The sequence below is a fragment of the Luteimonas sp. 22616 genome (assembly GCF_052044325.1).
Taxonomy (GTDB): domain Bacteria; phylum Pseudomonadota; class Gammaproteobacteria; order Xanthomonadales; family Xanthomonadaceae; genus Luteimonas.
Window position 1 is genome coordinate 2,460,822 of record NZ_JBQEMW010000001.1, and the last position, 113,787, is coordinate 2,574,608.

At 66.0% G+C, this 113,787-nt stretch carries 99 protein-coding genes, 2 tRNA genes and 2 pseudogenes (1 of these 103 cut by a window edge); 54 read left to right on the plus strand and 49 right to left on the minus strand.

The window, feature by feature from the left end; genetic code table 11:
• Positions 1–111: 111 nt before the first annotated feature.
• Together ACTJIL_RS11315 and ACTJIL_RS11320 are read right to left on the minus strand one after the other, a co-directional pair.
• The gene (locus ACTJIL_RS11315; protein WP_440755605.1) at positions 112–810 is read right to left on the minus strand and encodes a pseudouridine synthase; all 699 of its coding nucleotides are present in this window, start codon (positions 808–810) and stop codon (positions 112–114) included.
• Positions 807–1,877, minus strand: coding sequence for a class I SAM-dependent methyltransferase (locus ACTJIL_RS11320; RefSeq protein ID WP_440755606.1), 1,071 nt, complete (start codon positions 1,875–1,877; stop codon positions 807–809). Before ACTJIL_RS11320 ends, ACTJIL_RS11315 begins: the two co-directional genes overlap by 4 nt.
• 149 nt (positions 1,878–2,026) lie before the next feature.
• Between ACTJIL_RS11320 and ACTJIL_RS11325 the strand changes: the two genes are divergently transcribed.
• Positions 2,027–2,287, plus strand: a complete 261-nt coding sequence (locus ACTJIL_RS11325) for a hypothetical protein (protein ID WP_440755607.1) — start codon at positions 2,027–2,029, stop codon at positions 2,285–2,287.
• A 222-nt stretch (positions 2,288–2,509) separates the two neighbouring features.
• On the opposite strand, the gene ACTJIL_RS11330 is transcribed toward ACTJIL_RS11325, so the two are convergent.
• Together ACTJIL_RS11330 and ACTJIL_RS11335 are read right to left on the minus strand one after the other, a co-directional pair.
• Positions 2,510–5,038 (minus strand): ABC transporter permease, encoded by a 2,529-nt coding sequence (locus ACTJIL_RS11330; RefSeq protein ID WP_440755608.1) that lies wholly within the window; start codon positions 5,036–5,038, stop codon positions 2,510–2,512.
• Positions 5,035–5,736: an ABC transporter ATP-binding protein gene (locus ACTJIL_RS11335; protein ID WP_440755609.1), complete on the minus strand. Its 702-nt coding sequence runs from the start codon at positions 5,734–5,736 to the stop codon at positions 5,035–5,037. Before ACTJIL_RS11335 ends, ACTJIL_RS11330 begins: the two co-directional genes overlap by 4 nt.
• 291 nt (positions 5,737–6,027) lie before the next feature.
• Here ACTJIL_RS11335 and ACTJIL_RS11340 point away from each other — a divergent pair, with 291 nt between their 5' ends.
• Positions 6,028–6,693: an arylesterase gene (locus ACTJIL_RS11340; protein WP_440755610.1), complete on the plus strand. Its 666-nt coding sequence runs from the start codon at positions 6,028–6,030 to the stop codon at positions 6,691–6,693.
• A gap of 102 nt (positions 6,694–6,795) precedes the next feature.
• Here the strand turns inward: ACTJIL_RS11340 and ACTJIL_RS11345 are convergent, their stop codons facing one another.
• Positions 6,796–7,461: a DsbA family oxidoreductase gene (locus ACTJIL_RS11345; RefSeq protein ID WP_440755611.1), complete on the minus strand. Its 666-nt coding sequence runs from the start codon at positions 7,459–7,461 to the stop codon at positions 6,796–6,798.
• Positions 7,462–7,625: 164 nt separating this feature from the next.
• On the opposite strand from ACTJIL_RS11345, the gene ACTJIL_RS11350 reads away from it, so the two are divergent.
• The 5 genes from ACTJIL_RS11350 (at position 7,626) to ACTJIL_RS11370 (ending at position 14,325) form a co-directional block, all read left to right on the plus strand.
• Complete coding sequence (locus tag ACTJIL_RS11350) at positions 7,626–10,205, plus strand: hypothetical protein (protein WP_440755612.1); 2,580 nt, start codon at positions 7,626–7,628, stop codon at positions 10,203–10,205.
• 234 nt (positions 10,206–10,439) lie between these two features.
• Complete coding sequence (locus tag ACTJIL_RS11355; protein ID WP_440755613.1) at positions 10,440–12,311, plus strand: sulfotransferase; 1,872 nt, start codon at positions 10,440–10,442, stop codon at positions 12,309–12,311.
• Positions 12,312–12,429: 118 nt separating this feature from the next.
• Positions 12,430–12,987, plus strand: coding sequence for a DUF3016 domain-containing protein (locus ACTJIL_RS11360; RefSeq protein ID WP_440755614.1), 558 nt, complete (start codon positions 12,430–12,432; stop codon positions 12,985–12,987).
• 95 nt (positions 12,988–13,082) lie between these two features.
• The gene (locus tag ACTJIL_RS11365; protein ID WP_440755615.1) at positions 13,083–13,997 is read left to right on the plus strand and encodes a cation diffusion facilitator family transporter; all 915 of its coding nucleotides are present in this window, start codon (positions 13,083–13,085) and stop codon (positions 13,995–13,997) included.
• A 43-nt stretch (positions 13,998–14,040) separates the two neighbouring features.
• Positions 14,041–14,325, plus strand: coding sequence for a DUF4031 domain-containing protein (locus ACTJIL_RS11370; protein WP_440755616.1), 285 nt, complete (start codon positions 14,041–14,043; stop codon positions 14,323–14,325).
• A 66-nt stretch (positions 14,326–14,391) separates the two neighbouring features.
• Here the strand turns inward: ACTJIL_RS11370 and ACTJIL_RS11375 are convergent, their stop codons facing one another.
• The gene (locus tag ACTJIL_RS11375) at positions 14,392–14,610 is read right to left on the minus strand and encodes a hypothetical protein (protein ID WP_440755617.1); all 219 of its coding nucleotides are present in this window, start codon (positions 14,608–14,610) and stop codon (positions 14,392–14,394) included.
• 338 nt (positions 14,611–14,948) lie between these two features.
• Between ACTJIL_RS11375 and ACTJIL_RS11380 the strand changes: the two genes are divergently transcribed.
• The 6 genes from ACTJIL_RS11380 to ACTJIL_RS11405 all read left to right on the plus strand — a co-directional run bounded on the left by ACTJIL_RS11380 (position 14,949) and on the right by ACTJIL_RS11405 (position 18,982).
• Positions 14,949–15,320 carry a hypothetical protein gene (locus ACTJIL_RS11380; protein WP_440755618.1) on the plus strand — a complete coding sequence of 124 codons (372 nt, stop codon included), beginning with the start codon at positions 14,949–14,951 and terminating at the stop codon, positions 15,318–15,320.
• A gap of 393 nt (positions 15,321–15,713) precedes the next feature.
• A tRNA-OTHER gene (locus tag ACTJIL_RS11385) sits at positions 15,714–15,785 on the plus strand.
• 1 nt (position 15,786) lies between these two features.
• Positions 15,787–15,854: transfer RNA gene (locus tag ACTJIL_RS11390), tRNA-Ile, on the plus strand.
• Positions 15,855–16,224: 370 nt separating this feature from the next.
• Positions 16,225–17,346 (plus strand): slipin family protein, encoded by a 1,122-nt coding sequence (locus ACTJIL_RS11395; RefSeq protein ID WP_440755619.1) that lies wholly within the window; start codon positions 16,225–16,227, stop codon positions 17,344–17,346.
• Positions 17,347–17,405: 59 nt separating this feature from the next.
• Positions 17,406–18,626, plus strand: coding sequence for an RtcB family protein (locus ACTJIL_RS11400; protein WP_440755910.1), 1,221 nt, complete (start codon positions 17,406–17,408; stop codon positions 18,624–18,626).
• 101 nt (positions 18,627–18,727) lie between these two features.
• Positions 18,728–18,982, plus strand: coding sequence for a DUF3297 family protein (locus ACTJIL_RS11405; protein WP_440755620.1), 255 nt, complete (start codon positions 18,728–18,730; stop codon positions 18,980–18,982).
• Here ACTJIL_RS11405 and ACTJIL_RS11410 read toward each other — a convergent pair.
• Positions 18,972–19,733, minus strand: a complete 762-nt coding sequence (locus tag ACTJIL_RS11410; RefSeq protein ID WP_440755621.1) for an ABC transporter permease — start codon at positions 19,731–19,733, stop codon at positions 18,972–18,974. The genes ACTJIL_RS11405 and ACTJIL_RS11410 overlap by 11 nt on opposite strands.
• A gap of 143 nt (positions 19,734–19,876) precedes the next feature.
• A pseudogene (locus tag ACTJIL_RS11415) lies at positions 19,877–20,800 on the minus strand (ABC transporter ATP-binding protein); the annotation flags it as partial.
• Between the two features lie 141 nt (positions 20,801–20,941).
• Between ACTJIL_RS11415 and ACTJIL_RS11420 the strand changes: the two are divergent.
• Together ACTJIL_RS11420 and ACTJIL_RS11425 are read left to right on the plus strand one after the other, a co-directional pair.
• On the plus strand, positions 20,942–21,316 hold the full coding sequence (locus tag ACTJIL_RS11420; protein WP_440755622.1) for a YciI family protein: 375 nt from the start codon (positions 20,942–20,944) through the stop codon (positions 21,314–21,316).
• Between the two features lie 460 nt (positions 21,317–21,776).
• A complete protein-coding gene (locus ACTJIL_RS11425; RefSeq protein ID WP_440755623.1) occupies positions 21,777–22,277 on the plus strand; it encodes a hypothetical protein in 501 nt (166 codons plus the stop codon).
• Positions 22,278–22,418: 141 nt separating this feature from the next.
• Here ACTJIL_RS11425 and ACTJIL_RS11430 read toward each other — a convergent pair whose 3' ends face one another.
• Positions 22,419–22,838, minus strand: a complete 420-nt coding sequence (locus ACTJIL_RS11430; protein ID WP_440755624.1) for a PepSY domain-containing protein — start codon at positions 22,836–22,838, stop codon at positions 22,419–22,421.
• Positions 22,839–23,106: 268 nt separating this feature from the next.
• Between ACTJIL_RS11430 and ACTJIL_RS11435 the strand changes: the two genes are divergently transcribed.
• The gene (locus ACTJIL_RS11435) at positions 23,107–23,970 is read left to right on the plus strand and encodes a DNA ligase (protein WP_440755625.1); all 864 of its coding nucleotides are present in this window, start codon (positions 23,107–23,109) and stop codon (positions 23,968–23,970) included.
• A 33-nt stretch (positions 23,971–24,003) separates the two neighbouring features.
• Here ACTJIL_RS11435 and ACTJIL_RS11440 read toward each other — a convergent pair whose 3' ends face one another.
• On the minus strand, positions 24,004–24,771 hold the full coding sequence (locus ACTJIL_RS11440) for a hypothetical protein (RefSeq protein WP_440755626.1): 768 nt from the start codon (positions 24,769–24,771) through the stop codon (positions 24,004–24,006).
• A gap of 228 nt (positions 24,772–24,999) precedes the next feature.
• Between ACTJIL_RS11440 and ACTJIL_RS11445 the strand changes: the two genes are divergently transcribed.
• The 7 genes from ACTJIL_RS11445 to ACTJIL_RS11475 all read left to right on the plus strand — a co-directional run bounded on the left by ACTJIL_RS11445 (position 25,000) and on the right by ACTJIL_RS11475 (position 36,823).
• Positions 25,000–27,438: a winged helix-turn-helix domain-containing protein gene (locus ACTJIL_RS11445; protein ID WP_440755627.1), complete on the plus strand. Its 2,439-nt coding sequence runs from the start codon at positions 25,000–25,002 to the stop codon at positions 27,436–27,438.
• A 278-nt stretch (positions 27,439–27,716) separates the two neighbouring features.
• Complete coding sequence (locus tag ACTJIL_RS11450; RefSeq protein WP_440755628.1) at positions 27,717–29,969, plus strand: pre-peptidase C-terminal domain-containing protein; 2,253 nt, start codon at positions 27,717–27,719, stop codon at positions 29,967–29,969.
• 113 nt (positions 29,970–30,082) lie between these two features.
• Positions 30,083–31,756 (plus strand): M28 family metallopeptidase, encoded by a 1,674-nt coding sequence (locus tag ACTJIL_RS11455; protein ID WP_440755629.1) that lies wholly within the window; start codon positions 30,083–30,085, stop codon positions 31,754–31,756.
• Positions 31,757–32,143: 387 nt separating this feature from the next.
• Positions 32,144–33,811 carry an MFS transporter gene (locus ACTJIL_RS11460; protein ID WP_440755630.1) on the plus strand — a complete coding sequence of 556 codons (1,668 nt, stop codon included), beginning with the start codon at positions 32,144–32,146 and terminating at the stop codon, positions 33,809–33,811.
• Between the two features lie 105 nt (positions 33,812–33,916).
• The gene (locus ACTJIL_RS11465; protein ID WP_440755631.1) at positions 33,917–35,140 is read left to right on the plus strand and encodes a DUF418 domain-containing protein; all 1,224 of its coding nucleotides are present in this window, start codon (positions 33,917–33,919) and stop codon (positions 35,138–35,140) included.
• A 109-nt stretch (positions 35,141–35,249) separates the two neighbouring features.
• Complete coding sequence (locus ACTJIL_RS11470) at positions 35,250–36,473, plus strand: mechanosensitive ion channel family protein (protein ID WP_440755632.1); 1,224 nt, start codon at positions 35,250–35,252, stop codon at positions 36,471–36,473.
• 8 nt (positions 36,474–36,481) lie between these two features.
• Complete coding sequence (locus tag ACTJIL_RS11475; RefSeq protein ID WP_440755633.1) at positions 36,482–36,823, plus strand: hypothetical protein; 342 nt, start codon at positions 36,482–36,484, stop codon at positions 36,821–36,823.
• Positions 36,824–36,843: 20 nt separating this feature from the next.
• Here the strand turns inward: ACTJIL_RS11475 and ACTJIL_RS11480 are convergent, their stop codons facing one another.
• The 4 genes from ACTJIL_RS11480 to ACTJIL_RS11495 all read right to left on the minus strand — a co-directional run bounded on the left by ACTJIL_RS11480 (position 36,844) and on the right by ACTJIL_RS11495 (position 41,524).
• Positions 36,844–37,980, minus strand: coding sequence for an MFS transporter (locus ACTJIL_RS11480; RefSeq protein WP_440755911.1), 1,137 nt, complete (start codon positions 37,978–37,980; stop codon positions 36,844–36,846).
• A 356-nt stretch (positions 37,981–38,336) separates the two neighbouring features.
• Positions 38,337–39,458, minus strand: a complete 1,122-nt coding sequence (locus ACTJIL_RS11485; protein WP_440755634.1) for an alpha/beta fold hydrolase — start codon at positions 39,456–39,458, stop codon at positions 38,337–38,339.
• 144 nt (positions 39,459–39,602) lie between these two features.
• Positions 39,603–40,439 carry an arylamine N-acetyltransferase family protein gene (locus ACTJIL_RS11490; RefSeq protein WP_440755635.1) on the minus strand — a complete coding sequence of 279 codons (837 nt, stop codon included), beginning with the start codon at positions 40,437–40,439 and terminating at the stop codon, positions 39,603–39,605.
• Between the two features lie 194 nt (positions 40,440–40,633).
• A complete protein-coding gene (locus tag ACTJIL_RS11495) occupies positions 40,634–41,524 on the minus strand; it encodes a DMT family transporter (protein WP_440755636.1) in 891 nt (296 codons plus the stop codon).
• Between the two features lie 242 nt (positions 41,525–41,766).
• Here ACTJIL_RS11495 and ACTJIL_RS11500 point away from each other — a divergent pair, with 242 nt between their 5' ends.
• The 4 genes from ACTJIL_RS11500 to ACTJIL_RS11515 all read left to right on the plus strand — a co-directional run bounded on the left by ACTJIL_RS11500 (position 41,767) and on the right by ACTJIL_RS11515 (position 45,496).
• On the plus strand, positions 41,767–42,018 hold the full coding sequence (locus ACTJIL_RS11500) for a hypothetical protein (RefSeq protein ID WP_440755637.1): 252 nt from the start codon (positions 41,767–41,769) through the stop codon (positions 42,016–42,018).
• 197 nt (positions 42,019–42,215) lie between these two features.
• Positions 42,216–42,845, plus strand: a complete 630-nt coding sequence (yczE, locus tag ACTJIL_RS11505; protein ID WP_440755638.1) for a membrane protein YczE — start codon at positions 42,216–42,218, stop codon at positions 42,843–42,845.
• A 178-nt stretch (positions 42,846–43,023) separates the two neighbouring features.
• A complete protein-coding gene (locus ACTJIL_RS11510; protein WP_440755639.1) occupies positions 43,024–43,911 on the plus strand; it encodes an ATP-grasp domain-containing protein in 888 nt (295 codons plus the stop codon).
• A gap of 97 nt (positions 43,912–44,008) precedes the next feature.
• The gene (locus ACTJIL_RS11515) at positions 44,009–45,496 is read left to right on the plus strand and encodes an AAA family ATPase (RefSeq protein ID WP_440755640.1); all 1,488 of its coding nucleotides are present in this window, start codon (positions 44,009–44,011) and stop codon (positions 45,494–45,496) included.
• A gap of 27 nt (positions 45,497–45,523) precedes the next feature.
• Here ACTJIL_RS11515 and ACTJIL_RS11520 read toward each other — a convergent pair whose 3' ends face one another.
• The 4 genes from ACTJIL_RS11520 to msrB all read right to left on the minus strand — a co-directional run bounded on the left by ACTJIL_RS11520 (position 45,524) and on the right by msrB (position 49,293).
• Complete coding sequence (locus ACTJIL_RS11520) at positions 45,524–46,621, minus strand: DNA glycosylase AlkZ-like family protein (protein WP_440755641.1); 1,098 nt, start codon at positions 46,619–46,621, stop codon at positions 45,524–45,526.
• Positions 46,622–46,692: 71 nt separating this feature from the next.
• A complete protein-coding gene (locus ACTJIL_RS11525) occupies positions 46,693–48,165 on the minus strand; it encodes a diguanylate cyclase (RefSeq protein WP_440755642.1) in 1,473 nt (490 codons plus the stop codon).
• Positions 48,166–48,292: 127 nt separating this feature from the next.
• On the minus strand, positions 48,293–48,802 hold the full coding sequence (gene msrA / locus ACTJIL_RS11530; protein ID WP_440755643.1) for a peptide-methionine (S)-S-oxide reductase MsrA: 510 nt from the start codon (positions 48,800–48,802) through the stop codon (positions 48,293–48,295).
• Positions 48,802–49,293, minus strand: a complete 492-nt coding sequence (gene msrB / locus ACTJIL_RS11535; RefSeq protein ID WP_440755644.1) for a peptide-methionine (R)-S-oxide reductase MsrB — start codon at positions 49,291–49,293, stop codon at positions 48,802–48,804. Before msrB ends, msrA begins: the two co-directional genes overlap by 1 nt.
• Positions 49,294–49,796: 503 nt before the next feature.
• On the opposite strand from msrB, the gene ACTJIL_RS11540 reads away from it, so the two are divergent.
• The 5 genes from ACTJIL_RS11540 to ACTJIL_RS11560 all read left to right on the plus strand — a co-directional run bounded on the left by ACTJIL_RS11540 (position 49,797) and on the right by ACTJIL_RS11560 (position 52,590).
• Positions 49,797–50,093, plus strand: a complete 297-nt coding sequence (locus ACTJIL_RS11540) for a zf-TFIIB domain-containing protein (RefSeq protein WP_440755645.1) — start codon at positions 49,797–49,799, stop codon at positions 50,091–50,093.
• Positions 50,094–50,166: 73 nt separating this feature from the next.
• Positions 50,167–50,943: a TerC family protein gene (locus ACTJIL_RS11545; protein WP_440755646.1), complete on the plus strand. Its 777-nt coding sequence runs from the start codon at positions 50,167–50,169 to the stop codon at positions 50,941–50,943.
• Positions 50,944–51,137: 194 nt separating this feature from the next.
• Positions 51,138–51,536, plus strand: a complete 399-nt coding sequence (locus ACTJIL_RS11550; protein ID WP_440755647.1) for an ArsR/SmtB family transcription factor — start codon at positions 51,138–51,140, stop codon at positions 51,534–51,536.
• Positions 51,533–52,075, plus strand: a complete 543-nt coding sequence (locus tag ACTJIL_RS11555; protein ID WP_440755648.1) for an SRPBCC family protein — start codon at positions 51,533–51,535, stop codon at positions 52,073–52,075. The genes ACTJIL_RS11550 and ACTJIL_RS11555 overlap by 4 nt, the downstream gene beginning before the upstream one ends.
• A gap of 11 nt (positions 52,076–52,086) precedes the next feature.
• Positions 52,087–52,590: an SRPBCC family protein gene (locus ACTJIL_RS11560; RefSeq protein ID WP_440755649.1), complete on the plus strand. Its 504-nt coding sequence runs from the start codon at positions 52,087–52,089 to the stop codon at positions 52,588–52,590.
• Between the two features lie 97 nt (positions 52,591–52,687).
• Here the strand turns inward: ACTJIL_RS11560 and ACTJIL_RS11565 are convergent, their stop codons facing one another.
• The 6 genes from ACTJIL_RS11565 to ACTJIL_RS11590 form a co-directional block, all read right to left on the minus strand.
• Positions 52,688–53,110, minus strand: coding sequence for a VOC family protein (locus ACTJIL_RS11565; protein WP_440755650.1), 423 nt, complete (start codon positions 53,108–53,110; stop codon positions 52,688–52,690).
• 289 nt (positions 53,111–53,399) lie between these two features.
• A complete protein-coding gene (locus ACTJIL_RS11570; RefSeq protein ID WP_440755651.1) occupies positions 53,400–53,804 on the minus strand; it encodes a nuclear transport factor 2 family protein in 405 nt (134 codons plus the stop codon).
• 245 nt (positions 53,805–54,049) lie between these two features.
• A complete protein-coding gene (locus ACTJIL_RS11575; RefSeq protein ID WP_440755652.1) occupies positions 54,050–54,469 on the minus strand; it encodes a VOC family protein in 420 nt (139 codons plus the stop codon).
• Complete coding sequence (locus ACTJIL_RS11580) at positions 54,457–55,914, minus strand: nitrilase-related carbon-nitrogen hydrolase (RefSeq protein ID WP_440755653.1); 1,458 nt, start codon at positions 55,912–55,914, stop codon at positions 54,457–54,459. The genes ACTJIL_RS11575 and ACTJIL_RS11580 overlap by 13 nt, the downstream gene beginning before the upstream one ends.
• On the minus strand, positions 55,898–56,479 hold the full coding sequence (locus tag ACTJIL_RS11585) for a TetR/AcrR family transcriptional regulator (protein WP_440755654.1): 582 nt from the start codon (positions 56,477–56,479) through the stop codon (positions 55,898–55,900). The genes ACTJIL_RS11580 and ACTJIL_RS11585 overlap by 17 nt, the downstream gene beginning before the upstream one ends.
• A gap of 152 nt (positions 56,480–56,631) precedes the next feature.
• Positions 56,632–57,537 carry a LysR family transcriptional regulator gene (locus tag ACTJIL_RS11590; protein ID WP_440755655.1) on the minus strand — a complete coding sequence of 302 codons (906 nt, stop codon included), beginning with the start codon at positions 57,535–57,537 and terminating at the stop codon, positions 56,632–56,634.
• A 114-nt stretch (positions 57,538–57,651) separates the two neighbouring features.
• On the opposite strand from ACTJIL_RS11590, the gene ACTJIL_RS11595 reads away from it, so the two are divergent.
• Positions 57,652–58,518, plus strand: coding sequence for a pirin family protein (locus ACTJIL_RS11595; protein ID WP_440755656.1), 867 nt, complete (start codon positions 57,652–57,654; stop codon positions 58,516–58,518).
• Between the two features lie 104 nt (positions 58,519–58,622).
• A complete protein-coding gene (locus ACTJIL_RS11600; protein WP_440755657.1) occupies positions 58,623–59,273 on the plus strand; it encodes a hydrolase in 651 nt (216 codons plus the stop codon).
• Between the two features lie 195 nt (positions 59,274–59,468).
• Here ACTJIL_RS11600 and ACTJIL_RS11605 read toward each other — a convergent pair whose 3' ends face one another.
• Entirely contained in the window at positions 59,469–60,365 is an 897-nt protein-coding gene (locus ACTJIL_RS11605; RefSeq protein ID WP_440755658.1) for a LysR family transcriptional regulator, read from the minus strand.
• Positions 60,366–60,569: 204 nt separating this feature from the next.
• Here ACTJIL_RS11605 and ACTJIL_RS11610 point away from each other — a divergent pair, with 204 nt between their 5' ends.
• From ACTJIL_RS11610 to ACTJIL_RS11620, 3 genes are read left to right on the plus strand one after another with little or no spacing between them, the layout of a single operon-like run.
• A complete protein-coding gene (locus ACTJIL_RS11610; protein WP_440755659.1) occupies positions 60,570–61,223 on the plus strand; it encodes a hydrolase in 654 nt (217 codons plus the stop codon).
• A gap of 44 nt (positions 61,224–61,267) precedes the next feature.
• The gene (locus ACTJIL_RS11615; protein ID WP_440755660.1) at positions 61,268–62,161 is read left to right on the plus strand and encodes a pirin family protein; all 894 of its coding nucleotides are present in this window, start codon (positions 61,268–61,270) and stop codon (positions 62,159–62,161) included.
• Positions 62,162–62,169: 8 nt separating this feature from the next.
• The gene (locus tag ACTJIL_RS11620; RefSeq protein WP_440755661.1) at positions 62,170–62,607 is read left to right on the plus strand and encodes an OsmC family protein; all 438 of its coding nucleotides are present in this window, start codon (positions 62,170–62,172) and stop codon (positions 62,605–62,607) included.
• Positions 62,608–62,784: 177 nt separating this feature from the next.
• Here ACTJIL_RS11620 and ACTJIL_RS11625 read toward each other — a convergent pair whose 3' ends face one another.
• From ACTJIL_RS11625 to ACTJIL_RS11640, 4 genes are all read right to left on the minus strand, one after another.
• A complete protein-coding gene (locus ACTJIL_RS11625) occupies positions 62,785–63,090 on the minus strand; it encodes a GNAT family N-acetyltransferase (protein WP_440755662.1) in 306 nt (101 codons plus the stop codon).
• An 80-nt stretch (positions 63,091–63,170) separates the two neighbouring features.
• Entirely contained in the window at positions 63,171–64,646 is a 1,476-nt protein-coding gene (locus ACTJIL_RS11630; protein WP_440755663.1) for an aldehyde dehydrogenase family protein, read from the minus strand.
• A 26-nt stretch (positions 64,647–64,672) separates the two neighbouring features.
• Positions 64,673–65,752: an MBL fold metallo-hydrolase gene (locus ACTJIL_RS11635; RefSeq protein ID WP_440755664.1), complete on the minus strand. Its 1,080-nt coding sequence runs from the start codon at positions 65,750–65,752 to the stop codon at positions 64,673–64,675.
• Between the two features lie 56 nt (positions 65,753–65,808).
• Positions 65,809–66,978 carry an NAD(P)-dependent alcohol dehydrogenase gene (locus ACTJIL_RS11640; RefSeq protein ID WP_440755665.1) on the minus strand — a complete coding sequence of 390 codons (1,170 nt, stop codon included), beginning with the start codon at positions 66,976–66,978 and terminating at the stop codon, positions 65,809–65,811.
• Between the two features lie 105 nt (positions 66,979–67,083).
• Here ACTJIL_RS11640 and ACTJIL_RS11645 point away from each other — a divergent pair, with 105 nt between their 5' ends.
• On the plus strand, positions 67,084–67,983 hold the full coding sequence (locus ACTJIL_RS11645) for a LysR substrate-binding domain-containing protein (protein ID WP_440755666.1): 900 nt from the start codon (positions 67,084–67,086) through the stop codon (positions 67,981–67,983).
• Here ACTJIL_RS11645 and ACTJIL_RS11650 read toward each other — a convergent pair.
• Entirely contained in the window at positions 67,967–69,751 is a 1,785-nt protein-coding gene (locus tag ACTJIL_RS11650; protein ID WP_440755667.1) for an MFS transporter, read from the minus strand. The genes ACTJIL_RS11645 and ACTJIL_RS11650 overlap by 17 nt on opposite strands.
• A 121-nt stretch (positions 69,752–69,872) precedes the next feature.
• Here ACTJIL_RS11650 and ACTJIL_RS11655 point away from each other — a divergent pair, with 121 nt between their 5' ends.
• Together ACTJIL_RS11655 and ACTJIL_RS11660 are read left to right on the plus strand one after the other, a co-directional pair.
• On the plus strand, positions 69,873–70,757 hold the full coding sequence (locus ACTJIL_RS11655) for a pirin family protein (RefSeq protein ID WP_440755668.1): 885 nt from the start codon (positions 69,873–69,875) through the stop codon (positions 70,755–70,757).
• A 157-nt stretch (positions 70,758–70,914) separates the two neighbouring features.
• A complete protein-coding gene (locus ACTJIL_RS11660) occupies positions 70,915–71,655 on the plus strand; it encodes an SDR family NAD(P)-dependent oxidoreductase (RefSeq protein WP_440755669.1) in 741 nt (246 codons plus the stop codon).
• Between the two features lie 25 nt (positions 71,656–71,680).
• On the opposite strand, the gene ACTJIL_RS11665 is transcribed toward ACTJIL_RS11660, so the two are convergent.
• The 3 genes from ACTJIL_RS11665 to ACTJIL_RS11675 are packed head-to-tail and all read right to left on the minus strand — an operon-like array spanning position 71,681 to position 75,157.
• Positions 71,681–73,114 carry an aldehyde dehydrogenase family protein gene (locus tag ACTJIL_RS11665; protein WP_440755670.1) on the minus strand — a complete coding sequence of 478 codons (1,434 nt, stop codon included), beginning with the start codon at positions 73,112–73,114 and terminating at the stop codon, positions 71,681–71,683.
• Positions 73,115–73,172: 58 nt separating this feature from the next.
• Entirely contained in the window at positions 73,173–74,819 is a 1,647-nt protein-coding gene (locus tag ACTJIL_RS11670; protein WP_440755671.1) for an acetolactate synthase large subunit, read from the minus strand.
• 50 nt (positions 74,820–74,869) lie between these two features.
• The gene (locus tag ACTJIL_RS11675; protein ID WP_440755672.1) at positions 74,870–75,157 is read right to left on the minus strand and encodes a LysR family transcriptional regulator; all 288 of its coding nucleotides are present in this window, start codon (positions 75,155–75,157) and stop codon (positions 74,870–74,872) included.
• Between the two features lie 193 nt (positions 75,158–75,350).
• Here ACTJIL_RS11675 and ACTJIL_RS11680 point away from each other — a divergent pair, with 193 nt between their 5' ends.
• The 5 genes from ACTJIL_RS11680 (at position 75,351) to ACTJIL_RS11700 (ending at position 79,856) form a co-directional block, all read left to right on the plus strand.
• The gene (locus ACTJIL_RS11680) at positions 75,351–76,001 is read left to right on the plus strand and encodes a hydrolase (RefSeq protein WP_440755673.1); all 651 of its coding nucleotides are present in this window, start codon (positions 75,351–75,353) and stop codon (positions 75,999–76,001) included.
• Positions 76,002–76,273: 272 nt separating this feature from the next.
• Entirely contained in the window at positions 76,274–76,897 is a 624-nt protein-coding gene (locus ACTJIL_RS11685) for a GntR family transcriptional regulator (protein WP_440755674.1), read from the plus strand.
• A gap of 279 nt (positions 76,898–77,176) precedes the next feature.
• A complete protein-coding gene (locus ACTJIL_RS11690) occupies positions 77,177–77,389 on the plus strand; it encodes a hypothetical protein (RefSeq protein WP_440755675.1) in 213 nt (70 codons plus the stop codon).
• A gap of 47 nt (positions 77,390–77,436) precedes the next feature.
• Positions 77,437–78,117 (plus strand): lasso peptide biosynthesis B2 protein, encoded by a 681-nt coding sequence (locus ACTJIL_RS11695; protein ID WP_440755676.1) that lies wholly within the window; start codon positions 77,437–77,439, stop codon positions 78,115–78,117.
• Positions 78,117–79,856, plus strand: coding sequence for an asparagine synthase-related protein (locus tag ACTJIL_RS11700; RefSeq protein WP_440755677.1), 1,740 nt, complete (start codon positions 78,117–78,119; stop codon positions 79,854–79,856). Before ACTJIL_RS11695 ends, ACTJIL_RS11700 begins: the two co-directional genes overlap by 1 nt.
• Here the strand turns inward: ACTJIL_RS11700 and ACTJIL_RS11705 are convergent.
• The 3 genes from ACTJIL_RS11705 to ACTJIL_RS11715 all read right to left on the minus strand — a co-directional run bounded on the left by ACTJIL_RS11705 (position 79,847) and on the right by ACTJIL_RS11715 (position 84,932).
• On the minus strand, positions 79,847–81,961 hold the full coding sequence (locus tag ACTJIL_RS11705; RefSeq protein WP_440755678.1) for an Atxe2 family lasso peptide isopeptidase: 2,115 nt from the start codon (positions 81,959–81,961) through the stop codon (positions 79,847–79,849). The genes ACTJIL_RS11700 and ACTJIL_RS11705 overlap by 10 nt on opposite strands.
• Before the next feature lie 14 nt (positions 81,962–81,975).
• Complete coding sequence (locus tag ACTJIL_RS11710; RefSeq protein WP_440755679.1) at positions 81,976–84,489, minus strand: TonB-dependent receptor plug domain-containing protein; 2,514 nt, start codon at positions 84,487–84,489, stop codon at positions 81,976–81,978.
• A gap of 200 nt (positions 84,490–84,689) precedes the next feature.
• Positions 84,690–84,932: a helix-turn-helix domain-containing protein gene (locus tag ACTJIL_RS11715; RefSeq protein WP_440755680.1), complete on the minus strand. Its 243-nt coding sequence runs from the start codon at positions 84,930–84,932 to the stop codon at positions 84,690–84,692.
• A gap of 259 nt (positions 84,933–85,191) precedes the next feature.
• Here ACTJIL_RS11715 and ACTJIL_RS11720 point away from each other — a divergent pair, with 259 nt between their 5' ends.
• Entirely contained in the window at positions 85,192–85,530 is a 339-nt protein-coding gene (locus ACTJIL_RS11720; RefSeq protein WP_440755681.1) for a helix-turn-helix domain-containing protein, read from the plus strand.
• 606 nt (positions 85,531–86,136) lie between these two features.
• Positions 86,137–86,763: a hypothetical protein gene (locus tag ACTJIL_RS11725; RefSeq protein ID WP_440755682.1), complete on the plus strand. Its 627-nt coding sequence runs from the start codon at positions 86,137–86,139 to the stop codon at positions 86,761–86,763.
• Between the two features lie 167 nt (positions 86,764–86,930).
• On the opposite strand, the gene ACTJIL_RS11730 is transcribed toward ACTJIL_RS11725, so the two are convergent.
• The 6 genes from ACTJIL_RS11730 to ACTJIL_RS11755 form a co-directional block, all read right to left on the minus strand.
• Positions 86,931–87,569 (minus strand): hypothetical protein, encoded by a 639-nt coding sequence (locus ACTJIL_RS11730; protein WP_440755683.1) that lies wholly within the window; start codon positions 87,567–87,569, stop codon positions 86,931–86,933.
• Positions 87,566–88,708, minus strand: coding sequence for a toll/interleukin-1 receptor domain-containing protein (locus ACTJIL_RS11735; RefSeq protein WP_440755684.1), 1,143 nt, complete (start codon positions 88,706–88,708; stop codon positions 87,566–87,568). Before ACTJIL_RS11735 ends, ACTJIL_RS11730 begins: the two co-directional genes overlap by 4 nt.
• A gap of 218 nt (positions 88,709–88,926) precedes the next feature.
• Positions 88,927–89,631: a uracil-DNA glycosylase gene (locus tag ACTJIL_RS11740; RefSeq protein WP_440755685.1), complete on the minus strand. Its 705-nt coding sequence runs from the start codon at positions 89,629–89,631 to the stop codon at positions 88,927–88,929.
• The gene (locus tag ACTJIL_RS11745) at positions 89,628–90,767 is read right to left on the minus strand and encodes a nucleoside triphosphate pyrophosphohydrolase family protein (protein ID WP_440755686.1); all 1,140 of its coding nucleotides are present in this window, start codon (positions 90,765–90,767) and stop codon (positions 89,628–89,630) included. Before ACTJIL_RS11745 ends, ACTJIL_RS11740 begins: the two co-directional genes overlap by 4 nt.
• Positions 90,760–91,383 carry a hypothetical protein gene (locus tag ACTJIL_RS11750; RefSeq protein WP_440755687.1) on the minus strand — a complete coding sequence of 208 codons (624 nt, stop codon included), beginning with the start codon at positions 91,381–91,383 and terminating at the stop codon, positions 90,760–90,762. Before ACTJIL_RS11750 ends, ACTJIL_RS11745 begins: the two co-directional genes overlap by 8 nt.
• A complete protein-coding gene (locus ACTJIL_RS11755) occupies positions 91,380–91,853 on the minus strand; it encodes a TIR domain-containing protein (RefSeq protein WP_440755688.1) in 474 nt (157 codons plus the stop codon). The genes ACTJIL_RS11750 and ACTJIL_RS11755 overlap by 4 nt, the downstream gene beginning before the upstream one ends.
• A gap of 317 nt (positions 91,854–92,170) precedes the next feature.
• On the opposite strand from ACTJIL_RS11755, the gene ACTJIL_RS11760 reads away from it, so the two are divergent.
• From ACTJIL_RS11760 to ACTJIL_RS11790, 7 genes are all read left to right on the plus strand, one after another.
• On the plus strand, positions 92,171–92,518 hold the full coding sequence (locus tag ACTJIL_RS11760) for a hypothetical protein (protein ID WP_440755689.1): 348 nt from the start codon (positions 92,171–92,173) through the stop codon (positions 92,516–92,518).
• Between the two features lies 1 nt (position 92,519).
• Positions 92,520–94,010 (plus strand): His-Xaa-Ser system radical SAM maturase HxsB, encoded by a 1,491-nt coding sequence (hxsB, locus tag ACTJIL_RS11765; protein ID WP_440755690.1) that lies wholly within the window; start codon positions 92,520–92,522, stop codon positions 94,008–94,010.
• Positions 94,010–95,197, plus strand: a complete 1,188-nt coding sequence (gene hxsC, locus ACTJIL_RS11770; protein WP_440755691.1) for a His-Xaa-Ser system radical SAM maturase HxsC — start codon at positions 94,010–94,012, stop codon at positions 95,195–95,197. The genes hxsB and hxsC overlap by 1 nt, the downstream gene beginning before the upstream one ends.
• Positions 95,190–95,798: a His-Xaa-Ser repeat protein HxsA gene (gene hxsA, locus ACTJIL_RS11775; RefSeq protein WP_440755692.1), complete on the plus strand. Its 609-nt coding sequence runs from the start codon at positions 95,190–95,192 to the stop codon at positions 95,796–95,798. Before hxsC ends, hxsA begins: the two co-directional genes overlap by 8 nt.
• A complete protein-coding gene (locus tag ACTJIL_RS11780) occupies positions 95,795–96,607 on the plus strand; it encodes a hypothetical protein (RefSeq protein ID WP_440755693.1) in 813 nt (270 codons plus the stop codon). Before hxsA ends, ACTJIL_RS11780 begins: the two co-directional genes overlap by 4 nt.
• 583 nt (positions 96,608–97,190) lie before the next feature.
• Positions 97,191–98,042 carry a DUF3883 domain-containing protein gene (locus tag ACTJIL_RS11785; protein ID WP_440755694.1) on the plus strand — a complete coding sequence of 284 codons (852 nt, stop codon included), beginning with the start codon at positions 97,191–97,193 and terminating at the stop codon, positions 98,040–98,042.
• A gap of 50 nt (positions 98,043–98,092) precedes the next feature.
• Entirely contained in the window at positions 98,093–98,602 is a 510-nt protein-coding gene (locus tag ACTJIL_RS11790; RefSeq protein ID WP_440755912.1) for a type II restriction endonuclease, read from the plus strand.
• Positions 98,603–98,699: 97 nt separating this feature from the next.
• Here ACTJIL_RS11790 and ACTJIL_RS11795 read toward each other — a convergent pair whose 3' ends face one another.
• The 7 genes and pseudogenes from ACTJIL_RS11795 to ACTJIL_RS11825 all read right to left on the minus strand — a co-directional run.
• Positions 98,700–99,212, minus strand: coding sequence for a hypothetical protein (locus ACTJIL_RS11795; RefSeq protein WP_440755695.1), 513 nt, complete (start codon positions 99,210–99,212; stop codon positions 98,700–98,702).
• 10 nt (positions 99,213–99,222) lie between these two features.
• Positions 99,223–100,152, minus strand: a complete 930-nt coding sequence (locus tag ACTJIL_RS11800; protein WP_440755696.1) for an RHS repeat domain-containing protein — start codon at positions 100,150–100,152, stop codon at positions 99,223–99,225.
• 9 nt (positions 100,153–100,161) lie between these two features.
• Positions 100,162–106,329, minus strand: a complete 6,168-nt coding sequence (locus ACTJIL_RS11805; protein ID WP_440755697.1) for an RHS repeat protein — start codon at positions 106,327–106,329, stop codon at positions 100,162–100,164.
• 735 nt (positions 106,330–107,064) lie between these two features.
• Positions 107,065–107,494, minus strand: a pseudogene (locus tag ACTJIL_RS11810) (transketolase-like TK C-terminal-containing protein); the annotation flags it as partial.
• Between the two features lie 150 nt (positions 107,495–107,644).
• On the minus strand, positions 107,645–110,410 hold the full coding sequence (locus tag ACTJIL_RS11815; protein WP_440755698.1) for a M16 family metallopeptidase: 2,766 nt from the start codon (positions 110,408–110,410) through the stop codon (positions 107,645–107,647).
• 154 nt (positions 110,411–110,564) lie between these two features.
• Positions 110,565–112,589, minus strand: a complete 2,025-nt coding sequence (locus ACTJIL_RS11820) for a zinc-dependent metalloprotease (protein WP_440755699.1) — start codon at positions 112,587–112,589, stop codon at positions 110,565–110,567.
• 138 nt (positions 112,590–112,727) lie between these two features.
• On the minus strand, positions 112,728–113,787 hold the final stretch of the coding sequence (locus ACTJIL_RS11825) for a TonB-dependent receptor domain-containing protein (protein WP_440755700.1). The gene runs 2,024 nt beyond the window's last position; only the last 1,060 of its 3,084 coding nucleotides appear in the window; its start codon lies off the right edge, out of view; it ends in the stop codon at positions 112,728–112,730.

The following is a 113,787-nucleotide window of genomic DNA, read 5'->3' on the forward strand; positions in this document are numbered from 1 at the left end:
CACCCCCCCCCCCCCCCCCCCCCCCCCCCCCCCCCCCCCCCCCCCCCCCCGCTCCTACAAGTACTGGCAACGGCAAGAGCTCGCGGCTGAAGCCGCTCCTACAGGGCGCTCCTACGAGAACAACCGGGCACGATCCTCATCGCCGAGCGCGCGCCATTCACCTTCAGGTAAACCATCCAGTGCCAGCCCGCCAACCCGGCTGCGATGCAGCGCCTCGACGTGGTTGCCGAGCGCGGCGAACATGCGTCGCACCTGGTGGTAGCGGCCTTCATGCAGGGTCAGCCGCGCGCGCGTCGGCGACAGCAGCTCGAGTTCCGCCGGCAGCAGCGGGGTCTTTTCCGATTCGAGCATCAGTGTGCCACTGGCGAAGACGGTGGCGGCGTCGCCGCGCAGCGGCTGCGCGAGCGTGGCCTCGTAGACCTTCGGCAACTTCGATTTCGGCGAAATGATCCGGTGCAGCAGCGCGCCGTCGTCGGTCATCAGCAGCAGGCCGCTGGTGTCGCGGTCCAGGCGCCCGACCGTGGACAGCTGCGGCGAGCGGTGCGCGAAGCGCGGCGGCAGCAGGTCGTAAACCAGGCGGCCGCGGTCCTTGGTCGAACACGTGTATCCGACCGGCTTGTGCAGCATCAGCAGCAGGCCGGCGGGCGGGTCGAGCGGGTCGCCGTCGACGCGCACGTCGGCATGCGGCGGTTCGTCGTCGGCGTACAGCACCTCGCCCCGCGCGTCGGTGACGCGGCCCTCGCGGATCATGGCGGTGACGTCGCGGCGGCTGCCGTAGCCGAGGTTGGCGATGGTCCGCAGCAGCTTCATCGCGGCACGCGCACGCGCACGGGCCCGCGGCCGGCCTTCACCGCCTCGACCACCTTGAAGCCGTCGCGTTGCGCGACCAGCCGCGTACTGCCGAAGCTGGCATCGAGCACCGACTCGTACGGCAGGTGGCGATTGGCGACCAGCCACAGACGCCCGCCCGGCTTGAGCGCTTCGGCGGCCACGGCGATGAAACGGCGGCCGATGTCGGGACGCGCGGCGTTGCCCTGGGCGTGGAACGGCGGGTTGCTGACGATCACATCAAAGCGGTGCGACAGCCCGGCGGTCACGTCGTGCCAGTGGAATGCCAGCGCCGCGCGTTGCGCGAACGGCGCAAGGTTCACCCGCGCCAGTTCCAGCGCGCGCGCCTCGGCCTCGTACAGGTCAAGCGCGGTGATCCCGGGGCAGCGCTGCAGCAGCTCCACCGCCAGGTAGCCCCAGCCGGCGCCGAGGTCGGCGGCGTGGCCGGCCAGGTCGTCCGGCAGATGCTCGGCCAGCAGTGCGGACGCGGCATCGATGCGGTCCCAGGCGAACACGCCGGGACGACTGCTGAAACGGCCGCCGGCGATTGGCCGCGGCGCATCCAGCATGCGCCATTGCGCGGCCAGCGCCGCGTCTCCGCCGGCCGCGCCCGGCTGGGTCCAGAACACCCGGCACTTGTGCTTGGAGCGCGACACCAGCGGCCCGGCGATGCGCGCAAGGTCGGCCTCGTGCGATTTCGCGCCGGCATCGTTGGCGACACTCGCGACGACGACGCCACCGGGCTGCAGGCGCGCCAGCGCAGTGGCGAACAGCGCGCGGGCCTCGTCGCGCTGGCGCGGCGGCAGCACCAGCACCAGCGGGTACGTGGCATCGTCCGGGTCACGCACTTCGAAGCCGGAGCGCTGCAGCGCATCGGCATCGGGCCGGAAACCCTGTTCGCAGACCAGGCCCGGCAGCGCGCGTTCATGCAGCGGCCAGCCGTCGCGGGCGCGCAGGAACAGCGCCCCGCCCCCAGGCCAGGCCAGCGTGCCGTCGGCAAAGGGCAGCATCAGCGCCTGCAGGGCGGGATCGGCTTGCGTTGCAGTCATGGGGCGCGCAATCAGGCGGAAACAATGCGCGATTCTAGTGCCTGCCGCCTGCACCCACGACGCTGGCGGAATCCGAATGCCGGCTTCATCGACAACGAACGCGGTGGCCGGCACGATGGCTGCATCATCCCAAGACACCGGAGACAGCGATGCGCGCACTTTTCGTCGGCGGCACCGTGGACAACAGCGAGCTGGACATCGACGGCAACGAGCCGCCCCTGAACTATCCGCCCAGCACCGGCAGCGGGCAGTCGCGCTACCGGCTGCACCACGTCGGCAAGAAGGGCGATACCGCGGTCTACGCGGTGTATGGCGCGCCGGACCTGGCCGACGCCGAAGTCCGCCGCATCAGCGAAGAGCGCGACTATGCGCGCCGTTTCGGCGCCGCGAGCGTGGATACGGTGTCGTAGGACGACAAGCCGCAGGCCGTCAGGCCGGCCGCATGGCATCACCATGCCCGGCCCGCCGACGCAGCCACTCGAACGATCACGACAGGCCAAGGCATCCGGCCAGCGGCGCCGTCCATCGCACGCCCTGTACGCTAGCCGCCAGCTGAAGTAGCGATCGCGTGGTGTGTCCTCGAGACCCCTCGCGGCGCCCGGAATGACAATGCCGATTTGCCCGGGCCTTCCTCAGCCATCGATCCCGCGCAGGGTCACCGACGGCGGCGCGTCGACCACGCGGCGGGTGGCGAACAAGCCCGCCGCGAGCGCCGCCGCCATGCCCAGCGCGCCGCCGGCCGCAGCCATCGCCCAGTTGGGCTGCCACGGCAGGTCGAACACCTGCCGTGCCACCACGCCCGACAGCACCGAGGCCGCGATCGCCGCGACCAGTCCCGCCAGCAGCCCGATCGCCGCGAACTCCGAGGCCTGCGCCAATCTCAACTGGCGGCGGCTGCCGCCGAGCACGCGCATCACCCCGCCCTCCTGCAGGCGCTCGTCCTGGCTGGCGCCGACCGCCGCCAGCAGCACCAGCACCCCGGCGGCGAACGCGAACCAGAACACCACCTGCACCACGGTCGAGACCTGGTCGCCGATGCTGCGCACCTGCTTGAGCACCGCGTCGATGTCGATCACCGACAGGTTCGGGAAGCGCTGCACCAGCCCTGCGGTGAAGCGCGGCTTCGATGCCGGCACGCTGACCGCGGTGATGTAGCTGGCCGGATAGCCGTCGAGCGCGCCGGGCGAAGCGAGCACGAAGAAGTTCGGCCGGAAGCTTTCCCAGTCGATGCTGCGCAGGCTGGTGATGCGCCCGGCGAAGCGCTGGCCAGCGATGTCGAACGTGATGCGGTCGCCGAGCTCCCAGCCCAGCGACGCGGCGAATTTCTCCTCGACCGACAGTTCCGGCTGTGCGGGCGCGGTCTTGCCCCAGAACTTTCCGGCAGTGACCTTGTTGTCGTCGCGCAGCGTGTCGGCGAACGACAGGCTGAACTCGCGCTCGGCCCGACGCCGTGCCTGCCGCGCATCGCCACCGTCTGCCTCGACGCGTTCGGCGACGGTCTCGCCGCGCACCGGCGCACCATTGCGCTCAACCAGCCGCGCGCGAATCATCGGCACCAGCGTCGGCGCGGCGAGCCCTTGCGCGGCGATGAAGTCGCGCACCGGCTGCACCTGGTCGGACTGCACGTTGATGATGAATCGGTTGGGCGCGTCCTGCGCCAGCGACAGCTGCCAGCGGTCGAGCAGGTCGGTGCGCACGAAGGTCAGCAGCAGCAGCGCCATCAGCCCCAATCCCAGCGCGGTCACCTGCGCGATGGACGAACCGGCGCGGCGGCTCACGTTCGCCAGCCCGTAGCGCAGCGCCCCGCGCAGGCGCGAGCGCATCCGCCGCACCAGCACGATCATTGCCCACGCCAGCAGCGCCAGCACGCCGAACGTGGCGGCGATGCCCAGCAGCATCGCGCCGCCGAGCGTGGCCGACCCCGCCTTCCACCACACCAGCGCGGCCAGCCCGGCGAAGCCCGACAGCAGCACCGCCCACGCCGCGGGCTCGGCACGATCGAGGTCGCGCCGCAGCACGCGCAATGCCGACACCCGGCGCAGCGCGAGCACCGGCGGCGCGGCGAAGGCCAGCAGCACGATCATGCCCACCGCCAGGCCCTGCAACGCCGGCAACCAGCCGGCCGGCGGGATCGACAACCCCAGCGCCTGCGCCAGCCACGCACCCACCGCCCACTGCAGCGCGAACGCGATCGCCACGCCCAGCGCGGATGCGAACAGCCCCAGCAGCGCCATCTCGCCGACATGGATGCCCACCAGCGTGCGCTGGCTTGCCCCGAGGCAGCGCATCACCGCCGCGCCCGACAGGTGGCGCTCACCGTGGCGGCGCGCGGCCATCGCCACCGCCACCGCGGCCAGCACCACCGACACCAGTGCGGCCAGGCCGAGGAAGCGGCCGGCGCGGTCGAGCGCGGAGCGGATTTCCGGGCGCGCGTCGGCAATGGTTTCCAGCTGCTGGCCACGGCCGAGCGACGCCTTGGCGATGTTGGTGAAGCGCTCGACCGCCGCCGCGTCGCCGGCCACCACCAGTCGGTAGCGCACGCGGCTGCCTTCCTGCACCAGGCCGGTGGCCGGCAGGTCGGACAGGTTGAGGAAGACCTTGGGCGCGACGTTGAAGTAATCCATCGCCGCGTCGGGTTCCTGCACCACCAGCGCGGCAAGCGTCAGCCGCGACTGTCCGATCGACACCGCATCACCGAGGCGCGCGCCGAGCTGGTCGGCGCCGGCGCGGCTCATCCACAGCGTGCCGGGCACGGGAATGCCGCCGGCGTCGTATTCGCCGCGCGCATCGTCGACCACGAAGCGGCCGCGCAGCGGGAAGCCCTCGCCCAGCGCGCGCAGGTCGCCAAGGCGCAGGTTGGCGTCGGCGCCCTCGCCGACGCGGATCATGCTCTGGAACTCGACCGTTTCGGTGCGCGCCAGCCCCGGCACGGCCGCCGCTTCGCGCAGCACGCCGGAAATCGGCTGGTCGCCGCGCACCACCGCGTCGCCGCCGAGCAGGCGGTTCGCCTCGATCGCCAGCGCACGCTCGGCGCGGTCGGTGACGAAACCGATCGCGGTCACCGCGACCACCGCCAGCGTCAGCGCGGCGATCAGGATGCGGATGTCGCCCGAAGCGAGGTCGCGGCGCAGCTGCCGCCACGCCAGCCGCAGCAGCCTCACGCGTCCACCAGCCGGCCGCCGTCGAGACGCAGCATCCGGCTGCAGCGCGCGGCCAGGTGTTCGTCATGGGTCACCAGCACCAGCGTGGTGCCGGCATCGGCATTCATCGCGAACAGCAGCTCGATCACCGCGTCGCCGGTGTGGGTGTCGAGGTTGCCGGTGGGCTCGTCGGCGAACAGCAGCGACGGCCCGGTGACGAATGCGCGTGCCAGCGCAACGCGCTGCTGCTCGCCGCCGGACAGCTGCCGCGGGTAATGCGCCAGGCGTTCGGCCAGCCCGACCTTGGCCAGGGTCGCGCGCGCCGGGCCTTCGGCATCGGCATCGCCGCGCAGTTCCAGCGGCAGCATCACGTTCTCCAGCGCGGTCAATGAAGGCAGCAACTGGAAGCTCTGGAACACGAAGCCGACCTTGTCCGCACGCACCCTGGCGCGGCCGTCCTCGTCGAGCGTCGACATTGCCGCGCCGTCGAGCCGCACCTCGCCGCTGCTGGGCGTGTCGAGCCCCGCCATCAGCGACAGCAGCGTGCTCTTGCCCGAACCCGAAGCGCCGACGATCGCGACGCTGTCGCCGGCGGCGATGGTGAAGCCGATCCCGTCGAGGATGGTCAGCTCGCCCGATGGCAGCGGCACGCGCTTGCCGAGATCGGTGACATCGAGGGCGGTTCGGCTCTGCGTTGCGGGGGAGGCGGCGTCGGGCATGGAGGATCCGGATCGGGTTGGCGGGAAAGGGGAAACAGCCGCATCCATGCGCCTTCGGGCATTGTGCCCGGGGCGGCCTTGAACCGGCGGAGGCCGGCCGCCATCACTAACGGGGTGTGGGCGTTCCTGGTTCGCACCGGCTGTTGCCGAAGCGCGCCCAGCTTCTTGTCATCCCGAGCGCAGCGAGGGATCTTTCCCGAAGCGACAGGATCCCCTCGCTACGCTCGGGATGACGGCAGGAAGATGCCGTCACTCGTTACGCATTCATCGCCTGCCCTCCGGAGACGACAGATGAAGTTTTCTTATGCGGCGCCAAGGCGACCGTTTCAATGGGCCGTTGGCCTGTTCGCCCTGCTGTTGGCGCTGCCGGCGCTTGCACAGGAGCCGCCCAAGCCCGTTCCCGGCACACCGCCGACGATATTGGTCATGGGCGATTCGCTCGCCGCAGGCTACGGGCTGGCCGCCGACCAGGGCTGGGTGGCGCTCACCGCACGACGCATCGCCGAGCGCAAGCCCGGATGGCGGATCGTCAACGCCAGCATCAGCGGCGAGACCACGGCCGGCGGCTCGGCGCGCATCGTCGCCGAGGTGCTGCGGGTGAGGCCGGCGGTGGTGGTGATCGAACTGGGCGCCAACGACGGCCTGCGCGGCCTGCCGCTGCGCGCGATGCGCCACAATCTGGCACGCATGATCGGCGCGTCGCAGTACGTGGGCGCGGAGGTGCTGCTGGTCGGCATGCAGATCCCGCCCAACTACGGCGCCGACTACGCCAACGGCTTCGAACGCGCGTACCGCGACCTCGCCGCGCACTTCGATGTCACGCTGCTGCCATTCCTGCTCGAACCGGTCGCCGCCGACCGCGACAACTTCCAGGACGACAACCTGCATCCGGTCGCCGAAGCGCAGCCGGCGCTGCGCGACCATGTGTGGACGGCGCTGGCGCCGCTGCTCGATTAGATTCGCGCGCAGGCAGGAGCGGCTTGATCCGCGAGTTCTTGATCGCGATCTTCGAGGACCTGAAAGCTCGCGGCTTTCGCCGCTCCTACGAGAGCCGAGGGCTCAGGGGGCGGCTGTCGCGAGCTGCCGCAGCGCGCGTTCGAACACATCCACCGGCTGCCCGCCCTGCACCAGGTGGCGGTTGTTGAAGATGACCGAGGGCACCGCGGTGATGCCGCCGCCGGTGTAATGGCGTTCGCGCTCGCGCACCGCGTCGGCGTACTCATCCGAAGCAACGATCGCCCGCGCACGCGCGCCGTCGAGGCCGGCCGATTCGGCCAGCCGCGCCAGCGTGTCGTGGTCGGAGACGTTCTCGCCGTCGCTGAAGTAGGCGCGCAGCAGCGCGTGCTTGAGCGCTCGCTGCTTCTCCAGCCCTTCGAGTTCGGCCCAGTGCAGCAGGCGATGGGCGTCGAAGGTGTTCCAGACGTGGCGACGGCGGTCCATGTCGAACCTGAAGCCCAGTTCGGCGCCGCGGGCACGGATCGCCTCGCCGTTCTGCCGGGCCTGCGCCTCGCTCATGCCGTACTTGGCCGTGAGGTGGCCGATCGCGTCCTCGCCCTCGGCGGGCATCTTCGGGTTGAGTTCGAAGGGCTGGAAGTGCAGCTCGACCGGAATCTCGCCGACGCGCGCGATCGCCTGTTCCAGCGCCTGCAGGCCGATCGCGCACCACGGGCAGGACACGTCGGAGACGAAATCGATGCGGATCGGGGGAGTTGCGGCGTCGGTCATGGCGGAATCCTCGGGCGTAGGCTTCGGGAAATGCGTCTGAAGCGGGAGGAATCAAGCCATATCCGGATCCTAGGGTCGGCCCGTGCTGGGGCGAGCCCCGGGTTGTCGCGACTCCATACGGTCCGGTATCTGTTCGCCTGTCATCTTCATGCCAGGGGAATGCCATGAACTTCCGCGTCGACGTCCAGACCAGCGACCTGTCCGCCCGCTACGGCGAAATCGGCAAGCAGGAGCCTGCGCAGTCGGCAGCAGACGACCGTGGCACCGCCGTCGAGACCCAGGCGGCTGCGTCGCCGGCCCTTGATGACGCGGCACAGCGCCCGTTGCCATCGGCCGACAGCACGATCGCCCGCCAGCAGTTCACCCATCGCCTGCAGGCGGACATTCCCGCCGGCACGCAAAACCACGCGCAGACCGCCTCTGCCGGCCAGCCGCGGGTCGAAATCGCCAGTTCCGGCAGCACGACGCCGATGTTGTGGAATGACTACTCGGTCTTCGTCACCCATCACGCGGCGCTGCGCCACGGCTCGCTGGACGTCGCGCAGTCGCAACTGCACGGCGAAATTTCCACCCTGCTGATGCGCGCCGCGCCGGCACCGGCATCCGGGCTGCTGACGTTCTCGCCGGCTGGCCTGGGCACGCTGGCCACGCTCGCCGGCAACGCGGCCACGCTTCCGGCACCGCTGCTGGCCGGCGCCACCCGCTTCGTCAACACCGCGGCCGACGCGATCCAGCAGCAACATCGCCTCGCGCAGTCGCTGGACACGCTGCAGGCGATGTCCAGGCCGGAGCCGCCGCCGCTGACCGTGCAGGAGATGAAGGACCAGCTGTGGATGGAGCTGAAGATCCCGGACAAGGCCTTCAAGAAGATGAGCGAGGCCGAGGTCCGCGCCAAATACGACGAGCTGATGGGCGCGATGGCGGGCCCGGCCGGCACCCACAAGACCAAGGTCGGCAAGTACAAGGTCGAGTTCAGTGTCGACGGCAACGGCAACGTCACCGATTGCAAGGTCAAGAAGAAGGGCTTCTTCGGCAGCCTGTTCTCCGGCATCGGCAGCTTCTTCGGCAAGTTCGGCAAGACGCTGCTGGCGGTCTGCAGCTTCATCCCGATCCCGTGGATCGCGATCCCGGCGCGCATCATCAGCGGCGTGATCGCGGTGGTCGAAGGGGTCAAGAACAAGAACTTCCTGCAGGCCGTGATCGGCGTGGCAGGCGCGGTCGCCGGCGGCGCCGGTGCGATCGCCGGCAAGGCGGTGTCGGGTGTCGCCGCGGGCGTGGCCAAGGTCGCCGGCATGGTCGGCAAGGCCGCGCAGGGCGTGCAGGCCGGGGTGCAGGCGATCAAGTCCGGCAACGTGATGGGCGTGGTCTCCGCGGCCGCTTCACTGGTGGGTTCGACCGCCAGCGTCATCGGCGACGCCGCCGACGCGGTGGCCGATGTCGCCACCAAGGTCGGCCAGTGGTCGAATCGCGTGCTGGTCGGCGAGCAGGTCTACGTCAGCATCAAGAACGGCGAGTTCGTCAGCGCCGTGGACAAGGCCGCCGGCCTGGTCGCGGACGTGTCCGGCGACATCAAGGGTGGCGGCAAGGTCGCCGACATCGCGCGCCAGGTGCAGGCCAATGCCGGCCAGCTGGACCAGGTGGTGGACGTGGTCGACGACATCCGCCACGGCGACATCGCCGGCGCGCTGGCCGGCGGCGCGCGGGTCTACACCGCGCTCGACACCGCCTTCGGTACCGGTTCGGCCGAAGGGAAAACGCCGGACGTGGCCCGCTTCCTGCAGTACGCGGGCACGGCGGTGGAAGTCGGCACGCACGTTGCCCACGGCCAGTACCAGGCAGCGTTCGAACAGGCGTCCGCCCTGGCCGGTACCGTCGCCACGCAGGAATTCGACGGCAGCGGCTTCGACCCCAACACCGGCTGGCCGGCCACCGTGCAGCAGTGGCTCGACAACGGCGCGAAGGTGGTGGGCATCGTCGACGACATCCGCGCCGGCCGCATCGAGCAGGTGTTCGACGTCGCGCCGGGCGTGATCAACGACATCGCCTGGGACTTCGCCAACTCCGGCCTGGTGCGCGCGCCCGAAGCGGGTTCCACCCACGACGACTGGGAAATCGGGCGCCAGATCGAGACCTGGAGCCGCCGTGGCGAGAACGCCTGGGAGATCGTCGGCCAGGTCCGCGAGGGCGCGTATGCCGATGCCGCACGCCAGGCCGTGGTGCTGGGCGCGGACATCGCCGGCAATGCGGACGCCGGCTGGGCCAAGACGGCGCAACACGTCATCGATTACGCGGGCCAAGCGGTACAGGTCGGCCGCGACGTGGCCGGTGGCCGCATCGACACCGCGTTCGACGGCACCGCCGTGCTGGCCGCGCAGATCGCGTCCGAACTGGCCCCGCCGGATTCGAAGGCCGCGCGCGTGCTGCAGGACATCAGTGTGTGGAGCGGCCGCGGCGCCGACGCCTGGCGCATCAGCCGCGAAGTCGCCGCCGGCGACTACGAAAGCGCGGCGCTGGGTGGGCTGGAGCTCGGGATCGACCTCGGCGGCGGTATCGGTGCCGGCTGGGGCGACGACGCGCGGCTGCACGGCGGCCGCCTGATCGAATCCGGCTTCGACTTCGGCCGCGCGCTCGACGGCCGCGACGTGCTCCGGATCCTGTCCACCGCCGGCGAGTTCGGCGGCGCGCTGCGCGACGCGGTGCAGCGCCTGCAACAGGACGACGACGCGCTGCCGCGCGCGGCCTGATCCACGTTGCCCAGGGGCGGTGACCGCCCCTGGTAGCGCGCATGCGCCGACGCATCGCGTGACGGCCGCATGCATCCGTGACCCGGAACGCGCGGCGCGACTACGCCGCCGATGCAGGGAGCGGGCCAGCGGCTTCCGCGCCAGGCGGGCGTGGCGGCAGGCAAGGGAATTTCAGGCGTTCGGTTAAGATCGCGGCATTCCGCAACTCCATTGCGGGCTCGAATCCAGACCGCGATGAAACTGCAATTTCCGTTCATGCAACTGCCGATCCAGTTCGATGCCGACGCGCTCGCGAGCGAGGTGCTGGCGCTCGATGCATCGTGCTGGCGCGCCCGCATGGGGGGCGTTGCCGGGAACAGCGCCCTGCCGCTGATCACCACCGGCGGCGCGGTCGAGAGCGACGAGCTCGGCGGCGACATGCAGCCGACGCCGTGGCTGCAGCAATGCCCGTACATCATGCAGGTCATGGAAGCGCTCGGCGCGACCTGGGGACGCTCGCGGCTGATGCGCCTGTCGGGCCGCTCGCACCTGGCCGCGCACGTCGACACCAACTACTACTGGCAGGAGCGCATGCGCGTCCACGTGCCGATCGTCACCACGCCCGCGGTGCGGTTCCACTGCGGCGACGCCGACGTGAACATGGGCGCCGGCGAGTGCTGGATCTTCGACACCTGGCGGCGCCATGGCGTGGTCAACACCGGCGACGTCGACCGCATCCACCTGGTGATGGACACCGTGGGCGGCGAAGGCTTCTGGAAGCAGGTCGCCGAAGGCGCGCGGCCGGTGGGCGTTGCCGGATTGCCCGAGCAGCCGTGGCACCCGCGCTTCGTCGCCTACGATCGCAACGCCGCCAGGCCCGTGCTGGATTTCGAATCGACCAACGTCCCGGTGGTGATGACGCCGTGGGAAATCCGCGAGCACGTCTCCTTCCTGCTGCGCGAGGCCGTGCCGGACCCGCGGCTGGCATCGATCCAGCGCGCGCTGTCGACCTTCACCCGCCACTGGCAGGCCGCATGGGCCTGCCACGGCGAGGACCGCGCGGGATGGCCACGCTACCGCGCGCTGCTGCAGTCGCTGCAGGCCGAACTGATAGCACTGGGCGTCGGGCAGATCGGGCTGCGCAACGAAGCCGGCCTGCAGCACGCCCTGACCGCCTGCCTGTTCGAGGTTGCGCTGGCGGACGGCGCCAGCGGCCAGGACGAGGCACGTCGCGACCACCACGGCGCCCTGGCGCACGAAGACGCCACGCCGCGCAGCGCCGCCGTGGACGCCACCGGGGCCTCGTTCGACCGCCCGGTGTTCATCGTCAGCCCGCCGCGTTCGGGTTCGACCCTGCTGTTCGAAACCCTGGCGTCGGCGCCGGATGTGTTCACCATCGGCGACGAGAGCCACGGCCTGATCGAAGGCATCGCTGCGCTGGATCCCGCGCAGCGCGGCTTCGATTCCAACCGCCTGCTGGCCAGCGATGCCGACGCGGGCGTGGCCGCGCAGCTGCGGCAGCGCTTCCTGGCGGCACTGCGTGATCGCGACCGCCGCCCACCCACTGCTGCCGCGATCCGGATGCTGGAGAAAACGCCGAAGAACGCGCTGCGCATCCCGCTGCTGCGCGCGGTGTTCCCGGACGCGCACTTCATCTACCTGCACCGCGACCCGCGCCAGGTGCTGGGCAGCATGCTCGACGGCTGGCAGTCCGGCGGCTTCCGCATGTACTCCACGCTGCCCGGATGGCAGGGGCCGGTGTGGTCGTTCCTGCTGGTGCCCGGGTGGCGCGAGCTGTCGGGGAAACCGCTTGAGGACATCGTCGCCGCGCAGTGGGCGCGAACCAGCCAGGTGCTGCTCGATGACCTGGACGCGCTTCCGGCCGAGTGTTGGACCGGCGTGGATTACGACCGCTTCGTACGCGACCCGCAGGGCGAAACCACCCGCCTGTGCCAGTGGGCCGGATTCGGCTGGGACCGCACCCTCGGCGAAACGCTGCCTCTGTCGCGCTATACCCTGACGCCGCCGGACGCCAATAAATGGCGCCGCCACGCCGCGCTTATCGAACCCCGGCTTGCCGCACTGCAATCGCTGGCCGAACGCGCGCGCGCCGCGTCGCAGCACTAACGCCAGAGCCCACGCTGGCACGCCGCGCCATGTGCCCGCAAGGCGCGGGCAACTCCGTTATGTACAAGTACAGCGCGACAGGAAGAAGATCGATTCCCGCCATCGCAGGAGGCGCTCCATGAAAGCCACCACATCGATCGCCTGGCTGTTGGCCGGCCTGCTGGCCGCCGGCGCTGCCGCGGCGAAACCGTCCAACGTCACCGATCCCGACGCACCGCGCAGCCTGCCTGCCGATGGCCCGGTCGACGTGCAATGGACGGACCCGGCACAGTTTTCCGAGATCCTCCACAGCGGCAATCGCTGGGAGGCGCGCCGCGGCAACTGGGTGCAGGACCTGGCGCAATACCTGCGCAAGCGCGCAAGCACCCGCCTGCCTGCGGGCGCACGGCTCGAGGTCACCATCACCGACGTCGAGCGTGCCGGCGATTTCGAGCCGTGGCACGGCGCCCGGACCGATTCGATCCGCTACATGCGCGACATCTATCCGCCCCGCATCGCGCTGGACTTCAAGCTCGTCGGCGCCGACGGCAGCGTGCTTGCGCAAGGCTCGCGCAAGCTCTCCGACCTGGGTTACCTGCAGCGCGCCACGCGTCCAACCGACACCGACCCGCTGCGCTACGAGAAGCAGCTGATCGACGACTGGCTGCGCGAGGAATTCGGCAAGCCTGCGGCGTGACCGGGCCGCGGTCGCGCAGCGCGCGCAATGCTATGCGGCGAGCGCGCGCAACGCGGTTTCGATAGAGTGTCGCGACCCCTTTCTCCGCCAGGGCGATGACCAGCGGTCCCGACCCCGTCTCTTCCCACGTGCCCGCGCACGCGCATTCGACGATCTACCGGCTGGCGCTGGGCAGCATCGGCATCGGCGTGCTGGTGCTGGGGCTCAAGTTCCTGGCCTGGAAACTGACCGGCAGCGTGGCGCTGTATTCGGACGCGCTGGAAAGCATCATCAACGTCGCCACCGCGATCGCCGCGTTCATCGCGGTCCGGGTCAGCGCGATGCCGGCCGACGACAACCATCCCTACGGCCATACCAAGGCCGAATATTTCTCCGCGGTGCTCGAGGGCGTGCTGATCATCCTCGCTGCGCTGGCGATCCTGCGCGAGGCATGGCGGGGCTTCATCGTGCCCGAACCGATCGATGCGCCGATGCTGGGCCTGGCGATCAGCGGCGCGGCGACCCTGCTCAACCTGGCCTGGGGCACGCTGCTGATCCGCCGCGGCAAGCGGCTGCGCTCGCCGGCGCTGGTGGCTGACGGCAAGCACCTGATGACCGACGTGTGGACATCGGCGGGCGTGATCGTGGGCGTCGCCCTGGTCGCGCTGACCGGCTGGACCCGGCTCGACCCGGCGATCGCCGCGCTGGTCGCGCTCAACATCCTGTGGGCCGGCTGGAAGATCATGCACGACAGCGTCGCCGGGCTGATGGACGCCGCGCTGCCGCCGGAGGACGTCGCCCGCATCGAGGCGATCATCGCCGCCACCCGCGGCCCCACCAACGACGTCCACGAGCTGCGCACGCGCCACGCCGGGCGCCTGACCTTCATCGACTTCAGCCTGCGCGTGCCCGGCACGATGAGCGTCGACGCTTCGCACGCGGTGTGCGACGACCTCGAGGACGCGCTGCGGCGCGAGTTCCCGGAATCGTCGATCACCATCCACGTCGAGCCGCGCGGGCACGTGCATTGAACACCGTGCCTCGCATCGCCAGCGGCCTCGAATCGCGCCCGCGATGACGGTCTACGTCGACGACGCGGTCACCCTCTGGCGCGGCCACCGCTGGGCGCACCTGATGGCCGACACGCTGGACGAGCTGCACGACTTCGCCGCGCAGCTGGGCATCCCGCGGCGCGCGTTCCAGGACAAGACCAGCGGCGCGCATTACGACGTCACCGCGCAGCTGCGAGAACAAGCAATCGCACTGGGCGCGATGGCGATCTCGCGCCACGACGACCGCGCGCTGATGCGGCGGGTGATCGCCAACGCGCGTGCGCAGGGCCGCCGCGAGACCCCCTGATCGCGGGAGATCCGGACGCATCCGGAACAGGCCGCTCCCACAGGGCACCCGCTCCCAAAAGACCGGTCAGACGCAGCGGAAGATCGGATCGACGTGGCCGTCGACGTAATGCAGTTCGCTTCCATAGCCGCTGCTGTTGCCATAGCCGATGCCGAAATCGCGCTGGCGATGCAGGTGACGCGGCGGCTCGGCAGCCAGTTCCGCGACCGGCATGGGCGGCGATCCGGGGTCGGCCCGGCCGTCCTTGGGGACGGACTCATTCGAGGGGAAACGGCGCGCGTTCATGGCTAAAACTCCATGGGGGAAGGAGCGTCGCCAGCATGCGCCAACAGCCTCCAGCCGGCGCGTGCCAAGCGTCATATCACCATCGTCATGGGTGCGTTCGGTACGACTTCAACGCCATCCTGAATGCACACCAGGCCGCCCCGATACCGGCGCCAACAGTGCCACTGTTCATCCTCATTGCGGCGCGGCGACAGCCAGCGACACGGCCTGTTCGATCCGGCAGGACCGGGCGCCACGCGCATACGGAACCGGAACCGGCGACATCCGCGACGGCGGCATGGATCCGATGTCGCTGGACGTGATGCCCAAGGACAGCCCGCGGCGCAATCCACGAAAGCATGGCGATGGACAATGGAAACAGGCATCAACGACGCCACGCGCTTCCCGCGCGATTCGATGTGCTTCGTTTCGCCACGCAAGGATGCAACGACCGCGATTGCCGATACGCCGGAACCGGCGTTCCCCAAAACACCACCGTTCGTCCGCCGATCGAAAAAGATGTCGAGAAACGCTTGCATTGCATTCACTGCGCGCGTAACGTGCGCGCCCACTCGCCGATACCGGCGCACGAACACCACGACGTACCTTCGATGAACCTCTTCCCGCACATCGCCATAACGCCACGCACACCGCGCGATTACCGCGTTGCGGACCTGTGCGCGCTGCCTGTCGCGAACGCACGGCTGGAAGGCTTCCCGATACTCGACTGATCTTCATCCCGGAGATCGGTCACCCCGATCTCCGAGGAACGCGAACGCCCTCGGATCCACGTCCGGGGGCGTTTTGTTTTGTGCGTTCGCAAATGGAGAACCACGAGTATCGCGTGACCGATTCGCATCCCAGGCATCCGGGCATGGACCGCCCGTGGAAGGGATTCCCGCTGTGAGGCGCGCAAGCGCTGTGCCCGGATGCCGGGCACGGGCGGCGGGCGGCGGGCGGCGAGACATATCGGATCCGGTCACGCAAACGGATTGGCGCTTCGAAACAGGCGCCAATGCGGAACATCGATCGAACGGCTTCCAGCGGTACGGGCTCGCATGCCCGTCCGGTGCGCGCGGCGTTGCCGTGGCGTATGCCCGAGGCCGGGAGAAGGTGTTCCACGATGACGGTAGCTCAGAGGCAGAGCAACGACCTCGATGTCGTGTGTCGCCGGTTCGAATCCGGCACGTCAGCCACTGGATAGCTCAGTCGGGTAGAGCATCGGTCCAATAAACCGAGAGTCGCGGGTTCGAGTCCCGCTCCAAGAAACATGACCTGTAACGTCATGACACGGGGCGAAAGTCCCACACCAGGAAACGCCCCGCGCGGCGTTCCGCCAGGTGATGTGCTCAGGTGCATCGCGCAACGGGATCCGCAGCGGTGGCGTCGCCGGGCCCTCGTCCTCGAAGCGTGCCGGCCGGGCCCATGCCATGCGATCGCAGTGCACCGCGATCGCAACGGAAAGGGCCGGCCTCCATGCGGACAGCGCGATCGCTCCGCGGCGTCGACGCCAGGGGCGTTTCCACTTTTTCCTTTCCCTTCGTCAACGGAGGGGATGCAGGCGCGCGAACCGACCCGGCGCGCCTGCCCATCCATCGAGGGTCGGATCACCAGAGCCAACCAAGGAGAACTCCCATGTTCTGGACCAAGAGGGTCGTGATCGGTGACGGCGAGCGCGGCCTGGTGTATCGCAACCGTCAGTTCGAGCGCGTGCTCGACGCAGGCGTCTATCGCATCTTCGACCCGCTGAAGCGTGTCGAGGTGCGCAGCTTCAACATCGCATCGCCGGAATACGCCGGCCACGATGTCGACGCGCTGGTCGCGTGCCTGGGCGATGCCCTGGGTGACACTTTCGTGCATGTCGACCTCGGCGCCGACGAAGTCGGCCTGGTGCTGAAGAACGGCAAGCTCGAGGACGTGCTCGCGCCGGGTTCGCGCAAGCTGTACTGGCGCGGCCTGGTCCGCGTCGAGGTGCAGCGCGTGTCGCTGGCCGAGGGTCTCGAAGTGCCCGAGGCCGCGGCCAACCGCCTGCGCCAGCTCGGCCTGTTGTCCAGGGTCGCGGTGGCGGTGGAGGTGCCGGTGGAGTCGGCCGGCCTGGTGTTCATCGACGGCAAGCTGGCGCGCACGCTGGCGCCGGGCGCCTACGCCTTCTGGAACTTCCGGAAGAACGTGGCCGCCGAGGTGATCGAGCTGCGCGTGCAGTCGGTCGAGGTGTCGGGCCAGGAGCTGTTGACCCGCGACAAGGTCAGCCTGCGCGTCAACCTGGCCGCCAGCATGCGCGTGACCGACCCGGTCGCCGCACGCACCAGGGTGGCCAAGTTCGGCGACCACCTCTACCGCGAACTGCAGTACGGCTTGCGCAAGGCGGTTTCCGCCAAGACGCTGGACGAGCTGCTCGGCGACAAGGCTTCGCTCGACGCCGACATCTTCGGCTACGTGCGCGGCAAGGTCGGCGGGTTCGGCGTCGAGGTCCTCGGCGTCGGTGTCAAGGACGTGATCCTGCCGGGCGAGATGAAGGAGATCCTCAACAGCGTCGTGCAGGCGGAGAAGGCGGCCCAGGCCAACGTCATCCGTCGTCGCGAGGAGGCGAACGCCACGCGTTCGCTGCTCAACACCGCGAAGCTGGTCGAGGAGAGCCCGACGCTCATGCGCCTGAAGGAGCTGGAGGCGCTGGAGAAGGTCACCGAGAAGATCGACAAGCTCACCGTGTTCGGCGGCCTGGATGGCGTGCTGAAGCAGCTGGTGACGATCAAGTAGCACCCCGCGCCGCGGACGGAACCGCGGCACGGGCCTTTCGATGGAATGAAGAGATGAACATGCAAACCATGCAATATGAATTTCTGCACGCCGAAGACGGCACCACGCCGATCAAGGGCTGGGTGCGCGGCGTGCCGCTGGAGGAACAGGCCCACGCGCAGCTGCGCAACATCGCCGCGATCCCGTTCGTCGGGCCATGGGTGGCTGTGATGCCGGACGTGCACCTGGGCAAGGGCGCGACCGTGGGCTCGGTGATCCCGACCCGTGGCGCGATCATTCCGGCCGCGGTCGGCGTCGACATCGGCTGCGGCATGGCCGCGGTGCGGACCACGCTGCGCGCCAATGACCTGCCGGACAACCTGGCGCAGCTGCGTGCGTCGATCGAACGCGGCGTGCCGGTCGGCAATGGCCGTGGCGGCGAACACCACAGGCTGCCGGACAGCATCGAGACGCGCATCGCGCAATCGGGGCTGGTCGCGCGGCTTGAGGCGATCAAGGCCAGGCATCGCCGGATCCGCACCGACAAGCTCGACCGCCAGGTCGGGACGCTCGGCGGTGGCAACCACTTCATCGAGGTCTGCCTCGACGAGGCCGATGCGGTGTGGGTGATGCTGCACAGCGGATCGCGCGGCACCGGCAACCTGATCGGCACCTACTTCATCGAGCGGGCGCGCGAGGAGCTGGCCCATCGCGTACTGGGCTTCCACCTGCCCGACAAGGACCTCGCGTTCTTCATGGAAGGCGAGCCGCTGTTCGATGACTACGTGGAAGCGGTGTCCTGGGCGCAGGACTATGCCCGCGAGAACCGCGAGGCGATGATGGCGCGGGTGCTGGCGGAGATGCGCCACCGGTTGCCGAAGTTCCAGCTCGAGAAGATGGCGGTCAACTGCCACCACAACTACGTGCAGCGCGAGACGCATGGCGGCGAATCGCTGCTGGTCACCCGCAAGGGCGCGGTCAGCGCCCGCGCGGGCGAGCTTGGCATCATCCCGGGCAGCATGGGCACGCGCAGCTACATCGTGCGTGGCAAGGGCAACACGGACAGTTTCCACAGCTGCAGCCACGGCGCCGGCCGGGTCATGAGCCGCAGTGCGGCGCGCCAGCAGATCACGCTGGCGCAGCACCGGGAAGCGACCGCGCACGTCGAATGCCGCAGGGACGCGGCGGTGATCGACGAGTCCCCGGCCGCCTACAAGTCGATCGACGCGGTGATGGCGGCGCAGGCGGACCTGGTGGAGATCGTCCACACGCTGCGCCAGGTGGTGTGTATCAAGGGTTGATGCACTTCCACGATCGGCCGCCCCTCCGGGGGCGGCCATTTTGTTGCCGCAAGGTTTATCCTCCCGGCTTTGCGGCGCGGCCGCCGCACGGAGAATCCGACATGAGCGACACCCCTCCAGACCGCCTGTCCACCGACCTGCGCAGCCCGTTCCACGATGCCGCCGCGCTCGAACGCGGCATCGGCGTGCGCTTCAATGGCGAAGAGAAGACCAACGTCGAGGAATACTGCGTGAGCGAAGGCTGGGTGCGATTGCCGTTCGGCAAGGCCCTGGACCGCCGCGGCAACCCGATGACGGTCAAGGTCAAGGGCACGGTGGAGCCCTGGTTCAAGGACACCGCGCCGCCTACGACTTGAGCTTCCAGCCGGTGCGGAAGATCCACCACACCGCGAGCAGGCACAGCGCGAGGAAGCCGAGGATCGCCACCACGCTGATCGCCACGTTGACGTCGGACACGCCGTAGAAACTCCAGCGGAAGCCGCTGATCAGGTACACGACCGGGTTGAACAGGGTGATCTTCTGCCACACCGGCGGCAGCATGCTGATCGAATAGAACGCGCCGCCGAGGAACGTCAGCGGCGTGACCACCATCAGCGGGATCACCTGCAGTTTCTGGAAGTCGTCGGCCCACAGTCCGATGATGAAACCGAACAGGCTGAAGCTCACCGCGGTGAGTACCAGGAAGGCGACCATCCACAGCGGATGCGCGATCTCGTACGGCACGAACACGCGCGCGGTGACCAGGATCAGCAGGCCCAGGATCACGGACTTCGTGGTCGCCGCGCCGACGTAGCCGATGATCACCTCGATGAACGACACCGGCGCCGACAGCAGTTCGTAGATCGTGCCCGACCACTTGGGCATGTAGATGCCGAACGAGGCGTTGGAAATGCTCTCGTTGAGCAGCGACAGCATGATCAGGCCGGGGATGATGAAGGCGCCGTAGCCCACGCCGTCGATGTCGCCCATGCGCGAGCCGATCGCGGCACCGAACACCACGAAATACAGCGACGTCGACAGCACCGGCGACGCGATCGACTGGGTGATGGTGCGGAAGGTGCGCGCCATCTCGAAGCGGTAGATGGCGCGGATGGCGGGCCAGTTCATGCTCATTGCTGGCTCCCCTGCTTGTCTCCTTCCCCTTCAAGGGAAAGGCGGGGATGGGGATGGGTTTCGATGGGGCTCGGGGGAAACCCATCCCCACCCAACCCTCCCCTTGAAGGGGAGGGCTTCAGTGCCGAGGCGTCGGCGCGGTTGCCGTGCACCAGGCTGACGAAGATCTCCTCCAGCGAACTCTCGCTCGAATGCAGGTCCTTGAAGTCGATGCCATGTGCGGCCAGCTTGCGCAGCAAGTCGGCGATGCCGGTTTCCTCGGTCTGGGTATCGAAGGTGTAGACCAGCGACTGGCGGTCCTCGGACAGCTCGAGCGGCAGCCCCGACAGTTCGGCGGGAATGCCTTCCAGCGGCGCCTGCAGATTGAGCGTCAGCTGCTTCTTGCCGAGCTTGCGCATCAGCACGTCCTTGTCCTCGACCACCACCAGCTCGCCCTTGTTGATCACGCCGATGCGGTCGGCCATGTCTTCGGCCTCCTCGATGTAGTGCGTGGTCAGTATCACGGTGACGCCGCGCTCGCGCAGGCCGCGCACCATCTGCCACATGTCGTGGCGCAGCTCGACGTCGACGCCGGCGGTGGGTTCGTCGAGGAACAGGATCGAAGGCTCGTGCGACAGCGCCTTGGCGATCAGCACGCGCCGCTTCATGCCGCCGGACAGCGCGAGGATCTTGCTGTCGCGCTTGTCCCATAGCGACAGGTCGCGCAGGAGCTTCTCCAGGTAGGCGTCGTCGCGCGGCTTGCCGAACAGGCCGCGCGAAAAGCGCACCGTCGCCCAGACGCTCTCGAACGCGTCGGTCGACAGCTCCTGCGGCACCAGTCCGATCTTCGCCCGCGCGGCGCGATAGTCGCGGACGATGTCGTGGCCGTCCGCCAGCACCCGCCCGCTGCTCGGGTTGACGATCCCGCAGACGATGCTGATCAGCGTGGTCTTGCCGGCGCCGTTGGGCCCGAGCAGGGCGAAGATCTCGCCGCGGCGGATCTCGAGGTCGATCGACTTGAGCGCCTGGAAACCCGAGGCGTAGGTCTTGCCGAGGCGCTCGATCGAGATGATGGGCTGCATGCGGGAACCGGCAGGCGGGAGGAGACGAATCGTACCGGAGTGCACGCGTAGCCACTGTCCCGCATGCGGGAAGATCCGGTCCATCCCGCGCGGCCGGCGCCGGGCCGCCATAATGCGTCCTCCCTACCCCCGGAGCACGGCATGCAGTTCCTGGCCCTGGTCTATATCGACAACGAACTCGTCGAAGCCCTGCCCGAAGGCGAGCCTGACGCGATGATGCGCACCTGCCTCGGCCATGCCGACGAGTTGAAAGCCGACGGCAAGCTGCTCGGTTTCCAGCAACTTGAAGACGCATCCACGGCGAAGTCGGTGCGCATCCGCAACGGCCGCACCAGCGTCGTCGATGGCCCCTTCGCCGAGACCAAGGAAATCCTCGGCGGCTTCAACCTGATCGAGGCCGAGAGCATGGACGAAGCCGTGCGCATCGCCTCGCAGTTCCCGTGGGCACGCGTGGGCTGCCTGGAAGTGCGCGCCGTGCGCGACGTGGATGCAGTGCGGCGCCGCGTCGGCGCCTGAAGGCCGGCGCAAACCCGGCGGCGCGAACGCGCCGAGCCATCCACGAACCGCTGGGCCGCGGAGACCGTGGATCGGGGCTACACCCCCGACAGCTCTCCATCCCCGGCGCATCGTATGAACCCTGCCTGGGTCACGCATGCCTCGGCACGCCGTGATGACGCACGCCGCGTCCGGCGCCGCGCCTGGTTCCAGCATGTGCGGCAGCGCGCCAGCCTCAGCGTCGACGTCGTCCGCCGCCCTCGACACCTTCCCGAACAGCCGCACGTCGATCGCCGCGTCGTAGCGCGTCGAGTCCGGGAATGGCGGCCGTGCCGATTTCAATCCTGAACGCGAGATACGCAGCCTGACCGCTGCCCGGCGCCGGCTCGCCCGCATCACGTGCCCTTTCCACGCCGGCCCCTAGTCTCGTCGCAGCCGCTTTCGTCATGCCTCTCCCACCAGCCAAGGCCAGGAGGAATCCATGAAGACACGACACGTTTTCGTGACCGGTTCAGTCGCGCAGGCCACCGCCGCGATCGCCGCCGCCCGGCGCGCCGGCATCGGCGAGCACGACATCTCGCTGATCGCCGACTCGGCGATCGAGATGGAGGAAGTGCCCGCCGACCTGCGCAACGCCGAGAACGACTTCATGCCGGCCGCGGCGCGCGGGGCAATGGCGGGCGGTTCGCTCGGCCTGATCGGTGGCCTGGTGGGCGTGGTGGTGCCGCCGATCGGCCTGACCATCGCCGGTGTCGCCATCACCACGCTGATCGGCGCGGCGGTCGGCAGCTGGGTCACGGCGCTGATCGGTTCGATGGTCCCCGACGAGGTGCACCGGCGCTTCGAATCGGAGATCCGCGCCGGGCGCATCCTGCTTGTCGTCGACGAAACGCCCGAGGCGATGGCCGCGGCCGAAGCTGCGCTGCGCGAGGCCGGCGCCGAACAGTTGCCCTACGAGGCGACCAGCGCGCTGCATCGCTGACGCAAGCGTGCGTTTCCGCGAACGGCGCGATGCGCCGCGAGGCGCTTTCCGCCCGCCGTCCAAAAGACCGCGCGGCAGGCACATGACCTGCCGCGCGTCGAATCGCGAAGGCGCGCGCCCCGCGATGCGTCCGTCCTTGCCTCAGTCCTTTTCCTTGCCCATCACCGCACCGGTGGCGGGATCGATCTTCAGTTCCACGTCCTTGCCGGCCGGATCGTCGGCCTCGGCATTCCAGATGCCATCCTCGTAATCGACGTCGTGGACGTTGGTATAGCCGGCGGTCGCGAGCTTGGCGCGCACATCGGCCTCGGTCAGGTTGGCGACCAGTTCGTCGGGGCGGATCGTCCCGGTCTTGGCGTCGATGCGCACGTCGACCCGGTTGCCATCGGCGCTGCGGGCGTCGGCCTTCCACACGCCGTCTTCGAACTTGACGTCATTGACTTTGGTATAGCCCTGCGTTTCGAGCTTCGCGCGGACCTGGGCTTCGGTCATGCCGTCCTGCGCCAGCGCAAAACCGGTGGCGCACACCAGCGCGATGCCAAGTAGGGATGCATGCTTCATGTCGTTGGCTCCTGTGGGGGATTGCAGTCTTGGCGGTGCCACAGAAACCGCAGGTGAAGCGACGCGGCCCCGGTCAGGTGGCGTTTCGTGTCGTGGACGCGGCATGAACGCGAATGCGAGCCGTGGGAGTTTCCCGACCCGCGATTGGCGCTGATCCCGACCCCGCGCCGCGCCGCGGACCGACTGCGCGCGGGCCATCCCTTGCCTAGTCTTGTGTCCGCGCCATCGACAGCGCGCCCCATGCCCCGCATCTCCAAGGACGGACACCATGCGCCTGACCTGCCTCCTGCTGTTCGTGCTGCCGTGGCTGGCACCATCGCCGGTGCCGGCGGCGCAGCTCACGCCTCCCGCACTGATGCTGGCGACCCGTTACGAAGCGGGAATCGAGGTCGGCGACTACTTCGTCAGCGAGAAGCTCGACGGCGTACGAGGGCGCTGGGATGGCCATGCGCTGTGGACCCGCGGCGGCCAGCGGGTGCACGCCCCGGCGTGGTTCACGAAAGACTGGCCGGCGGAAGCCATGGACGGCGAGCTGTGGATCGGCCGCGGGCGCTTCGAGGAAACCAGCGGCATCGTGCGCGCCGCGCGCGCGGATGACCGTGACTGGCGGCGGATGCACTTCATGGTCTTCGACCTGCCGAATGATCCGGGCCGGTTCGAATCCCGCGTCGCGCACATGCGCCGCCTGCTCGATGCGACGAACATCGCCTGGCTGCGGCCGGTGCGGCAATCGCGCGGCCACGACGTCGCCATGCTCGACGCGCGCCTGGCGGCGGTGGTCGCCAACGGCGGCGAAGGCCTGATGCTGCACCATCGCAACGCGCTCTATCGCGCCGGCCGCAGCGACGACCTGCTCAAGTACAAGCCCTACGACGATGCCGAGGCGCGCGTGGTCGCGCACACGCCCGGCAAGGGCAAGTACCGCGGCATGCTCGGTGCGCTCGTGGTCGAGCGCCCGGATGGCCTGCGTTTCCGCATCGGCTCAGGGTTCAGCGACGCCCAGCGCGCCGCGCCGCCGCCGGTCGGCAGCTTCGTCACCTACCGCTACAACGGCGTATCGGCCCGCGGCGTGCCGCGCTTCGCGCGTTTCCTGCACGTGCGCCACGAGATGCCGCCGCCGGATCCGCGGTGAGGCGCGCGTCAATCCTGATGCTTCGTCTGGTGCCTAGTCCTGCGTGATCGGATAGACGGCACGGATCGGGCATCCGGTGCGTCCCATCACCTGCCTGCCCCGGATCCCGGCCATGAAGCCGGCTGCCGCGCCTGGCGCGCCGTCGGGCGCCAGCTCGATCCGATCCCCGGGATTGCCGCAGATCGCGCCGATCCCGAAACCCGAACGCAGCACGATGCCGGGCGACGAGGTCAATGCCGGGCATGAATGCACCAGCTCGACCCGGTAATAGCGGTTGCCGCCGGAATGGCGCGGCGATACCTCGACGATCAGGCCGTCGCCATCCTCCGCCCAGCCGCGCAGGTGGCGGGCGCTGAAACAGGCGTTCGGCGAACCGACGAAGCCATGGCGCCGCTCGCCGCGGACGGTCACGGTGTCCAGCGTGCGCACGCCCTCGGGGTCGTATCGGCTTTGCCGCACCAGCGCGGCGTAGCGCCTGGCGTCGATGGACTCGACCGTGGCAACCGGGCATGCCTGCGTACCGCGACGGATGTGCGCGCTGCCGTCGCTGCAGACCCAGCCGGCCGGAGCCAGCACCTGCGCGCCGCCGTCGTGGCCGGGCGCCTGCGGGCAGTCCGCGGCAAGAGCGAGTTCGAAGCGCCCTCCATCGTCGAGGGCAATGGCGAGCGTGCGCAGCCCTGCCTGGAACGCCTCCTGCACGCGGCGCGCATCCATGCAGTGCGGATGCGGCGCCCCCCGCGCGCCCACCGCGCCTGCCAGCAGCAGCAATGCCGGCACCCACATCAGCGACATCCTGCGCATGCTTGTCCCCCGTTGCGGGTCCATGGCGGGCCCTGCGGATGGCCATTGTCGCAGCCCGCTCGAGATTGGGATGCACGAGGCTGGAAACTCGACGCCGCCGCCTGCGGCGACAGCGCATTCATGCGGCGTTGCAGCGCGCTGCCGGGAATTCCACGAAGGTACGCTGGCGTACTTCGCGCCTGCGCGCCGGATACGCGATCATGGCGCCATCCCCCGCTTTCGATGTCCATGACGATCGCACGCTATCGCTTCGGACACCACGTCCTCGACCTGCCCAAGCACGAGCTGCTGCGCGACGGTGTTGCCGTTGCCCTGCCCGCACGCGTGTTCGAATGCCTGTGTTGCCTGATCGAGCACCGCGACCGCGCGGTCAGCCGCGACGAACTGGTGCAGGCGGTGTTCGGCCGACTCAACGTGTCCGATGCGCAACTGGCGCAGGTGGTGCTGCGCAGCCGGCGCGCGATCGGCGACGACGGCCAGGAACAGCATTCGATCCGGACGGTGCCGCGCTTCGGCTTCCGCTGGCTGCCGCCGGTCACGATCGAAACCGATGGGGCGCAGACCGACGAACCCGAAAGCGAAACTGAAACCGACGGACATCCGGCGTCCTTGTCGCCCGCCACGCACGCCGAGGCCGCCACGCAACCGCCGGCGCAAGCGTTGCCGGCGGCGATCGACCGACACACCGCATCCGCAGCGCCAACCGTCTTGCCGGCGGCATCGGCCGTCGCCATCGCGCCGCGCCGCCTCTCTCGCCGGACGTGGTGGATCGCCGCGGCCTGCGCCTGCCTGGCACTCGTGGCGGCCTGGTGGCTGCCGCGAGAGGCCGGCGATGCGCACGCGCCCGTCGCAGCGGCCGGCGACGCGACCGCGCCGCGGGCGATCATGGTGCTGCCCACCGAACTGCGCGAACCCGGCGACGCCAGCTGGGCGCGCCTGGGCCTGATGGATTTCATCGGCGACCGCCTGCTGCGCAGCGGCCTGCCGGTGCTGCCCAGCGAAACCACGCTCGGCCTGCTGCACCAGCAGTCCGACGACGATCCGCGGCAGCTTCTCCGCGCAACGCGCGCGCGGTGGATCGTCGACAGCCGCGCTTCCCGCGCCGGCGACGGCTGGGACGTGCGGCTGCAGGCCAGCGACGAAGCCGGGGTCCACCACAACGCCGAGGCGCACGATGCCGACCTGCTGCAGGCTGCGCGCCAGGCCGCCGGGCGGCTCGCCGCGACACTGGGCGGCCACGCGATTGCCGGCGAAAGCGAGGATCCCCCGGCGCTGGCCGAGCGCCTGCAACGCGCGCGCGCAGCGATGCTGGCCAACCAGATCGAGACCGCGCGCGAGATCCTGCTCGCCGCGCCGGAGCTGCAGCGCGCGCAGCCGCGCCTGCGCTACCAGCTGGCGCGCGTGGATTTCCGCGCCGGACAGTACGAACGCGGGCTGGCCACGCTCGACGCGCTGCTGGCGGGCGACGACGCGCGCGACGACCCACGCTTCCGCGTGCAGCTGCTCAACGCGCGCGGCGCGATGCTGATCCGGCTCGACCGCCCGGACGAGGCCCGGCGCAGCTACGACGAGGCCATCGCGGCGGTCGGCGACCGCGCGCAGCCGACCGAACTGGGCGTGGCCCTGAGCGGGCGCGCGGTGGCGCACGCGCTGCGGCAGCGATTCGACCGCGCGCTGGCCGACTTCGGCCAGGCGCGCATGCAACTGGCCAGCGCCGGCGACACCCTGGCCGTGGCGCGGGTGGACGCCAACCTCGGCGTGCTCGAAGTCGAGCGCGGACACCCGGCGCAGGCGCTGCCGTACCTCGACCGCGCCGCGCGCGATTTCGAGGCGATGGGTGCAATCAATGAACTCTCCACCTTCCGCAACATGCGCGTGATCGCGCTGTTGCAGCTGCTGCGGCGCGACGAGGCGATGGCCGAAAGCGAGCGGGCCTGGGCCCTGCTGCCGAAGCTGCGCGCCCCCTCCCAGCGCGCGGACCTGGTCCTCACCCGCGTGCGCGCGCTGATCGAGGTCGGGCGCCTGCGCGAGGCCGATCGGCTGCTGGCGATGCCCGAGGCCGGGCAGTCGCAGCCCGGCGAGCAGGGCCGCCGTGAACTGCTCCAGGTCGAACTGGCCCTGGGCAGCAATACCCCGGCGCGGGCGGCGGCGCTGGCCGACGTGGCCTTGCGCACCTGGCCGGTGCAGGGCGATCCCCGTCGCCGCGCCTGGCTGCGGCTGCGCCGCGAGCAGGCCGCGCTGGCCGCGGACCTGCCGGTGTCGGCGGCCGCCGACGTCGCGCTCGGCGACACCCTGCCCGACCTGCTGGTCCGCGCCGTCGCCCGCCGGGCCCGCGGCGACGTGGCCGCGGCCGACGCCGGCTACCGCGCGGCGCTGGCGCTGGCCGAACAGCGCGGGATCCCGGCCGAGATCGCCACGGTGGTGGTCGCCCACGCCGGCTGGCTGCTCGAACGCGGCCGCAGCGACGAGGCCAGCGCGCTGGTCGGTCGCGCGGCGCCCTGGGCCGGGCAGGACTTCGACCTCGCCGCGCTGCAGGCGCGGCTGCTGCACAGCCTCGGCCAGGGCCCGCAGGCACAGGCTGCGCAGGCGCGTGCAACAGAGCTGGCCGGCGAGCGCGAACCGCCCGCCGAGCCCGAAACCGCGACCCAGTTCGCACCCGCATCGTAGCCACCGCGCCGATCCTTGCCGTGCGGACCGGAGCACGATGCCGGCGGATGCGACCGCGGTCATGCGTTCGTCAAGCGATCGTCACTGCATTGGAATGACCGCAGGCACGCCCCCGCCCAAGTTCCGGAAGCTGCGTGACCGCCTTCGCTGCGGCCGCGCCGCCGGGAGCCCGCTCCCGAACCCGCGCCGCCCTGCCCCCGCAGGGAGGCGCGTCGTCCCTTCCGACCCCGCGACGCCCGTCGTCCCGGCATGACCCCTGCTTCCAAGGAGCACGCACCATGGCTATCAAGCTGCTCGCCAGCGCCCTCGCCGCCGCCCTCGTCCTGACCGCCACCCCACAGGCGCAGGCCGCCGACACGCCGCTGTCGCTGTCGCTGCTGCGCGGCGGCGCCGTGGCCGCCGACCCGGTCGTCGCCGGCGACCGCGTCTACATCCCCACCGGGCGCGTGATCGCGACCTGGGACTACAGCGACCCCGCTGCGCCGCTGCGCGTGGCCACCAGCGGGCCCGCCGATGCCGCGATCAACGGCCTGGCCCTTCATGGCAACCAGCTCTACGCCAGCTGGCGCGGCTACGACGGCAGCAGCGGCGTGGCCGTCTATTCGCTGGCCGACCCCGCCCAGCCGGAGCTGGTGGGGCAGACCGAGGACTACGTCGCCGCCGACAACAAGTTCCTGCTCGGCCTGGCCATCGCCAACGACCACCTGTACCTGTTCGACAACAACCACGGCGTGTTCGTGTCCGACCTGGCCGACCCGGCCGCGCCGCAGTTCGCCGCCACCGGCATCACCGGCGTGCCGACGCAGTACTCCCGCATCATCGCCAGCGGCAGCACAATCTACGGCACCGGCCGCAACTGGCTCGGCGGCACGGTGCTCGACATCTACGACGCCAGCAATCCGGAGCTGCCCACCCAGGTCGCCGGCAACGGCGTCGACGGCCTCGACAACTTCAGCCTCGCGCCGGAACCCGGCTTCGTGCTGGGCACCGGCAACCAGCTCACCCTGTATGACCTCAATGCCAGCGGCCAGTTGAGCAAGCGGGGCTGGCTCGACATCCCGCCGGCGATCACCGGCGTGCGCGTGGGCGACTACGCCTACAGCTTCGGCTGGGGCCAGGGCCTGGACGCGTGGAACATCGCCGACATCGACGCGCCTGTCGAAGCCGGGCACTTCGACATCGACGCCTTCGCCGGGCGCCGCGTGGTGCGCAGCGGCAACCTGCTGCTGATCCCGACCGATACCGACCTGCTGCAGGCGGTCGACGTGTCGACGCCGCAGACGCCGACACGCGTGTCCACCTCGTGGCTGCCGGTCGGCATCGCCGCACGCGACATCGCCATGCACGGCGGCAGCGCGGTGCTGGTGCAGCCCAACTACGGGCTGACCGTCAACGATCCACAGACGCTGGCGCCGACGGCGCGCTTCGAAGTCGACCTGCCGAAGAAGCTCGAGAGCCGCAGCTTCGAGGCGATCGCGATGTCCGGCGACATCGCCTGGCTGGCGTCGTGGGGCTACGGCCTGGTCGGCGTGGACCTGTCGGATCCGGCCGCGCCGGTGGAAGCCGGGCGCATGGCATTCCCGTTCGCCGCCGTGCTCGACGTCGCCGGCCAGTACGCCTACGTCGCCAAGTGGACCAACGGCGGTCTGTTCGGCGTCGCCGACATCTCCAACCCGGCCGCGCCGACGCTGGTCTGGCAGGGCGGGCTGTCGAACCAGCCCTACGCCCTCAAGGTCGACGGCAGCCACGCGTACATGGCCGAGAGCAACGAGTCCAACACCACCGCCGACGGCGGCCTGCGGGTGTTCGACCTCGCCGATCCCGCAGCCCCGGTGGAGGTCTCGCACCTCAACGCCGATTGCGGCAACGGCTACGACCTGGCGATCGACAGCGCCGTCTCGCTGCTCTACCTGGCCTGCGGCACCGGCGTGCAGGTGATCGACATCGCCGATCCCGCCGCGCCCGCGGTGGTCGGCCGCTTCAATGCCGAAGACAACGGCCAGTACACCCGCGTGGCCCTGCATGGCGACCGCGCCTGGTTCGCCGACAACGCAGGCGTGCACGAGCTCGACATCACCGACCCCACTCAACCCACGCAGGTGAAGCTGACGCCACTCGGGCACCAGGGCGCGCAGCGCCTGTACGCGACCGATGACGACCGCCTGTTCGCGCTCGGCGGCAACACCGGCGTGCACGTGTTCACCGCCGGCGAAGCGCCCGAGGCCACGCCGCTGGAAAACAAGGTCCCGGTGACCGCGCTGTCCGGCGCTGCGGGCGAGGAACTGCTGTTCGCGATCGAAGTGCCGGCAGGCGCGAGGATGCTCAACATCCTGTCCTACGGCGGCAGCGGCGACATCACCCTGCTGGCCAAGCGCAACGGCGTGCCGACCGAAGGCGACGCCGACGGCCGCTCCAGCCGTCCCGGCAACAGCGAGACCATCCGCATCACCAACCCGGCCCCGGGCACGTACTACATCAAGGTGGTCGGGGTGAAGGCGTTCAGCAGGTTGACGCTGCAGGCGCGGTACTGAGTTGGCGATGTCCTCCCCCGCGCCACGGGGGAGGACGCACCACCGGCGCATCCGGCACAACCGTCGCTGCTACCATCGGCCGCAGCCGAACGGGCTGTCTCCACGGGTACGCCATGACACGCTTTGCCGCCTCGCTGCTGTCCCTCTCGATCACGCTGGCGCTGTCGCCGGCCCTCGCCGCGCCTCCGGCGGACGCACCGACGTTCGATCCGCAGCGCATGTCGGACATGGTCAAGACGCTGTCCTCCGACGCGTTCGAGGGCCGCGGCCCGGCCACCGCCGGCGAGAAGAAGACCATCGACTATGTGACTGCGCAGATGCAGGCCGCCGGGCTGCAGCCGGGTGGCGACCTGGTGGACGGCAACCGCGGCTGGACCCAGGCCGTGCCGCTGCTGCGCGCGCAGATCAGCGGCGAGCCGGAACTCTCCGTCGACATCGACGGCAAGCCGCAGGCGCTGTCGCAGGGCGAGCAGGTCGCGATCCGCGCGGCGATGGACGGCTCGACGTCGGTGGAGATCAAGGACGCGCCGATCGTCTTCGTCGGCTACGGCGTCACCGCGCCGGAACGCGACTGGGACGACTTCAAGGGCGTCGACCTGAAGGGCAAGATCGCGCTGGTACTGGTCAACGACCCGGACTTTGAAACCGGCGACGGCGATTTCGGCGGCAAGGCGATGACCTACTACGGCCGCTGGACCTACAAGTACGAGGAAGCCGCGCGCCAGGGCGCGACCGGCATGCTGGTGATCCACGAAACCGAGCCGGCGTCCTACGGCTGGGCGACGGTGAAGAACTCCAACACCAACACCATGTTCGACGTCGTGCGCGAAAAGCCGTCGGACACGCACCCGCAGATGGAAGGCTGGATCCAGCGCGACTTCGCGGTCCAGCTGTTCAAGGACGCCGGCCTCGACTTCGAGGCGCTGAAGAAGCAGGCGCAGTCGCGCGACTTCAAGCCGGTGGAACTCAAGGGCGAGACGTTCTCGGCGAAGTACGCGGTGGATTCGCAGGTCATCACTTCGTACAACATCGTCGGCCGCATCGAGGGCAGCGAACGCCCCGACGAGACCGTGGTCTACAGCGCGCACTGGGACCACCTGGGCATGGGCGAGCCCGACGCGAAGGGCGACCGCATCTACAACGGCGCGGTCGACAACGCCACCGGTACCGTGGCGCTGATCGAGATGGGCCGCGCGTTCGCGAATGCCGCGGAGAAGCCGAAGCGCTCGCTGGTGTTCCTCAACGTCACCGCGGAGGAAAAGGGCCTGCTCGGCTCCGAGTACTACGCATCGAAGCCGCTGTACCCGCTCGGCAAGACGGTCGCGGTGCTCAACATGGACGCGCTCGATCCGCACGGCCCGGCGCGCGACTTCTCCACCTCCGGCAGCGCGAAGCAGGACCTGCTCGACCAGCTGGTCGAGACCGCGAAGCAGTGGGACCTGCGCTACGCCACCGACTCCAAGCCCGAGGCCGGCTACTTCTTCCGCTCCGACCACTTCCCGTTCGCCAAGCGCGGCGTGCCGGCGGTGTCGTTCGGTTCCGGCGAGGATATGGTCGATGGGGGCGTCGCCGCGGGCCGCGCCATCTCCGCGGAATACACCGCCAACCGCTACCACCAGCCCGCGGACGAGTGGGAAGCGAGCTGGGCGTTCACCGGCATGGCCCGCGACCTGCAGCTGCTCCATGCCGTGGGCAGCGACCTGGCCAACTCCGACCGCTGGCCGAACTGGAGCCAGGACTCCGAGTTCCGTGCCGCCCGCGACGCCACCGCGGCCGAGCGCAAGTAACACGGCCGTCGCGCGACACCGGCTTCAGTCCGCGGGTGGGGTTCGTGGGTAGGCTGCTCCGCATGTGGAAGCGAATTTTGTGGGAGCGGCTTCAACCGCGAGCTCTTTGCTTCGGCCCCTCCCCCTGCGAAGGCAGGGGGAGGTTGGGAGGGGGTGTCCACGGTTTGTGGTGCTGCTGAAGGCACCCCTCCCCAACCCTCCCCTGCCTTCGCAGGGGAGGGAGCCGAAGCTCGCGCCTGAAGCCGCGCCTGCAGTGCATATGGCGCTCGAAAAGCCCGCGACTGAAGCCGCTCCCACAGGAGGCCGGTGTGGCGACTGGTTTACGGCACCCCATCGCGGCCGCCATGCTATGCAGCTCCGGCGCGCGCGCCGCCCGCCAGTGATTCGATGACCGAAGCCCCCAAGCTGCGCACGCAACGCGACGACGACCGCCAGGGACTGGCCTTCCACCACCCGCTCGCGTTCTGGGCCGGTTGCGCGCTGATCATCGCCGGTGTCGCGTCGCACATGCCCATGTTCATGATGGGCCAGCACACGCACTGGCAGATGGTGGGCATGCCGATGGATGCGTGGATGCTGTGGGGCATGGCGATGGTCCCGGCCGGCGTCCTGCTGGCCGGCTTCGGCCTGATGCCGCGGCTGGACCACCTGCGCGAATCGCTGCACGGCAGCGGCCACCTGCCCGGCCGCCACCTGTATTTCCACGTCGCCGACGGCGTGGCGCTCAACCGCGAGCACTGGAAGCTGGTGGTCGTGCTGGTGGTTGCGCTGGCGGTCGACGTGATGAAGCCGGCCACGCTCGGCTTCGTCATGCCCGGGATGAGCGCGGAGTATTCGATCACCAAGCCCACTGCCAGCGTGCTGGCGCTGGTGGCGCTGATCGGCACCACGGTCGGTTCGATCGTCTGGGGGCGGCTGGCGGACGTGTTCGGGCGTCGCGCCGGGATCCTGCTGTCGGCGCTGATGTTCATCGGCACCGCGATCTGCGGCGCGATGCCGACGTTCGAATGGAACCTGGTGATGTGCTTCCTGATGGGCGCGTCGGCCGGCGGCATGCTGCCGATCGCATTCACGCTGATGGCCGAAACCGTGCCCGCCGCGCATCGCGGCTGGCTGCTGGTGGCGCTGGGCGGCGTCGGCACCTCGGCCGGCTACCTGCTCGCGGCGGGCGCGGCAGCAACGCTGGAACCCTTGTTCAGCTGGCGCGTGTTGTGGCTGCTCAACCTGCCCACCGGGCTGCTGATCCTGATCCTCAACCGCTACATCCCCGAGTCGCCGCGCTTCCTGTCCAACGCCGGGCTCGAACGCCAAGCGCGCGCGGTGCTGCGCAAGTTCTCCGGAACCGCCGCGGCCGTCGAGGCCGACGACAGCCGCCACCCCGGTGCACCGGCGCTCGACGATCCGCACGTGGTCAAGGGCATGCGCGCGCTGCTGCGCGGCCGCCACGCCAGCATCACCTGGGGGCTGGTGGTCTGCGGCGTGGCCTGGGGGCTGGTGAACTTCGGCTTCGTGCTGTGGCTGCCGGTGAACCTGGTGCAATTCGGCGTCGACCCGGCCGGCGTCAACGCGGTGCTGGCCGAATCGGCATTGCTGGCACTGCCGGGCATCGCGCTGGTGGTGTGGCTGTATCACCGCTGGAGCAGCGTGCGCACGCTGGTGCTGTTCATCACCCTGACCACGCTTGCCCTGCTCGCGTTCTTCGCGATCGCGCTGACCGGCCTGCAATCGGCGCGGGCGACCACGCTGGCGACGGTCGCGCTGCTGGTCAGCGTCAGCGGCGTGATCGCCACGCTGATCCCGTACGCGGCCGAAATCTACCCGGTGCAGCTGCGCGGTACCGGCTCGGGCGTGATCGCGGCCAGCTCCAAGTTCGGCGGCATCCTCGGCGCGGCGTTCGGCGTGATGGGCCTGCTCGAACACTTCATGCTCTCGGCGCTGCTGATCGCATTGCCGATGGCGGTCTCGGCGGTGATGCTGCTGCGCAGCGGCATCGAGACCCGCGGCCACGGGCTGGAAGACATCCAGGACGCGCTGGCCGCGCGCGAGGACGCGTAGGAATCCATAAGCGGTTTCTGCAGAAACTGCTGATGGCCCGTTGCGGGCGCGCAGGCCGTTCGTCCTCACTGCCGGCGCCCCGCGACGCCGCAATACATCGCCACCATGAACCTCCCTCCACCCGGACCGATCCCGGGATCGCAACGACTGCACCTGCTCGACGCGCTGCGCGGCTTCGCCCTGGCCGGCGTGCTGCTGGCCAACCTCGAGGCGTTCAGCCTTTACTTCTTCCTGCCGCCGGAAGCGGCCGTCGCGCTGCCGACATTCGCCATCGACCGCTGGCTCGACCCGGCCAGCGCGCTGCTGTCCAGCGGCAAGTTCATCAGCCTGTTTTCGATCATGTTCGGGATCGGCTTCGCGCTGCAGATGCAGCGCATCGGCGAACGCGGCGGCCGGGGCTGGTACCTGCGCCGGCTGGCGATCCTGTTCCTGATCGGGCTGCTGCATTCGGTGCTGTGGTGGGGCGACATCCTGCGCTGGTATGCGGTGGCCGGTTTGCTGTTGCTGCCGCTGGCGCGGATGCGGCCGCGCAACCTGGCGATCCTTGGCGTGGCGCTGGTGAGCGTGCCCAACCTGCCGCTGGCGCAGTGGTGGCCCGGCGGCTGGCCGCTGGCACCGCACGACCAGGCCTTCGCCGGCGCGCTGGCGGCATTCTCCAGCAGTCATCCCGGCACGATGCTGCACGGCAATGCCGCGTTCGAGCACTGGTGGCGGCAATCGCAGTGGGGACTGATGCTGTCGATCCCAGGCCGCATGCTGATCGGCGTGGCGCTTGGTAACAGCGGCGCGTTGCGCGACCCGCACGCCCATTCACGGCTCTGGAAGTGTCTGCTGTGGTGCCTGCCGGCCGGACTGGCGCTGGCGCTGCTGGTGATGCTGTCCGACTACCATCGCCTGCCCTGGCCGACGAGCGATACCGGCGCGTTGCTGCTGCGCACGTTCGGCCACGACATCGTGCTGATGGTCGCGCTCGGTTACGCCGCGCTGTTCGTGCACCTGTTCTTCCGTCCTGCCTGGCATCGGTGGCTGGTGCATCTCGCACCGGTCGGGCGCATGGCGCTGAGCAACTACCTCGCCCACAGCATCATCGGCGTCGCCGTGTTCTACGGGATCGGGATCGGGCTTGGCCCGCGCTACGGAATGGTCGCCGTGATGGGTGCCTGGCTGGCGCTGTTCGGCGTGCAGGTCGCCTTCAGCCGCTGGTGGCTGGACAGGTTCCGCTTCGGTCCCGCCGAATGGGCCTGGCGCAGCCTGACCTATGGCCGGCGGCAGCCGATGCGTCGCCAGCCCGACGACGGTGCGGCGCCGACGCTGGCCGCAGGATCCTAGTCCGGCACTCGCGACTGGGCTGCGCTTGCCTTGCCGCTTGCGCCCGTCAACGGCAGGCGCGGAGCGCAATCGACGGCGACCTCACGCACGCGCGCGCAGCATCGCATCGATGCGCGTTTCGAACCCGACACTCGACTGGCCACTCATCTTTGCCATCGCCTGGCCGCTGCTCGTGGCGCTGCTGCTCGGCTGGATGCTCCGGCGAGGACTGCTCGCAGCCGCCCGGCGTGCGCGGCTGCGCGAGCAGGAATCGCTGCGCGCGCGCATCGTGCAGGTGATCTCGATCCCCGCATCGATCGCGTTGCCGTTGCTGTTCCTGGACGCGGCGGTGGCCACCATGCCGCTGCCGCGGCGCTGGATCGACGGTTTCCAGCACGGCATCGTCGTCGCCTTGCTGCTGTGCCTGGCGTGGCTGGGGGTGCGCGCGGTGCGCGCGATCGAGCGGCGCATGATCCGCAACCATCCGGTGGACGTGGCCGACAACCTGGCAGCACGGCGCATCCAGACCCAGACCCGCGTGATCGGCGGCGTCGTGCAGGGCGCGATCGTGCTGGTCGGGGTGGCGCTGGCACTGATGACCTTTCCGTCGATCCGCCAGTTGGGCGCAACCCTGCTCGCTTCGGCCGGCGTGCTCGGGCTGATCGCCGGCATCGCCGCCAGGCCGGTGTTAGGCAACCTCATCGCCGGCCTGCAGATCGCGCTGGCGCAGCCGATCCGGCTCGACGACGTCGTGATCGTGCAAGGCGAGTGGGGCCGCATCGAAGAAATCACCGCGACCTATGTCGTGGTGCGTATCTGGGACGAGCGGCGCATGGTGGTGCCACTGCAGTGGTTCATCGAGAACCCGTTCGAGAACTGGACCCGCACCAGTGCGCAGCTGCTCGGCACCGCCTTCCTGTGGCTGGACTACCGCACGCCGATGGCGCAGGTGCGCGAAGCGTTGCAGGGCATCTGCAGCACCGATGAGCGCTGGGACGGCCGCGTCTGCGTGGCGCAGGTCACCGAAACCAGCGAATCGACCGTGCAGGTGCGCCTGCTGGTGAGCGCGCGCAACTCCGGCGACCTGTTCGACCTGCGCTGCGCGGTGCGCGAACGGATGATCGATTACCTCAACCAGGCGCATCCCGAGGCACTGCCGCGTATGCGCATGAGCCTGGATCGCACGGCGACGCACGACGGCGAAGCGCTCTCGCAGGGAAATGCGCTGGACGCCCTGCACGCCGCTTCGGCCGAGGTCACCGAGCAGACCGTGTCGCCGGGCGCGGAGGACGTGAACGACGCCGATGCGGCCGCCGGGCAGGCACCACCTTCCACGCCGCCGCCGACACGCTAGCCAGCGCGATGCCCCCACCCGCACGCGCAGACGCTCCCTTTCCTGTCACGCCCGATGGGCGCTACTTCGTGGTGCGCGGGCGCCTGTGGCGCTGCAGCGATCCCACCCTGCCCGAAGCCGAGCGCACGCGGCTCGTGGCCGAACTGATGCGGGCGCGATCGGCGATCCGGCGCGCGCGAGACCGCGCAGACCGCGACGAAGAACGCGCCGCCCGAAGCCGGGTGCACGCGGCCAAGCTCGCGCTCGGCGAGCGTGGGCCGCCGTGGTGGGACGACGGCGCGCCCGACTACAACCGCCGCCTGGCACGCAATACCCCGTACCGCGACTGGCATGCCGCACTGCCGCCCTGAGCGGCGGTCGCACTTTCCCCTCAGCCTGCCGCCACGCAGGCCTCGGCACGGCGCGCATCGCGACGCGCACACGCGTACACCAGCAGGCCGGCGACCGCGGTGGCCGCGCCGACGTAGCCGGTCGAGGTCCAGCCCAGGCCCGCGCTGATCGCCATGCCGCCCAGCCACGGGCCCAGCGCGTTGGCGGCGTTGAATGCCGAATGGTTGGACGCCGCCGCCAGCGTCTGGGCGCCGGCCGCGACCGCCATCAGGTGCGCCTGCAGGATCGTCGCCAGCGCGCCCATCGTGCCGATCGCCACCACCACCAGCAGCAGCGACCACGCCGCATGCGCCGCCAGCGGGAACACCAGCAGCACCACCGCCGACCACGCCAGCAGCAGCGCCACCGCGCGGAACTGCAGGCGGTCGTACAGCCAGCCGCCGCCGAGGGTGCCGATGATGCTACCCACGCCGAAGGCGACCAGGCCCAACGGGATCCACGATTCCGGCAGGCCGGTCACCTGGGTCATGGTCGGGGCGAGATAGCTGAAGACGCAGAACATGCCGGAGAAGCCGATCGCGCCGATGGCCAGCGCCAGCCACACCGGCTTGCGGTTGAAGTCGCGCAGCTCGCGGATGGGATCCTGGTGCGGTTCGTCGGGATCGGGCGGCAGCGACCGCGCCACCATCGCCACCGTCAGCAACGCGATCAGCGCGACCAGGCCGAATGCGTGGCGCCATTCGAGCACCTGTCCCAGCCACGTCGCCAGCGGGTTGCCGACCAGCAGCGCGATCGACAGGCCGAGCATCACCCGGCCGACCGCCTGGCCGCGCTGCTCCGGTCGGCTGATCGACGCCGCCACCAGCGCCGCCACGCCGAAGTACGCACCGTGCGGCAGCCCGGCGATGAAACGGAACAGCAGCATCGAGTGATAGCCCGGCGACAGCGCGCTGGCGATGTTGCCCAGCGCATAGAACGCCATCAGCGCCAGCAGCAGCGTGCGTCGCGACAGGCGCGCGCCGAGGATCGCCAGCAACGGCGCGCCCACCACCACGCCCAGCGCGTAGGCGCTGATCACGTGGCCGACCTGCGGTTCGTTGATGCCCAGCCCGCGCGCGATCTCGGGCATCAGGCCCATCACCGCGAATTCGCTGGTGCCGATCGCAAACCCGCCCATGCCCAGCGCGAACAGGATCAGCTTGACCGCGCGCGGCGACAACGGCCGCGCGGCGGACGAAGCAGGTGCGACCGCGCCAGGGGATTCGAAGGGACCCATAGGCGTATTGTGCATTGCAACATGCGTCGTGACCATGAAGCCCCGCCAACCAGGGGTGGAACGCTGTGGCCTGCGATGCGCGGGTATCCGTTGGCGGTCCGTGCGCCTCGCGTGTCGTCGGACATGGAAGCCATGCTCGAGGCGCAGGCCGATATTCCCTTGTGGCCGCAGCCTCGGCGCAGGCCCGGTGAACAAGCCGGCAAGACCCGGACGGCATAGCGTCGCGCGGGCACGGCGGCACCCGGCCGCCTGCCCTTTCAGCGAGTGGCGTCGTCCTCGGCCGCGACCGCGCGTGGTCGCACGTCCTCGAGAAGGCTCACCAGCAACTTGCCCGGCTCCTCCCACGGGATCATGTGCGCCGAGCGCTCGAACCAGACGCCGCGCTTGTATGGCGCCTTCACCCGTTCCAGCCACTGCGCGGTCGGCGCCGACGGCGTGGTGTAGTCGTGGCGGCCCATGAACATCACCACCGGGATCGGGAACTCTCGCACGCCCTTGTAATCGACCTCGAGGAACTGGGGCAGGACCCTGCCGAGCGTGAACACGTTGCCGGCATCGATCGCCTTCGCGTCATCGGCGTCGTACTCGGGCGACAGCAGCGCCGCGCCGAAGAAGTACTTCGCCGACCCATCGCGGTACGCGCTCATGCCGCCGTAGAACTGCGGCCACTTCCTGGCGATGATGATCCGCTCGCGGGTGATCGGTTGGTTGCCGGGATACGGCGCGATCGACTCGAGTTCGGCGATCGCCTCGGCGTTGCCGTACTGCCTCGCCTGCGCCAGCCCGTAGTCGAAACTGATGCGCTCGTTGTCGCGCACGTTGATCACCTGGCCGATGCCGACGTAGGCGTGGAACAGGTCAGGGCGCCTGAGCGCCGCGCCCATGCCCACCACCGTGCCCCAGCTGTGCGCCATCAGGATCACCTTGTCCTTGTGGTAGCGCTTGCGGACGTACTCGGCGATCTCGATCGCATCGTCGACATAGCGTTCGATGTGCAGCGTATCGGCGACCGCGTCCGGATCGTTGGCGAGGAACGTCTTGCCGGCGCCACGCTGGTCGTAGTTGACGACGGTGAAGTATTCCTCGATCGGGCGCTGGAACTCCCAGATCGTCGGCATCAGCGGCGATGCGGGGCCGCCGTGGATGAAGAGGATGACGGGATTTTCCCGATCCTGGCCACGGACGTTGATCCACTGGTCGATGCCGCCGATCCGCGCCTTGTAGGTCTCCTGGATCCCGGTCGGGGCGACGATGCGCTCGAGGTCGCGGACGACATCCCGGGCCTTGGCATACGACGCATCTTCGCGCGGCGTCTCCTGCGCATGGACGGCCGGGCACAGCGCGGCGAGGAACAGCAGGAGGATGGTGGTCTTCTTCACGCGAATGGCTCCGTCGATGGCATGCAGGCTGCGCGCGGGCAATGCGCGCCGGTCTCTCGCCAACAACCTAGCAGCCAACGCCAAAGCAGCGAGTGCCATTCGTCCCGGCCGTCGCGATACGCCGCGGCGCGGCGCGGGTGATGGCTACGGATCGCGCTCCTGGCGCAACAAACGCTCGATGACGCCATGCAGCTGGGGATGGTGCGGCACGCGGATGCCGAATTCCGAACCGAGCGCGGCGACCACGGCGTCGGCATCGGCAAGCCGCTGGCGCTGCGTGTCGACGCCGGTTCGATGCACGGCGAAGTCCCCGTTGCGCAGGGTCTTGCGCCAGCCTTCCCCGGTGCGCGCGACAACCAGCTGCCCGAGGAACACCGAATCCGGATGCGTCGACACGTACCAGTTGCCCACTTCGTAATCGACCTGCGCCTGCGGCTGCAGGTCGAACACGTACAGCGCGCGCCACTCGCCCGCCACCAGCGCACGCAGCAGGTAGCTGCCGTCGCCGCGCCGCTCGAGCCGGTACGGCTCGTGCGGCGTCGGCTGCACGTCCGGCGAATCGAGCAGCAGCGGCGCGGTCGGCACCATGCCGCCGAAGCCCACGTCGGCCGTGTAGCGCATCCCGTCCAGCGTCACCAGCACCAGCATGTGCGTGCGCGCGGTGATCGCGTCTTCCGGCCCGCCCATCACCACCCGCCCGGTCAGGCCGCGGGCCTCGAAACCCAGTTCCCGCAGCAGCGCCAGGAACAGCAGGTTGAGCTCGTAGCAGTAGCCGCCGCGGCCCTCGTGCAGCACCTTGCGCTGCAGCGAGGCCAGGTCGATCGGCACCGGCGCATGCAGCATCGGCGACAGCGTCTCGAAGGCGATCGCACTGGTGTGCCGCAGCTGCAGGTCGCGCAGCGCCGCCAGCGTGGGTGCCGGCCGCTGCGCGATGCCGAGCCGGTGCAGGTAGGTGGACGTGTCGAGGCTGTCGTCGGACATCGAAGCGCTCCATGGTCCTTGCGGAGGACACAAGCATGCGCCCGCACACAGCCACGGCAACCCGGCGCGCCGCAACGGAGCGTTTCCCCGAGCCGCCCGTGGGATTGGCTCAAGCCACTTCCACAAGGTCGGGAATCAACGAACGACGCATGGCGGGATCGAAATCCATGGTGTCCATGCGGTGTACCGGCATGTCAGATGGCGGCGCTCGCGCCGCGCCTGCCCCGCATTCCCACCGCCACCAGCGCCACGCCGATCAGCGCGATGCCCGACGCCTCGGCCAGCGACGGCACCTCGCCAAGCAGTGCCCATGCGAACAGCACCCCGAGCAGCGGCACCACCAGGCTGGACAGCCCGGCGAGCGACGTCGGCAGGCGCTCGACGATGTACGACCACAGCAACCAGGCCAGCCCGGACGCCAGCACCGCGTTGTAGGCCAGCGCGGCGACGAACGCGCCGTTCCACTCGATCGGGCGCTCGTCCACGCAGGCGGCGATGACCATCAGCCCGATCGTGCCGGCGAGCATCTGCCACGCGGTCAGCGACAACAGGCCGACATCGCCCCGCGCGAACAGCCGCTTGCTCAACACCATGCCCAGCGCCCAGCACGCGCCGCCGCCGATCGCGAGCATGGCGCTGCCCGGCGCACCGACGCCGCGCCACGGTTCCAGCACCAGGCACAGGCCCGCCAGCGCGACGGCGATGCTCGCCAGCTGGCGACGCGATGGTTTCTCACGCAGCAGCCACCACGCCGCCGGCACCGCCCAGAACGGCATCGTGTAAGCCAGCAGCGCGGTCTTGCCCGCGCCACCCTCGACCAGCGCCAGCTGCACCAGCGCCTGGAACGCCATCGTCTGCGCCAACCCCACCAGCACCACCGGCAGCAACGGTGGCGGCCGCAGCGACACGCCGCGCAGCCGCAGCGCCACGAACAGCACCACGGTACCCAGCGCATAGCGCCACGCCGCGAAATCGAACGGCCCCGACCAGCGCAGCACCTGTTTCATCACGATCCAGTTGTAGCTCCAGATCAGGCTGAGCAGGACCAGGGCGAGCAGGGCATTGCGCCGGGCAGCGTTTCGCATCGGGATTCCGTTGGGAGCAAGCGCCGCCGCGAGGCCGGCAGCGCACGCGCACCCTACAGGAACTGCGCGCGCCCGCCGTGGCGCGCCTCGACCCGCAGCAGGAAAGCTGTCTGCGACGCAGCGCCACTTAACCGTTCAGCCGGACGATCCACGCCCGCGGATTCCTTCGCAAGGAAAAAACAGGCACTGCGGCACACTTCGCGTGGACGGCCACCCCACCGCCGTAGAGATCCGGAGCCCCCATGGCGTCTTCACCCCCATCGTTCGACCACCTGCCCTTTGCCACCACCGCCGAACGCGAGCGCTACGCCGCCCACCCGATCCAGGCGCAGATCTACCGCAACGGCCAGATGAAGTACGCGCGTACACGCTCGGGCGCGGTGAACGCAGAGATCGTCATGCCCGATGGCGAGATCATTGCGCGCGAAGCCGGTGACGATTGGGGTCCGGATGCCCCGCTGGAATCGCGCCAGACAAGGCCTGAGCAACTGTAGATTCCGGCGTAGCGACAAGCGCCCCGCAGCGGCAAGGATGGTGGTCGATGCTGCCATTGCAGCGACAGAATTCCTGATTGCATCCGGAGTGACGCACCGAGCTGTTCAAGGCGTCCCTGGCTTGCCGCCTGCCGTGGCCGCGGCCACTGTCCCGCACGAAAGTCTAGAATGCGCGACCGCTTCCGTTCCGGTGTGCAATGTCGCGTCGCCTGCTCAAGCTGTTCCTCGGATTGATCGCCTACGGCGTTTCGATGGTGATGATGCTGCAGTCCGACCTCGGGCTGATGCCGTGGGACGTGCTGCACCAGGGGCTGTCGTTGCAAGGCGGCTGGCCGATGGGCCGCGTCACCATCGCGGTCAGCTTCGTGGTGCTGCTGATGTGGATCCCGATCCGGCAGAAGCCCGGTTTCGGCACCTTGTGCAACGCAGTGGTGATCGGGCTGGTGTTCGACCTCGTCAACGGCTGGCTCGGCGACCGCCTGCTCGATGCATCGCTCGCATCGCGCGCGGCGCTGCTGATCGGCGGGATCGTGCTCAACGGCGCCGCCACCGCCGCCTATCTCGGCGCGCATTTCGGCCCCGGCCCGCGCGACGGGTTGATGACCGGTCTGGTGCGGCGCACCGGCCGCTCCGTGCGCCTGGTGCGCACGCTCATCGAAGGCAGCGTGCTGGTGTCGGGCTTCCTGCTCGGCGGCACGCTGGGCCTGGGCACCGTGGCCTACATGCTGCTGATCGGGCCGCTGATCCAGGCCATGTTGCCGTGGTTCGACCCACGCGCCCGCTTGGCCGCGACGGATGCCCCCGCCTGCGTGGATCAATCCTCATAACGGGACGCGTACGACGGCATTCCATCTGCTTGCATCGCACCGACGACCGGACTGCAACGCGAACACTCACCCGCACCCCACCGATCCCGCATGCCGCGCACGACACGTGGAGGCGCCATCGCTGGCGGGACGCAACGTTGCGGCTGGGCCGGCGTCCGCGTTCGCTACACTCGTCGCCATGCACACAAACCACGTCGCCATCCTGACTCCCGACCCCGCCGACGGCACCTATACGGACGCCTGGCCATGCGTGCTCGAGCGCATCGTCGCTGCGCTCGCCGTCGTCGGCGTGACCACAACGCCCACGCCGTGGACCGCGCATGTCGACGACTGCGCACAGTTGATGGACTTCCCGCTGGTGCTGCCGCTGCTCGTGTGGGGCTACCACCTCGACCACGCGCGCTGGCTGCGCGCCTGCCAGGCGTGGCAGGACGCCGGCGTGCCGATGGCGAACCCGGCCGCGGTGCTGGCCTCGAACTCCGACAAGCACTACCTGCGCGCGCTGCACGAACGCGGCATCGCGATCCCGCCCACCACGTGGACCGGTCGCGTCACCGCACAGCAACTGGAAGCGGCGTTCGACGCCACCGGCGCGGAGCAGCTGATCGTCAAACCCACCGTGTCCGGTGGCGCATGGAAGACGCAGCGCGTGCGGCGCGGCGAGGTGCCCGACAGCGCGCCCGACGGCGACGCGATGATCCAGCCCTACCTGCCCACGATCGAAACCGAAGGCGAAACCTCGCTGCTGTTCTTCGGCGGGCGCCTGAGCCACGTGGTCAACAAGCGCCCCGCCGCCGGCGACTTCCGCATCCAGGTGCAGCACGGTGGTCTCTACACCCTCTTGCCCACACCGCCCGCCGGCGCGCTCGCCCTGGCCGAACAAACTCTGGCCGCGATCGACGCGTCGCTGCTGTACGCACGCATTGACGTGGTGCCAGACGCCGACGGCCGCTGGTTGTTGATGGAAGCCGAACTGATCGAGCCGGACTTCTACCTCGACCACGACCCCAACGCCGGTACCGGGTTCGCACAGGCGGTGCGGGAGACGCTTGCCGCGCGGGATTGAAAGCGCATTCCACCGGGCGAAAGGCCGTCCTCGGCGCCGCGTGGCGCAGCGAGGCTTCTGCTATCTTCGCCGGGCCCACGGGGGAACGATCGCACGCATGACCGAATTGCAGGATCTCGCCGCGCTGATCCGCGCCGGCACGCCGCTGATCGTGATCGAAACCCCGGACGAACTGCGCGTGGTCGACCTATTCCGCCGCTCGCTGCTGCAGGTCTGGCGCGCCCTGTATCGCTGGTCGATCACCGAAGGCCTGCGCCGCATCGACCTCGACAGCGAGAGTCCGTCTGAAGTGGCGCCCGACGCCAGCACCACGCTGGCCGCGATCCGCGGCGCCAGCCAGCGCGGCGTGTACGTGCTGCTCGATTTCCATCCCTACCTGGGCTATGCCAGCACCCAGCGGCAGCTGCGCGACATCATGCTGCGCCGGGGCTGCCAGCCGCACACGCTGGTGCTGGTCGGCAACAAGGTCGAGCTTCCGGGCGAACTCGAACCGCTGGCGGTGCGCTTCACGCTGTGCCTGCCCGACACCAATGCACTGCTGAAGCTGGTCAAGACCGAGGCCAGTGCCTATGCCACCGAACATGGCGGCAAGCGCGTCGAGGTGGATGCCGACGCCACCCGGCAGATCGTGCGCAACCTGCGCGGCCTGAGCATGACCGACGCCCGCCGCATCGTCCGGCACCTGATCTTCCGCGACGGCCTGCTCGACGCCGACGACCTGCCGGAACTGGCGAAGCTCAAGTTCGAACTGCTCAACCGCAGCGGCCACCTGCACTACGAATACGACACCGCGCGCTTCAGCGACGTCGCCGGCGCGGCGCGTCTGAAGCGCTGGATCGAACAGCGCCGCGGCGTGTTCACCGGCGGCGAAGCACCGCCCGGGCTGGACCCGCCCAAGGGGGTGCTGCTGCTGGGCGTCCAGGGTTGCGGAAAATCGATGCTGGCCAAATCCATTGCCGGCGGCTTCGGCGTGCCGCTGGTGCGGCTGGACTTCGGCACGCTGTACGACAAGTACCACGGCGAAACCGAACGCAACCTGCGCCAGGCGCTGGCCTCCAGCGAGCAGCTAGCGCCTTGCGTGCTGTGGATCGACGAGATCGAGAAGGGACTGGCCGGCAACGGCGGCGATGGCGACGGCGGCGTTTCGCGGCGCGTGCTGGGCTACCTGCTGACGTGGATGGCCGAGCGCACCTCGCGCGTGTTCCTGGTCGCCACCGCCAACCAGGTGAACGAATTGCCGGCCGAACTGCTGCGTAAGGGCCGCTTCGACGAGATCTTCTTCGTCGACCTGCCCGACACCGCGACGCGCGCGGAGATCTTCGCCCTGCACCTGCGCAGCCGCGCACTGGACCCGGCGGCGTTCGACCTCGACGCGCTGGCCGTGGCCGCGGACGGTTTTTCCGGCGCCGAGATCGAACAGGCCATCGTCTCGGCGCTGTACGCCGCCCATGCCGACAAGCGCCCGCTCGACGATGCGCTGCTGGGGACCGAACTGCGCAACACGCGCCCGCTGTCGGTGCTGATGGCCGAGAAGGTGGACGCACTGCGTGCGTGGGCGCGCGAGCGCACGGTCCCGGCAGGCTGACCCGCCCCGCCTTTCGCGCCACCCGGTCTACCGGTCCCGCAGTCCGAGGAAGACCCGCAACCTGTCCAACTCCGCGTCGAGGGCATCGCGGAACGCGGCGTCGCGTGGTGCGCGTCCGGCAACGTATCCCGGCTTGCACGCCAGCACGCCGTCGACGACGGCGACATTTGCCCAGCCGATCACGCGCTCGTGCCACAGCAGCGGCAGTGCGTAGTAGCCGAGGGTGCGCTTGTGCGCCGGCGTGTAAGCCTCGAAGCGGTAGGCCCAGCCCCCGAACAGTTCGAAGCGGCGGCGATCCCAGACCACCGGATCGAACGGCGTCAGCAGGCGTACCGCGGCGTCGGGCCGCCAGCGGCGGCTGGCCGGGTTCTCCTCGGCAGGCCAGATCCAGTCGACGCCGTCCACGCGCGCACGGCCGCTGCGCGCACGCACGCGGGCGAGGGTTTCGGCACGCGCGTGCCGCCACTGCGGGACACCGCGGCCGAGATACGAAAGCAACTGGCCGAGGCTGGCTTCGGGCAGCGGCGCGTACTTGCGCAGCAGGATGTCGACCAGGGCGTCGAGGCGCGCGCGGATGTCGTCCTCGCCTGCGGGCGGCGTGCCGGGTTCGCGCACCGCATACACGCGGGTGCCACCCTCGCGGTGCGCGACCCGCAGCAAGCCGCGGTAATGCATGCCGTCGAGCAAGTGCGTGCTGGCGCTGGACGTGCCGCCGAACCAGTTGGTCACCCGGCCGTGCGCGAAGTGCGCCTCGACCTCGCGCGGGTGCGCCACGCCACGCCCGGCGATGAATTCGCGCACCGCCTGCGCCTGCTTCCAGCGCGCCGGCGTCCACGCCTCGCGCGCGGTGCGCGGGTGCATCAGCGCGTGGTGCGCACGCGGCAGGAAACCGTAGTTGACGAAGAAATCTTCCTCGAGCGCCAGCCGCGGATAGCGGCGTTCAAGATCGCCGGCCCGGTAACCGGCCACGCGATGCCGCAAGGTCAGGTCCTGCGCCCGCGCCGGCGCGCGGATCGGGTCGGCCTGCACGAAGCCGAGCCTGCCGATCGCCCGCATCAGCGTCGTCGGCTTGAACAGCGAGCGCGCCACCGCATGGCGGCGCAGGTGGTCGAGGGTCAGCGGCACGACGCGATGATGCCAGAGGCCGCCGCGTGCCGGCCTCCCACGTTCGAAAGCCGCGCCCGCGAGGGCGCGCGTCAGTCGGCTACCCGGTTGCGGCCGCCGGACTTGGCCGCGTACAGCGCGCGATCAGCCGCTTGCACAAGCTGTTCGACCGAAGCCGCGTCACCCGGCACAAGGCTGGCAACGCCGACACTGATCGTCACCACGCCTTCGGGGCTTGCGGGATGGGCGATCGCCAGCGCTTCGACCACCGCGCGCATGCGTTCGGCGATCACGCGCGCCTTGCGCAGCGGCGTGTCGGGCAGCAGGCACGCGAACTCCTCGCCGCCGTAGCGTGCCAGCACGTCGCTCGACAGGCTGGCGGACGATTGCAGCGCCTCGCCCACCGCACGGATCACCTTGTCGCCGGCGATGTGCCCGAGGGTGTCGTTGATGGTCTTGAAGCGATCGATGTCGATCATCAGCAATCCGAGGCTGTGTTCGGTCAACCGCGCCCGACCCCACTCCAGGTGCAGTGCGGCGTCGAACGCCCGGCGGTTGCCGATCCCGGTCAGCGGATCGCGCCAGGCAAGGTCCGCCATCGCATCCCGGTCGCGCTCGGCCAGGCGCGCGGCGCCGATGTGGTGCACCTGCTGCAGCGTGCTGCGGATTCCGTAACCCAGGATGGCCAATATCGTGCAGGCGATGCCGAACTGGAATGTGTTCCGCGCCGCCAGCGCGGCCACCACGACGACCGTGATGGTCAGGAAGAACGGCGGCACGGCCGCGGCGAAGCGCAGCAGGCGCGGCGTTGCCCGTCGCGGTGCGGGCGCATCCGGGTCGAACAGGAACGCCGCCAGCGCGAATGCCACGAACGGCAGTATCACCAGCACGTCGTATCGGCTACCGGCCTGGAGCCCCAACGTCGCAACGACGTGGTGGTTGTAGTACAGCGCGATCCAGAAGTAGATGCCGGTGTACACCGTCAACGTCGCATACAACACCCGGCTGCGGCTGTCGGCGGCAGCCAGCAGCCGGATCCCGGCGAACAGGAACAGCAACAGGTTCTCGACGTCGAACATGGTGATGTAGCCGGACAGCAGCTCGTCGTCGGCCAGATCCGCGAGATGAAGCGTGTTGACCAGGATCAGCAGGGTCAGCAGAACGACCATTGCCGCGTCGATCACCCTGATCAGCGGCGACGCCCATTCGGAAGGCGACGTGGCCAGCACCAGCAGCATCGGCACCCCGTAGAGCACGTAGGCGGCGATGTCGACACCCGACTCCGGGCTGCAGGCCCACAGGTCGATGCACAGGCTGGTGCCCATGCCCACGGCCCAGAACACGAATGCCAGCGACACCAGGCGCCAACGCGTGTGGGTTTCCATGGCCCGGTCGCGTCCCTGCCACCACGCGATCGATGCAGCCACCAGCGGTGCGAGCACCTGCATGCCATAGGACAGGGCCATGGGATCCAACTGCCGCTGCGAGACCGCGAGCAGATGCAGCACGACGAATCCCGCAGCCAGGCCACAGGCGATCCAGGCTCGTGGCCGGGTGATTCTCATCGCCGCCCCCTTCGTACTGCCTCCATGCGCCGGAATATAACCGACCGCTTGTCATGGCCTGCCGTCACGTAGCCCGCGCGTCACACAAGAACGCGTGCGCCGCGGCCCCGACAGCGGACCAAGCGCCTCAGCCCGCGTTGGCGCGGCGCGGCAGCTTCCAGTCCGGGCGCACGAAGTGACAGGTGTAGCCGGTGGGGTAATGCTGCAGGTAGTCCTGGTGCTCGGGTTCGGCTTCCCAGAAATCGCCGGCGGGTTCGACCTCGGTGACCACCTTGCCCGGCCACAGGCCGGAGGCGTCGACGTCGGCGATGGTGTCGCGCGCGATGCGCTCCTGCTCCGGCGTGGTGAAGAAGATCGCCGAGCGATACGACGCGCCGCGGTCGTTGCCCTGCCGATCCACCGTCGACGGATCGTGGATCTGGAAGAAGAACTCCAGCAGCACGCGATAACTGATCTTCGCCGGATCGAACACGATCTCCACCGCCTCCGCATGCGTGCCGTGGTTGCGGTAGGTCGCGTTGGGCACGTCGCCGCCGCTATAGCCCACGCGCGTGGAGACCACCCCATCCATCTTGCGCAGCAACTCCTGCACGCCCCAGAAGCACCCACCCGCAAGAAGCGCCCGCTCAGTCGCCATCACGCACCCCCGGATTTTGTAGGAGCGGCTTCAGCCGCGAGCTTCCCCGGATCCTCGACCTGATCAATGTATTCCCCATACCCGGCCGCCTCCATCTCGCCGCGCGGGACGAACCGCAGCGCCGCCGAGTTGATGCAGTACCGCAATCCACCCTGGTCCCGTGGCCCATCCTCGAACACGTGCCCGAGATGGCTGTCGCCGTGCACCGAACGCACCTCGGTGCGGATCATGCCGTGCGAACTGTCGCGCAACTCGTTGACGTTGGCCGGCTCGATCGGCCGCGTGAAACTCGGCCAGCCGCAGCCTGACTCGAACTTGGCCGAAGACGCGAACAGCGGCTCACCCGACACGATGTCGACATAGATGCCCGGTTCGGTCGTGTGCAGATGGGCGCCGGTGCCGGGACGCTCGGTGGCGCTCTCCTGGGTAACGCGATACTGCTCGGGCGTGAGCCTGGCGATGGCTTCGGGGCTCTTGCGATAGGTCGTCATGGCGGGTCTCCGGACGGGATGTCTTGCATATGGGGATGCCGTGGCCGCTTCGAAAGCATGGGCGCAGCGCAGCTTCCGGCATCGCCAACGGCGGGAGGGTCACCTGCCCGCTCCTTCCGGACACCCGGCCCACCTGGGGAACACGGCGTGGCGACTTCACTGGCCCTTCATTGCCGGCCGCCATGTGGCCTGCCCGAAAGTGAACGGGGATCGAGTCATTTTCCCGCACTTTTCCCGTGCTAGTCTGCGCGCAGAAGGGGAGTAGCTCCCAATTGCCGTCACCGTCATGACGAGCCTCGGCTCCGGTGCGGCAGCAGGTCAATCCGGCCTGTGAGCGAGACCTTCGCCGTCCACGGCGAAGGTGCATCAACCCGATGCAATCCGGCCGTGGCGCCGAGTCTCCGCATCCCCTGAACCAACCGTCGAGCACTTCAAGCGCGTCATCACGCGCCTGGCGATGGCACGGGGATGCAGCGGCTCTCCCACCATCGACGGAGATTCCCATGCTGTGCCCCACCTGCAACAACGTGAACCTGGCCATGACCGACCGCCAGGGCATCGAGATCGACTACTGCCCGCAGTGCCGCGGCATCTGGCTCGACCGCGGCGAGCTCGACCGCCTCATCGAACGCGCCGAACAGGCCGCCGCGCCCGCGATGCCAAGCGCGCCGCCGCCCTATCGCGATCCCTATCCGCGCGACGACCACGCGCGCCACCACGGCGATCGCCACTACGACAGCAAGCACGGCCACTACAAGAAGCGGCCGAAGTCCCTGCTTGGGGAACTGTTCGACTTCTGACCGGCCCCGTCGCGCCCGAACGCGCGCGCAACGCCACCCCACTCCGCCGATCAACCCCTCGGAACAACCTCCAATGGATCAACTCGCGAACCCGGAAATCTGGATCGCCCTCGCCACCCTCACCGCGCTCGAACTGGTGCTGGGCATCGACAACATCATCTTCATCTCGATCCTGGCCGCGAAGCTGCCGGCGGCGCAGCGCAACAAGGCCCGCAAGGTCGGCATCCTGCTCGCCGCGATCACCCGGCTCGGCCTGCTGATGGCCATTGCCTGGATCGTCGGCCTGACCGCGCCGCTGTTCTCGCTGTTCGGCCAGGCGTTCTCCTGGCGCGACCTGATCCTGATCGGCGGCGGCCTGTTCCTGATCGGCAAGGCCACCCACGAGATCCACCAGAAGCTCGAGGGCGCCACCGAAACGGTCACCACCCCCATCGGTGCGGCCACGGCCACGTTCGGCGCAGTGATCGCGCAGATCATGCTGCTCGACATCGTGTTCTCGCTCGACTCGATCATCACCGCGGTCGGCATGGTCGAGCAGCGCTGGGTGATGGTCACCGCGATCCTCGCCTCGATCGTCTTCATGCTCGCGTTCGCCCGGCCCATCGGCGACTTCGTCGAGCGCCACCCCACGGTGAAGGTGCTCGCGCTGAGCTTCCTGATCATGATCGGCCTGGTGCTGGTCGCCGACGGCTTCGGGCAGCACATCCCGAAGGGCTACATCTACGCGGCGATGGCGTTCTCGGTGTTCGTCGAAATGATCAACCTGTGGATCCGCCGCCGTGCCGAACGCGCGGTGGCGCCGGTGAAGCTGCACGAGAAGTACGCCGGCGACGGGCAGGCGACGGGATAGCAACCCCACGGCGCGCGCCCGGCCACCCGGGCGCGCCAACCGTCACCAATTCCACCTGTAGGAGCGGCGGAAGCCGCGCGCTTCCAGCCTCGGTTTTTCTCAATGTCAGCGACCGACTGATCGGCCACGCAGGCCACGGAAAAACATTTCACCAAACGGTTGACAATCTCATTGACCGGCGTATATTCAACTCCATGGTTGACTATAAGCCCGATGCCCCGCACAGCCCGCACCTGGACAGCATGTTCCAGGCCCTCTCCGACCCGACGCGGCGCGCCATGCTGCAGGCACTCGCCGGGCAGCCCCGCACGGTCGGCGAGCTTGCCGCGCCGTTCGAAATCTCGCTCGCCGGCGCCTCCAAGCACATCCAGGTGCTCGAACGCGCCGGCCTGATCCACCGCGAAGTGCAGGGCCGCGTGCACACCTGCCACCTCGACGCACGCCCCCTGCACGCCGGCGCGGAATGGATCCGCCACTACGAACGCTTCTGGAACCGGAAGCTCGACGCCCTCGAAACCCTGCTTCGCACCGCCGACGACAAGACCGGCAAACGCGCCGCTCCCCCCGCGCAGAACAAGAGGAAGAAGAAATGAACGCGACCATCTCCCACGCCGAAGCCGACTACGCCGTCGTCAGCGACACCGACACCGTGCGCCTGCAGCGCGTGCTGCCGGGCCCGATCGAGCGCGTCTGGCAGCACCTCACCGACGCCGGGCTGCGCCGCCAGTGGCTGGCCGGTGGCGACGACGTGCAGCCCCAGGCCGGCACGTCGTTCGAACTGGTGTGGCGCAACGACGAGCTCACCGATCCACCCGGCCAGCGCCCGGACGGCTTCGGCGGCGAGCACCGCATGCAAAGTCGCGTCACCGAATGCGATCCGCCGCACCGCCTCGCCTTCACCTGGGACGGCGACAGCGACGTGACCATCGACCTCGAACCGCGCGACAACGATGTGCTACTCACCCTCGTCCATCGCCACCTCGGCAACCGCAACCGCGTGCTGATGCACAGCGCCGGCTGGCACGCGCATCTCGACCTGCTCGTCAACCGCACGAGCGGGCAGCGGCCCGAACCGTTCTGGGACAGCTGGATCGCCCTCAAGGCCGATTACGACGCGCGGTTCCCCGCCTGAAGGAGATCCCCATGGACACCCGCGACTTCACCACCCGTTTCACCGTCGGCCAAGCGCCCGACGCCGTCTTCGCCGCCATCTGCAACGTACGCGGCTGGTGGTCGGCCGACATCACCGGCAGCGCAGACCGCGTCGGCGACCGGTTCGTCCACCGCGTGCGCGACCTGCACCGCTGCGAGATTGCGATCAAGCAGATGGTTCCCGGCAGCAAGATCGTGTGGACCGTGCTCGACAACCATTTCAGCTTCACCCATGACGCGACCGAATGGACCGGCACGGACATCGTGTTCGAGATCACGAAGGCGGGCGGCCAAACCGAACTGCGCTTCACCCACCTCGGCCTGGTGCCCGCGTACGAGTGCTACGACGTCTGCAGCGACGGCTGGAGCACCTACATCGCCAGCCTGCGCGACCTGGTCGCGACCGGAAACGGGCGGCCCTATGCCGGTGAAGCGAGGACGGCCAGCGAGCAGGCGCTGATGGGCCAGACGCCGACGGATCCGGCGCAGGCCTGATCGGGCGCAAGCCTGATCGGGCCCGACCGCCGGGCGCAGATGCGGCCCTTGCAGACCGCACGCTGCGGCCGGCTTCGTCGCAGCGCGCGGATGCGCCTCAGCCCGCCGGCGCCTTCGGCACCATCACCATCCAGTCCACGCCGAATCGGTCGGTGAGCATGCCGAACGACGTGGCAAAGAAGCTCTCGCCCAGCGGCACGTTCACCTGCCCGCCATCGGCCAGCGCATCGAAGCGGCGCTTCGCCTCGGCGTCGTCCGCGCACACCAGCGTCAGCGAGAAACCCTTGAACTCGGGCTTGCCGCTGCACATGCCGTCCGACAGCCCCACCTCGGTGCCGCCGATGTGCAGGCTGGCGTGCATCACCTTGTCGGCCGGTGGCGTCGAGCCGTCCGGGCATTGGCCACCGGGGCCATCGCCGTAGGTCATGCGCATGAGCACTTCGGCATCGAGCGCCTTGCCGTAGAACGCGATCGCCTCATCGGCGCGACCTTCGAAGAACAAGTAGGACTGGACGGACATGGGAACCTCGCTTCAGGGTGGACAGGCGGCGCCGGAATGGCGCGCTCGTCTGGACGACGAACCGGCACGGCCGGAATCGACATCGGATCCACGCATCTCACGGAGCCCTGCGCACCGCCGTTCCGGCACGCGCACCCAGCCGCAAGCTCTTCGGCTGGACGGAAACGCCTGACAGGCCCCCCCCAAGCCCGCCTTGAAGCCGCTCCCGCGCGATTCAATCGCACCACCTCGCCACGACCGCCGGGCAGATCCAACCGCTCGGCACCGGAATCCAGTCGTTCGAAAAACTTCATTGAACAATCTGGGTGCAATGCTCGGAAAGGATGCGCCAGCTTCCACCCTCCCGCACGATGGCCATGCTGCAGCGCTGGTCATCGCGGAACGGCCGTCCCTCGAAGCTGCCGTTGCCGATCCAGCGAGTGCTCGCGATGGCAACGTCGCCCGTCGAATGGACAACGATCTCGGTTCGCCTGGCTGCATCCAGCCTGTAGGCAGGAGAAAGCATGAAGGCTAACCACCGGGCGCGCGACCACTCACCCCCTTTCGATGTGAAGTACACGAAGTCGGGGGCTATCAGCTCCTCGAGTGTCGCCTTGTCCCGCGCGGCCCAAGCGGCGTCGTAGCGCTCGATCGCCTGCCGGGGGTCGCCAGTCTCCGATGCACCGGCCCATCCCGCCACCAAGGTGGCCAGCATGAAGCCCAGAACATACCGAGGTATCCGGGTGCTACCCATGAAGCTTCTCCATCAGCACGAACTGTCAGGTCGTACTACGTGAAATCCGGAGCATCCCTTCATCCTCTCGCTCCGCCAACTCGTCCAAGCTCCCAGCTGGAGAGTGAAGCCGAGCCCGGCTTCATCGTGATGCATGAAAACCTCCGTGCCGCCCGCGGTACGACGGCCGTCAACTCGCTTGTGTGGAAACCACGTCGGCAGGCAGGTTACGCCTGCATCCCGGCGGGTGCCGCTTCCATGTCCACCCACAACGCTTCGAACACATGGCCGTCGAGATCCTCGAAGGCGCGGTTGTATAGCCAGCCCATGTCCACGCGCTCGCGCGTGTCGGCCTTGCCACCGGCAGCAGCAGCCGCCTCGGCGATGGCATCGACCTCCTCCCGGCTGTCGCGGGACAAGGCAAGCAGCACCTCGCTCGTCGCGTGGGCGTCGGCGATCTTCTTCGGCGTGAAGGTCGAGAAATAGTCGTTGACCAGCAGGTGGAACGTGATGGTGTCGGACCAGACCATGCTCGAGGCCTGGTGGTCGCTGAACTGCTCATTCCTCTCGCATCCGATCGCCTCGTAGAAGCGGGTTGCGGCCGCCAGGTCGGCGACGGGCAGGTTCACGAAGATCATCTTTGGCATTGCGATTCTCCTGTGCGTGCGTGTATTCCCAGGGTTGCCGCCAGCAGCGTGGCGGCAATCAGCGACAGCCAGCCGAAGGCATCGCCCCAGCGCGAGTAGGGCGTTCGCGTACTGCGCAGCGGCAGTTCGTCGATCAGCGAGGCCGTGCCTGTGTTGCCCACGCTCGAGGTTTCCGCGATCACGCGCCCGCGATCGTCGCTGAGCGTGAGGTGGCCATCGCGGGCCGTGCGCGCGATCGCGAAGCCGCCTTCCACGCCGCGCATCACCGCCATGCGCCCGTGCAGCCACGCGTCTTCGTTGAAATCCCACGCAGGCACCAGCAGCAGCTGCGTACCGAGCGCGGCATGTGCGCGCGAGGTGGCGGTGAAGTCGAGGTCCTTGCAAATTGCCACGCCGGTGCGCGGCACGCCGGGCAACATGACTCGTGCCTCGCCCGGCGTGTAGCGATCCTCGAAGCCGGGAATCAGGTGCCGCTTGTAGTAGGCGACGGTTTCGGCGGCGCCCGGCTCGAACACCAGCGCCGCGTTGTGCTTGCGCTGCGGATCGCTATGGTCTTCCGCTCCGATCAGGATGCGGATGCCGCGTCGCGTGGCCAGTTCCTGCAGCGCCCCGACGCCATGCGAACGCAGAAGCAAGGCGGATTCCGGCGCAACCACGATTTCGGCACCATCCTTGGCGAGGCGGTCGATCTCGTTTGCATAGCGCGAGAGCATGCGGTCGCCGTCCGCAGTGGCCAGGTCCGCCTCGGCATCGCCGGATCCGCCGATCGTCACAAGGCCCACGCGCAGCCTTGTCGTCGCTTCGTCGTCGTGCAGTCGCCATGCGCCATAGCCCAGCGAAAACGAGAGCACAAGCGCGCCGGACACCGTAGCCAGCATGCGGCCGCGCCGGCCCACACCGGGCGCGGTGACGGCTGCGAGCAGCGAAGCCGGCAGCCAGACCAAAAAGCCCACGCCCCACAGGCCGGCGACCGCTGCGACCTGGAGGACCGGCAGCGCTTCCATCTGCGAGTAGGCGAGGTGCCCGTAGGTGCCGTGTGGCGACAGCGATGCGCCGACCCAGGACAAGCCGGTGGCCGCCAACGGTACCGAGAACGTCGCCGCCAGCAGGCGGCCGCGCAGCGTCAATGCGCGGAACAGCAGCGTCACCGGCATCATCAGCAGGGCGGGTGCGAGGATCGCCGCCACGGTCGCCGCCAGCGGCAACCGGACCACGTCATGCATGTAGTGCCACATGCTGGCGCCACCGATGGCGAACGCCGCGAAAGTCGCAAGCGCGGCCGGGCCCGCGCGCGTTCGCGCCACATAGACCAGCAGCGGCAGCGGCGCCAGCCAGGCCACCCACCACAGCGGCTGGAGGCTGGTGCCGAACCACCAGCCCAGCGCGGTGAGCGCGACCGCCAGCGGCGCCGCGAAACGCGGCAGGCGATCAGGTCTTGAGCCCATCGAGCAGTCTCTCCTGCGAGGCGTCGTAGAAAGCGCGGAACCGGCGTTCGTCGTAGCTGAAGCGTCCGGCGCGGTACAGCGCGACCAGGCCGTGCGAATGCCCCCACAGCGTCATTGCGATGTCCCAGGGATCGCCGGCACGCAGCAAGCCGGCCCGCTGCCCTTCCACCAATGCGTCGTGGACCACGTTGAGGGTGGGCGAGCGACGCGCATGGAAGTCCTCGGGAAAGCGGCGCGCGTCCTCGCGCCGCACCGAGAAGGCATGGTCGAACAGATAGGGATGTGCCAGCGCGTAATCGAGGTAAATGCGCTGGATCGCCAGCAGGCGCGAGATCGGGTCGCCGTCCTCGCGCAGTGCGTCCCAGCGATGCGCGATCTCGTTGAAGCTGTCGTCGCTGATACGCCTGAGCAGTGCCTCGCGACTCGGGAAATGGCGGTAGATCGCCATCGGGGTGATCCCCACCTCGCCAGCGACACGGCGCATGCTGACCGCGTCCGCACCTTCACGTTCGAACAGTGCGCGGGCGACGCTGAGGATGCGTTCGGCGGTCGGGATCGGCGACATGTATACACTGTATACTTCCCGCAATTCGATGTGCAAGCCCCCGCGCCCACAGCAACCCAGCGCTGCGATGACCGGTCGGGCCACAGAATGCTCGTCACCCTGAGGTGCGAAGCATTCGGAAGACCGCCCTCGTACACACCGCAACTCTTGCGTCAGACCTCGTCGAGCGCCGCGAAGCGCCTGGTGAGGTCGTCTATCAAGGCCCGCACCGCAGGCAACATGCCGCGGCGCGAGGCATAGAGCGCGTGGACGATCTCCGGTCGTGGCGACCAGCCAGGCAGCACTTGCACCAGGTCGCCACGCTGCAGGTCATCGCCGGTCACCAGCCTGGGCAATTGCACGATGCCTACGCCGTTGAGTGCTGCGTCGCGCAGGGCCGACATGCCGCGCGTGACCAGGCGCGGCTGGTGATGGATGGCGACATGCGCACCGTCTGGGCCGTACAGGTCCCAGACGTGCTGGTTCTGCGGCACGCCCAGTTCCATGCTCGGTAGCCGCATCAGTTCGGCCGGTGTCGCGGGCGTGCCCATCGCGGCCAGCAGCGTCGGGCTGGCCACCAGGCATTGCCGGCTCTCGCCCAATATCCGCAGCACCAGGTCCGAATCCTCCAGCGGCGGCGGCCGCACGCGGATCGCCAGATCCAGGCCCTCACCGATCACGTCCACCCGGCGGTTGGTCGCGTCCAGGTGCAGTTCGATCTGCGGGCAAGCCTGCAGGAAGGCGGCAAGCATCGGTCCGACGCGGGCCTCGAGCAGGGTCGTCGGGCAGGACATGCGCACCACGCCGCGCGGCTCGGTCTGGGCGCGACGGATCGCGTCCTCGGCGGCCTCGGCCTCCACCAGCATCGCGCGGGCGTGGGTGTAGTAGGTCTGGCCGAGTTCGGTGACCACGAACCGGCGGGTGGAGCGCTGGATCAGGCGGACGCCCAGGCGCTCCTCCAACAAGGCGATGCGGCGGCTGAGCTTGGACTTTGGCACGCCCAACGCCCGCCCGGCCGGGGCGAAGCCGCCGTGGTCGACCACCTGGACGAAGTAGTAGAGGTCGTTGAGATCCTGCATTGTTCATCAGATAGGACGGTCTTGGCGAATTATGCCGCCTACCGGACTTGTTGTCCTGAAACTAGAGTCTCCTCCAACAGCGCCGGATCCACCCGGCCAGAACTGGAGGAAGAGATGAAGAAGGTCATTGCGACCCACAGCGCGCCCAACCGGCACTGGGTGGGCGACGGCTTCCCGGTGCACGGGATGTTCGGTTACAGCGGTGCGGACGTGCTGCAGCGCAGCCCGTTCCTGCTGCTCGACTACGCGGCCCCCACCCATTTCGATCCGACCGATCATCGCCGCGGCGTCGGCCAGCATCCGCATCGCGGCTTCGAGACCGTCACCATCGTCTACGACGGCGAGGTCGAGCATCGCGATTCGACCGGCAACGGCGGCGTGATCGGCAAGGGCGACGTGCAGTGGATGACCGCGGGCAGCGGCATCCTGCACGAAGAGTTCCATTCGACCGGCTACGCCAGGACCGGCGGCCCGTTCGAAATGGTGCAGCTGTGGGTGAATCTGCCGGCCAGGGACAAGATGGCCAAGCCCGGCTACCAGGCCATCACCGACGCGCAGATCCCGGTCGTACCGCTGGCCGGCGATGCCGGGCGCATGCGCGTGATCGCGGGCATGTTCGAAGGGTTCGAAGGCCCCGCCAACACGTTCTCGCCGATGAACGTCTGGGATCTGCGCCTCAATGCCGGCAAGGCCGTGCAGTTGCCGCAGGAAGAAGGCTGGACCGTACAGGTGGTGGTGCTGGCCGGCACCGTGCAAGTCAACGACGAAGTACTGCGCGAGAAGCAGATGGTGACGCTGTCCACCGAAGGCACCGCCGTGAACATCGAAACCAATACCGACGCCAAGCTGCTGTTGCTCGCCGGCGAACCGATCGACGAGCCGGTCGTGGGCTACGGCCCGTTCGTGATGAACAGCCAGCAGGAGATCGCGCAGGCCATCGCCGATTTCAACGGCGGCAAGTTCGGCCAGATGTCGAGTTGATGGTCCTGCTCTGCGGGGCAGGGCCTTCTCCGCCAGTCCCTGTCCCGCAGCGTCTTCGCAGCAAGCCCGTTCCACAACCGCAACCACACCCCAGGAGCAAGCGCATGACCAGCGAAATGATCCGCGACCCCGCCAGCGACCACCTGCTCACGCCCGAGAACGCGGCGTTCATCATCATCGATTACCAACCGATCCAGGTCAGTTCGATCCGCTCGATGGACCGCGACGAGCTGGTGTTCAACATCGTCAGCACGGCCAAGGCCGCGGTGAACTACAAGCTGCCGATCGTCCATTCGACCGTGAACATCGCCACCGGCAAGAACAAGCCCCCGATCCCGCAGCTGGCGGCGGTGCTCGGCGACTACCCCACCTACGATCGAACCTCGATCAACAGCTGGGAGGACACGGAGTTCAAGCAGGCGGTCGTGGCGACCGGACGCAAGAAGCTGATCATGACGGCGCTCTGGACCGAGGCATGCCTGACGTTTCCCGCCCTGGACGCGATGCGGGAGGGTTACGAGGTTTACGTCCCCGTCGATGCCGTCGGCGGCACGTCACTGGCTGCCCACGAGGCGGCACTTCGCCGCATCGAACAGGCTGGCGCCAGGCTGATCAGCCGCGTGCAGCTCTACTGCGAGCTCCAGCGCGACTGGTCGCGTGAGGCGACCGTCCCCGGCTTCATGGGCGTCTTCGAAAACGCCGACGGCTTCAACGTCGAGAAGGCTGCCGCTGAAGCGGCCAGGAAAGACGCGTAGGCACTCCCTGCTGGCGACGGCCGCCGGCTGTCCACCCTGCCCGGTCCGGCGCCTGCGCCGTGATCGGGCAGGCAATTGTCTCTGGCACCTTGGTCCCACTCAACGCCGGACAAATTGTCCCTGACGCCTTTTTCGCGACACAGATTCTGAGCAGCCCCCGCAGAGAGAGAAAGTCGGCTTGGTGCATCGCACCGCTCAGACAGGGGCAGTTTCCGGCACCAGCGACGCCTGATCAAAGCACTCGATGAGCAATTCGGTCAGGGCCCTTACTTTTCGTGCTGGATGCTTACCTGGCGGGCGGACAACAAAAATGCCTGCCGGCGGCAGCGGATAGCGCGTCATGATCCGGACAAGCCTGCCGGACGCCACATACTCACTGATGATCGTATCGGGTAGCCACGCGATACCGAGTCCTGCTACGGCGGCGGTTACGAGCGCAGTCGCGTTGTCGGCCTTGAAACGCCCCCTTGGGTGCACCGTGACGAGCTCGTCGCCATGCATGAACTTCCAGGCTTCGGTTCCCTGCATGAGGGCCTCGTGGGCCACGATCTCGTCGGGCGCCTCAGGGGAACCGTGAGCCTTGACGTATTCAGGGCTCGCCACAAGGCTTCCATAAACCGGCCCGACGCGTCTTGCGATCAGGTTGGAGTCCGGGAGATAGCCAACCCGAATAGCACAATCGAAACCCTCGGCGACAAGATCAGTGATCAGATCGGTGTAGCTGGTATGGATGTGGAGCTGCGGGTGCTGTTGCGCCATCTGCGCGAGCACGGGCGCGAAGTGCGTCGGGCCAAAAGAAAGCGGCGCGGCGACGCGCAAACGCCCGAACAGATCCCCGTCGGGCAGGATGGTTTCCCTGGCCAGGTCGATCTCGCTGCAGGCTTTGGCCGCAGCATCCCGAAACGTACTCCCGGCTTCGGTTAGCGCCGCGCCACGCGTGGTGCGTGCTAGCAGCTGGATACCAAGTTCCGCCTCAAGCCGGACCAATCGCCGGCTGACGATGGACTTCGAAACGCCAAGCCGGCGCGCTGCCGGGGAAACCCCTCCCGCATCGGCGACTTCCACGAATGTCCTGAGATCTTCAATGTCCACCTCGGCTCTCTCGATCTCGCGACTCGGGCGGACATGGATAGTACCAGCCAGCGTTCCGGCTTACGCGACACAGCATGACGAGAGAACGGACTACCGCTCCACGGAGGCGAGTGACAACGTATCTCCCCTGAGGCAGCCCACCAGTCCACGCACGCCTCGGGGAAAAATCATTCTCCCCTCACTCTACCTGCAGAGGATGTAACCATGCCCTTCCGCAACGGTCTTGACTCCCTACTTCGTCCCGAAGACTCGGTGCTCGTCCTGATCGATCATCAGCCCTTCCAACTGGCGAATCTCAACAGTCACGACCCGCACATGGTGGTCAACAACTCCGCGGCGCTCGCCAAGTCCGCCAGGGCATTCGGCGTGCCGACCATCCTGACCAGCGTGGTCGAGGGCCGTGGTGGCTACATCTTTCCGCAGATCACCGATGTGTTCCCCGGCCAGGAAGTGATCGATCGCACCACCCTCAACACCTGGGAAGACAAGAAGGTCGTCGATGCCGTGAAGGCGACCGGCCGCAAGCAGCTGATCATCGCAGGCCTCTACACCGAGATCTGCGTCGCGATGCCGGCGATCCACGCGCTCGGCGAAGGTTGGGACGTGACGGTGGTCACCGATGCATGCGGTGGGGTTTCCGTCGAGTCCCATGAGGTGGCCATCCAGCGCATGATCGCCGCCGGCGCCAATGTGATGACCTGGTTGGCGGTTGCGTCCGAATGGTATCGCGACCACGCACGAACCGAGCACGCCGCCGAGTTCGTGGAGGTGCTCAAGCATCACGCCGCGGGTAGCGGCATTGCGTTCCTGTGGGAACAGCAGCTGCTCGATACGCCCGTCGCTGGCAGCGCGGGATGACCCGGGCCGGTACGTAGCCGGCGACGTGCGAGCGGAGACACGACATGGTTGAATTGATCATCGAACAACGGCGCCGGCAGCTTGGTGGCGGCATGGAGGTCGGCCGCGTGCTGCCCTTCGCCAAACGCCGCATGGTCGGCCCGTACATCTTCTTCGACCATATCGGTCCCATGGACATCCCGGCCGGTGTGGACCGCAGCGCCGACGTGCGGCCGCATCCGCATATTGGCCTGTCCACCGTCACCTACCTGTTTTCCGGGGAGATGATGCATCGCGACAGCCTGGGGTACGCACAGGCGATCCGCCCGCGGGAAGTCAACTGGATGACCGCCGGCCGCGGCATCACGCACAGCGAACGGTTCGAGCGCGCGCGGGCGCAGGGCGACCACCTGCACGGCATCCAGGCCTGGGTCGCGCTGCCGGCCGAGTACGAAGAGATGGATCCCGGCTTTTCGCACCACGCCGGCGACGACCTGCCGCAGTGGAGCGACGGTGGTGTGCACGGGCAGCTCATCGCAGGCACCGCCTACGGCCTCACCGCGGCCGCAGCGACGCATTCGCCGCAGTTCTACGCGCACCTCGACATGGACGCAGGCGCGACGGCGGAAATACCCGCCGATTATTCCGAGCGCGCCGTGTACGTCGCCACCGGTGCGGTGGAACTCGACGGCGTCACCCATACCGCCGGCAGGATGCTGGTCCTGGGCAAGGACGCATCACGACTGCGGGCCGTTGAGCATTCGACGGTGATGGCGCTCGGCGGGGAGCCCGTCGGCGAGCGTTTCCTCTACTGGAACTTCGTGTCGTCATCGAAGGAGCGGCTGGCACAGGCTGCAGCGGACTGGAAGGCCGGCCGCATGAAGTTGCCCGATGCCGACGATGCCGAGTTCATCCCCCTGCCCGACGATCCCATGCGTCCGGCGCCAGACAAGCCGTGAGGCCAGCGATGACGGACGACACGAAACGACATGCCAGCCTCATTCTCGGCCGGGCACAGGCCCGTATCGGCGATGTGCCCTATGCGGTGACGATGCGTATCGATGGGCACGCGATCGTCGCCGACGAACCCGAGGCTCTAGGCGGGCAGAACGCTGGCCCTCGACCGTTCGGCCTGCTGCTCGGCGCGCTTGGTGCGTGCACGTTGATGACGCTGCGGATGTATGCCGAGCGCAAACAGTGGCCGCTGGTCGCGCTGGACGTGCAACTGCGCTACCTGCGGCCGCGCGAAGGTGGTGCGGATCGCATCGAGCGCGTGCTGGAGATCGTCGGACTGGACGACCAACAACGGGCGAAGCTCGCCGATATCGCCGAACGCACACCGGTGACGCTGGCGATCAAGAGCGGTGTCTCGATCGACACGCGTCTTGCTGCAGAGGCGGCATGACACGCACCTCCGGTGGTTGTTGCCGATCGGCAGCTTCGGGGTTGCAGCCACACGGTCACAACCACCTGACATCCGCTCTCCGACGGGCTCGCCGCCAAGAACCATCACTCACTGCAGAGTGTTCCGAGGCGCGCACGCGCGAGGAACAGCATCGCGATCGAAAGAGCGTCACCCGCCTCAATGCTGAATGACATCGGCCCACTCCGGATGCTTCAGCGACTGCGCTCGCACGTAGGGGCAAAGGGGCATGACGCGATAAGCCTTGGCGCGGGCGTCCGCGATCAGGGCCTCGACCAGCGCTAAGGCGGCGCCCGTGCCGCGGAGCGTATCGGGCGCGAAGGTGTGGTCTGCAATGACCAACACATCCGAAACTTTCGAGATGGTCAGTTCGCCCTCTCCGTCGACACCAGTGATACGGGCGACAAAGCGACCCTTGTGGCCTTTATCCTCGTATGAAATCCGAACTGCAGGTTTCTCGGTCATTTCAGCCTCTGTGAACATGATGGATAAAATGGCTACACACCCGATCGGCACGCGCCGCGGGACCGGTTCAGACTGCAGTCTCAGCGCGCCGGACCTGTCGAGTGTCCAGCCAGACCAGGCTTCAACGCGATGTGCTTGTACTCGATGAAGTCATCAAGCGCAGCATGCCCGTTGAGCCTGCCCAGACCCGATTGCTTGAACCCACCCTCTTCCGTGCCGTCATACACCTTCGCCCAATCATTCACAAAGACGCTGCCCGCCTCCAGCGCCCCGGCGACGCGCAGGGCGCGGTCGATATCGCGAGTCCAGACGCTGGCTGACAACCCGTAATCGCTGTCATTGGCAAGCGCGATGGCTTCAGCCTCGTCGCCGAAACGCTGGATGGTGAGAACCGGACCGAACGTTTCTTCCCGCACGATCGCCAGGCTGTTGTCGGTGACCTCGAGCATGGCGGGGCGGAAGAACGCTCCCTTCGCCAGCGGACCACTGGTTACCGCTCCGCCTCTGACGACCGCTGCCGCACCAGACGCAAGGGCTTGCCTGACGACTTCGTCGACGCGTGCGACATTCGCCTTGTCGATCAGCGGCCCCATATCGCTCGCCGGCTCGGAGGCAGGTCCGACCCGCACGTTGCGCAGCCGTTCCGCAAGTCCATCGCGGACGGCGTCGTAGACAGCGTCCTGAACGAGAAGCCGGGAACCGGTCATGCAGAACTGCCCGGCGAAAACCGTCAGCGCCTTCTCGAGCACAGGCAGCATGGGCTGAACCTCAGCGTCATCGAACACGATCATGGGCGCCTTGCCGCCCAGTTCGAGTCCAAAACGCTTCATCCGGCGCGCGCCGGCCGCCCCGATAAGCGCCCCAGTCTTCGTGCTTCCTGTAAAGCTGATCGTTGGCACATCCGCACTTTCCACCAACAGCGCGCCGCCCTCTGATCCGCTCTCCGCGAAGATGTTCATGACGCCGGCCGGAAGATCTTTCACCTCGGCCAAAATCTCTGCCAGCACGGCCGCAGTCTGCGCGACCTGGCCGGACATCTTCACCACCACCGTGCACCCTGCCGCCAGGGCCGGCGCGAACGATCTGGTCCCCAGGATGACCGGCGAGTTCCAAGGCACGATCACGCCTGCCACACCCATGGGCTGGCGCAGGATGATGGAAAGGCTGCCCGGTCGCGGCTGCGTGGCGCGTCCCGCTTCCGTGCGCGCCATCGCGGCCCAGTAGCGCAACTTGCTGGGGCTCCCATCGACTTCAAGTGCAGCTTCGCCACGAACCTTGCCGTTCTCGAGCGAAAGGATGTCAATCAGCCGATCCCGGTTCCTTTCGATCGCCGCCGCCATCTGGTCGAGAACCCTGGCGCGAAGTTCGGTGTCGTGCGCCCAGCCCGTGCCGCGAAAAGCGCGGGAGGCAGCAGTGATAGCAGCAGCGGCAGCAGCACCGCCTTCATCCGGGTAGTCTCCGATGGATTCGTAGGTTGCTGGATTGATGGAGTTGCTGCGCTTCGACGAAGAGGCGAAGTGGCCGTCGATCCAGTTATTGGCAGAGTACGTGGTCATCAATGATTGATCCGGATCCTGTCAGGTCAGGCGAGGAACGGCGGTGGGTTCTCGCCGCGCAGCCGGTAGTTGGGACGCGGCCGCTCGAGGCGGATCGACTCCATGACGGTATAGGCGTGATACTTGGTCTGCGTGGTCACGCCGGCCAGACGCTCGGACCAGAGCATGCCATTGCTGGTCTTCTTCTCGAGCACGTGTTTGGTCGCGTAGTTGGTCATCGAGTTGATCCAGTTCTCGGACCCAACCCAGAAGCGGTCCAGCCCCGGCTTTAGAATGATGTCCATAAGCCGGTCGGATCGCGAGTAAATATCGATGGCCGCCTGTGCGCCTTCAAGAATGTCAGCGAAGTACTCGATCGACTCCTTGACCAGCTCCGGCGTGCCGTACTTCATGTGATGACCGGCGACGAGGAAGTCGAAGTCGTACTCCATGATCTGGTGCTGGGCCTCATACCAGGCGGTGATGTTCTGGGAGGCGTCGCAGTGCATGAAGGTGGCACTGCCAGGGCTGATGATGTCGATGCAGGTCAGCACCTTCTGGGCTGGCGCGTAGATGAAGATGTTGCCGGGGCAGTGGTTCTCGCCCTTGTAAGACAGCTCCAGGGTGACGCCGCCGACTGTCAGCGTATGTTCCTTGTCGAATGTCAGGGTCGGAAGCGGCCGGCCCGGATCCGGGAACCGCTCCAGCAGCTCTTTGGTGATTTTGTGCGCGACAATCTCGACGTCCGGTCCGTAGACCGAGGCGGCGCCGATATGGTCGGTGTGCCAATGGCTGTAGATCACATGCGTCACCGGCTTGTCGGTGACCTCCTCGATCGCGGCCAGCATGTTCTCGCCGAGCGTCGGCGGAGCGTCAATCGCGATCACGCCTTCGTCCGTTACGACGAATGCCGCATCATAGCCACCGCTGGTGACCCAGTAGAAGCCGTCGCGCAGCTCCTCGCAGTGATAGCCGAGCTTCTTGAAGCGCTCGCTCCAGAAGTACGGGGGGTAATATTCGGGCGGGTCGAGGGGATGCTCACCCGCTTCCGGAAAGCCGTAACGGTCGATGCCGAAAAACGCGGGGGTATCGGATGCCGTGATCGGCTTCTGGTGGTTGTCACACATGGTTGGCTTCCTACTCTTTGTTGAACGTGGGGGCAGACCAATCAGTCAGCCGGAATCTAGAAGCGCAGCACGGCCTTGATGACGCGGCCTGCGGCAACGTCGTCGAACGCCTGGTTGATTTCAGAGAAGTCGTAGAAGGTGATGAGCCGGTCAAACGGGAAACGACCGCTGCGATACAGCCCGATCAGTTCGGGAATCATCAGCGCCGACACGGCGTCGCCCTGAATAATTCCCTGCAGCGTCTGCCCGACTGACAGGCGCGACGCGTCGACGGTCGCCCCCGAGTGGGCGTTGAACGCAACGAAGCCGAAATGACCCAGCGGCGCGAGGGCGCCAACGCCCGCATCAAGATTCGACCCACGCCCGCTGGTGTCCAGGACGAACTCGACGCCCCGCTGTTCGATCTGTCGAATCGCTGCGGACACGTCCACTCCACCCGCTGCGTTGACGACATGTGTCGCACCAAGCTCCTTCGCAAGCTTCAGCCTTGGCTCATTCACGTCGACGGCGATGATGGTGGCGGCATCAGCCACCTTGGCGGCCATGATCGCGGCAAGACCGACCGCGCCGACGCCGAAGATAGCGACAGTGGCGCCGACCGGAACCTTCATCGCTGTCAATATCGCACCCGCCCCGGTCTGCAAGCCGCAGCCGAGCGGCCCGAGGATTTCCAGTGGAATGTCGCTTGGCACCTTGATGGTGTTGCGCTGGTGGGCAAGCGCATAGGTGGCGAACGAGGATTGGCCGAAGAAATGAGCATGGAGATCGCTCGCGTCTTGCGCACTGACGCCGATGGATCCGTCCAGTCTGGCACCTGCGAAGTTGGCCTCCCAGACTTTGTCGCAATAGGCAGGGTGAGCGGACAGACAGGGCTTACACTGCCCGCATGAATGGTAGGAAAGCAGGACGTGGTCGCCGGGCTTCAGGTGACTCACCGTTGATCCGACGCGCTCAACGATGCCCGCGCCCTCGTGACCCAGAATTGCCGGCAATGGCGCTGCCAACAACTGCTGGCGGACGTGCGCGTCTGTCGCGCAGATTCCTGTCGCAACCATCCGGACCAGCACCTCGTCCGGCCGGGGATCATCAATGGTGACATCGCGCATGACGAAGGGGTTGTCCTTTTGTTCGATCACGGCTGCGCGTGCTTGAGTGGTCATGCGTGCACGCGCTTGGCAGACAGGTGAATGTTCAATTTTCTCGAGCGGGCCATCGGCGGTCTCCATCGGGAAGTTGCCTGGGTCTGTAGGCTGTGCTTGCGCAACCTTTCGCTCAGGTTAGCGATTCTGTAGCGTTGCACTAGCCACGCAATATGGAAGATGGAGTTGCTGATGTCGGAACGCGCACCCGTTGACTTGCTGGATGTCATTGCGTTCGTCGAGGTGGTCGAGACAGGAGGCATTGCAAATGCTGCCGCACGCCTTGGCATCGCCAAGTCCATCGTCAGCCGCCGCGTCAGTCGCCTGGAGGCCGTCCTCGGCGCTCAATTGCTGACCCGAACGCCGAGAGGTACGACGCCGACCGATATCGGCCGCGAGTACCACGCACGCGCTGGCGCCGGCTTGGCGGAACTGGAGTCGGCGCACGAAGTCGTCAACAAGCTGACGACTGAGGTTTCCGGCCAGCTCCGCATCCAGGTCCAGACTGCGTTCGGCGAGTTTGTGCTTGCGCCGCTGCTCGCCGAGTTTGCGCTGCTCCATCCGCGCGTCCAGTTCGACATTCGCTTCGAGGATCGTCTGGCGGACATGACCGCCGAAGCCTATGACCTCTCGATCTGGGTGGGTGCTGTCTCGGACCAGACACTCATCACGCGCAAACTCGCCAGGGTCGATTGGGTAGTCGTCGCTAGCCCGGGCTATCTAGATGCACGAGGACGACCGAACAGCCCCTCTGAAATGACCTCGCACGATGCCCTGCTCCATGCTGTCGATACTGGTCATTGGCGCTTCCGAGGGGCGGGGGGCTGGGAGCATGTGCGCATGAACTCCGGCTTCCGCACCAGTAACGGGCAAATGCTCCTGGCCGCCGCACGTGCAGATCTAGGCATGACCGTCGTTCCGAAGTTCATGGTTGAGGATTTGCTGGCGCGAGGCGAGCTGGAAGCGGTGCTGCCTGCCTATCCACACGAAGGCGCCGATCTGCATATTTTCATGCCGGCCGCACGATCCCGTATCGCGAGGGTGCGAGCGCTGGTGAACTTCCTGTACGACAGGATCACCCCGGAGGTCTGAGCAGATCGACTGCGCTTGAGACCGGCAGGTACCAAGCGGCCACAATCAGCGCAACACCAAGCAATGCAAGGGCGGTAAACGCAGCAGCCAAAGCGTTACCGGGTCGAGGTGGTCGCCAGCGGCTGTCGATCGACTGTGCAATGGGCGTGCCTGCCGGCGCCGGTTGAGAAGTCTGCTCCGCGGCGCATTGGCCCCACAGTTCTGCCAACCTCCGCCGTATCCTCAGGGCGAGCAGGATCGCCAGGTAGATCGTCGTGAACCCGGCGATCACGGCTACCAGGCGCGACGTGCCCAACATCGCGTCCAGTGTGGTTCCGCCGACCGCCCGGCTCCAGTCATTGTGGGTTCCCAGCAGCGCTGGACCCGCGAGCGCGCCAAGCGCGTTGACGATTCCGAACAGGACGATGAAGCTGATCAGCTCCCTGCTGCCGTGTTGCAGTGCGTTGGTGATGCCCAGTAGTAGTGCGGGGCCCAGAAAGAACGTCCCCGCAAAAGCGATAGCGGCCTGAGTCATGTAGAAGCGCTGCAGATGATGCGGGCCATCCGACACGCTGTCGACAAAAGCGGCAAGGGCGATGATTCCTACCGACAGCATCATTGGCCTGGCAAGCTTCTCGGCATTCACTGTGAGGGCGCTGATGAGAACCCCAGCGACGGCTCCGCCCAACATAGCTATCGATAGCATGGCAAGTTGCTGCGCCGTACCACCCAGTTCCCTCACCACGCCGATCGCGAATGCCTGCTCTGCCAATACAATCCGCGCCATGAATATTGCTACAGCGAAGCGCGCAACGTCTCCACGCCCGAGCCAACGAAGGTTCAACAGGGGCGTCTGGCGAGACGTCTCAATCGCACCTGCTAACACCAACGCCGGTATGGCGATGAAAAGCGACGCGACTATCCACCTAACCTGAAACCACCCCTCCCATCGGCCCAAGCCCAGCATAGCAGCGATCAGTGCCAGGCCGCTGCCCATCAGAACGAAAGTCAATAAGTCGAGCGGCTGGAAAACGCGAACTCGCTCTGCCGGCGGCAGGCGCAGCATCCCCAGTGCCGCAAGTGAAAGCAGAGCGAGTCCCGCCTCGAGTAGAAACAATGAGCGCCATCCCTGGCTGGCAAGTAATGATGGCGAAAGGACGTGCGCCAAAGGTATGGCGCATTGCGTCACTCCGATGCCCAGAACCAGACCCCGCAAACGCCATCTTGCAGGAAAAGCCTGCATCATGTTGAAGAGACAAAGCGGTATCAGTGCTACCGCGACGAACCCGCTGATCGCGCGTACCAACAACGTTGCCTCAAAGCCCGGCACGAACACCAGTATCAGCGCCAGGACGGCATGCAGGCTCAGGAATGCCAAGGCGAAGCGACGCAGGCCGTATTGCTGTCGAACCTTGATCAACAGCAAGTTGGCAGAGACAGCGCTCATCACATAACAGGTCGATAGCCACGCCACCTGATGTGCGCTCAGATCCAGTATTTGTTGCAGTTGGAGCGTGTTGACACTCACCAGCGCGCTGCTTAAACCCGCAGTTATCCCAACCAGCACTGCGACAAACGCGTAGGCCAGCCGAGTTGTTGGCCCATGCGTCGGCGTTGCGGGCGATCCGGGTACGGGAGAGCGTTCATGCACGGGGAATTCCACAACTTCCTCCTCCAGAAAGTCGCGGAATCTTCTCGTCGGGCGACGCTCACGCTGGCTGTCGAGGTGATCTGGCATCGCGCAACGATAGACGGCCAGGTGCCAATATTCGGGTTGCGCATTGAGCAATGCTGGGTTCTCGAACGGGTATCTAGATCAACGTCAGGTAGGTCCGGATAATGGGCAGCAATACCGAGGCGGCGTCAATTCATGACGAGAACCGCCCTACACCACGAGAAGGACTTGGCCAATGTTTGAGAGATCGATTGATCGTGTCAGCACGATACCTGCACTGGGTCCGGGCTTCGGCGGCGACAGGCACAAGGCCGCGCTGGTGATAGCGCCGGGCGATCTGCCCGCGACCGATCCTTTCTTCCTCATGGCCGATGACAACATCACCGACGGAGGAAGCTTCGGGGAGTCGCACCCCCATGCCGGGCTCGAGACCGTCACCTTCATGCTCAACGGCACGATGGCGGACACCGGCGGGCGGCTGGAGGAAGGCGATGTCGAATGGATGACGGCCGGCAGCGGCATCGTCCATTCCGAGAACGCGATGGTCTCCACCGGTATGCGTCTGTTCCAGCTTTGGCTGATCCTGCCTGAGGCGCAGCGCAACATGCCGCCGCGGGTGCAGATCCTGCGCCGCGACGAGATGCCTGTGCACGCTGAGCCAGGCGTGCTGGCAACGGTCTACAGCGGCAAGTCAGGGGACGCGGCGGCACGTGCGTTGAACGCTGTTCCGGTGACATTGATCAATATCCGGTTGGAGCCAGGCGCCACCTTCGCATCGCATCTCCCTGCCTCCTACAACGCGTTTGTGGTGGTGATCGACGGCGAGGTGGAGGCCGGCACCAGAGCCGAAACACTTGCCAAAGGTACGGTGGGCTGGACGCGACCCATGGGCGACGGCGACAGCGCGCTTGCGTTGCGGGCGGGTGAAGGTGGCGCTCGAGTATTGCTCTACGCCGGACAGCCACAGAATATTTCGGTGGTTGCAAAGGGACCGTTCATCGCCGGGTCCCAGGAGGAACTGGCCGGCTACTACTCCGCCTATCGCCAAGGGAAGTTCCCCCACGCCGGCACGATGCGCCCTGTCACCTACTCCAAGGACGGTAGTAGTTCGACTATTTGAGCAAACGCGCGTCGCCCGCTCCAGCGTTCCCATGTGCGGGACACAGCCTGCCGGGAAACAGGGCTACCGCGCACCGCAGCTGGATGAGAAGGTTCATGCCTCAATCTCTCCACACAACACGTGGCCATTGAATCACCACGTAGAAGAGGACACAGCCATGATCGATCTGAAAGGCAAGCGTGCGTTGGTAACCGGTGGGTCGCGGGGCATCGGGGCTGCTATCGCACTGGCGCTGGCAGAGAACGGCGCCGACGTTGCATTCACCTACCAGCATTCGGCCGGGAAGGCCGATGCGGTGGCCGGATCAATCACGAAAACGGGGCGTCGCGCAGTCGCCATCCAGGCCGATAGCACCGACCCGGACGCCATCACGCGTTCGGTGGGCGAAGCCGTATCGAAACTCGGCGGACTCGATATTCTCGTCAATAGCGCGGCCATCGGCCACAACGGAATGATCGCCGACCTTGATGTGAACGAATATCAGGCCGTGATGGATGTCAACGTACGAGCGCCGGTGCTGTTTGCGAAGGCAGTAATCCCGCACCTCTCCGAAGGAGGACGCATCGTCACCATCGGTTCGGCCCTGGGAGAGCGGGTCCCCTTCCCGGGCATCACTGTTTATGCGATGTCCAAGGCGGCACTTACCTCCTTCACTCGTGGCCTTTCGCGCGAGCTCGGTCCCAGCGGCATCACAGTGAATCTCGTGCAGCCCGGGGCGACCAATACGGAATCAAATCCGGCGGACGGCGCGGCTGCCGATCTCCAGCGAAGCCTGACGTCCTTGGGGCGCTACGGCGAGCCGCGTGAAATCGCGAACGCAGTAGTCTTTCTTGCAAGTCCCGCGGCGAGCGTAATTACGGGCGCCATCCTGACCGCCGACGGTGGCGCAATCGCCTGATCGATCCTGTCCTTTCCCGGGCGCCTTACGATCGGCGAATCACCAGGTTGCGGATTTCGGTCATGTCTTCCATCGCGAAACGCACGCCTTCGCGGCCCAGGCCCGAATCTTTGACCCCGCCATAGGGCATGTTGTCGACGCGGTAGCTGGGCACGTCGTTGATCACCACGCCGCCGACATCGAGACGATCCCAGGCGTCGAACATCTTGAACAGGTCGCGGGTGAAGACGCCCGCCTGCAATCCGAATTTCGAGTCGTTGGCTTCGGCGAGTGCGGCATTGAAATCGGTGAAGCTTGACAGCACCGCGACAGGTCCGAACGCCTCTTCGGTGACGATCTTGGTGTGGGCAGGCACGGCTTCGAGCAGGGTAGCGTCGAGCATCGCGCCGTCGCGGCTGCCGCCGCAGAGCAGGGTGCCGCCGGCGGCGACCGCCTCGTTGATCCAGGTCTCGAGCCGTGTCGCTTCCTTGACATCGATCATCGGGCCGATGAACGTGTCGCGCTGCTTGGGGTCGCCCGCCACCAGCGTCTTCGTCCTGGCGACCAGCATGTCGCGGAAGCGGTCGTAGACATCGGCGTGGATGATGATGCGCTGCACCCCGATACAGCTTTGCCCCGATTGGTAGAAAGCGCCGAAGATGACGCGTTCGAGCGCATCGTCGAGATCGGCATCGGCATCGACGATCACTGCGGCATTTCCGCCGAGTTCGAGCACCACCTTTTTCTTGCCGCTGCGCGTCTTGAGATCCCAGCCGACATCGGGCGATCCGGTGAACGAGAGCAGCTTGAGCCGGTCGTCGGTGGTGAACAGGTCGGCACCGTCGCGGCTGGTGGGCAGGATCGAGAATGCGCCCTTGGGCAGGTCGGTCTCGGCAAGCACTTCGCCGATGATGATCGCGCCCAAGGGGGTCCGGCTCGCCGGCTTCATCACGAACGGACAGCCCACCGCGAGCGCCGGCGCGATCTTGTGCGCGGCCAGGTTGAGCGGGAAGTTGAACGGCGAGATGAAGGAACACGGTCCGATGGGCACGCGCTTCCACATGCCCTGATAGCCCTTGGCGCGCGCCGAGATGTCGAGCGCCTGGACCTCGCCGTTCATCCGCACCGACTCCTCGGCGGCGATGCGGAAGGTGTCGATCAGTCGGCTGACCTCGCCCTCGCTGTCCTTGATCGGCTTGCCCGCCTCGACGCACAGCGCGTAGGCAAGCTCGTCGAACCGCTCGGTGAAGCGGGCGACGCAATGGGTGAGCACCGCCTGGCGCTCGTAGCTCGCCATCCGCGCCATCGGTCCTGCCGCCTCGACCGCGCCCGCGATCGCCGTATCGATCGTCGCGACATCGGCCCGCGCGACGCGGAACGCGACCTCGCCGGTGAACTTGTCGGTCACTGCGAGATCGGTGTTCGGCTGCTGCGCCACATTGTTGAGATAGAGCGGATAGACGGACTTGAGCTTGGTCATTCGAAACTCCCGGGGGCGCATCCCGCTTTCCGGCGAAAGCCGAAGAACGGGACAGCGATTACAGTTCTTTCGACAGCTTCTTGATGTCGATGTTGAGGATCTGGTCGTTCTCCGAATAGTCGACCGGGCACTCGATCAGATGGACGCCAGGCGTGTCGCAGGTATGCGCGAGCAACTGCTTGAGATGCTCGGCGCTTTCAGCACGATGGCCGGACGCGCCATAGCTTTCCGCGTACTTGACGAAATCGGGGTTGCCATAGGTCAACCCCCAGTCCTTGAAGCCCATGTCCGCCTGCTTCCAGCGGATCATGCCGTAGCCGTTGTCGTTGACGATCAGCACGGTGAGGTTGAGCTTCAAGCGAACGGCGGTTTCCATCTCCTGGCTGTTCATCATGAAACCGCCATCGCCGCAGATCGCCATCACCTTGCGATCGGGATAGACCATCGCCGAGGCCATGGCCGAGGGCAGGCCCGCGCCCATCGAGGCGAGCGCATTGTCGAGCAGCACGGTATTGGGGCGGTAAGCCGGATAGTCGCGCGCGAACCAGATCTTGTACACCCCGTTGTCGAGGCAGATGATGCCGTCTTCGGGCATCGCCGCGCGGACCTGTTCGACCAGGAATGACGGGAAGATGGGGAAACGTGCATCGCTAGAGATCGACGCGGTGTGCGCGACCTGGCCCTTGCGCGCCGCCAGCATCGCGTCGAACGTCCAGCCCCCATTGGGAACGATGTCCTGCTTGATCTGCCAGATCGCGTTGGCGATGTCGCCGATCACCTCGATCTGCGGGAAATAGACCGGATCGACCTCGGCGGTCCTGGACGAGACATGGATCACCTGCGCGCCGCCCGCATGCATGAAGAACGGCGGCTTCTCGATCACGTCATGACCAATATTGACGATCAGGTCGGCGGCCTCGACCGCACGGTGGACAAAATCGCCTGCCGACAGGGCCGCGCAGCCGACGAATTTGGGGTGGCGCTCGTCAATCACGCCCTTGCCGAGCTGAGTGGTCAGGAACGGGATGCCGGTCTTCTCGATGAACTGGAGCAGCATCCGGCTGGTCATGGTGCGGTTGGCGCCTGCGCCGATCACCAGGATCGGCGACCTGGCGTTTTCAAGCGCATGCACCGCAGCGCGGATCGACTTCACATCAGCACTGGGGCGCCGCGTGTGGCTGCGCTTGAACGGCACCGATTCGGTCTTCTCGGCGGCGACATCCTCGGGAAACTCGATATGCGTCGCGCCGGGCTTCTCCTCTTCGGCGAGCCGGAAAGCCTCGCGCACCCGACTGGGGATGTTGTCGGCGCTGGCGAGCTGATGAGTGAACTTGGTCAGCGGCTTCATCATGCCGACCACATCGAGGATCTGGAAGCGACCTTGTTTCGACTTCTTGATCGGCTTTTGCCCGGTGACCATCAGGATCGGCATGCCGCCAAGCTGCGCATAGGCGGCGGCGGTGACCAGATTGGTCGCGCCCGGTCCCAGCGTCGCCATGCACACTCCGGTCTTGCCGGTATGCCGGCCATAGGTCGCGGCCATGAAGCCGGCGGCCTGTTCGTGCCGGGTCAGGATCAGCTGGATGCTGGTGGAGCGGCTGAGGCTGTCGAGCATGTCGAGATTCTCCTCGCCGGGAACCCCGAAAATATATTCCACCTCCTCTTCCTCCAGGCACTGGATGAACAGATCGGACGCTTTGGTCATGATGAAATTCTTCCGGAGCGGGCTGCTTGTGTTGCGGGTGATGGTAGACGCTAACGCAGATCGCCCGCGGGAAGGATGTCTTCACAGGCCTGGTCGATCGCGGCGCAAGCGCGGGCGGCATGTTCGCGAAAGGTGGCACCCGCCCCGGTCAGCACGAAGTCGCGAGTGGCGCGCACCAACAGCTGCACGCCCAACTCCGCCTCAAGCCGTTTCAGCCGTCGGATGACGATGGACCTGGAGATTCCCAGTCGTCGCGCGGCTGGTGATACGCCACCCGAATCGGCAACCTCGACGAATGTGCGCAGCTCTTCGATATCCAACATGGCAATCCCGGTCACGGGACAAATTCTTGCACACCGTTATCCGTTCCAGCGTTGCCGTGTGCGCGACACAGCTTGGCGCGAAACGGTACTACCGCGCACCGCCACCGGATGGAAAGCTTCACGTTCCGGTTCGACCGCGGGGGCGCTGGCTTCCCATTCGCAGCAAGTCCGCTCCACAACCGCAACGACACCGACAGGAGCAAGCACCATGACCAGCGAAATGATCCGCGACCCCGCCAGCGACCACCTGCTCACGCCCGAGAACGCGGCTTTCATCATCATCGATTACCAACCGATCCAGGTCAGTTCGATCCGCTCGATGGACCGCGACGAGCTGGTGTTCAACATCGTCAGCACGGCCAAGGCCGCGGTGAACTACAAGCTGCCGATCGTCCACTCGACCGTGAACATCGCCACCGGCAAGAACAAGCCCCCGATCCCGCAGCTGGCGGCGGTGCTCGGCGATTACCCCACCTACGATCGAACCTCGATCAACAGCTGGGAGGACACCGAGTTCAAGCAGGCAGTCGTGGCGACCGGGCGCAAGAAGCTGATCATGACGGCGCTCTGGACCGAGGCGTGCCTGACGTTTCCTGCCCTGGACGCGACGCGGGAGGGTTACGAGGTTTACGTCCCCGTCGATGCCGTCGGCGGCACGTCGCTGGCTGCCCACGAGGCGGCACTTCGTCGGATCGAACAGGCTGGCGCCAAGCTGATCAGCCGCGTCCAGCTCTACTGCGAGCTCCAGCGCGACTGGTCGCGAGAGGCGACCGTCCCCGGCTTCATGGGCGTCTTCGACAACGCCGACGGCTTCAACGTCGAGAAGGCTGCCGCCGAAGCGGCCAGGAAGAACGCGTAGCAATTCCGGCAACGCTGGCTGTCCGCCCCTGCCCGGTCCCGGTGCTGCGCCGTGATCGGGCAGGCCGTTGTCCCTGACACCCTGGTTTCCGGAATCGGCGCCGGCAAGCAGACGCAACGTTGGCACGCTGCACGACAGCGGACTTGCACAACACGCCTCATGAGTTCCAGCACGAAATTTGCTCGCAATTATTCAATAACAATTGCGTCCGCACTGACTGGTTTGTAACATCGCGTCCAAAGCGGCCGCCTTCGCAAACATGGAGTTTTGCGATGAGTGCGATCCAATCGAAAAGTGCTTTCCTGTACCGCGAGATCAGGCGTGCGCTGCGATCTGGGCGCTACGTTCCCGGGCAACGGATCGATCCGGCCACCATCGCCGAGGAATTCCACACAAGCGCCACGCCGGTCCGGTTCGCCTTGTATCGCCTGGTCGGAGAAGGCCTGATCGCCGACCACGCCCGCAGCGGTCTCTATGTTCCCCTGCTCACCGAAGTTGCACTCCGCGACCTGTACGACTGGATGCGGCGTCTGCTGCTGATGGCGTGCGAAATCGGTATCGAAGTCACGCCCCTCGCGGCCACGGATTCAAGAGTTGTCTCGACCGAGGACGATATCCCCAATCTGACCTGGCATCTTTTCGACTCGATCGCCAGGGCGACGGATCACCGGTCCCTGCATCAAGCCGTGAAGCAGGCAAACGACAGGCTGGCACCGATACGTCGGGCCGGACGTGTCGACGACGCCTGCGAAGAACTTTCAGCGCTGATCCGGCATTGGCAAGAATGCGACATCGGATCGCTCAGCGCCGGATTGAGCGCCTATCACGAGCGCCGCAAGCAACTGGTACCGCACATCGTGGCTTCGCTGGGCGACAACAGCGACCTTTTCAACTGATTCTGGCAGCGCTCTTTCGTGCGCATCGTGCGATTGCGCACCAGCCATTTCAGCGTCTACTGCACTGCCTTCACACGCGGCAGAACCAGCATCCGTGAGTCCGCCGCGTCCGTCTGCAGCAACGAAGAACTCCGGGCAGAAGCCGGAATTCCAGGACAGGCATCACGGGGCAGAGAGAATTAGCGAAGCACCACGCAAGAATTACTTGAAAATCAAAATTCCACTCTCCTAGCCTGAACTCGTCATGGGACAGCCATGACGCAATCGAAGGAGATGGAGATGAACACCCTCGAAAACACCTGCACCAAGTCGCCCGAAGACAACATCGTGCTCGGCGTCGCCAGCACCGAAACCCAGGGCACCCCGATCAGCTCGGGTGAGCCGCTCGGTCACGACAAAGTGCTCGGCATCGCCAGCGTCGAGACGCAGGGCTTCGCCGTGGGAATGGATGAGCCGCTCGGCAGGGATTGGCCCGGCATGTCGGACCGCTGACCGGCAAGGGGCGCATCAACAGATGCGCCCCCTTTCGGGGACAAGACATGCCATACAGGATGCGGGACAACCTTTCATGCTGCGTGATCGACGGCCACGCGGTATTCCTCGACATCGAGACCGACCTGTACTTCTGTCTTCCGGGTGATCTGGAACGGGCATTCATTGCGTACGCGGCGGGAGCCAAAGGCGCAGGAGCCGCCATACCCATGCTTGTCAAGCGCAAAATACTGACACCCGGCAAACCCCTCGATCACGACATGCCGCCAGGGCAGGCCCGCGCCCCTTTGCGCAGCGCACTGGAGATTCCCGTCCTCCATGCAGGCTCTGGAATGACTGCGGTTCCGGAGCTGATGACCACCATATGGACATGCCGACGGCAGATCAGGGCAAAGCCCTTCAAGGAAGTCCTCGACAGAGCCGCCAGGTACAGGAGACAGCGGTGCCCGCCGCGGACCGATGCATCCGGGCCAGCACACGAGCAACAACTTCTGCAGGCCGCATGCATCTTCAACCGGGCCCGCCCGTACATCCCGATCGCAACCAATTGCCTGCTGGATTCCATTGCGCTCTCAAGGTTCCTTGCGAGACGCCATTTCCGTTCCGACATCGTGCTCGGGGTCACTCACGAACCATTCTCCGCGCACTGCTGGGTCCAGGCGGGAGACATCGCGCTCAATGAAGCGGTTGGCAATGCCATGGCGTACACGGTCATCAAGGTTGTGTGATGGGCTGTCGCTACATCCTGCTGCTGGAGGGACGCACCGCCGGATCCCGCGATGATTTCACCGAAGCGCCAGAACGGCTCCGTGGCATCGGGTTGAAGAAGCGCCATGCCTGCACAGGCGCAACACTGTTTGCATCGCAGGACACGCCGACACTTCGGATCCCGGGCGGCGGCATCATCATCGGGCACGTCTTCCTCCGCGACGGCACGCCACTTCGCGAAGAGTCGGACTTCATCACCTCGCTCGTTCCCGGAAGTGCAGGCTCATCGCTAATCGGGCAATGCTGGGGAGAGTATCTGCTCGTACAGCCTGCCGTGGACGAAGCGTCGCCACTCTGCATGACGCGCGATCCTTCCGGAGGCGTCCCATGCATCCATTCGTTCTCCGACGGTTGCGGTTTCGCCACTTCTGACATTTCGATCGCAACACGACTGAACCTCTACGAGAGGCGGATCGACTGGAACTTCATCGCCCATTTCCTTGCCTACACATACGTGAAATCTGAGCGTACGGGGCTGTCGCGCATCCGGGAACTGCTGCCGGGATGCACTCTCCGGCTGCATGGCACCGAGCCTGCCGTCGAACAGGCATGGTCCCCGTGGGACTTTGTTGCGCCTGCCCGCCGCCAGACCAGCATCGACAGCGCAGCTGCGGAGCTCCGAACCGTAGTGAGAAGGACAGTCGGCAGCTGGGCCTCCGTGGACGGGACCGCCCTGGTGGAACTATCCGGCGGGCTCGACTCGTCCATCGTGGCCACATGCCTGCAAGGGACATCTGCCAGGGTCCACTGCGCAACACTCGTCCCCACCCTGCCCGGTGCCGACGAGCGCCTCTATGCAGAAGCAGTGGCGCACGGGCTTGGCACCGACTTGCATGTCGAGGTGCTGGACGTCGACAGCGCGCGCTTCGATGATCCCGTTCCACCGTGGAGTGTCATTCCGGGCATCGGCCCGCTTCAGCACGCGGTGGACCGAATCATGGACGCCGTCGCAGCGCGCGAAGGTCTGCACTGCTTCTACTCCGGTGGTGGCGGCGACACGGTCTTCAGCTTCCTGGGCGGCGCTGCACCGGCAGCAGATGCATTCCGGGAGCGCGGCTTCGGTGCCGCCGTCCGTACCATCCGGCAACTCTCCGATCTGCATCAATGCACCTTCTGGCTGGCTTCGCGGTTGACGTTGCTGCAGCTGATGAAACCCCATCAGCCGGATCGCGCCAACGGAGAACTCCTGAACGCCTCCACGGTGCCGGATTCTCCCGATTCCCACCCATGGTCCAGGGGACCAGACAACGCCCTTCCCGGCGACCGGGAACGCATCAGTGGCCTCGCCGGCACCCAGCTGTTCAGGGATGCGGTACCCCGTGGAATGAAGCGGTGGTTCCGTCTGCCGTTGCTGTCGCAGCCAGTGATGGAAACCTGCCTCTCCATACCAAGCTGGATGTGGGTCGCGGAGGGAAAGAACCGGTCCGTTGCCAGGCTGGCGTTCTCCGATGCATTGCCCCCGCACGTACTTCACCGAAGGAGCAAGGGAAGTTTTTCCCAGTACAACGCCGCTTTCTACCGGCGGAACAAGGCTGCCATGCGCAGGTTCCTGCTGGGAGGCCAACTCCAGGCCCACGACCTCCTGGATACGGAAGCGCTGTCCGACTTCTTCGATCGCCCGCTTTCACCGCGCGACCGATCGTTCATGCGCGTCGTCGACCTGTGCAGGGTGGAGAACTGGGTTCGCCATCAATCATGACGCGCCACCGCCTGTTGCGATTCCGGCGCACCGACGGCGCTTCGCATTTCGCGCCAGCGGGCGTACTGAACGACCTTCTCCGGATCATCGTCTTCGACGCCCTGCAGCCAGAAACGGAACCAGTCGAAGTTGCGCCCGTAGGCGGCGACCATGTGGCGTGGCTGGAACTTGCGGTGCGGCTCGTTCGGGAAAACGTACAGGTCGGCCCGCTGCCCGCGCATCAGCGGCATGATGTAGTCCAGCGCGTACATGTACTCCTCCTCGGGCATCTGGAAGAGCACCGGCGCCCGGATCGTGTCCACGTTGTACGTGGGGGACAGCCGCTTCCACTGCGCGGGAGTTTCTTCGGGAGTCCCCAGCCCCCAGATCGCACGCAGCCCCGAGGTGAACATGTCGCCTTTCGCGCTGTTCATCAGGTAGTAGAGCGGTGTCACGGACGGGGATGTCACCGAAACGGCAGAGAGCAGATCCGACCGCATTGCCGTCCAGAGTGCCACCTCGCTGCCGAAGCTGAGCCCGCCCATCCCGACGCGCTTCGGGTCGACAGCGTCCTCGGCGGCAAGAAGTTCGATTGCAGCCTCGACCGCGTCGAGCGCTCCGTCGAACCGGACAACGGGATCGGCGACGAGCGGCGGTGCGTTGATGCACAGCGTCGAGATCCCGGCTTCGGCCAGCGAGGCAAGCGGCCATTCGTCGCCCACCCCGCCGCGCAGGAAACCCGTGCAGTGGTAGTAGTTGATGAACAGCGGACGCTTCCCTTCATGCCCTGCCCGCCCCGTGAACAGCTGCCCGGTGAACTCCTTCCCGTCCTTGTCCTTCCACTTCAACAGCCGGGACGAGATGGCCGCTTCCAGATCCCGAGCCAATGCAGCATTCGGTTCGAACAGGACACGACGCTGCCCGGTCGCAATGTCGACCCTTTCCAGTCTGGGCGGCGAGTCGGCTTCGGCAGCGACGCACGCCAGCGCCGACACGGAGATCCCGCATACGCTGGAACGCTCACGGCCGCCGTTGATGAATCCACGCGCCGCCACTACCGGCCGCACCTCGCCGGTTGCGATGTTCCACCGAAATATCGCCTGCGACTCTCCCGCCGCCCGGTCGGTGACGGTGAACAGCACTTCCTGCCCTCCGGGCCGCCACTGCACGCTGGTGACCGCCTTGCCCGTGCACGGCTCCGCCCCGCACTTGACCGGATCCTGTCCATCTTCCCCAGGCAGGATTGCCAGTTCGGAAAGGTTCGACCGCTTCGTCCGGTCACCCCCGTCGGTACGCGTGATAACCGCGGTCCGGCCGCTTTCCGGGTCACGCGCCTCGAACATGATCACGGGCAGCGCCGCAGAGTCCACGCTGCCGGGCTTCCGCTCCTGCGCCGGATCATCCTGCGGAAGCTCGCGCCGCGCGCCGGTTTCCAGATCGATCTCCCGCCAGCGCTCGGGCACGCTCCCCAGGAGCGGGCCGCGAGCGAACCAGATGCCGATATACCGTTGCGTGGCAGGCCTGCCACCGACGAAGCTCGAGCGGAACAGTCCCGCCCCCACCGGCACGGTTTCGTCGATGTGGATGCCGCGGTCGTATTCGCTCCGCTCCGCACGCATCACCTCGTCGCGCGTCGCGCCCGTGCTGTACTTCAGCGTCCTTCCGTCATCGGCGAGCGAGAACTCGCGTACGTCCGCAGGATCGAACGTGACCGCTTCGCTACCCGAGCCATCCACCGCAGCCCGCCAGACGTCGACCCGGCCGTCCAGCAGTGCCCGGTAGTAGATGAACCTGCCATCCGGTGACCACACGGCGGTTGCCGGGAAGGATCCGCCGGCGGAATCGCGGATCGGAACACCGCCGTCTCCCACCCGCCGGGGCGGCGCGCTTCCATCCATTTCCTGCACGTACCAGACCGAACCGTAGGTATTGCGTTCAACCGACGCCCGCTCGGCCCGGTATGCCACAAGCCGACCGTCGGGAGAAATGTCAGGCGTGGAGAGATCAACCACTTCCACCAGCCGCCGGGGAGGGATCTTCCCGGCATGGGACACCCCGACGACAGCGGCAAGAACCACGCCCGCCATCGCCATTGCAAAGGCCCTGCCCTTCTTCACTGCGTTCATCGTCAAGGCCCCCGTCAGAAGCGCTTCGAGACCGACAGGCTGACGAACCGCCCGATGGCCGAATAGTTGGTGGAGTCATAGGGCGGGAAGTCGGCCTGGGCAGGCACGTAAAGGGGTGGAGCGCGGTTGAACAGGTTCCTTACCGACAGCGCGAATTCCAGCCCCGACCACACGCCGTGCCCCGGGCCGGATCCGTAGCGGACGGTCGTGTCGAAGGTCGTGAACGAGGCGGATTTCTCCCTTCTGCCGTCCGCCGACGGCCCGGTGACGCCGCCGGTGTAGTTGGCGAATCCAGAGACGCTCAGTCCCCCGTCGGTCCACACTGCACCGACGCGGCTCCTGACCCTGGCCGGACCGAACAGGATGCCTGCAAGGTCGTAGCTCTCCGCATCCGGCGTGGACTGCTGCGAACTGTCCAGCCAGCTTGCAGATCCACGCATCGCCAGCCGGCCGGTGCCAAGGTCCAGCCGGTACGATGCGGAAACATCAAAGCCCCTGATGCGCTGACGGGCCACGTTGGCGTAGTTGGCGTACATCACCGCAACCACATTGCCCGGGTCGTACGGCGCGTCCACGAGGTTGTAGAAGATGTCGGCGCCATCGATGACCCCGGCCTGCTCCTCCAGGGTGGGCTCGTGGCTGATGAGCTGCGCATAGTCGGGATTCTCCAGGGCGCCGTTCGGATCGGTGATCGGCTGCACGACGCGGTCGGTGTAGTCGATGTCGAACCAGGTCAGTTCCGCAGTCAGTGCAGGCAACGCTTCGGGATGGATCGCCAGCGAGGCACTGCGGGTGACCGCGCGCTCCGGCTCGAGGTCCGGGTTGCCGCCGCCGAGCATCAGCACCGTTGCATCGGCGGGATGGCCCGGCCCGAAGTCCGCCGCGGACCTCAGCAGCGCCTGCCGCGCCCAGTAGCGCTGGAACAGCGTGGGCGCCTTGAAGGACCTGCCCCACGACGCCTTGAACGTCACGTCCGGCCCCGGGCCGTAGACCAGCCCGAGCTTCGGCGTGGTCACGGCGCCGAAGCTGTCGTAGTCCTCGCCGCGCGCCGCAAAGCTCAGCTCCAGCCGTCGCGCCCACGCAACGTCCATGTCCGGCCCGACCAGCAGCAGGTTGAACTCGGCGTAGGCAAAGCGGCTGCTTTCGCTGCCCTGGATCGCGACGGTATCGGTCAATCGCTGCCTTTGTGCGAACTCCGTTTTCCGGTAACCCGTACCGACGGCAAGCCGGGCCTCGCCCGCGGGCAGCGTGAACACGGGGCCTTCCGCGCCCGCCTCCCACGAAGACACCTCGTTGCAGTAGCAATCGTTGCTGCGTGGGTCCAGCGCCCCGTCGGCCAGGCTCACCCGCGTCTGGCGGCTGACCAGCTTGTCCTTGCCCCACCCCGCGCCCAAGCGCAGGGTCCAGTCGCCGGGCAGGAAGATGTCGACGCCGGGGTCGACCAGCGTGGCTTCCGATTCCTGGGCCAGCACGTTGTACCAGGGCAACAGGCTGGTGTTGTAGGGATACTGGGTCTGGTCCCGCTCGGTCCGCAGCGCATCCAGATGCAGCTCGGCGGCACTTCCGAGCGACTGGTGCACGCTCAGCAGCCCGCTGCGCAGGTGGCTGGCCGGATAGAGCGTGGTGGGCTCGGACATGTGGCGCGTGTAACCGCGCTGGCGTGCGAAGACCGGATCCGTCGACGCCTTCTTCCAGGTGGCGATCAGGCCGCCGCCCGACCACACGGTGCCGGCGGTGGCCGTGTACTCCCGCGTCGCAAGGCCGCCTTCGGTCGCCCCGCCGTACCGCACGCCCGCCGTCACGCCGTCGTAGTCGCGCTGCAGGATGACGTTGCCGACACCGCCCACCGCATCGGACCCGTAGACCGCCGAGGCACCATCGGGAAGGATCTCGATGCGCTCCACGGCCTCGACCGGGATGGCGCTGATGTCCACCGCCTGCACGAATCCGCCGTAGGACATGCGCCGGCCGTTGAGCAACGTCAGCGTCGCATCCGGCCCGAGCCCGCGCAGGTTCAGCGACGAACCACCCGTGAGGTTCTGATTGGCAAGACCGCCCGCGCCAGTGGTGGCGCCACCTGCCACGCCCGGATTCTGTCCGCCGGAGAAGTTCTGCGGCACGCTGCGGATCACCTCGCCGAGATCGGTGAAGCCTTCCTCGCGGATGTTCTCCGCGCCGATCGTGATCACCGGGGACGGGCTTGTCCCGCCGCGGATGCGGGTGCCGGTGACCGTGACGGTGGCCATGTCAGTTGTTTCTGACGGATCCGCATCTGTCGGATTGCTCGGGTCTGAGCGTGCCTGTCGTTCTTCAACCGACTCGTCGCCGGTCGCACGATCCAGGTCACGGGTCTCGATTGATGACGGAGGTTCCTGCGCCGTCACCTCGCACAACGGCAGCAGCGACGCGAGCAAGATTGCCGATCCGGAATATGGCTGCCGCATGTAAGCACTCAGGCGGCAAATCCGGAACTTTGTTGCACGACGGAGCCAAGGCTCTCCTCGTCCCCCAATCAGCGTTTCCAACATCAAAACAGCAGCGGCAACACACGCTGCCGGATAAGCCAACCAACTCCTCGTCATGCAATCTCTCCAGCTTATGGAATGCCCGCAATGCAGGGATTTCCAAGCGTGAAGAGATGGACACAAAAGTTCTACAGACTATATATCTACCGCTTTAAACTCTACATCTGATCCGCCCAAACACGCCGGCATCAAGCAGCTCAAGATCACCGAGTCGGGGCCAGCAGCTCCGACACCTCGACCTCAAGAACACGAGCCAATCGTTCAAGCCGATTGATGGAAATATTGGTGACACACCTCTCCAGTTGCGACACGTAGGTTCGATGCAACTGCGCCATTTCGGCAAGCTGCTCCTGACTCAAATCCCTCGTCTTGCGGAGACGACGGATATTCGCCGCGATCAGCTCCCGGGCGGTCGGTAAGGGCGGCGGCGATGACGTCAGTGCCATTCGCCCAGTGTCTCCGCCCCGTACAGTTCGTTCTACAGATTATTGTTCTACTGCATATTGCTCTACTGATTCCATGCTGCAATTTGCGCACGATCGTCCGGCCTCATCCAACAAGCCAAGGCATCTGTGATCAGCGGCCGCATTGCTACGTAATTCGTAGCAGACAGCAGGATCGAACACGCCTAGATTTCTCACTGAGAGCGATATCTGTTTTTCGGATAGTTCACGCTCGGGATTAGCTTGAGCCGCAACTTTCATCATGGATACCAACGTGCTTGCCCTATCCAGCCTTCCAGCCGCTTACCCGTCAGCGATCCAACGGCATCGCCGACGAACTTTGCATGTCCTAGAGCCCCTCGCTCCATACACGCCTCCCCAAAACGCTTCATGCGCTCGCAGACGCATCTCGGAGAACCTACGCCGCCTGAGAAAGGCAAAAGGGTTGAGTCAGGAGCAGCTAGCCGAATCCGCAGGATTTCACCGTACGTACGAATCGCAAATCGAGCGCTGCGTTACCAACGTATCCATCGACGGACTTGAGCGCCTAGCTCAGGCGTTGGGGGTTGATATCGTTGAGCTACTTCGGCCTCCCGCTTAAGGTCTTCAGCAAGCCAAGCTGAAGTCGTGCCGGCCACAAATTCAGATTATCCCTACCTGAATTTCAGGGTTTCCTGATAGCTCCGCACGTCTAGAAGAAGCAAAGTAGACATGCCCCGGAAGCACGGCCTTTGCACCGGAAACGGATGCCGCTCAGTAACAAAAAAAGGCCGCCGCCTTGAGCAAGCGGTAAAGCTGGGCCGGAGCACCTCTTTCTGCTAGCGCGCTCCAGCTTCCATCGTAGCTCTGGGGAACCGCCCGAAGCGTAGCGCCCGAGATCCGGCGCTTCTCGAAGCACCACCGAATCACAGATCATCTGATCTGAGATGCAGAAGTGAGCTTCGGTTGCGCCCGATGTCGGCTTTCGGCCAATTGCAGACGTGTAGGTCAGGATTGGGACCTTGGTTCTTCGGTCTCAGCCTTCGTGATCATTGGTTGCCGCGATGCCCGAACTCCCTCGGGAGACTAGGGCTGTGGCCAATGCCAAGCGCCTGAATCGCGCATGTTGCGTCCGCGGACAGGTGCTTGCCGACACACGTTCGTCGCCCTGTTTCAATTCTGTACGGGCGTCCCCAGTACAGGAACCTGACATCTTTTGAATCCACACATGCAGACTTACGACGACGCACGCCGGGAGGCCGAAAGCTCTCTCATGAATGCCCGAAACGTCTTCCACGTCGCCGGAGCGGCCTACGCCTTGCTTACCGATAGCGAGCACGGGGGATTGATCGCCGACCACCAGTTTTGGGTTAGTGAGAAGGGCTTCCGGGCGACTCGCCGGGATGCCGCTCCGCCCAACGGCGAAGGGATTTACAAGCGCATTACCTACAATCGGCAGGTTGCCCAAGCATCGGCGGACGCATTGATTGCCCTGATCACCGGGAAGATGATCTGCGACAGCTATGAAGCCACGAAGCGCTATGCGATCGCCATCAGCGAATGGGATGCCCTGAAGGTTCAACCATGGTTCAACTTCGCCATGCACATCAGGCACGCCCATAGCCACAACGGCTGCTGGGATTTCCGGAGTAGCGGCCGACGCCTCCCAGTGACCTGGAAGAACTTGACGATCAGCAATGACATGGAGGGCAAGGAGGTCGCAGGCTTCTTGTCCGTACTGGACGCTTTGGACCTCTGCGCGCAGATGATCCTCTATGTGCTAGGTCGCGTCGATGTGGCGCAGCAGAGGATCCACAGTAGCGCCACGTCTTCGAACGTCCACCCGTTGTCATAGTAGTCGCCACTAAGAAGTGGACCGACCAGCCGTCCGTGGACACGAAACGCCCACCATGGGTCGGATGGCGCTCACCGGCCGAGAGCGACCGTCAGCTGAAGCTAGCTGTTATCCCTGTTTGTCTCGCGGTAGAAATCGATCCCATGGATCAAGCAAAGAGTAGGGTGCTAACCCTGCTCCTCGTCCTCGGAGCGAGATTCTTTGTCTTGAAACAGACGAAGCTCATCTGGTGCAATACCCAATCGCTCGTGAAACAAGCGCGCGAAATCGATGCGATCTAAGTCGCGTTCCGCCTCACCCCCTCTAGTGGCAAGCCTTTCCGCGAGTATTCGAGCGGCGCCACCTGGCGCGCCCAACCCAAGTACCTTGACGCCCTCTCCATGCAGGCGTTGAAACATGTCGTGCTCCTCGAGGACGCCTTCCATGCCGCCAACAAAAACCGCGGCCTCAAGCGAGGGACGCGATAGCATGGCATTCCGCAGCGCGCCCAAGCTGTCTTCGAGATTCTCATTGACCTTCTCAACGAAGACCGTCTCGAAATGCTGATTGTCCTCTGGGTACTGGCCTTCGAAGTACGTCGACTGATACAGTACGACAGGGGCGTTGAACTCTTGGCCGAAATCGCGGCAAACCGCGAGCACCATTGGTGTGATCGATGGATGTCCGCCCCAGACGATGCGCCGTCGCCCCAGGCAAACCGTGACCAGTTCGCGCACCGCGAACTGGATGAGGAAAGGGTCGGACGCCTCGTCGAACCCGCCGCGCCCGCGCACTGGAACACTGGCACTCAGGAAGATCTCTTTCATGGCGCCACCCATCCGGCGAGATCTTGTGCAGCTTGACTGGACCGAATCCAATACGTGCGGGGAATGTTCTGTCCCAACCACTGTAGATGCTCGTTCCAGCTCGGCATCACCCCAACATGGTCGTAGAGGACTGCGGAGGGTTGCCCTTCGGCACGCAGCATGGCTTCGTGCAACGAACCCGAGTTGGGCACTCCAATGACGGGGCTGACGCTCAGGCTTCCACCATTTTCCAACTGCACGCGCATGGTGAAATGCGGCCCTACACCAAGCACGCGACCCCGGAGGCTCTCTACGGCCGCGATCAACTGGGTCATAACGCTAATGCGTCGCACGGCATAGCAAAGGCTTCGAAAGCGCTCGAGCTGATCGGCGATGCGTTCAAGCGCCACTAGTGCGAGGCCGCCGGCTGCATCGAGCTCCTCCGCGACGATCTCGACGCGACTACAGGTCTGGGTATCGATGGACGGCGTAGCGTCTGGCCACTGCACGCGCAGCACTCCGATATTCTTGGACAGGGCGCGCCCAAACTCCTCGGTTGTCCAAGTGCTCTCGAAGTACGTGGCCGTTTCCAACATCACCATAACATCGACGTCGCACAGCTTGTGCCATAGCGTCTCTTGGAAGTCGACCGCGCGGGCCACGCTATGGGTGTCTAGGAACACCTCATAGCCACGAGCGCTTAGCAGGTCGAAGAGCTGCAACGCCGCGGCGCTTCCCTCTTTGCGCCGGTAACTGAGGAAGACGCGTCGCTGTCGGCGCAGCAATCCGAGGCACTCAAGCACTGTGGACACTAGGCGATCAATGCCATCGCGATCCATGAGGACGCAGTTGAGGAACCTCAGTTCGGCAGGGATCTCGTTCGGCACCTGTCCTTCGGTGCTCGCTACTGGAATGACAGTGACGTTCGCTGGATCCAGGACATCCCTCAGCGATTCCGCATCGCCTTCGGCTCCACCAAAATAGACCGCGACTGCGGTCGTGCGTTGCGCCGGTGCGAAATGGGGCGGATTGTCGTGCACGACCAAGTCATTTCCCCAGCTCAGCTGGAACGCCTGCGTAGCCCCCATGAGGCCCTGCTTTAGCCCGGTGTCCTGGCCGAGCGATGGTTCTCCGAATATCGCTACTTCGTACAGTGCCATCCTGCCTCCGATCAGGCCATAGTCTGGGAGCGTGAGTCCAGCATGGCCATCATCATAGCGGCCGGATCACGGTCAACCGCTTTACGATGACACGGCGAGATCACCCGTCTGAGCGCGCGCCCGCTGCGTGCGGACTTCATCGCTCGGCTGCGGGCGGAGCCAACACACCTTATCAGGAGGCCGTGCTTGCGGCGCCCACTCTTTCATCGGCCAGTGCGTCATGCGCAGTCGAGAGCGCTGTGCTCAGACTGAGCTGTCGTTGCGGAAAGCGCGAGCGAACCCGTTCGGCTACGCAATTGGTACAGATCACCCACTTGCTTTTCAAACTGCCTTTGGCCGCCGTAGCTCGGATGGCGAACTAAGGTTACGGGGTACTGACCCGCAACACGCGAGGCGGCACTGAAGGCGTCTTTGCCGACCGCCACAACCCGACGCGGCTTCAAGAGCTCGAGTAACAGGCCGAGCATCTCTTCTCCTGCTCGCCGCTCCCGCGCGTTGTGCTGACGATTAGTAAACGGGGAACCTGCATCATGCGGATGTAACGGAAAAACATTCCACAAGAACACGGCCGCATCTATCTGATCGAGCATGCCCCAGATGACAGCCGCTGTTCGCTCTGCAACCACCTCGCCCTTTGTTTGTCTCTCAGCACGCACGTTCCAACGCTGCGCATGACGCTCAACGTGAACGTCATCGGTAAGCGCCAAGCCGGTGCGTCGACCGCCACGATACCCCAGGTCGCGGCCGATCCAGACTGCATCTACACACGTCTGCATAGCCTGCTCGACCACTGCCGACAATGCCCGCGCCCGACGTTGAGGCGCATCGTATCGGTCGTACACGTCACACCGATCCGCGTAGGGATTGAACGCATTCTCGAATTGCAGCGACGCGACTGCTTTGACGAATGGATGAAGGTTCACGATGCGTCCTCCAATGGTTCATACCGCAGCGTCCGGGTGGTCCGATCGCCGATAACCCACCCGCCCTTGGTATCACGGACCTGCCGAAACACGGCATAGCCCTGAAGGATGGAGCGCTCCCACAGTTTGAGCGGGCACTGCTCCACTTCGTACCCGGCGACGAATTCTTGTGCTGTCTTCAGAGTACCCAGAGACACGCGCTTGCTGTCTTCATAGTAGTTGAGACTCTTGGCGCGGGCGAACAGCCAAGCCGTCAGACCTTCCTCCACGACGATGGCCCGGCCCCCGTCCTGCTCTTCGTCGTACTTCGGCCGGCTCTTGCGCTTGTGCTTGATCAATGCGCGCACGACAGGGGACCAGTGGAGAATGGCGGCGTTCGCCAAGTGGAAAACATCGTGGAAGCGATAGCCGTCGGGGTCGGCAATGTTATCCGTCAGCGGGTCGCCAATGAAGACGCCGTTCCACTGCAGGTAACTCTTGCCACTGGCGCGCTGGTCAATACGGATCCGGAACTCGTCTGGCAGCCGCTCTTCCTTGTCGAAGTCGGCATCGAAATCGACCAAGTCCTTTGGATTCGGTTCCAAGAAGGCCCCTCGCGCCTTACGCAGGTTGGCCTGCACGACAGGTGCAAACGCCAAGCCCGTAGCATGGAGCGCATCCAAGTACTTGCCGGCGAAGGCGACCACGTCATCCATGGACGGTTCTCCGTGGAGCATGTCGGCCGCCCCCTGACCTAATGCGACGAGAGCGGTATCCAGTTCGGGAGACGTCTTTGGCACGGCAACGGACGCGACCGGGCCGGTCGGCAGGTCACTTGCCGCGAGCGCAAGCCCGTATCGACTGTCATTGATTGCGCGCTCAAAGATGGCTTCAAGGTCAAAGCCGCGCCGGCGGCAGAGCGCCGCCAAGTACCACAAGGTATCGCCGAACTCGTCTTCCGCAGCTCGGTGATACTCTGGGAACAGCTTGCCATCGCGTACGTTCTTCTTGGCTGCGGACATGATTCCGCCCACCTCGCCGAACAGGCCGTGCTGCACCGAGCGCAGATCCGCCTGGTCCAAGACATCAGTAGGAGTGATCTGCTCGGCGTACTGCGCCAGCAAGATGGAGCCTTGGGCGATGGGCGACTTAGCCACGGAGGGAGATCCATTCGAAGGGTGGGCCTTGGTAGCCCGGGTCACCGAGCGACTGCACCCAAGCTTGCACCTTGGCGATGAAGGCTGAGTCATTGAAGACGTAATAGCCGATGCTTGCCTTGCTCAGCGGGCGACCATCGTCCGCCTTCAGTCGAGCCGGGATACGAGGCCCTTCGCCACCGAAGTAGACGAACTGATCGCTAACCAGGATACGGTCCACGCCCGTGTCTCGCGTAACATGGTCCGCCTTGAGGCTGCCGTCCGGCGCTGTGTGGAAGGAGTCTCGCTGGAGCCAACACCTGTCCGCAACATCCCGGTAATAGATGTTGTCTCCACAGCTTTGTTTGCGGCTGCCGCGGCGAAACGGCTTCTTGGCCTGAAATCGCGGATCGGCGTCGTACTGCCGGAACGTCATGACTTCAGTGACGCACATTGCATAGACCAGATAGCCGCCGCGCTGAACCCGCCGCTCACCGCTTCCGGTACCGACGATCCAGTCGCCCACTTGCGCTGTGCGCCGGATGATTGGTTTGCATGTCGCGAGAGTGCACCACCCGTAAAACGGGTTCGGCGCAAAACCGCTGTCATAGCGAACGACGTACGAGTACAGCCTCATGCGCCGCATGGGTGGCGCTTGAGGGGGACGACGGCGCAAGCGCTGCCATCGGGCATCTCGCAGGTATCCTTGCCGTTGATCGCATCGATGATGGAATCGCCATTCCAGCCGACGAGTGCGTCTGCGTACTCCTTCAGCGCGGCCGGCAACTCGCAACCTTGATCACCGTGCTGCCAAACACCCACGATGCGCATGCCCTGCTTCGCAGCGTATTCGATCTCCCAATTGACCCACTCGCTGTCTTTTGTTTGCGGTGAGACGTAGCAGATGAACGTCCCTGCCCACTTGATCAGCGGAGCTAGGATTCCGGTTTTGATGTAGTCCTCGTCCTTGGCATTGTTGAACTTGCCCTTGTGGACCGAGGAGTCCCGAACCTGCATGCCCTTCGAAGCGAGCAGATCCTTGAGCTTCTGAAGGCCGGCGTCGTCCTCGTGAACGTGACTAATGAAGACGTTCTTCAAGTCGGCCATATCCCCTTCCCCCCATGCCGGGGCAACGCCCCGCTCTTGGCTATCGTACGACAGGACTGGCTTATCTCAAGCCTTCGAACCCTTCGAATAGCCGATCCGTACGCATAGGCGTATGTCCGCTTCGGGTCGATAGCAGCCCAAACTCTCCGTCAAAGCCCCGTCCTATTCGGCTTTGGATTCAATACCCCCGCTTTTCGATTCGCATCGGCCCGATCAACGAATCGTATTGAACGCCTCCTTCCCGACCTTATGCCCGAGAATTTTTCCTAGACAGAATGTGTCAGTAGGCGGCGGCACGGGCGCCGAATCAGTTGCGCATGGCGAACGGCCGTCGCACCATGGGCCGTCGCATCGCCTGGGGAGGACGCATGCGCTCTGTCGAAGTCCGCCTGCATTCCGCTGCCTACTCGCAGGCGGCAGTTGTTGCTGCCGCGCACCGGTATTCGGGCAGGTTCGCAGTTGCCATCCGCATGGACGGCGATGATTGGCTCGTCCATCTCGAAGCGCCGCTTGGTACGGAACCGGACGCCCTTCAGAGCGAGTTCCTGCGGGCTGCGCTGGATGAGCAACTCCGGGAGCTGGTCCGTGGCCGCACGGCGGCGCTGCACGACACATTGATCTCGGCTGCGCTGGCCAACATGCACCCCCAAGGCAGAGGCCGCTGAGGTGCGCTTTGAGCCCGCCCAGGCGTTTGCACCGGAGCCGGCGTACATCTTGCTTCCGTTCCGGTTCCGCCGACTTCCCTGGGACAGCGAACGCGTCCTGCTGTCCTCGCTGTCCGGCGACTGGATGGTGATACCGGCAGACCGCCTGCCACCCCTGGTCGCCGGCGAGATCGACCCGGGCGATCCGCTCCGGCTGGATCTGGAAGCGCGGCACTTCATCGCGGCGTCCGCCGACCGGGCAACGCTCGCACCGCTGCTGTCGCAGATACGCACGCGCAAGGCCTACCTGCAGGAGGGTCCGGCGCTGCACATCTTCGTCGTCTCGCTGCGCTGCCATCATTCCTGCGCTTACTGCCAGGTCTCGCGGCGCCCCACTGGGCAAAGCCGGTTCGACATGGCACAGGACGCATCAATCCACGCGGTCGAGCGCCTCTTCGAATGGCCATCGCCAACGCTCACGATCGAGTTCCAGGGCGGCGAGCCCTTGCTGCACTTCGACCGGGTCCGCTCCCTCACCGAGCGGATCGTCGAGCGCAACCGCTCGGAGGGCAGGGCGTTGCGGTTCGTCATCGCCTCCACGCTGCACGACCTCACGGACGAACAGCTCGCCTTCTTTGCCGAGCACGGCTTTGCTCTGTCGACTTCGCTCGATGGCCCGGAGTGGCTGCACAACGCCAACCGGCCCCGCCCTGAACGCGACAGCTACCGGCGCACCGTGGAGGGCATCGAGCGGGCCAGGCGGGCATTGGGTGAGGATGCGGTCTCTGCGCTGACGACGCTGACCCGGCGCAGCCTGGAGGCGCCGGAAGCCATCATCGACGAGTACCGCAAGCTGGGGTTCCCTTCGATCTTCCTGCGTCCGTTGAGCCCCTACGGTTTTGCGCTGAAGACCAAGACGCGAACCGGCTACACGATCGAGGATTTCCTGACGTTCTATCGTCGCGCACTGGATCACCTGCTGGCGGTGAACCGGGCCGGCTATCGCATGGACGAGGTGTATGCGAGCCTGCTGCTCTCGCAGCTGATGACGCCGTTCTCCCACGGCTACGTCGACCTGCGCTCGCCCACGGGTGCCGGCCTGGGTGCCGTGGTCTACGACTACGACGGCTGGGCCTATCCGTCGGACGAGGCGCGGATGCTGGCGGCGATGGGAGATTTTACGTTCCGGCTTGGGCGCGTCGAGGAAACGGTGGACACCTGGTTGCGGTCGGAAGCGATGCAGCGGGTGCTCGAAGCCGGCGTGGCGGAAGCCCTGCCCACCTGTGCCGACTGCGTGTTCGTCCCGTGGTGCGGTGCCGACCCCATCGACCACTACGCGCGGCAAGGCGACACGATCGGCCATCGGCCGACCAGCGATTTCTGCCGCAAGCAGATGGGCATGTTCGATCTGCTGCTTGAAAAGTGGGAGGTCAGCGAGCCGCAGGATCGGGGGATTCTGGAAAGCTGGGCGTTCCGCAAGGAACCATCCTCCGCGCTGCAGGCCGCCGCCTGATGCTCGCGCTGGAAGCCAGGGCGATCCTGTCGGGGACCATGGATGGCTTCCGGCTCGCCAAGGTGGCCTCGCTACGTGAGTTCGCGTGCGGGGATTTCCCGGTCGAACGCATGCTGCTGGACCTGCGGGACCCGTTGGCTGCCGCACACCGCGCCACGCTGGAGCTGCTGCCGTGGGCAGGATTCATCGTGGCTCCCGGCGACGAAATGCCCGCCGATCGCTTTGCCTTGTCGATCCTGGGCGAAGCGGCGGTGGCACAGCCGGGCGACGTCGTGGAGATCCAGCCCGAGCGCGGAAAGATCGCCACGCGCTACCGCCGGGGCTCCAACGGCAACGTGCTGTTTGCCACCGAACGGTGCAACAGCTTCTGCCTGATGTGTTCCCAGCCGCCGCGTCCGATCCAGGATGACTGGCGCGTGGCCCAGCTGTGCGAGCTGGTCGATCTGATCGACGGCGACGAGCCGAGCCTGGCGATCAGCGGTGGCGAACCTACCCTGCTCGGCGGCGGGCTGGAGCAGGTGATCCGCCACTGCGCCGCGCGCCTGCCGCGGACCCACGTGCATGTCCTGTCCAATGGCCGCCGGTTCGGCGACGACTTCCCCGCGGCACCGTTCCGGGATTGCCATCCTTCTCTCTCGTGGGGCATCCCGCTGTATGGGGACGTGGCCTCGCTTCACGACTACGTGGTGCAAAGCCGCGGCGCGTTCGCGCAGACCTTGCGTGGACTGTATGCCCTGCAAGCGGCGGGGCAGAGGGTCGAGTTGCGAATCGTGCTGGTCAAGCCGGTGGTGGAGCGCCTGCCGCAGATCGCGCGCTTCATCTACCGGAACCTGCCCTTCGTCGAGCATGTCGCCCTGATGGGCACCGAACCTGTCGGACTCGCCCTGGCCAACCACGACGCCTTGTGGATCGACCCGGTGGATGCGGCGCCGCAGCTGGAGTCCGCGGTCGGGATGCTCGCCACCCGCGGACTGAATGTCTCCCTCTACAACCTGCCCCTGTGCCTGCTGCCGCGCCCGCTCTGGCCCTTTGCCCGGCGCAGCATCTCGGACTGGAAGCAGGATTACCTGGACGCGTGCCGGGATTGCGCGGTGCGCGCCGATTGCAGCGGCGTTTTTGGCTGGAACGCGAAGGGCTGGCGCAGCCGCGCCATCTCTCCCATCGATGCGGAGCTTTCCCATGCATAAGGCAATCACGCTTGCCGGCGGCGCGCTCTCCGCCCTGCAGGGCACGGTTCACGAGTCCGATAACCAGGCAGCCATCCAGCGCTGGGCCAGCCTTGCCCAGCAGGACACCGGATATGCCGTCACCCTGACAGCCCCGCTCAATCTGGACATCGACAATCTCTATGCCGGGCACCGGTCCCACAGCAGCCACCGCAGCCATAGCAGTCACAGAAGTCACAGCTCGCACTATTCCGGCAGCGGAGGCGGCTATCGTTACACCGCGCCTGCGCCGTACGTGGCACCTCGACCCGCTTCTCCTCCTTCCACCACGCCAAACTCATTGCGACCCAGCTCCTCGGCGCCGACGGATCCGAACTACTACTCGAGTCCTACTCGACCCACGACACCTGTGCGGCCCAGTGCGGATCAGCTGACCTTGATGATCATGCGCGTGCAGGCGGCCCTGTTCTCGCATGGCTACGATCCCGGTGCCATCGATGGTGTGATGGGCGCCAAGACACGCTCCGCGCTGACGTCCTTCCAGTCCGCACAGGGGCTGACAGCGACGGGCACCATGACCACGGAAACTCTTAACGCCCTCGGCGTACGGGTGTCTCCGTGACATCGCAGCAGGAACCGATTGCTTCATCAACAAGCGGCTTGGAACTCGAAGTCTCGGTACACCCGCGGCATGCCATGAGCCGGACTGACACCACTTTGCAGCCGTCGCTGAAACCAAACTGGTCCACTTTGACGAAGATCGGCGCGATCTCTGCAGCCATAGGTGGTGTCTCCCTGCATCTCATGGGCCAGGTCGCCCATCGGATCTACCTGCAACAGATGGGCGTTAGCGCCGGTCACTTCCCCAAGACCAGCGACTGGCTGGTAATCAATGGCTACTACACCCTGGGCACGCGATTCCTGGCATTGATGAAAGCCTTCTTCGCGCACACGTTGCTGATTGCGCTAGCGATCCTCGTACTTGGCGTTTACATGTACGGCATGGAGGTACTGGGCAAGTGGCTGAAGTCAAAGGCCCCGGCTTTGAAGCTCGCCGGGCTTCCGGCTTGGGCTTCCGACGTGATCCGCAACCTCCTCGCCAGCGCCTTTGTAGTGATTGGAATCCCTGTCGCGGTCATGTTCATGATGCTTGTCCTCTTGCTGCCTGCTGTCGTGGGTGAGACGGCAGGCAAGGATGTGGCGGCGAAGGAAATGAAACGGTTCATGGCTGGCTGCGACCCTGGGGAATCGAGTACGTCCGCGAACTGCAGCCAGATCGTCATGGATGGCAAGGTGCTCGCCACCGGTTACGTTATCGATGCCTCTCAATCGCACGTTGCGATTTTCGACCCCGAGACCCAGCGCACGACGGTCATGGAAACGGCCGGCAAAACGGTCGTCGGCAAGAGAGCAACCCTTCCTGACGATTAGGCAAACCCCGGCCTTCGTGCGCCTCTTGAGAAATGACGTCAGTGAGAAATGGTGTCAGGGTGAAGCGACCCGGATTCCTCAGACAGGGAACCTCTCGCTAAAGGCCGCAATTGGGCGAAGGCGTCGCGTCCCACCGGCCCGCTGCGGACTGCATCCGTGCGACGAGCGCTTCGACAGAACCCCATGTCGGCACTGCCTCATCTTCGGGGCACGCCTCACGAAGGCAGATGAACTCGTGGAAGGCGTGGTCCAGATCCGAGGGACCGTCACTCGATGCTTCCCAATGCTCGCGGCAGAGTGAGGGGATTCCCACCTGTTCCGCCACGAACTGCTTGCCCCACTCCAGACAGCGGAGAACCTTCCCTTCCGCTTCGGCATCCCGCCCAGTCAAGAGCAACCAACCACAGGTTCTGAAATTGCCACCGTCGCGATACATTTATTCAAAAGCGCTTGTCCGAGTATCCATTCCCGTTTCCTTCCCAGCCGTGGTCCGAACAGTAGGAATGGCGTGTCTCACGAGCCGCGATTCCCGGGAAGTTCAAGGCGCGCTACCCTGGACACGTCACGGGGAGAGTTCGAAATCATGGCGGAACGAATCGATTGGAGCCGAGAGGAGGTCGAGGCCTGCGTGGCGGACTACCTCCGGATGCTGACGCTCGAATTGAATGGCCAGCGCTATAACAAGACCGTGCACGCCAACGCGCTGATGAAGTTCCTCAACGGCCGGAATCGCGCGTCAGTAGAGTTCAAGCATGCAAACGTCAGCGCCGTCATGATTGCGCTCGGCTACCCCTACATCGACGGCTACAAGCCGCGCGGCAACTACCAGGCGATGCTGGTCGATGCCGTCGAGGCGCAACTCCTGGCCAACGACGAGCTACAGGCTTCCGTGCAGGCGGCCGTCCTGCGCCCCGCCACCGCCGCCGCCGTGGCTGACTTGGCGAACGTATGGGTGCCCACGCCCAAGCCGGCCCGCGTCAAAGAAGCGCCGGCCGGCTATGCGCCAAACTTCTCTCCTGCCAAGCGTGACTATCTCGCCCAGGAAGCACGCAACCGATCCCTCGGGCGCGCCGGGGAACTGTTCATCGCCGAACTCGAATCACGTCGCCTGCATGCTGCCGGAAAGAAGGTGCTCGCCAACCGGGTGGAGCACGTGGCGGCAACCCAAGGTGACGGCTTGGGCTTCGACGTGCTCTCTTTCGAGAACAGTGGTCGTGAACGCTTGATCGAAGTGAAGACCACAACCTTCGGCCAGCTCACGCCGTTTTATGTCAGCCGGAACGAGTTGGCGCGATCCAAGGCTGATGCTGAGATCTATCGCCTGTATCGAGTGTTTGATTTCCGTGATCGGCCGAGGCTGTTCGACCTGCCAGGTGCGATCAGTGCGTCTTGTAATCTTGAAGCTGCGTCCTATCTTGCGCGGGTGGCTGGCTAAGCCGGCTGGAGCGCGAATAACTCCCTCCGTCCCCTTTAGTTGGCGGACGGCTGTCGCAGGGTTTTGGCGGTGACAGGGAGGTGGACATCGACGGGTTCATGAGCTTCTCGCTGTCGGTCCAGAACCGGGGCAAGAGCCGGGTGGGGCTGGCGTTCGAAAACCACCTCTCGCACCTGTTCAACTCCCTCGGCATACATCACAGCCGTGCCACGATCACCGAACGCCGCTCGAAGCCGGACTTCCTGTTCCCCGGCGTCACGGAATACCACGACCCTGCATTCGATCCGCTCCGGCTGACGATGCTGGGCGTCAAAAGCACATGCAAGGACCGCTGGCGGCAGATCCTGCCGGAAGCCGACCGGATCAGTCCCAAGCACCTGCTGACGCTGGAAGCGGGCATCAGCGGCAACCAGACCGACGAGATGCAGAGCCAGGGCGTGCACTTGGTACTGCCCCGGGCGCTGCACGAGACCTACAGCGCTTCCCAGCGCGGCTGGCTGCAGGATGTGCGTGGCTTTACGGATCTGGTAGTCGTGCGGCAGCAGGCTGACAGGAAGTAAACCCGGCCCCGTTATTCAAACAACGAACAAGACCCGCAGCGACGCGGGCCTGTGCTTCATGGACGAGGAGCAATTTCCTCCATCCTCTCTAGATCCCCTAATCAAGGCTTCGTTTCAGCCACCTACCACGGTGGCAGAACACTTCGTAAGCAAGGCCATCTCTTTCGGACTGAACAACCGGACCGAAGGCCGTATTTTTCCCAACGCTTCGATTCTGGAAGTCTGCGAACAAACCCAAATCAACTTTTCGCCTTGTGATGCTCACGCCCCCAGGATAATCAAACCCTCGAACCGGGAACTTGCACCCTCCGGGCCATGTCACCCCATTTAATTTGCCGACAAGAACGTAAGGCCTCTCGACATTCTTATCAATCGATTTGCACCATGCAATAAACGAGTAATCATTCTCGATCTTCGTGCCTGTAGCTATTGATACAACGCCGTACAAGTAAGGCTTCTCAATAACATTGGAGTCCGAGTAATAATCAAGCACCTCTGCACAGCTGCTTTCTTTGAAGTCACGCCTAATGTCGAGCGGAACGGTGTGAACGTCCGAAGCAACAACAGAGCACGCTGTCAAAGTCAATATTAATCCCAACAACATCTTCATAGCAGCGCCCTTATGGCTCGATGCAAGTGCCGGGAGAACAAGAGAACTCGGACCGATTTGGCAAGCCCAAATGCTCATGCCTGTCCCTGTAATCATTTGTGTTGTTTGTAAATTCAGTATACGCGCGGACGATACTCATGAATTCCTTATGAGATATAGTAATTGCTCGAAGATCAATTGCGCGAGATCCATTTTCAACGTTGTGTGCCGAGTTGGATTTTCGGTTCGATATAACGCTTCCATCGGTGACTGATCTAACTCGCCCGTCGTTAGCAACGTGACTCTCGCCACCAGTAACTATCAAAGGAGCGGCCTTGTGTCCATTCAGGTCCATCGCTGATCGAAGAGTCTCGATTTGTGACTTCACATTTTCATTCCTTTGCACCATGCCGTTCTGATTAACCTCCCCCCGTGTTTTGCTCGGCTCAAATGGACCGGATGGACGTTCTCCGTTTGGAAGGTCCCGATATTGTGGGTCTGGACCGCAGTAAATGGTATCGCCACAAGACGAAGACTTGGCCTGTCGTCCATCAGGATCTGAGAACTTATACGGATTGTTATTCGCATACCAATAGGCATTGAAGTTGGCACCCGTGTTCGGATTGGCCGTTACTGGATCGCGCGACAAGAACCTCCCGATCTGCGGATCGTAATAGCGCTGCTGCATATACGATAGCCCCGTCGTTACATCGGCGACGTGGCCGGTATAGCCAGGCTTGTTGTCGTTAGGACGGTTGAGCTGTTCCCCGTAGGGGGCGTACTCGGTTCGCTCGATTACTTGCCCTGCGCTGTTGGTCACGGCCACAGGCGATCCCAATGCATCCGTGTGGATGTATTCCACGGTCTGCGCCTGAGCCACGCTAGCGCAACCAAGTATTAGCCCGAGCAGAAATACTCGCGGAACTAGCTGGCCGAGCGCTTGGATTTCGATCATCTTCATGGTCGGCACCTAGAGGTCCAACGCAGGGGTGTGCCACGCGGAGCACCCGGCGGCATTGCAGGCACGCACTGTGTATGAACGACTGCCGCGCCCATAGATCTCGGTATTCGTGCCGGACGCGCTGTAAACAATTGTGGTGTTCGTTAGCCAGGTTTCCTGAACCTCATATCGAGTCGCGCCTGAAACAGCGCTCCAGCTGATGTAGTAGGTGATCAGCGGCGGACGCTCGCTGCTGTCAACTTCGATATGACCATTGAGCGTCGCAGGCACGGCCGGAATCAATTGCACTGTGGTGGTCTTGATGGCTGAGTACGGACCGCACCCGCTGCCGTTGCATCCCCGGGCCCGGTAGCCGTAGCTGGCGCTGCCGTTGCCACTAATCGCCTTGCTCAGACCCGTACCGTTCTGGATCTCCGTCCAGACACCCGAGCCGATCCGTTCCTCCAGTCGATAACTGGTCGCGGTGGCCACCGCCGTCCAGCTCGCCGTGTAGCTGCCGGTCGTACTCGACGCTGGAACCGTCAGCGCTGGTGCAGCCGCGGGCGGCAACGTGACCACGGTCGTCTTGATGGCCGAGTACGGACCGCACCCGGCGGTGTTGCAGCCGCGGGCCCGGTAGCCATAACTGCCGTTGCCCTTGCCACTGATCGCCCTGGCCCGGGTGGCGCCGTTCTGGATCTCCGCCCAGGCCCCCGAACCGATCCGCTCCTCCAGTCGGTAACTGGTCGCCGTGGCCACCGCTGTCCAGCTCACCGTATAACTGCCGGTCGCACTTGTCGGCGGCGCGGTCAGCGTCGGTCCGCCCGTAGGGAGCAACGTGACTGCTGTCGTCTTGATGGCCGAGTACGGACCGCACCCGGCGATATTGCAGCCGCGTGCCCGGTAGCCATAGCTGCCGCCGCCCTTGCCACTGATCGCCCTGGTCCGGCTGGCGCCATTCTGGATCTCCGCCCAGACTCCCGAACCGACCCGCTCCTCCAGTCGGTAACTGGTCGCCGCGGCCACCGCCGTCCAGCTCGCCGTGTAGCTGCCGGTCGTGTTGGTCGCCGGTACGGTCACTGTCGGGGCGCCCGTCGGCGGCAATGTCACTACCACGGTCTTTTCCAACGAGGTTGCCGTGCAACCGGCGTCGTTGCAGGCGCTGACCCGGTAGCTATAGCTGCCTGCGGCCTTGCCGCTGAGCGTCTTGCTCATGGCCGCGGTGTCCTGCACTGGCGTCCACGTACTGCCGATGCCCTCCTCCAGCTTGTAGTGCGTCGCCGTGGCCACCGTGGTCCAACTCGCCGTGTAGCTGCCTGTCGTATTGGTCGCCGGCACCGTCAGCGTCGGCGGAGTCGTGGGCAGCAACGTCACCACCACCGTCTTGGCGACCGCGACCGGACCACACCCGGCGGTGTTGCAGGCGCTGACCCGATAGCTGTAGCTGCCCGCGGCCTTGCCACTGAATGCTTTGCTCGTGGCCGCAGTGTCCTGCACCGGCGTCCACGTGCTGCCGATGCCTTCCTCCAGCTTGTAGTGGGTCGCTGTGGCCACCGTGGTCCAGCTCACTGTGTAGCCGCCGGTTGTGTTGGTTGCCGGCACGGTCAATGTCGGGGTGCCTGTTGGTGGCAACGTCACCGACACCGTCTTCACCGCGGACGCTGGACCACAGGCACCATTGCAGGCACTGACCCGGTAGCTGTAGCTGCCTGCCGCCTTGCCGCTGAGCGCCTTGCTGGTGGCCGACGTGTTCTGCACCTGCGTCCACGTGCTGCCGATGCGCTCCTCCAGCTTGTACGTGGTGGCCGTGGCTACCGCAGTCCAACTCGCTGTGTAGCTGCCGGTCGTGTTGGTCTCCGGCACCGTCAGCGTCGGCACGGCCGCCACGGTCGTCTTCCCCTCGTTGCTCCAGCCGCCGCATGCGCCTTCGTTGCACGCCTGCACCCGATAGGTGTAGATGCCTGCCGTCTTGCCCGTTACCGCCCGGCTCGTGGCGCTGCTGGTCTGCACCGTGCCCCAACTTCCGCTGCCCGTCTTCTCCTGCAGCACATAGCTGGTGGCCAGCGGCACAGTCGTCCAGCTCACGGTGTAGCTGCCGGTGATCGTGCTGGCCGGTACGCTCAACGCCGGGGCGCCTGGTGCTATCGCGGCATTGACGCGGGCGACCAGGCTGCCGTTGAGCGTGATGTAGTCCGTCATCTTGCCAACACGCTCGTTGCGCTGGTATCGCAGCACACCGTCCTGACCGTACTGCGACCAGATCGTGCCCTGCGTGTCGTGAGAGGCCATGACGCGGCGACCGTGGCCGTCGTAGGCGTACGTCTCGAGCGGGGTGGAGCCGCTGGTCAGTTGCATGGCTCGCAGCCGGTTGCCCTTGTCGAAGACATAGAGCTGGTTGTTCTTGTTGGCCAGATTGCCCTGCCCGTCGTAACTCAGCGCGATCACCGCATCTCCGCTGGTGCAGTTCGCAGCAGTGCGTACGAAGGTCAGCTGGAAGTGCGCGTCATAGCAGTACAAGTGGTTGCGCGCCAGCGTCTGAGGGGTGGCTGGCATGCTGACAGTCCGCAGGTTGTCGAGCACGTCGTAGGTATAGCTGGCGGTTTCCAAGGCACCGGTCGTGCCGAACATCTTCGACTGGGCCGTCGTCAGCCGGTCGAGATCGTCATAGGTCATGTCCCGATTGCCACGTTGCCCCGAAAGGCCGTCGCTGATCGCCGCCACATTGCCGTTGCCGTCGTAGTCGTAGCTGTCGTTGAGCACGCCGCCACTGTCGATACTCTGCTCGGGCAATTGGCGCGTGTTCTGCGTCATCGTGTGCACGATGCCGTTGCCATAGGTGAACCCGGCCATTGCGCCGTTGGGGTGGTAACTCACCCCCCCGACATAACTGCCAGCCTTTCGCGGCTGGCCCAGCGCGTTGGGCGCATAGTCCACCACCAGGCCATCGGGATACGTGTTGGAAGCCAGATAGCCATCGACGTGGTAGACAGACCGGAACGTCCAGTCGAACCCACCTGTCTGGAGCCGTTCACTGGTCAGCAAGCGCCGCTTGTTGTACTGGTAACTGGTGAGCGCGTTGTTGGCAGCCGCGTCGCTGGTCTCAACCGTGGCCAGCCTGCCATCGGGTGCATAGGCATAGGTCGTGTCGCCGCGATGATCCGGAAACACCAGTGCCTTGATCCGGTTGCGGGCATCGTAGCTGCGTGTGGTGCGGCTGCCGACGGGCACCGCGTCGCAAGCGATCGATGATGCCAGGCCGCTTGCGCTCCACACCACGTTGCCGGCGCCATCGTAGCCCTGCACCGTGGCTCCGGTCTCCGGCTCGACGGTCTTGCACAGCTGCTGGGCGGCATCATAGGTATAGCTGCGCGTGATAGTCGCTCCAACACTGCTGGCGGCATCGCGGCGCTTCAGTGCAGTCGGCTTGCCGAACGCATCGCGGCTGATGTCGGTGAAGGCGCCCGCAGGATGCACCAATGCCACGGGATAGTCCGTGGTCGGTTGGTCCCAGGCCATGTACGACGCCGTGGTCGCGATGCCGGTGCCCTGATGGCGCGGGCTTGTCGTTTTCGTCTTGAAACCGGTGAGGTATTCGGTGGTCGCCCCCAGTACGCCGAGCTCGCTGTCCTGCTTGACCGCCGTGATGCGGCCAAGCGCGTCATACTCGGTCCGCACGCCCTTGAGGGACGTGTCCGTATACAACCCCAGCGATCGCACGGGATAGGACTGGAAGGCCAGCCGGCCGGCCGCATCGTAGCGCTTGACCACGATGCTGCGCGTCCCCGCCGCGTTGCCGTTGTCGTAGCTTTCTTCCACCACCGGCCGCCACAGCGCGTCGAATGACACGACCTTGTGGCCGTTCCCTGTCTTGACCACCTGCCACCAGTGTCCGACCTGCAAACCGTATCGGGGATCCGTGGTCGGTGCGAACGTCTGCGTGGTCGCCGTCCAGGCTGGACTGTCGTTCGGCCAGGTAATGCTGGCCAGCCGACCCATCGTGTCGTAGCCATAACTGGTCTTGTAGCCGTTCTCGTCGGTCACCGAGGCGATCGTGCCGTCGTCATTGATCGCCGCGATCTGGCTGACCGCAGTCGGCTGATCGGGGGTCGACGGGAACAGCACCTTGCCCGGAATGTCGCGCTTCCAGTTGGACAACGTAGTGGTGTTACCGTTGCCATCGACCACAGTACGAACGGTGCCTCGCTGCCCGGTTAGCACCGCAGAAGTCGTATCGTAGGTCAAGGTCTGCTGCAGCTTTCCGAAGGCGTAGGTCTTCAGCGGCAGCGCATAGTTCGTATCGTAGGTCGTCTGCGAGGTTGTATCTCCGTCGCAGGCTGTGCTGGCCGGCGTCGATACCGTGCACTTGACGCTGGCGATCTGGCCCAGGACCCATCTAGCGGTGTTGTCCGAGTACTCCGTAACTTCCCTGCGCGACATACCCGACGTGCCCAATGAGCTAGAGCGACTCACGTCGCGCGTACGCCCATACACGTCGAAGTTGTTTGCCTGCCACTTGAAGGTAACGCCTTGCTGCGTGATCGTCCTGGTCTTTTGTGGTGTCAGCCTGTTGTCCGAGGGAGGGAACGCCCCACTCCCGGACATGTTGTCGCCAAGCAGAGACGGATATGGCCCTTCGGAGCTGGAAGCGTAACCATAATCCGTTGTGCGAAGAGGGCTGGATGAACCTTGATAGCGCGTCTCCTTTACTAACCTTCCCTCGAAGCCATATCTCGTGTTGAGCACGTAGCGCGTGAGGTCACCAGCGGGGTTTGTGACATCGACCGTCTTGGTTTCCGGACATGTTCCGGTACTGGCACATGCATCTTCCGTGGTGCTTCCCTGCGCGTCAGGATACTTGTAGGTCCATACAAGTGACGTAATGCCTGCCCCGTAGATTTCCTTGCGCACGACCCCGTCGTTCTTGAAGAGAACCGGGACGTCCTCGTAAGGATTCGGCAATGGGTGGCCGTCCTGTTCCGTGACACAAGCACTGGGTACGTAATTGCGAGCGTGCACGATTGCCCGCCGACCAAACTTGCCCACCAATCCGCTCGGCGTGGTGATCGTGATCGTCGCGTAGGTGGTGCCGGCATTGCTGTAGGTTCTAAGGTTGCAGGCGCTGAACTGATAGCTTGGAGGTACGGTTTCCACGGGACCGATTCCCTGGAAGGTCCACATGGATCCGTCCTGCAGGAGTACCGTGCTGAGTTCCGGCGCCGTCGTCGGGTTAATGTAGTCGTATGCCCACGAGCGTTGCTGCGCGCTCCCTGGCATCGAGGTGATCGAGGCAACGAGCGGGACATCGATCCTCCAGGAAAGCACCACTTTCCTGCCATCGCTTGCGGTAATCGATTGAAGCTTGTCACCGCTGTACGTGTACGTCAGATAGTTTCCGAAGCGATCCTCGATTCTGGAAACGGACATCGTCGCGAACATCCGGCGCTGTCGCAGCATCACTCCATCTTCAAGGGACTTGACTGTGAGCGCATCTGTCGCGGTCAGATGATCGAACCAATACTTCGTTCCATTCGGTGCAACCGCGAGAAATCCCTCGCCTGCCTCTCCGTTTGAGGTGTTGGGCAGGCAGCCGATTTGCCAATGTGCGTGCGTGACGGCCGGAAACACCATCGGCTGTCCCTGCGCGTCCAGCATCGTCGGCTTCAAGGTGTTCTGCGGAACCCGCTTCATGATTGTCTGTCGTCCGCCATCTTCCGTGAACAGATCCATTCCGTTCCACACGTCGGGAATTGGACCGTAGTACGACGGGCGATCGAACTTGGTGCACCTTGCGTAGCTTCGCCCGCCTTCATAGACAGTCCACTGTTCTCCGGGACTTCCTGAATTCGGGATCGTCAGGTCCTTGTCAATCAAAGTCTCGATCCTCGGAATCGAGAGCATCCAGTTCCCTAGCGTGTTGGGCGCGATGCGATACTCGCTGTTGTTCACCGCTGCCGTCGTGCGTACGAGGGAGATCGTCGGGCCTGTACCTTCGAGCACAATGTCGGCCTGGTTGAAAGTCAGACGACCTGTATAGAGATCAATATCCTCGCCGAACGGGTTGTCTCCCAGTGCCGAGACGGTCTGCAGCCCTCGCAAGGCTCTGTCGTACTCATCGCGCGGCCCAATTTCTTGAGCATGAATAATGGAGAGCGCACCAATCAGGTAAAGCACTGCAGTTCCGGCGATTCGTCCGAGCATCGGGAATCGGAACGGCGTTGCCGCATCTGCTGCCACGGCGCTCTGTTTGACTTGCGGCTGCGATGTGGAGAAGTTTCGCAGTTGGCGAGACGGAGGGCAGCCGTCGCCCTTCCCATTCGCGATCGAGGAGGCGGAACAAGGCTCATGACCACTTTCCACGAGAAGCACGTCCGCAAGGGCTTTTACTTCTCGACCCTGCCCTCGTGACCGATATGAAGAAGGACTAGTAGCGTCGCTTAGAGCGCAGGCTTCATCACTTGATTCGTTCGCTGCATCATTCCCCAACTGCATTGCTTGCTCCCCTTGCAGCGTTCGCAGCCGACTCGATGCCGGCGGCTTGTTGTTCAGAGGCTCGCCGACGCAGACTGCAACTACGTGATGCGCTGGCTAGCCCGCAGTTCACGCATTTATCGCCCGTCGCTTGAATTGCTCCAGGTTTCAGAGTTTCGGCCGCGCAGTGAAATGGACAGCCAGTGCGCGTGCGCTGGAGTGACGTCTTGGGCTCGAGCTGAAGACATCCGTGAGCACGAGACCGAGAAGACGAAGAGCACAGCGCTCCGCGACGTTTCCATTCGATTCCCCTGATTGTCGGTGCCATTGCAGCACCGCTCCCAAGCAATAGGCCACACTCTGACGCTGTTTCGCGGCCCGTCAAGCGTAACAGCGCACATTTTTTCGGATAGGGTGCTAGGAATTATTCTTGATCTATCCGTGACCGGGGCGATTCGATCACTGTGCCACGTGGAAGCGATCGACCTCGAAATGCCGGCGCAGGTTGGCGCGGCGCGCTGCGACAGAAGCCGTCGGTGCCGAGCACGGCCTAGTGCATCGGCACGCAGGCGCGGACCTGTTCGGGGTAGGCGCGGATGTAGTCGGTGGCGACGATGGCCAGGCCCTGGCGGCCTTCGAGTTATTGGGTGATGTAGGCCTTGCGCGGCACCTTGGCTTCGGGATGGAAGCGGTTGTGGCGTTCGGCGTCTTGGCCGTCGCGGGCCAGCTCGTTGAAGCTGGGGCAGGCCCAGATGTCCGCCGTTACTCCAAAATCCTTGTCGAGCAGTTCGGCCGCGGCGATCACTTCGCGGAAGATGGTGCCGGAGCCCATCAGCTGCACGCGGTGCTCGCCCTTCTTCGGCTTGCCGGCGTCCTTGAACAGGTTCATGCCTTTGGGTCGACAGTCCCACATAGATGAAAAAGAGCCCCGACCAACGCCGGGGCAAGGGAGGCGAGAGAGACAACTCTCATGACGGGATCATGTGAGGCGCGTCAGTAGCCCGACGTCGCACGCCGGGATCAACCGGGCGCGTGAGCCAACACGCTACTGGACAGGCTTGCCATCCGCGTCGATGACGATCACTTCGCCAAGCTCGAGTGAGCGGATGCCGCTTTCGATCTTCGAACGGTCACCCACGACGATCCACGTCAGCGGGCGCTTCGCGAGCAGCGAGACGGCTTCCCGGTGGACGGCATCGAGCGTGACGCCGGCGACGTTGTCCGCATAGGTGGCGTAGTAGTCTTCCGGCAGCCCGAAGACCTGCTGGTCCATCAGGTAGCTGGCGATGCCCGCGCTGGTCGCCCATGCCCCGGTCAGCCCGAGGCTCATGTCATCGCGGGCGACCGCCAGTTCCTCGGCATCGGCCTGGCGGGCACCGGTGATCTCCGACACCAGCCCTGCAATCTCCGCCATCGATTCGGTGGTTTTGTCGGCCTGCACCGAAGCGCCCGCGGAGAACACCTGCGCCCCCCTGCCGCCGCCAATGCTGCTCCTTGCACCGTAAGCCCAGCCCTTCTCCTCGCGGAGTTTCATGTTGAGGCGCGAGGTGAATGAGCCGCCGAACACGGTGTTGAGTGCCTCGCGGGCAATGGCGTCGCCTTCCTTGCGCGGTGGCGCGACCAGCGCGGCGCGAATGACCGTCTGCGGCGTGCCCGGCTTGTCGATCAGATAAACGACCGGCGCGCCCGGCCCCGCCGCCACGGGGATCAATGTCTCGGGAACAGCACCCGGCTTCCAGTCTGCGAAGGCGGCTTCGACCAGGGGACGGATTTCCGCCAGGCTGGTGTCGCCCGTGATGACCAGGGTGGCGTTGTTCGGGCGGAACCAGCGCGCGTGGAAGGCCGTCACGTCCTCGCGGGTGAGGGCATCCGCATCCGTTTCGCTCATCAGGCGACCGTACGGATGATCCGCGCCGAACAGCAGCGTGGAGGACACCCTGCCCGCCATGCTGGCAGGATCCTGCTTGCTGGACGCGATGCCGGCGCGGGCTTGGCTCTTGAGGCGATCGATGTCCGCCTGTGCGAACGCCGGATTGAGGACGACATCGGCATAGATGTCCAGAGCCTCCCGCAGCGTCGGCTTGAGTGCCGACAGCGAGACGCTGCTGGTCTCGCCGCCGCCGCCCGTCTTCAAGGTTGCGCCCAGGTTGGCCAGGGAATCGACCAGTTGCTCGCTGGTCCGCGTCCGGGTGCCTTCGTCCAGCAGCCCCATGGCAAGCGAACCGGAGCCCGGCCTGATCGACGCAAAGTCCGTCGGCACGCCGGTCTCCAGCACCATGGTCATGTTGACCACGGGCACGCCCTCGCGGCGGGCCACAACCAGCTTCATGCCGTTGTCGAGCGTGGCCCGCTCCGCGGCGGGGAACGTCGCCGGCACCACTGACTCGGGCAGCGGCATGGACGCGCGGTCCGCCCCTTCACCGCTGGCCTTGAGGTCGCCGAACGGCAGCACGTGCAGCACGTAGTCGCCGTCCGCCAGCCAGGCGCGGCCGGCATCGCGCACCTGCGCCGGCGTGGCCGAGCGGTAGCGCGCGAAGCCTGCCTGCCAGGCATTGGCGCCGCCCATGAAGGTCTGGCTTTCGGCCAGCAGGCCGGCCTTGGACGAGATGCTCTCCATCGAACGAATGAAGGACGCAACGGTGGCCGTGCGCACGCGCGCCAGTTCGGCCTGCGTGGGGCCGTCGGCCAGCAGGCGCGACAGCTCCTCGCCGATGACCGCCTCGACGCGGGCAATGTCGGTGCCGGGCCTCGCATCGGCCACCACCATGAACTGCCCGCCGAGAACCCGGTCCCAGAGGCTGGCACTGACGCTGGTTGCCAGCTGCTCGTCGAGCACCAGCCGCTTGTACAGCCGGGAATTCCTGTCGCCGGCCAGCACCTGTGCCAGCAGCCGCAGGTGATCGATATCGGGGGACGCCTGGTCGGCCACGTTCCAGACCCGATAGATCCGCGGCTGCGCGACGCGGTCGTGCGCCACCTCGCGCAAGGTGCCGGGCTTCCTGACCACCCAGCTGGTGGGCTGCGACACCGGCGTGCCCGGCGCGATGTCGCCGAAGTACTTCTCCACCTTCCCGCGCGCCTCGGCCGGCGTGATGTCGCCCGACAGCACCAGCACCGCGTTCGACGGCCCGTAGTACGTGCGGAACCAGTCGTGCACGTCCTCCAGGCTGGCCGCATCCAGATCCTCCATCGAGCCGATGGTGCTGTGCGCATAGGGATGCCCCACCGGCATCATCGCCCGCATGATCAGGTCGGAGGCCATCGCGTACGGCGCGTTGTCACCCTGCCGCTTCTCGTTCTTGACCACCGACCGCTGCTCATCGAGTTTGGCCTGGTCGATGGCGCCGAGCAGGTGCCCCATGCGGTCGCTTTCCAGCCACAGGATCGAATCCAGTGCCGCGGTGGGCACCGTCTGGAAGTAGTTGGTGCGGTCGACATTGGTCGTGCCGTTCTGGCTGGTGGCGCCGATCCGCTGCGTGGCCTTGAAGAAGTCGTCGTTGAAGTTCTCCGAGCCGTTGAACATCAGGTGTTCGAACAGGTGCGCGAACCCGGACTTGCCCGCCGGCTCGTTCTTCGAGCCGACGTGGTACCAGATGTTCACGTGCACCAGTGGCGCGGAATGGTCTTCGTGGACGACGACGGTGAGGCCGTTGGGAAGCACGAATGTCTCGGCCGGAACCTGTATATCGAACGCCGCCCCATGTTCATTGCCAGTCGCTGGCGGTCCTGCAATGGCACGCACGGGCGCCACGGCCAGCACCAGCGGCAGCAGCGATGCCGCCAGCAGGCGGCAGGGATTGTTGTTCAGCATGATTTTCTCCAAGCCGCAGGGCACGGCTCCATGGCATTGATGCGCGGGAGGGGAGGCACCCTACCTGGAACGGTTGGCTGGGCGGCGCCGACGCAAGCGCACGCATGCGCATCTGTCGGGTCTCTTCGCCGCCACCCAAGCACCGGATGCGCTGTTACCGCTCGGCCGGAGGCACCACGCAGGAACTCAGCGCCCGCACGAAATCGAGAATGCCGAAGGCACCTTGGCCAGAAGCCTGGGCCTCGACCAGTCGCTGCAGACGTATCGGATACAACAGCGGATCGCCAAGCATCCGGCTTCGCACGCCATGCAGCCGCTCCTCGGCTTGCGCCCGCGTGATGTTCGCGTTTCGCTGCAAGAGACCATCCACGAGAAATTCGGGAGGTGCCGGGAACACGTTGGTGCACAGGTATTCCATGGCCTGACGTTGCATCTGCGCATCCACAGGCATCACTTGCGACATGTCCAGATCCTCGCGCCACATGTCCGCGTTGATGCCGGGCCGCGGCCGATAGCCGCCAATCAACGACGTGATCGGCTTGACCATGAACATCCATTGATCAATCGCCGTGTCATGCAGCTGCTCGGGTGTCAGCAGTGCGGCCACCTCGTCGTCCTCGGCGAACGGCCGGCGTTCGCCGATCGCCGCCAGCGAGCGCTCGAGATTCTTGACACCCAACCGTGCGGCCTCGACCAGATCATCGACATCGACCGCCTCGTATACATCACTCGGCGTCAGGTACGGGATGTACGAAGCCCCGTAGCGATACGCCGGATCGACTGCCTGCTGCCTGAGCCACTCCGCACGCATGTCGGACTCGCTTTTCGACGACGTGCCAGCGAACTCATACCCCCGCCGGATCGCATGGACATCGCCCGGCCCCACGCTCCCCACGGTCATCGTGGGACTGAAGCCATCCTCCGGCTGGATCAGATAGTTGAAGCGCGTGTAGTTCATCACGCTTGGCGTGAAACCGTGGGTCGCCACCCATGCCGACGAACGCGCCTGCTCGACGGTATAGGCCCCAGGTCCGAATCGCCCATCGCGCAACCCCAGTGCATGGCCCATTTCATGCGTGGTGGTGCGCCTGATGAGACTGCCCGCCACCTGATCCGAACGCGCATCGGCAAGAACACGCGGATCCACCGCCGCCATGGTCACGACATAGCGGGCGAGGAGAGTTTTCAAGGCACTCTCCGCCCCCCACATCTGAAACTGCAATATCTCGCCGGAACGAGGATCGAAGATTTTCCAGCCGCAGCTCCCCCCTCCCCAGCACATGGCCGAGTTGTTCACATCGTCGAAACTCCAGCCGTCGATGCCGGCCGCATCGACGGCCTCGATCGCATTGTCGAATCCGGCTGCGGCCAATGCCGGGCGCCACGACTCGATGCCTTCCATCATCCACGGCACCCAGCGCTTCGGTGCGCGAGGGTCCACATACATGGTTATTTTCGACGGACCCGTGGCTTGCAGGCGCCAGCGCAACAGCGGCTGCGCTTGCAGCAGCGGCTGCACGGAAGCGGCCCGCTCATCCGCGTACATTTCAAACGCAAGGAAACCCGGATAGAAGTACCCCATGCGAGAGTCGTAGGCCCGCTTCGGCATGGGGATTTCCGGCAAAGGCACGAAGCTCCACTTCGTCCAGCCTCCACGCTTCGAGGTGTCCCGTCTGGCCACTCCGATCACGACATTGCGCGGATACGTGGTCGCGCTTTCCACCGCCACGTGCGGACCCTGCCCGGCAAGCCGCCACCCGCCCTTCAGCTTGTCCGTGAACAGGCCAGTCGCATCGATGCATGCGGCCATCTTCTCCTGACGGCATGCAACGGTCGGGAACCTCGCCACGACGATGGAAGCGTCCAGCCAGTTCGGGCGCGACTCGTGTTCACGTCCCTCGGGCGTCGAACGCAGCACGATCGCCCCCGATTCGCGCTGCCAGCGGATCAACTGATAGTTCGGACTTGCTGACGCGCCGCTGCTATGGGTTGCAACGACCATGTCGCGGCCGAAGGCTGCCTCGGCGAAGGCCAGCTGCACCTTGCCCCTGTGCAGGTGCACGCGCAGCAAGGGCGCACTTTCTCCAGCCGTGCCGGCGGCACGGGCGCTGCTGCTGTCGGATGCCACCATGCCGAGCGCGATGCTGACGCACGCGATGATCCGCATTGCTTTTGTCATCTCAGTTCCTGCCGATGTTGGTACGGTGCTTTCCAATCGGCCGCGCGACGCCGCATCGCCCGCTCCGGCTGATCACCGTCTTCATGGATGGCACGCCGCCCTGCCGGAGCGGCGGCGCGTGGTTTGTGCGACGGCGGCTCAGAAGCCGAAGCGCAGCTCGACGTAGGCGGTGCGTCCGACGATGTCGTACTGGCTCGCGTCATAGCCCAGCGAGCAGTCGTTGCAAAAGTCCGGCAGCCGGTTGAACAGGTTGCGGGCGCCGAGCCCCAGGCGCGCTCCAGCGAGGAAGTCGCCCTTGCTGCCCCAGCCAAGGTAGCGACCGATCGGCAGCTCGATATTGGTGTCGAACATCCAGAAGTCGCCCAGCTGTTGCTTTTGCCCGGCCCTCGGACCCGAGAGCAATGGCCTCGGATCTTCGTATGTACTCACGTAACGCCCCAGCAAGCTGATGCTGGCATCGCGGTGGAACCATTCCAGGCGCGGCACGATTTTCCAGCGGGGTGCCCATCCCGCCTGATGGATGACGCCAAGATGGTTCTCTTCCTTCGAAACCGCCGTGAGTTTCTGCCGGTAATCGTGGGTGTAAGTGGCGGAGAGGCCCACATTGAACTCGCCATAACCTGTCTGCCAACGGCCATTGGCGGCCACGTCCGCGCCAGAGAGTCTGACGGCGTTGACGTTGAAGGGGCGCATATCGATGCTTACCGGCACACCGGACGCCGGATCGCGGATCACGCGCCCGGCAAGCTCGTCTTCATGATCCATGAAAAACTGGAATGGCAGGAAGAGCGAAGACATGTACAACAAATCATCCAGCTCGGTGTTCCACGCCGACAACGAGAACCGCCAGTCGGCCGAGGGCGAAAGCACCACGCCCAGGCTCCTGGTTTTGCTGGTTTCCGGCTGCAAGTTGGGCGGCAAGCCACCTCCGCTAATGGGTTTGACCATGAACGTGGCGCCACCCATCTTCGGATCCTGCACAGAATACTGATACTCGCTGGCGAGAGTTTCTTGGGCGACGGAATAGATGGGCAGCGGCTTGAACGCCGTGCTGTACATGCCACGCACCAGCAGCGATGGAATCGGGCGGTATTCCAGGCCCAGCGTTTCGGTACGGGCCTTTTCGGCAATCCGTCCGGTGGATTCAAGCCTGAAGGCCCCCGTAGCCACCAGCTTGCCCGGGCCTTCCGCCTTTCCC

What these genes read in the sequence shown, in the direction of transcription:
- ACTJIL_RS11445 (WP_440755627.1), top strand. Translation starts at nt 25,000, where the DNA reads ATGACGATCGCACGCTATCGCTTCGGACACCACGTCCTCGACCTGCCC.
- ACTJIL_RS11470 (WP_440755632.1), top strand. Translation starts at nt 35,250, where the DNA reads ATGCGCGTTTCGAACCCGACACTCGACTGGCCACTCATCTTTGCCATC.
- ACTJIL_RS11615 (WP_440755660.1), top strand. Translation starts at nt 61,268, where the DNA reads ATGGTTGAATTGATCATCGAACAACGGCGCCGGCAGCTTGGTGGCGGC.
- ACTJIL_RS11695 (WP_440755676.1), top strand. Translation starts at nt 77,437, where the DNA reads ATGCCATACAGGATGCGGGACAACCTTTCATGCTGCGTGATCGACGGC.
- ACTJIL_RS11345 (WP_440755611.1), bottom strand. Translation starts at nt 7,461, where the DNA reads ATGACCGACGCCGCAACTCCCCCGATCCGCATCGATTTCGTCTCCGAC.
- ACTJIL_RS11595 (WP_440755656.1), top strand. Translation starts at nt 57,652, where the DNA reads ATGAAGAAGGTCATTGCGACCCACAGCGCGCCCAACCGGCACTGGGTG.
- ACTJIL_RS11565 (WP_440755650.1), bottom strand. Translation starts at nt 53,110, where the DNA reads ATGTCCGTCCAGTCCTACTTGTTCTTCGAAGGTCGCGCCGATGAGGCG.
- ACTJIL_RS11460 (WP_440755630.1), top strand. Translation starts at nt 32,144, where the DNA reads ATGACCGAAGCCCCCAAGCTGCGCACGCAACGCGACGACGACCGCCAG.
- ACTJIL_RS11320 (WP_440755606.1), bottom strand. Translation starts at nt 1,877, where the DNA reads ATGACTGCAACGCAAGCCGATCCCGCCCTGCAGGCGCTGATGCTGCCC.
- ACTJIL_RS11420 (WP_440755622.1), top strand. Translation starts at nt 20,942, where the DNA reads ATGCAGTTCCTGGCCCTGGTCTATATCGACAACGAACTCGTCGAAGCC.
- ACTJIL_RS11575 (WP_440755652.1), bottom strand. Translation starts at nt 54,469, where the DNA reads ATGCCAAAGATGATCTTCGTGAACCTGCCCGTCGCCGACCTGGCGGCC.
- ACTJIL_RS11820 (WP_440755699.1), bottom strand. Translation starts at nt 112,589, where the DNA reads ATGACAAAAGCAATGCGGATCATCGCGTGCGTCAGCATCGCGCTCGGC.
- ACTJIL_RS11690 (WP_440755675.1), top strand. Translation starts at nt 77,177, where the DNA reads ATGAACACCCTCGAAAACACCTGCACCAAGTCGCCCGAAGACAACATC.
- ACTJIL_RS11815 (WP_440755698.1), bottom strand. Translation starts at nt 110,410, where the DNA reads ATGCTGAACAACAATCCCTGCCGCCTGCTGGCGGCATCGCTGCTGCCG.
- ACTJIL_RS11395 (WP_440755619.1), top strand. Translation starts at nt 16,225, where the DNA reads ATGTTCTGGACCAAGAGGGTCGTGATCGGTGACGGCGAGCGCGGCCTG.
- ACTJIL_RS11585 (WP_440755654.1), bottom strand. Translation starts at nt 56,479, where the DNA reads ATGTCGCCGATCCCGACCGCCGAACGCATCCTCAGCGTCGCCCGCGCA.
- ACTJIL_RS11400 (WP_440755910.1), top strand. Translation starts at nt 17,406, where the DNA reads ATGCAAACCATGCAATATGAATTTCTGCACGCCGAAGACGGCACCACG.
- ACTJIL_RS11545 (WP_440755646.1), top strand. Translation starts at nt 50,167, where the DNA reads ATGGATCAACTCGCGAACCCGGAAATCTGGATCGCCCTCGCCACCCTC.
- ACTJIL_RS11630 (WP_440755663.1), bottom strand. Translation starts at nt 64,646, where the DNA reads ATGACCACGTACTCTGCCAATAACTGGATCGACGGCCACTTCGCCTCT.
- hxsC (WP_440755691.1), top strand. Translation starts at nt 94,010, where the DNA reads ATGCTCGCGCTGGAAGCCAGGGCGATCCTGTCGGGGACCATGGATGGC.
- ACTJIL_RS11490 (WP_440755635.1), bottom strand. Translation starts at nt 40,439, where the DNA reads ATGTCCGACGACAGCCTCGACACGTCCACCTACCTGCACCGGCTCGGC.
- ACTJIL_RS11795 (WP_440755695.1), bottom strand. Translation starts at nt 99,212, where the DNA reads ATGAAGATGTTGTTGGGATTAATATTGACTTTGACAGCGTGCTCTGTT.
- ACTJIL_RS11440 (WP_440755626.1), bottom strand. Translation starts at nt 24,771, where the DNA reads ATGCGCAGGATGTCGCTGATGTGGGTGCCGGCATTGCTGCTGCTGGCA.
- ACTJIL_RS11480 (WP_440755911.1), bottom strand. Translation starts at nt 37,980, where the DNA reads ATGGGCGGGTTTGCGATCGGCACCAGCGAATTCGCGGTGATGGGCCTG.
- ACTJIL_RS11525 (WP_440755642.1), bottom strand. Translation starts at nt 48,165, where the DNA reads ATGAGAATCACCCGGCCACGAGCCTGGATCGCCTGTGGCCTGGCTGCG.
- ACTJIL_RS11725 (WP_440755682.1), top strand. Translation starts at nt 86,137, where the DNA reads ATGCAGACTTACGACGACGCACGCCGGGAGGCCGAAAGCTCTCTCATG.
- ACTJIL_RS11645 (WP_440755666.1), top strand. Translation starts at nt 67,084, where the DNA reads ATGTCGGAACGCGCACCCGTTGACTTGCTGGATGTCATTGCGTTCGTC.
- ACTJIL_RS11710 (WP_440755679.1), bottom strand. Translation starts at nt 84,489, where the DNA reads ATGTTGGAAACGCTGATTGGGGGACGAGGAGAGCCTTGGCTCCGTCGT.
- ACTJIL_RS11550 (WP_440755647.1), top strand. Translation starts at nt 51,138, where the DNA reads ATGGTTGACTATAAGCCCGATGCCCCGCACAGCCCGCACCTGGACAGC.
- ACTJIL_RS11455 (WP_440755629.1), top strand. Translation starts at nt 30,083, where the DNA reads ATGACACGCTTTGCCGCCTCGCTGCTGTCCCTCTCGATCACGCTGGCG.
- ACTJIL_RS11785 (WP_440755694.1), top strand. Translation starts at nt 97,191, where the DNA reads ATGGCGGAACGAATCGATTGGAGCCGAGAGGAGGTCGAGGCCTGCGTG.
- ACTJIL_RS11355 (WP_440755613.1), top strand. Translation starts at nt 10,440, where the DNA reads ATGAAACTGCAATTTCCGTTCATGCAACTGCCGATCCAGTTCGATGCC.
- msrA (WP_440755643.1), bottom strand. Translation starts at nt 48,802, where the DNA reads ATGGCGACTGAGCGGGCGCTTCTTGCGGGTGGGTGCTTCTGGGGCGTG.
- ACTJIL_RS11660 (WP_440755669.1), top strand. Translation starts at nt 70,915, where the DNA reads ATGATCGATCTGAAAGGCAAGCGTGCGTTGGTAACCGGTGGGTCGCGG.
- ACTJIL_RS11570 (WP_440755651.1), bottom strand. Translation starts at nt 53,804, where the DNA reads ATGCTGGCCACCTTGGTGGCGGGATGGGCCGGTGCATCGGAGACTGGC.
- ACTJIL_RS11635 (WP_440755664.1), bottom strand. Translation starts at nt 65,752, where the DNA reads ATGTGTGACAACCACCAGAAGCCGATCACGGCATCCGATACCCCCGCG.
- ACTJIL_RS11425 (WP_440755623.1), top strand. Translation starts at nt 21,777, where the DNA reads ATGAAGACACGACACGTTTTCGTGACCGGTTCAGTCGCGCAGGCCACC.
- ACTJIL_RS11370 (WP_440755616.1), top strand. Translation starts at nt 14,041, where the DNA reads ATGACGGTCTACGTCGACGACGCGGTCACCCTCTGGCGCGGCCACCGC.
- ACTJIL_RS11705 (WP_440755678.1), bottom strand. Translation starts at nt 81,961, where the DNA reads ATGAACGCAGTGAAGAAGGGCAGGGCCTTTGCAATGGCGATGGCGGGC.
- ACTJIL_RS11580 (WP_440755653.1), bottom strand. Translation starts at nt 55,914, where the DNA reads ATGGGCTCAAGACCTGATCGCCTGCCGCGTTTCGCGGCGCCGCTGGCG.
- ACTJIL_RS11720 (WP_440755681.1), top strand. Translation starts at nt 85,192, where the DNA reads ATGGATACCAACGTGCTTGCCCTATCCAGCCTTCCAGCCGCTTACCCG.
- ACTJIL_RS11735 (WP_440755684.1), bottom strand. Translation starts at nt 88,708, where the DNA reads ATGGCACTGTACGAAGTAGCGATATTCGGAGAACCATCGCTCGGCCAG.
- ACTJIL_RS11750 (WP_440755687.1), bottom strand. Translation starts at nt 91,383, where the DNA reads ATGAGGCTGTACTCGTACGTCGTTCGCTATGACAGCGGTTTTGCGCCG.
- ACTJIL_RS11315 (WP_440755605.1), bottom strand. Translation starts at nt 810, where the DNA reads ATGAAGCTGCTGCGGACCATCGCCAACCTCGGCTACGGCAGCCGCCGC.
- ACTJIL_RS11540 (WP_440755645.1), top strand. Translation starts at nt 49,797, where the DNA reads ATGCTGTGCCCCACCTGCAACAACGTGAACCTGGCCATGACCGACCGC.
- msrB (WP_440755644.1), bottom strand. Translation starts at nt 49,293, where the DNA reads ATGACGACCTATCGCAAGAGCCCCGAAGCCATCGCCAGGCTCACGCCC.
- ACTJIL_RS11435 (WP_440755625.1), top strand. Translation starts at nt 23,107, where the DNA reads ATGCGCCTGACCTGCCTCCTGCTGTTCGTGCTGCCGTGGCTGGCACCA.
- ACTJIL_RS11625 (WP_440755662.1), bottom strand. Translation starts at nt 63,090, where the DNA reads ATGACCGAGAAACCTGCAGTTCGGATTTCATACGAGGATAAAGGCCAC.
- ACTJIL_RS11640 (WP_440755665.1), bottom strand. Translation starts at nt 66,978, where the DNA reads ATGGAGACCGCCGATGGCCCGCTCGAGAAAATTGAACATTCACCTGTC.
- ACTJIL_RS11700 (WP_440755677.1), top strand. Translation starts at nt 78,117, where the DNA reads ATGGGCTGTCGCTACATCCTGCTGCTGGAGGGACGCACCGCCGGATCC.
- ACTJIL_RS11380 (WP_440755618.1), top strand. Translation starts at nt 14,949, where the DNA reads ATGGCGATGGACAATGGAAACAGGCATCAACGACGCCACGCGCTTCCC.
- hxsA (WP_440755692.1), top strand. Translation starts at nt 95,190, where the DNA reads ATGCATAAGGCAATCACGCTTGCCGGCGGCGCGCTCTCCGCCCTGCAG.
- ACTJIL_RS11515 (WP_440755640.1), top strand. Translation starts at nt 44,009, where the DNA reads ATGACCGAATTGCAGGATCTCGCCGCGCTGATCCGCGCCGGCACGCCG.
- ACTJIL_RS11590 (WP_440755655.1), bottom strand. Translation starts at nt 57,537, where the DNA reads ATGCAGGATCTCAACGACCTCTACTACTTCGTCCAGGTGGTCGACCAC.
- ACTJIL_RS11450 (WP_440755628.1), top strand. Translation starts at nt 27,717, where the DNA reads ATGGCTATCAAGCTGCTCGCCAGCGCCCTCGCCGCCGCCCTCGTCCTG.
- ACTJIL_RS11365 (WP_440755615.1), top strand. Translation starts at nt 13,083, where the DNA reads ATGACCAGCGGTCCCGACCCCGTCTCTTCCCACGTGCCCGCGCACGCG.
- ACTJIL_RS11555 (WP_440755648.1), top strand. Translation starts at nt 51,533, where the DNA reads ATGAACGCGACCATCTCCCACGCCGAAGCCGACTACGCCGTCGTCAGC.
- ACTJIL_RS11510 (WP_440755639.1), top strand. Translation starts at nt 43,024, where the DNA reads ATGCACACAAACCACGTCGCCATCCTGACTCCCGACCCCGCCGACGGC.
- ACTJIL_RS11620 (WP_440755661.1), top strand. Translation starts at nt 62,170, where the DNA reads ATGACGGACGACACGAAACGACATGCCAGCCTCATTCTCGGCCGGGCA.
- ACTJIL_RS11500 (WP_440755637.1), top strand. Translation starts at nt 41,767, where the DNA reads ATGGCGTCTTCACCCCCATCGTTCGACCACCTGCCCTTTGCCACCACC.
- yczE (WP_440755638.1), top strand. Translation starts at nt 42,216, where the DNA reads ATGTCGCGTCGCCTGCTCAAGCTGTTCCTCGGATTGATCGCCTACGGC.
- ACTJIL_RS11655 (WP_440755668.1), top strand. Translation starts at nt 69,873, where the DNA reads ATGTTTGAGAGATCGATTGATCGTGTCAGCACGATACCTGCACTGGGT.
- ACTJIL_RS11670 (WP_440755671.1), bottom strand. Translation starts at nt 74,819, where the DNA reads ATGACCAAAGCGTCCGATCTGTTCATCCAGTGCCTGGAGGAAGAGGAG.
- ACTJIL_RS11560 (WP_440755649.1), top strand. Translation starts at nt 52,087, where the DNA reads ATGGACACCCGCGACTTCACCACCCGTTTCACCGTCGGCCAAGCGCCC.
- ACTJIL_RS11760 (WP_440755689.1), top strand. Translation starts at nt 92,171, where the DNA reads ATGGCGAACGGCCGTCGCACCATGGGCCGTCGCATCGCCTGGGGAGGA.
- ACTJIL_RS11475 (WP_440755633.1), top strand. Translation starts at nt 36,482, where the DNA reads ATGCCCCCACCCGCACGCGCAGACGCTCCCTTTCCTGTCACGCCCGAT.
- ACTJIL_RS11730 (WP_440755683.1), bottom strand. Translation starts at nt 87,569, where the DNA reads ATGAAAGAGATCTTCCTGAGTGCCAGTGTTCCAGTGCGCGGGCGCGGC.
- ACTJIL_RS11325 (WP_440755607.1), top strand. Translation starts at nt 2,027, where the DNA reads ATGCGCGCACTTTTCGTCGGCGGCACCGTGGACAACAGCGAGCTGGAC.
- ACTJIL_RS11340 (WP_440755610.1), top strand. Translation starts at nt 6,028, where the DNA reads ATGAAGTTTTCTTATGCGGCGCCAAGGCGACCGTTTCAATGGGCCGTT.
- ACTJIL_RS11360 (WP_440755614.1), top strand. Translation starts at nt 12,430, where the DNA reads ATGAAAGCCACCACATCGATCGCCTGGCTGTTGGCCGGCCTGCTGGCC.
- ACTJIL_RS11805 (WP_440755697.1), bottom strand. Translation starts at nt 106,329, where the DNA reads ATGCTCGGACGAATCGCCGGAACTGCAGTGCTTTACCTGATTGGTGCG.
- ACTJIL_RS11350 (WP_440755612.1), top strand. Translation starts at nt 7,626, where the DNA reads ATGAACTTCCGCGTCGACGTCCAGACCAGCGACCTGTCCGCCCGCTAC.
- ACTJIL_RS11410 (WP_440755621.1), bottom strand. Translation starts at nt 19,733, where the DNA reads ATGAACTGGCCCGCCATCCGCGCCATCTACCGCTTCGAGATGGCGCGC.
- ACTJIL_RS11430 (WP_440755624.1), bottom strand. Translation starts at nt 22,838, where the DNA reads ATGAAGCATGCATCCCTACTTGGCATCGCGCTGGTGTGCGCCACCGGT.
- ACTJIL_RS11685 (WP_440755674.1), top strand. Translation starts at nt 76,274, where the DNA reads ATGAGTGCGATCCAATCGAAAAGTGCTTTCCTGTACCGCGAGATCAGG.
- ACTJIL_RS11405 (WP_440755620.1), top strand. Translation starts at nt 18,728, where the DNA reads ATGAGCGACACCCCTCCAGACCGCCTGTCCACCGACCTGCGCAGCCCG.
- ACTJIL_RS11800 (WP_440755696.1), bottom strand. Translation starts at nt 100,152, where the DNA reads ATGAAGATGATCGAAATCCAAGCGCTCGGCCAGCTAGTTCCGCGAGTA.
- ACTJIL_RS11495 (WP_440755636.1), bottom strand. Translation starts at nt 41,524, where the DNA reads ATGCGAAACGCTGCCCGGCGCAATGCCCTGCTCGCCCTGGTCCTGCTC.
- ACTJIL_RS11755 (WP_440755688.1), bottom strand. Translation starts at nt 91,853, where the DNA reads ATGGCCGACTTGAAGAACGTCTTCATTAGTCACGTTCACGAGGACGAC.
- ACTJIL_RS11610 (WP_440755659.1), top strand. Translation starts at nt 60,570, where the DNA reads ATGCCCTTCCGCAACGGTCTTGACTCCCTACTTCGTCCCGAAGACTCG.
- ACTJIL_RS11465 (WP_440755631.1), top strand. Translation starts at nt 33,917, where the DNA reads ATGAACCTCCCTCCACCCGGACCGATCCCGGGATCGCAACGACTGCAC.
- ACTJIL_RS11600 (WP_440755657.1), top strand. Translation starts at nt 58,623, where the DNA reads ATGACCAGCGAAATGATCCGCGACCCCGCCAGCGACCACCTGCTCACG.
- ACTJIL_RS11665 (WP_440755670.1), bottom strand. Translation starts at nt 73,114, where the DNA reads ATGACCAAGCTCAAGTCCGTCTATCCGCTCTATCTCAACAATGTGGCG.
- ACTJIL_RS11715 (WP_440755680.1), bottom strand. Translation starts at nt 84,932, where the DNA reads ATGGCACTGACGTCATCGCCGCCGCCCTTACCGACCGCCCGGGAGCTG.
- ACTJIL_RS11375 (WP_440755617.1), bottom strand. Translation starts at nt 14,610, where the DNA reads ATGAACGCGCGCCGTTTCCCCTCGAATGAGTCCGTCCCCAAGGACGGC.
- ACTJIL_RS11680 (WP_440755673.1), top strand. Translation starts at nt 75,351, where the DNA reads ATGACCAGCGAAATGATCCGCGACCCCGCCAGCGACCACCTGCTCACG.
- ACTJIL_RS11335 (WP_440755609.1), bottom strand. Translation starts at nt 5,736, where the DNA reads ATGCCCGACGCCGCCTCCCCCGCAACGCAGAGCCGAACCGCCCTCGAT.